The sequence below is a fragment of the Rhodospirillaceae bacterium genome (assembly GCA_016712715.1).
In the GTDB taxonomy this organism is placed as follows: Bacteria; Pseudomonadota; Alphaproteobacteria; order Dongiales; family Dongiaceae; genus Dongia.
Genome location: JADJQM010000002.1, coordinates 342916 through 458258 on the forward strand (window position 1 = coordinate 342916; position 115343 = coordinate 458258).

Annotated in this window: 85 protein-coding genes and 4 pseudogenes (1 of these 89 running past the window's edge); 64 read left to right on the forward strand and 25 right to left on the reverse strand. The window is 63.3% G+C overall.

Features of this window, described 5'->3' with window-relative positions; all coding sequences use genetic code 11:
• From IPK59_12400 to IPK59_12410, 3 genes are all read left to right on the forward strand, one after another.
• Positions 1–247, forward strand: the final stretch of a protein-coding gene (locus tag IPK59_12400) for a histone deacetylase family protein (GenBank protein MBK8159521.1). The gene continues 800 nt to the left of window position 1, outside the view; 247 of the gene's 1047 nt are visible here — the last part of the coding sequence; its start codon lies beyond the left edge, outside the window; the stop codon is at positions 245–247.
• Between the two features lie 34 nt (positions 248–281).
• On the forward strand, positions 282–1604 hold the full coding sequence (locus tag IPK59_12405) for a hypothetical protein (protein MBK8159522.1): 1323 nt from the start codon (positions 282–284) through the stop codon (positions 1602–1604).
• A 121-nt stretch (positions 1605–1725) separates the two neighbouring features.
• Positions 1726–2991 carry a hypothetical protein gene (locus tag IPK59_12410; protein ID MBK8159523.1) on the forward strand — a complete coding sequence of 422 codons (1266 nt, stop codon included), beginning with the start codon at positions 1726–1728 and terminating at the stop codon, positions 2989–2991.
• Positions 2992–3000: 9 nt separating this feature from the next.
• Here IPK59_12410 and IPK59_12415 read toward each other — a convergent pair whose 3' ends face one another.
• Genes IPK59_12415 through IPK59_12425 form a run of 3 tightly spaced genes read right to left on the reverse strand, consistent with a single transcriptional unit; the run spans position 3001 to position 8329 of the window.
• Positions 3001–5118, reverse strand: coding sequence for a tetratricopeptide repeat protein (locus tag IPK59_12415; protein ID MBK8159524.1), 2118 nt, complete (start codon positions 5116–5118; stop codon positions 3001–3003).
• A 10-nt stretch (positions 5119–5128) separates the two neighbouring features.
• Positions 5129–5581 carry a cyclic nucleotide-binding domain-containing protein gene (locus IPK59_12420; protein ID MBK8159525.1) on the reverse strand — a complete coding sequence of 151 codons (453 nt, stop codon included), beginning with the start codon at positions 5579–5581 and terminating at the stop codon, positions 5129–5131.
• A gap of 33 nt (positions 5582–5614) precedes the next feature.
• Positions 5615–8329, reverse strand: coding sequence for an ATP-binding cassette domain-containing protein (locus IPK59_12425; protein ID MBK8159526.1), 2715 nt, complete (start codon positions 8327–8329; stop codon positions 5615–5617).
• Between the two features lie 240 nt (positions 8330–8569).
• Here IPK59_12425 and IPK59_12430 point away from each other — a divergent pair, with 240 nt between their 5' ends.
• Together IPK59_12430 and IPK59_12435 are read left to right on the forward strand one after the other, a co-directional pair.
• The gene (locus IPK59_12430; GenBank protein MBK8159527.1) at positions 8570–9787 is read left to right on the forward strand and encodes a hypothetical protein; all 1218 of its coding nucleotides are present in this window, start codon (positions 8570–8572) and stop codon (positions 9785–9787) included.
• Positions 9788–9795: 8 nt separating this feature from the next.
• Positions 9796–11009 (forward strand): annotated as a pseudogene (locus IPK59_12435) (glycosyltransferase family 4 protein).
• Positions 11010–11011: 2 nt separating this feature from the next.
• Here IPK59_12435 and IPK59_12440 read toward each other — a convergent pair.
• Positions 11012–11344, reverse strand: coding sequence for a hypothetical protein (locus tag IPK59_12440; protein MBK8159528.1), 333 nt, complete (start codon positions 11342–11344; stop codon positions 11012–11014).
• Positions 11345–11355: 11 nt separating this feature from the next.
• Between IPK59_12440 and IPK59_12445 the strand changes: the two genes are divergently transcribed.
• The gene (locus tag IPK59_12445) at positions 11356–11826 is read left to right on the forward strand and encodes an AAA family ATPase (protein MBK8159529.1); all 471 of its coding nucleotides are present in this window, start codon (positions 11356–11358) and stop codon (positions 11824–11826) included.
• A gap of 110 nt (positions 11827–11936) precedes the next feature.
• Here the strand turns inward: IPK59_12445 and IPK59_12450 are convergent, their stop codons facing one another.
• On the reverse strand, positions 11937–13724 hold the full coding sequence (locus IPK59_12450; GenBank protein ID MBK8159530.1) for a PQQ-like beta-propeller repeat protein: 1788 nt from the start codon (positions 13722–13724) through the stop codon (positions 11937–11939).
• A 288-nt stretch (positions 13725–14012) separates the two neighbouring features.
• On the opposite strand from IPK59_12450, the gene IPK59_12455 reads away from it, so the two are divergent.
• The 10 genes and pseudogenes from IPK59_12455 (at position 14013) to IPK59_12500 (ending at position 24775) form a co-directional block, all read left to right on the forward strand.
• The gene (locus IPK59_12455; GenBank protein MBK8159531.1) at positions 14013–15158 is read left to right on the forward strand and encodes a glycosyltransferase; all 1146 of its coding nucleotides are present in this window, start codon (positions 14013–14015) and stop codon (positions 15156–15158) included.
• On the forward strand, positions 15155–15745 hold the full coding sequence (locus IPK59_12460; protein MBK8159532.1) for a histidine phosphatase family protein: 591 nt from the start codon (positions 15155–15157) through the stop codon (positions 15743–15745). The genes IPK59_12455 and IPK59_12460 overlap by 4 nt, the downstream gene beginning before the upstream one ends.
• On the forward strand, positions 15745–16908 hold the full coding sequence (locus IPK59_12465) for a glycosyl transferase (GenBank protein ID MBK8159533.1): 1164 nt from the start codon (positions 15745–15747) through the stop codon (positions 16906–16908). The genes IPK59_12460 and IPK59_12465 overlap by 1 nt, the downstream gene beginning before the upstream one ends.
• A complete protein-coding gene (locus tag IPK59_12470) occupies positions 16901–17722 on the forward strand; it encodes a polysaccharide deacetylase family protein (protein ID MBK8159534.1) in 822 nt (273 codons plus the stop codon). The genes IPK59_12465 and IPK59_12470 overlap by 8 nt, the downstream gene beginning before the upstream one ends.
• Positions 17723–17761: 39 nt before the next feature.
• Entirely contained in the window at positions 17762–18253 is a 492-nt protein-coding gene (locus IPK59_12475; protein MBK8159535.1) for a hypothetical protein, read from the forward strand.
• The gene (locus tag IPK59_12480; GenBank protein ID MBK8159536.1) at positions 18250–20154 is read left to right on the forward strand and encodes an ABC transporter ATP-binding protein; all 1905 of its coding nucleotides are present in this window, start codon (positions 18250–18252) and stop codon (positions 20152–20154) included. Before IPK59_12475 ends, IPK59_12480 begins: the two co-directional genes overlap by 4 nt.
• Entirely contained in the window at positions 20151–22085 is a 1935-nt protein-coding gene (locus IPK59_12485) for an ABC transporter substrate-binding protein (protein MBK8159537.1), read from the forward strand. Before IPK59_12480 ends, IPK59_12485 begins: the two co-directional genes overlap by 4 nt.
• Positions 22086–22097: 12 nt before the next feature.
• Positions 22098–23130: pseudogene (locus IPK59_12490) on the forward strand (ABC transporter permease).
• A complete protein-coding gene (locus IPK59_12495) occupies positions 23127–24311 on the forward strand; it encodes an ABC transporter permease (protein MBK8159538.1) in 1185 nt (394 codons plus the stop codon). The pseudogene IPK59_12490 and the gene IPK59_12495 overlap by 4 nt, the downstream one beginning before the upstream one ends.
• 134 nt (positions 24312–24445) lie before the next feature.
• A complete protein-coding gene (locus IPK59_12500; protein MBK8159539.1) occupies positions 24446–24775 on the forward strand; it encodes a hypothetical protein in 330 nt (109 codons plus the stop codon).
• A 19-nt stretch (positions 24776–24794) separates the two neighbouring features.
• Here IPK59_12500 and IPK59_12505 read toward each other — a convergent pair whose 3' ends face one another.
• A complete protein-coding gene (locus IPK59_12505; protein ID MBK8159540.1) occupies positions 24795–25397 on the reverse strand; it encodes a glutathione S-transferase family protein in 603 nt (200 codons plus the stop codon).
• A 303-nt stretch (positions 25398–25700) separates the two neighbouring features.
• Here IPK59_12505 and IPK59_12510 point away from each other — a divergent pair, with 303 nt between their 5' ends.
• Positions 25701–26534, forward strand: coding sequence for a sterol desaturase family protein (locus IPK59_12510; GenBank protein ID MBK8159541.1), 834 nt, complete (start codon positions 25701–25703; stop codon positions 26532–26534).
• A gap of 26 nt (positions 26535–26560) precedes the next feature.
• On the opposite strand, the gene IPK59_12515 is transcribed toward IPK59_12510, so the two are convergent.
• The gene (locus IPK59_12515) at positions 26561–27610 is read right to left on the reverse strand and encodes an EamA family transporter (protein ID MBK8159542.1); all 1050 of its coding nucleotides are present in this window, start codon (positions 27608–27610) and stop codon (positions 26561–26563) included.
• 216 nt (positions 27611–27826) lie between these two features.
• Here IPK59_12515 and IPK59_12520 point away from each other — a divergent pair, with 216 nt between their 5' ends.
• The 13 genes and pseudogenes from IPK59_12520 (at position 27827) to IPK59_12580 (ending at position 40332) form a co-directional block, all read left to right on the forward strand.
• Positions 27827–28738 carry a LysR family transcriptional regulator gene (locus IPK59_12520; protein ID MBK8159543.1) on the forward strand — a complete coding sequence of 304 codons (912 nt, stop codon included), beginning with the start codon at positions 27827–27829 and terminating at the stop codon, positions 28736–28738.
• Positions 28735–29463 carry an RNA pseudouridine synthase gene (locus IPK59_12525; protein ID MBK8159544.1) on the forward strand — a complete coding sequence of 243 codons (729 nt, stop codon included), beginning with the start codon at positions 28735–28737 and terminating at the stop codon, positions 29461–29463. Before IPK59_12520 ends, IPK59_12525 begins: the two co-directional genes overlap by 4 nt.
• The gene (locus tag IPK59_12530; GenBank protein MBK8159545.1) at positions 29456–30886 is read left to right on the forward strand and encodes a M20 family metallopeptidase; all 1431 of its coding nucleotides are present in this window, start codon (positions 29456–29458) and stop codon (positions 30884–30886) included. The genes IPK59_12525 and IPK59_12530 overlap by 8 nt, the downstream gene beginning before the upstream one ends.
• 85 nt (positions 30887–30971) lie before the next feature.
• Positions 30972–31904, forward strand: a complete 933-nt coding sequence (locus IPK59_12535; GenBank protein ID MBK8159546.1) for a DMT family transporter — start codon at positions 30972–30974, stop codon at positions 31902–31904.
• Between the two features lie 127 nt (positions 31905–32031).
• The gene (gene rpmI, locus IPK59_12540) at positions 32032–32235 is read left to right on the forward strand and encodes a 50S ribosomal protein L35 (GenBank protein ID MBK8159547.1); all 204 of its coding nucleotides are present in this window, start codon (positions 32032–32034) and stop codon (positions 32233–32235) included.
• Between the two features lie 27 nt (positions 32236–32262).
• Positions 32263–32625 carry a 50S ribosomal protein L20 gene (rplT, locus tag IPK59_12545; GenBank protein MBK8159548.1) on the forward strand — a complete coding sequence of 121 codons (363 nt, stop codon included), beginning with the start codon at positions 32263–32265 and terminating at the stop codon, positions 32623–32625.
• A gap of 8 nt (positions 32626–32633) precedes the next feature.
• Entirely contained in the window at positions 32634–33041 is a 408-nt protein-coding gene (locus IPK59_12550; protein ID MBK8159549.1) for a hypothetical protein, read from the forward strand.
• A 131-nt stretch (positions 33042–33172) separates the two neighbouring features.
• Positions 33173–34279: a phenylalanine--tRNA ligase subunit alpha gene (gene pheS / locus IPK59_12555; GenBank protein ID MBK8159550.1), complete on the forward strand. Its 1107-nt coding sequence runs from the start codon at positions 33173–33175 to the stop codon at positions 34277–34279.
• Positions 34276–36669, forward strand: coding sequence for a phenylalanine--tRNA ligase subunit beta (locus tag IPK59_12560; GenBank protein ID MBK8159551.1), 2394 nt, complete (start codon positions 34276–34278; stop codon positions 36667–36669). The genes pheS and IPK59_12560 overlap by 4 nt, the downstream gene beginning before the upstream one ends.
• Before the next feature lie 84 nt (positions 36670–36753).
• A complete protein-coding gene (locus IPK59_12565; GenBank protein ID MBK8159552.1) occupies positions 36754–36990 on the forward strand; it encodes a hypothetical protein in 237 nt (78 codons plus the stop codon).
• Between the two features lie 201 nt (positions 36991–37191).
• Positions 37192–37806 carry a hypothetical protein gene (locus IPK59_12570; protein MBK8159553.1) on the forward strand — a complete coding sequence of 205 codons (615 nt, stop codon included), beginning with the start codon at positions 37192–37194 and terminating at the stop codon, positions 37804–37806.
• A 197-nt stretch (positions 37807–38003) separates the two neighbouring features.
• A pseudogene (htpG, locus tag IPK59_12575) lies at positions 38004–39871 on the forward strand (molecular chaperone HtpG).
• Positions 39871–40332: a GNAT family N-acetyltransferase gene (locus tag IPK59_12580; GenBank protein MBK8159554.1), complete on the forward strand. Its 462-nt coding sequence runs from the start codon at positions 39871–39873 to the stop codon at positions 40330–40332. Before htpG ends, IPK59_12580 begins: the two are co-directional and overlap by 1 nt.
• Before the next feature lie 167 nt (positions 40333–40499).
• Here the strand turns inward: IPK59_12580 and IPK59_12585 are convergent, their stop codons facing one another.
• The gene (locus tag IPK59_12585) at positions 40500–41447 is read right to left on the reverse strand and encodes an ornithine cyclodeaminase family protein (protein ID MBK8159555.1); all 948 of its coding nucleotides are present in this window, start codon (positions 41445–41447) and stop codon (positions 40500–40502) included.
• Positions 41448–41646: 199 nt separating this feature from the next.
• On the opposite strand from IPK59_12585, the gene miaB reads away from it, so the two are divergent.
• The 9 genes and pseudogenes from miaB (at position 41647) to trmB (ending at position 50540) form a co-directional block, all read left to right on the forward strand.
• A complete protein-coding gene (gene miaB / locus IPK59_12590; GenBank protein ID MBK8159556.1) occupies positions 41647–43071 on the forward strand; it encodes a tRNA (N6-isopentenyl adenosine(37)-C2)-methylthiotransferase MiaB in 1425 nt (474 codons plus the stop codon).
• Positions 43068–44069 (forward strand): PhoH family protein, encoded by a 1002-nt coding sequence (locus IPK59_12595; GenBank protein ID MBK8159557.1) that lies wholly within the window; start codon positions 43068–43070, stop codon positions 44067–44069. The genes miaB and IPK59_12595 overlap by 4 nt, the downstream gene beginning before the upstream one ends.
• A gap of 11 nt (positions 44070–44080) precedes the next feature.
• Positions 44081–44593 (forward strand): rRNA maturation RNase YbeY, encoded by a 513-nt coding sequence (gene ybeY / locus IPK59_12600; protein MBK8159558.1) that lies wholly within the window; start codon positions 44081–44083, stop codon positions 44591–44593.
• Positions 44594–44610: 17 nt separating this feature from the next.
• Positions 44611–45532, forward strand: a pseudogene (locus tag IPK59_12605) (HlyC/CorC family transporter).
• Between the two features lie 5 nt (positions 45533–45537).
• Positions 45538–47094, forward strand: a complete 1557-nt coding sequence (gene lnt / locus IPK59_12610; protein ID MBK8159559.1) for an apolipoprotein N-acyltransferase — start codon at positions 45538–45540, stop codon at positions 47092–47094.
• 286 nt (positions 47095–47380) lie between these two features.
• The gene (locus IPK59_12615; GenBank protein MBK8159560.1) at positions 47381–47869 is read left to right on the forward strand and encodes a helix-turn-helix domain-containing protein; all 489 of its coding nucleotides are present in this window, start codon (positions 47381–47383) and stop codon (positions 47867–47869) included.
• A 167-nt stretch (positions 47870–48036) separates the two neighbouring features.
• Positions 48037–48429: a GFA family protein gene (locus tag IPK59_12620; GenBank protein ID MBK8159561.1), complete on the forward strand. Its 393-nt coding sequence runs from the start codon at positions 48037–48039 to the stop codon at positions 48427–48429.
• A gap of 202 nt (positions 48430–48631) precedes the next feature.
• Positions 48632–49798, forward strand: coding sequence for a methionine adenosyltransferase (locus tag IPK59_12625; GenBank protein ID MBK8159562.1), 1167 nt, complete (start codon positions 48632–48634; stop codon positions 49796–49798).
• 13 nt (positions 49799–49811) lie between these two features.
• Complete coding sequence (gene trmB, locus IPK59_12630) at positions 49812–50540, forward strand: tRNA (guanosine(46)-N7)-methyltransferase TrmB (protein MBK8159563.1); 729 nt, start codon at positions 49812–49814, stop codon at positions 50538–50540.
• 244 nt (positions 50541–50784) lie between these two features.
• Here trmB and map read toward each other — a convergent pair whose 3' ends face one another.
• Positions 50785–51600 (reverse strand): type I methionyl aminopeptidase, encoded by an 816-nt coding sequence (gene map, locus IPK59_12635; protein ID MBK8159564.1) that lies wholly within the window; start codon positions 51598–51600, stop codon positions 50785–50787.
• 270 nt (positions 51601–51870) lie between these two features.
• On the opposite strand from map, the gene IPK59_12640 reads away from it, so the two are divergent.
• The 6 genes from IPK59_12640 to IPK59_12665 all read left to right on the forward strand — a co-directional run bounded on the left by IPK59_12640 (position 51871) and on the right by IPK59_12665 (position 58661).
• Positions 51871–54492: a disulfide oxidoreductase gene (locus IPK59_12640; protein MBK8159565.1), complete on the forward strand. Its 2622-nt coding sequence runs from the start codon at positions 51871–51873 to the stop codon at positions 54490–54492.
• Positions 54489–54887, forward strand: a complete 399-nt coding sequence (locus tag IPK59_12645) for an RNA-binding S4 domain-containing protein (protein MBK8159566.1) — start codon at positions 54489–54491, stop codon at positions 54885–54887. The genes IPK59_12640 and IPK59_12645 overlap by 4 nt, the downstream gene beginning before the upstream one ends.
• A 135-nt stretch (positions 54888–55022) precedes the next feature.
• On the forward strand, positions 55023–55358 hold the full coding sequence (locus tag IPK59_12650) for a ferredoxin family protein (GenBank protein ID MBK8159567.1): 336 nt from the start codon (positions 55023–55025) through the stop codon (positions 55356–55358).
• 616 nt (positions 55359–55974) lie between these two features.
• Positions 55975–56460 (forward strand): CarD family transcriptional regulator, encoded by a 486-nt coding sequence (locus tag IPK59_12655; GenBank protein MBK8159568.1) that lies wholly within the window; start codon positions 55975–55977, stop codon positions 56458–56460.
• A gap of 323 nt (positions 56461–56783) precedes the next feature.
• Positions 56784–57746 (forward strand): hypothetical protein, encoded by a 963-nt coding sequence (locus IPK59_12660; GenBank protein MBK8159569.1) that lies wholly within the window; start codon positions 56784–56786, stop codon positions 57744–57746.
• 114 nt (positions 57747–57860) lie between these two features.
• Complete coding sequence (locus tag IPK59_12665) at positions 57861–58661, forward strand: hypothetical protein (GenBank protein MBK8159570.1); 801 nt, start codon at positions 57861–57863, stop codon at positions 58659–58661.
• Between the two features lie 15 nt (positions 58662–58676).
• Here IPK59_12665 and IPK59_12670 read toward each other — a convergent pair whose 3' ends face one another.
• Positions 58677–60500: an adenylate/guanylate cyclase domain-containing protein gene (locus IPK59_12670; GenBank protein ID MBK8159571.1), complete on the reverse strand. Its 1824-nt coding sequence runs from the start codon at positions 60498–60500 to the stop codon at positions 58677–58679.
• 35 nt (positions 60501–60535) lie between these two features.
• Positions 60536–62017, reverse strand: a complete 1482-nt coding sequence (locus IPK59_12675) for a M48 family metalloprotease (GenBank protein MBK8159572.1) — start codon at positions 62015–62017, stop codon at positions 60536–60538.
• 212 nt (positions 62018–62229) lie between these two features.
• Here IPK59_12675 and pip point away from each other — a divergent pair, with 212 nt between their 5' ends.
• From pip to IPK59_12690, 3 genes are all read left to right on the forward strand, one after another.
• Positions 62230–63180: a prolyl aminopeptidase gene (pip, locus tag IPK59_12680; protein ID MBK8159573.1), complete on the forward strand. Its 951-nt coding sequence runs from the start codon at positions 62230–62232 to the stop codon at positions 63178–63180.
• A gap of 291 nt (positions 63181–63471) precedes the next feature.
• Positions 63472–66240 (forward strand): glycosyltransferase, encoded by a 2769-nt coding sequence (locus IPK59_12685; GenBank protein ID MBK8159574.1) that lies wholly within the window; start codon positions 63472–63474, stop codon positions 66238–66240.
• A 13-nt stretch (positions 66241–66253) separates the two neighbouring features.
• Positions 66254–67885 carry a hypothetical protein gene (locus IPK59_12690; GenBank protein ID MBK8159575.1) on the forward strand — a complete coding sequence of 544 codons (1632 nt, stop codon included), beginning with the start codon at positions 66254–66256 and terminating at the stop codon, positions 67883–67885.
• Here the strand turns inward: IPK59_12690 and IPK59_12695 are convergent.
• The 5 genes from IPK59_12695 to IPK59_12715 all read right to left on the reverse strand — a co-directional run bounded on the left by IPK59_12695 (position 67857) and on the right by IPK59_12715 (position 72178).
• Positions 67857–68216, reverse strand: a complete 360-nt coding sequence (locus tag IPK59_12695) for a hypothetical protein (GenBank protein ID MBK8159576.1) — start codon at positions 68214–68216, stop codon at positions 67857–67859. The two genes, IPK59_12690 and IPK59_12695, sit on opposite strands and share 29 nt — an antisense overlap.
• Positions 68217–68324: 108 nt before the next feature.
• Entirely contained in the window at positions 68325–68822 is a 498-nt protein-coding gene (locus IPK59_12700) for an EAL domain-containing protein (protein ID MBK8159577.1), read from the reverse strand.
• Positions 68744–70021, reverse strand: coding sequence for a response regulator (locus IPK59_12705; GenBank protein MBK8159578.1), 1278 nt, complete (start codon positions 70019–70021; stop codon positions 68744–68746). The genes IPK59_12700 and IPK59_12705 overlap by 79 nt, the downstream gene beginning before the upstream one ends.
• Before the next feature lie 96 nt (positions 70022–70117).
• Positions 70118–71623 carry a HAMP domain-containing histidine kinase gene (locus IPK59_12710; GenBank protein MBK8159579.1) on the reverse strand — a complete coding sequence of 502 codons (1506 nt, stop codon included), beginning with the start codon at positions 71621–71623 and terminating at the stop codon, positions 70118–70120.
• Between the two features lie 39 nt (positions 71624–71662).
• Positions 71663–72178 (reverse strand): molybdopterin-dependent oxidoreductase, encoded by a 516-nt coding sequence (locus IPK59_12715; protein ID MBK8159580.1) that lies wholly within the window; start codon positions 72176–72178, stop codon positions 71663–71665.
• 352 nt (positions 72179–72530) lie between these two features.
• On the opposite strand from IPK59_12715, the gene IPK59_12720 reads away from it, so the two are divergent.
• The 8 genes from IPK59_12720 (at position 72531) to IPK59_12755 (ending at position 81728) form a co-directional block, all read left to right on the forward strand.
• A complete protein-coding gene (locus IPK59_12720) occupies positions 72531–73409 on the forward strand; it encodes a MurR/RpiR family transcriptional regulator (GenBank protein ID MBK8159581.1) in 879 nt (292 codons plus the stop codon).
• A gap of 99 nt (positions 73410–73508) precedes the next feature.
• The gene (locus IPK59_12725; GenBank protein ID MBK8159582.1) at positions 73509–75056 is read left to right on the forward strand and encodes an ABC transporter substrate-binding protein; all 1548 of its coding nucleotides are present in this window, start codon (positions 73509–73511) and stop codon (positions 75054–75056) included.
• A 30-nt stretch (positions 75057–75086) separates the two neighbouring features.
• The gene (locus tag IPK59_12730) at positions 75087–76013 is read left to right on the forward strand and encodes an ABC transporter permease (GenBank protein MBK8159583.1); all 927 of its coding nucleotides are present in this window, start codon (positions 75087–75089) and stop codon (positions 76011–76013) included.
• 11 nt (positions 76014–76024) lie between these two features.
• Complete coding sequence (locus IPK59_12735; GenBank protein ID MBK8159584.1) at positions 76025–76897, forward strand: ABC transporter permease; 873 nt, start codon at positions 76025–76027, stop codon at positions 76895–76897.
• A gap of 4 nt (positions 76898–76901) precedes the next feature.
• The gene (locus IPK59_12740; GenBank protein MBK8159585.1) at positions 76902–77873 is read left to right on the forward strand and encodes an ABC transporter ATP-binding protein; all 972 of its coding nucleotides are present in this window, start codon (positions 76902–76904) and stop codon (positions 77871–77873) included.
• Positions 77866–78825 (forward strand): ABC transporter ATP-binding protein, encoded by a 960-nt coding sequence (locus IPK59_12745; protein ID MBK8159586.1) that lies wholly within the window; start codon positions 77866–77868, stop codon positions 78823–78825. The genes IPK59_12740 and IPK59_12745 overlap by 8 nt, the downstream gene beginning before the upstream one ends.
• 18 nt (positions 78826–78843) lie before the next feature.
• Entirely contained in the window at positions 78844–80346 is a 1503-nt protein-coding gene (locus tag IPK59_12750) for a M81 family metallopeptidase (GenBank protein MBK8159587.1), read from the forward strand.
• Positions 80343–81728 (forward strand): hypothetical protein, encoded by a 1386-nt coding sequence (locus IPK59_12755; protein ID MBK8159588.1) that lies wholly within the window; start codon positions 80343–80345, stop codon positions 81726–81728. The genes IPK59_12750 and IPK59_12755 overlap by 4 nt, the downstream gene beginning before the upstream one ends.
• A 290-nt stretch (positions 81729–82018) precedes the next feature.
• Here the strand turns inward: IPK59_12755 and IPK59_12760 are convergent, their stop codons facing one another.
• From IPK59_12760 to IPK59_12775, 4 genes are all read right to left on the reverse strand, one after another.
• Positions 82019–90358 (reverse strand): VWA domain-containing protein, encoded by an 8340-nt coding sequence (locus tag IPK59_12760; GenBank protein MBK8159589.1) that lies wholly within the window; start codon positions 90356–90358, stop codon positions 82019–82021.
• Positions 90318–100061 (reverse strand): hypothetical protein, encoded by a 9744-nt coding sequence (locus tag IPK59_12765; GenBank protein ID MBK8159590.1) that lies wholly within the window; start codon positions 100059–100061, stop codon positions 90318–90320. The genes IPK59_12760 and IPK59_12765 overlap by 41 nt, the downstream gene beginning before the upstream one ends.
• A gap of 478 nt (positions 100062–100539) precedes the next feature.
• Positions 100540–100827 (reverse strand): hypothetical protein, encoded by a 288-nt coding sequence (locus IPK59_12770; GenBank protein ID MBK8159591.1) that lies wholly within the window; start codon positions 100825–100827, stop codon positions 100540–100542.
• A gap of 84 nt (positions 100828–100911) precedes the next feature.
• Positions 100912–101115 carry a cold-shock protein gene (locus IPK59_12775; GenBank protein MBK8159592.1) on the reverse strand — a complete coding sequence of 68 codons (204 nt, stop codon included), beginning with the start codon at positions 101113–101115 and terminating at the stop codon, positions 100912–100914.
• Positions 101116–101337: 222 nt separating this feature from the next.
• Between IPK59_12775 and greB the strand changes: the two genes are divergently transcribed.
• Complete coding sequence (gene greB, locus IPK59_12780) at positions 101338–101886, forward strand: transcription elongation factor GreB (protein MBK8159593.1); 549 nt, start codon at positions 101338–101340, stop codon at positions 101884–101886.
• Here the strand turns inward: greB and IPK59_12785 are convergent, their stop codons facing one another.
• Positions 101887–102660: an SDR family oxidoreductase gene (locus IPK59_12785; protein ID MBK8159594.1), complete on the reverse strand. Its 774-nt coding sequence runs from the start codon at positions 102658–102660 to the stop codon at positions 101887–101889.
• Between the two features lie 58 nt (positions 102661–102718).
• Positions 102719–103543, reverse strand: a complete 825-nt coding sequence (locus IPK59_12790; protein ID MBK8159595.1) for a FadR family transcriptional regulator — start codon at positions 103541–103543, stop codon at positions 102719–102721.
• Between the two features lie 532 nt (positions 103544–104075).
• On the opposite strand from IPK59_12790, the gene IPK59_12795 reads away from it, so the two are divergent.
• From IPK59_12795 to IPK59_12825, 7 genes are all read left to right on the forward strand, one after another.
• On the forward strand, positions 104076–105146 hold the full coding sequence (locus tag IPK59_12795; protein MBK8159596.1) for a sugar-binding protein: 1071 nt from the start codon (positions 104076–104078) through the stop codon (positions 105144–105146).
• Positions 105147–105452: 306 nt separating this feature from the next.
• The gene (locus tag IPK59_12800; GenBank protein ID MBK8159597.1) at positions 105453–106985 is read left to right on the forward strand and encodes a sugar ABC transporter ATP-binding protein; all 1533 of its coding nucleotides are present in this window, start codon (positions 105453–105455) and stop codon (positions 106983–106985) included.
• A 1-nt stretch (position 106986) separates the two neighbouring features.
• Entirely contained in the window at positions 106987–108183 is a 1197-nt protein-coding gene (locus tag IPK59_12805) for a sugar ABC transporter permease (protein ID MBK8159598.1), read from the forward strand.
• An 11-nt stretch (positions 108184–108194) separates the two neighbouring features.
• Complete coding sequence (locus IPK59_12810) at positions 108195–109193, forward strand: FAH family protein (protein ID MBK8159599.1); 999 nt, start codon at positions 108195–108197, stop codon at positions 109191–109193.
• 3 nt (positions 109194–109196) lie between these two features.
• Positions 109197–110135, forward strand: a complete 939-nt coding sequence (locus tag IPK59_12815; GenBank protein MBK8159600.1) for a 2-dehydro-3-deoxygalactonokinase — start codon at positions 109197–109199, stop codon at positions 110133–110135.
• Between the two features lie 19 nt (positions 110136–110154).
• On the forward strand, positions 110155–110793 hold the full coding sequence (locus tag IPK59_12820) for a 2-dehydro-3-deoxy-6-phosphogalactonate aldolase (protein ID MBK8159601.1): 639 nt from the start codon (positions 110155–110157) through the stop codon (positions 110791–110793).
• Positions 110794–110795: 2 nt separating this feature from the next.
• Positions 110796–111767, forward strand: coding sequence for a galactose mutarotase (locus IPK59_12825; protein ID MBK8159602.1), 972 nt, complete (start codon positions 110796–110798; stop codon positions 111765–111767).
• Positions 111768–111899: 132 nt separating this feature from the next.
• Here the strand turns inward: IPK59_12825 and IPK59_12830 are convergent, their stop codons facing one another.
• Genes IPK59_12830 through IPK59_12840 form a run of 3 tightly spaced genes read right to left on the reverse strand, consistent with a single transcriptional unit; the run spans position 111900 to position 114925 of the window.
• Positions 111900–113738, reverse strand: coding sequence for a dihydroxy-acid dehydratase family protein (locus IPK59_12830; GenBank protein MBK8159603.1), 1839 nt, complete (start codon positions 113736–113738; stop codon positions 111900–111902).
• Positions 113739–113771: 33 nt separating this feature from the next.
• Entirely contained in the window at positions 113772–114500 is a 729-nt protein-coding gene (locus IPK59_12835; protein MBK8159604.1) for a FadR family transcriptional regulator, read from the reverse strand.
• A gap of 50 nt (positions 114501–114550) precedes the next feature.
• Complete coding sequence (locus IPK59_12840; GenBank protein MBK8159605.1) at positions 114551–114925, reverse strand: hypothetical protein; 375 nt, start codon at positions 114923–114925, stop codon at positions 114551–114553.
• Positions 114926–115343 lie beyond the last annotated feature (418 nt).

Below are 115343 nucleotides of genomic sequence, written 5' to 3' on the forward strand. Positions count from 1 at the left end.
CGAGATCGCCCTGAAGCGCATCCGGCAGTATGGCGCCGAGGCGCTGGTGGTGTCGCTGGGTCTCGACACGTTCGAGCATGATCCCATCTCGCGCTTCAAGCTGGTGCATGACGATTATCAGCGCCTGGGCGACCGCATCGCCTGGGCCGATCTGCCGACCCTCTTTGTGATGGAAGGCGGCTATGCGGTGGAAGCACTCGGCGTCAACACGGTGAATGTGCTGATGGGCTTCGAGCAGCGGACCTGAGGGTACATATCCTGAGGGCGCAAATGAGGATGGCATGACGCAGGTGAAAAACTGGTTGCAGCGGCCGGCGGTGATCCTGGTGATCATCGGCCTCATCCTGCCGAACCTTGCCTTCCTCGTGCTCTACCAGCTCGGCATCTTCGTGCCGCCGCGCACCTTCCCGATCGTGCTTTATCTGCTGGCGGCGATCAGCCTCCGCTTCCTGCCGGTGCGCGGGGTGATCCTGATCTTCCTGCTGGCGCTTGGCTGCGACGTGGTCTATTGCGCGACGCAGATCTTCGGCCTGGCACCTTCCGAGACCTTGTTTGCGCTCCAGTTCATCGGCCAGCGCGATATCCTGAGTTCGAAACTCTATGTGGCGCTGGCGCTCGGCGTAAGCGGTCTCTTCGGCCTGCTCATCTTCCTGCTGTGGCGCCATGGCGGCCATCTCCGCCATGCCAACCGGCTGCCGCTCCTGCTCCTCGGGCTGGTGGCGGTACCGACCGACGTGGTCGTCAACACGCCGCGCCATTCCAATTTCTGGCTGAGCCTCGGCCGCGACATCCCGTTCGAATCGGCGATGGGGAAATCAGGCTATATCAAGCTGGTCGAACAACCCAACGGCCGCCACATGCTGGTGGTGATCGTCGAGGCCATGGGGCGCTTTGCCGATCCGAAGATCCAGGGCCTGCTGGAAGAAGCGATCCGCGCCGAAGGCGTCACGGAAAAATATGTCGTGACCTCGGGCGTGAACAGCTTCATCGGCGGCACCACGGCCGCCGAGATGCGCGAATTCTGCGGGACGCGCGACAGCTATCTTGGTTACCTCAAGGAAAAGCGGCCGGACTGCCTGCCGTTCCGCATGACCAAGGCCTGGTACGCGACCAAGGCCTATCACGGTTTCACCGGCAAGATGTTCGACCGCGACCAATGGTGGCCGAATGTCGGCTTCACCGAGCGCGTGTTCGGCGAGGATCTGCTGGTGCCGGGCGAGAAACTGTGCGGCGACGTCTTCGTCGGCATCTGCGATCCCAAGCTGGTCACCGACATCGCGGCGAAATTCAAGGCGGCGACCCAGCCGCAGTTCAGCTATCTCCTCACCTTCAACACCCATGTGCCGGTGATTGTCGACCAGGGCTATCATCATCTGGATTGCGCGCATCATGATGCGCGCGTGCCGGAGCGGGAAGTGTGCATCATGGCCGATGGCTGGGTCGAACTGCTGCAGGGCATCGCCCGCGCCTGGGCCGACCCCGCCATGCCACCCACCGAGATCCTGATCGTCGGGGACCATGCCCCGCCGCTCTGGTACCGCCAGGCGCGCGATCTGTTCACGCCCGGCGATGTGAGCTGGTTCCGGCTGACGCCGAAGGGGTGAGGGGGGCGGTCGATTACCCCTTCAGGACCGCCCACCTATTCCCTAACGCATTCAGGGTCTTTCATTTTCGGGCAAAAGCGGGCATATGTTCTAGCGCTGTCAGACTTCTGTAAGGTTTCTCATGCGCGTCCGCGTCTTTCCGCCCCCTTTGCCCGGTTTCCGGCCAGCAAAGCTGCGCAACTCCCCTTTGGGTGAGGTGCGGCGCTATCATATGCGGGCGGTCTATTGGCTGCTGCCCTGGCCCCAGGCGGCCAAGCGGATCCTCGCCGGGCTGGTCTGGCCGCTCATCGCCTTCTACAAGGCCGCCTTCATCCATGCGCCGCGCTGCGGTCCGTGGGTCGCGCAGAATTATGGCATCCCCCTGTGGCGCCAGGTGCTGGCCCAGGTGAAGATCGCCGTCACCGCGCAGATGTTGCCGCAGCATTATTATCTGTTCGAGCTCTATCGACCGGAGATGCAGCATCGCTATCACGAATATCTGGTGCGCAACGAGACCAAGGCCGGCGTGTTCTCGATCCTGAAATGGGATGGCAAGCGCGGCTACATCTTCCGCGACAAGGTGATCTTCGCCGAGGAATGTGCCCGCGCCGGCATCCGCCACGCGCCGATCCTGGCGCGCTTCAAGGACGGCGCCGTGGCGTTCCTGGCACCGGGCGGCCTGCCGCGGCAGAACCTCTTTGCCAAGCTGTTCAACGGCAAGGGCGGCAAGGGCGCCGAACGCTGGGATTGGAACGGTACCCAATACGTGGCGCAGGATGGCCGCAGCTTCAGCGAAGAGGCGCTGCTCGCCCATTACAGCGCGCGTTCGGCCGCGGGCAAGGGCGACATGATCCTGCAGCCGCTCCTCGTCAATCATCCGGCCTATGAGGGCTTGGCGAACGGCGTGCTGTCGACCGTGCGCGTCATGACCTGCCTCGATGAGAACATGAAGGGCGAGGTCATCACCTCGGCCATGCGGCTTGCCGTCGTGCCCGGCAAGGTGGTCGACAATTTCCATGCCGGCGGCATCGGCGCCAATGTCGATCTTGCAACCGGCGCGCTTGGCCCAGCTTCCAACATGGGGCTGAAGGGCGACTCGATCTGGCATCACCAGCATCCCGTCACCGGCGCGCAGATCAGCGGCTGGCGCGTGCCGCATTGGGACGCGGTGAAGGCGATGGCCAGGGAGGCGCATGAAAAGATCGGCGACCGCATCGTCATCGGCTGGGACATCGCCGTGCTGCCGGACGGGCCCTGCCTCATCGAAGGCAATGGCCGGACCTCGGTCGACCTCGTGCAGCGCGCCCGCCGCGCACCCCTGGGCGAGACCAGGCTGCCGGCCCTCATGGCATTTCATCTCAGGCGCATGTATCCGGCCTGGCAGGAAAAGCGCCGCGCACGGGCGTAAGGGCGCGGTTCAGTTCGTCTTCAGATAGGCGCGGCCGCCGAGATTTTCGAGGAAGATGCGGGCGAGATTGTATTCCAGGAACTGGCGCATGTCGGTGTCGACCACATGGTCGAAATAGGCGCGCGCCTTCTTTTTGTCGCCCTGGATCATCGCCGCGGCACCCAGATAAAAATGCCAGTCGAAATCCTGATACTTGCGGAGGACCTCGGTGCCGGTACCGGCGGCGGCCTTCAACTCGGCTTCCGAGCTCTCGCCGATGAGGTAGCTGGCAAGCGGCGCCGGCCATTCGGTGGTCGGCCAGCGCTTCAGCAATTTGCGCAATTCCGCCTTGCCCTCGTCGATCTTGCCGGCCTGGCCCAGCGCCACGAACAGCAGCAGCGGGTCAAAAGGCTCGGTGGGATCGAGCCTTGCTGCGTCGCGGTAATCGGCGATGGCGCCGGCCAGGTCGCCCTTGATGTGCTTCACGGTGCCGCGCAAGGCGATGTAACCGCCTGATTCCGGGTCGAGCTTGACGGCCAGTTCCGTATCGGCGAGCGCCGCGTCGATATCGCCCACGTCGAGATGGACATTGGCCCGGGCGCTGATGGCCGAGGGCATGTCCGGTTCGATCTTCAACGCCTCGTCGAGATCGGCGAAGGCCTTCTCGATCTCGCCCACCCGCATCAGGTAATAGGACCGCTGGACGCGCAGATAGGCGGCGTCGGGCCGTGCTGCGATGACCGCGTCGTAATCCTCGCCGGCACCGTCGAAATCGCCGAGCTCGACGCGCGCATTGGCGCGGGTGAGCCTCGCCGAGATGTTGCGCGGGTCATGGGTGAGGGCGGCGTCGAAATCAACCAGGGCCTGGCGATAATCGTAATCGCCGAACAGCAGCGAGCCGCGGGTAATGCGCAGGCGCGGCAGATCCGGGAAGCGCTTGATGAGCAGGTCGAGATCGGCCATGGCCGCGCGTTTGTCGCCCTGCAGCTTGTCGTCGCGATAGCCGCGCAGCACCGCGCGGGCATAGAGGGCGGGGGCGAAATCGGGGGCGGCGCGGAGGGCCGCCGAATAATCGACCAGGGCCGCCGCCGGATCCTCGGCCGTTTCCAGCCAGAAGCCGCGCCGCGTCAGCAGCATGGGATTGCGCGGCTGCTTGGCAAGGGCCGCGGTCAGATCGTCGATGGCGGGCTTTGGCGCCTTGATGTCATAGCCGCGGTCGGGCTGCTTGTGGGCGGCGAGATAAGCGTCGATTCGGGGATCCTTGGGCAGATAGGGCGCGATCTGCGGCAGGAAGGCCGAGACCGGGACCGCGGTCGGCAGCAGCTGCAGGTATTCGGGCGATTTGGTGTCGACGATCTGCGGCTTCAATTCGTCCCAATGCTCGTTCTTGCCGATGACCGAGATGGCGAGCACCCGCGGCCAGTCTTCGCCGGGCAGGGGTTTTGCGGCGAGGATCGGGCCACCGGAATTCCCCGGCATGGTGGTGCAGTCATGCTGCCAGCCGGTGCTGTCGATCTGGCCCAGCAGGTTGCAGGCGGGATCGACGGTGAGATTGTCATTGTCGTGATCGGCGGGTAGCCCCGCCGAGATGGCGGCGGCGGTGCCGCCCTGCCGCGTGAAGTCGGTGGTGCTCTGGGGCAGCAGCTTCAGATAGTCGAAGCCATCCTCGCCCAGGCACCGGTCGAGCTTCAGCAGTGCCCAATCGTCCCAGCCGGCCTTCAACCACGCCTCGCGCCGGTCGGCGGTGGAGCCGCTGTCGAAATCACGGGATTCGCCCCAGACCAAGGGCCGCGCCGGGCTGAGCGCGCCGAAGGATTGGGCTTGCTTATATTCCGGACCGAGCTCGCCGCTGCCGGCGAAGAACAGCATCACCTGCTCGGCGTTGATGCCGTCGGCCTCGGCCACGACATGGGCCGCGGTCAGCACATGGCAGGGCGAAACCAGGAAGCCGGTGCCGATCGCCGTGCCCGCGGCATCGAGGCGCAGCACCATGCCGACCGCACCCATCGCCGTCCCCGCATCGCGCGGGGCCGGGATTCGGTCGTCGATCGCCTCGGCGCTTGTGGCCGGGGCGTGGGCCGTGGCGAACAGGGGGACAAGCAGCAGGAGCAGGCAGGCAAGGAGCGGATGAGCAGCACGCTGGTTCACGAAATTTCCTCTATTTGCGCGCCGCCACGGCTTCGCGCAGTTGGACGTTCATATGTTCGATGCGCTGCGCCAGCACGCGCATCACCTCGATGCCGATCGAGGGGAAGTCGGTCACCATGCGGAAGAACAGTTCCTTGGTGATCTTGAGGACCGTCATCGGTTCGGTGGCGCGGACGGTGGCGGTGCGCGGCACATCCATGAGGATGCCGATTTCGCCCACGAAGGCGCCGGGGCCGGCATCGGCCACCTTGAGCGGACCGCCCGGCGTATCCACCAGGATGTCGGCGGCACCGCCCAGGATGATATAGGCGGCGTCGGCGGTGTCGCCCTGATGGAACACCTGGTCGCCCGGTTGGTACTGCGCCCGCTCGCTGGCGAAGGCCATGAGCTTCAGCTTGGCCGGTTCGACCTTGGCGAACAGGGGAATGCGCTTCAGCGCCTCGACATCTTCCTGAATACTCATCACATCCATCCCGATCGAAAAATCATGCTGGCCCTAAGCTTCCGCGGTACCGAGCAGCGCCTGGTATCTTGCCCCCGGCCGGTCGAGCTCCGCGGGCTTGCCCGTCTCGGCGACGCGGCCGTTCTGCAGCACCACGATCCGGTCGAAATCGCGGGCGAGGGCCGCCGTGTGGGTGACGAAGACCAGGGCCGCCTCCCGGATATCGTCGCGGATCCGCCCGATGAGCCGCCGCTGGCTGGCCTCGTCGAAGGCCGAGATCGTGTTGTTGAGAATGACAAGCTGCGGCCGTTTCAGCAAGGCGCGGATGAGGCCGGCCTTCTGGCGCTGGGCGACCGACAGTTTCCGCCCGGCTGCCCCCACATTGAAGCCGAGGCCGACCGCGATCACCCGGGGCCGCAGGGCCAGCCCGTCGATCACCTCGGAAAGGACGGCACCGACCTTCTGCGCGGCCTGGGCCTGGCCGTAAACCAGACGCCCGAACAGGATGTTGTCCTGGACGGTCGCCGCCGTGTTGTAGCGTTCCGGATCATAGAATTCGATCGACCCCGCCTGGTCCTTGGGCAGCTTTTCGCGGAACAGGCTGCGGGCCTTGAGCAGCTTCGATTCGAGCGCGTCGTCGATCAGCCCCAGGCGGTGGCGCGCCTCGATATAGGGGAAGGTCAGGGCCACCAGCCGGCGCTTGTCCTCGGCCGGGGCGGCATCGAGGCCGCTCCGCTGCACGCGGCCGATCAATTGCTGGAACCGCGGCAGATCCTCGGCCGAGATGAAGCTGAACTGTTCGAAGAACGGGTGCCCGGCCGGCAGGTCGGCAAAGAGTTCGACCATGGTGACCGCGATCTGCTGGCCAAGCGCGATGAGGTCGTCCGTGACGCCGGCAGCCGCCAGCACACCGGCCAGATGCCCGTTGCCGGAGAGAGCTTCGGGGGCGAAATCGAGGCCGAGCGCCGTGCCGAACAGCACATTCTCGGCCACCGTCATGTTGCGGTTGTAGCGCGCCGGATCGAACGGTTCGACCAGCGGGGCCAATTGCGGTTCGGCGAGGCGTTCATGGACCGCGGTCCTGGCGTGCAGGAACTGGTTGGCAAGGCCGTTATTGTCCTTGGGATCCACCAGGCCGCGCAGGCCGAACTGATAGACATCGTCCTCGAACTCGACGATGCCGAGAAGCTTCATGAGGCGCGCTTCCAGGCTGGCGCGGTCAGGCACGCCGGCCCCTTCATAGTCGAGCCAGTCGGCATGGATGTCGAGTTCGGGCGAGCCGGCGCGGCGCGTTTCATAGAGGCGGCGCTCGAAGGCAGCGAGATGCGACCCTTCATAGAGGGCGGCGCGCACCGGGCGATGCTTGAGGCTGTAGAGGAGATTGTCCTCGAGCGAGATCGGCAGCAGATAGGTCTCGTCGCCGAGATAGGCGAAGCGCCGGCCGGTGATCGATTCCGGCAATTCGCCGAGATCGCGGCCGCCATAGCGGAGATTGCCGCTGCCCGGGCGGAGCACCCGGCCGATCAGCGCCGCGAGGGCCTCCTTGCCGCTGTTGTTGGGGCCGACCAGCGCCACATGTTCGCCGGGCTGGATCTCCAGCGAAACGCCTTCGAGCAGCGCTGCGCCGCTTTCATCGATATAGCTCACCCGCTCCAGCACCAGGGGTGCGGGGTCGATGACATTCTCGGCGTCGATCGCCTGCACCTTGGGGTCGAGCATGCCGGCCGGGGTGAACTGCTCGATCACCTGGTCGTATTTGATCTGCACGTCCTGGCGCTGCTGGTCCCAGTCAATGAGCTCCTTGATCGGCGAGGGGAGATCCTTGTAGGCGCTGATCACGGCGAGCAGCGTGCCGACGTCGAACTGTCCCTGGAGCGCGAAATAGCCGCCGATCAGGAAGTAGAGAAAGGGCGTCGTCTGCGCCAGCATGTTGTTGATGTATTTCACCAGGAACTTGCGCTGATAGAGCTCGAAGCGGATCTGGAAGATGCGCCCCAGCCGCTCGATGATGTCGGCGCGTTCGTAGTTCGAGGTGTCGTTGGCGTGGATCTCGATGGCGCCGTCGACCGTCTCGGCGATGCGCCCGGAGAGCTGGCGCGCCGTGATCTGGCGCTGCTTGCCCAGCATCAGCACTTTCACCCGCAGTTTCGGGATGATGATGATCTGGATGAGCAGCATGGAGATGGTGACGATCCCCATATAGGCGTTCTGCATGAAGATGAAGAAAAGCGCTGTGGAGGCGACGCCGCCGAGATAGGCCGGCGTGATGAAGGCATCGCCGATGAAGCCGCCCAGGGGCTCGACCTCGTCCTTGATCATGGTGGCGATCTCGGCCTGCTTCACTTTCCGGAAATGCAGCAGCGGGAATTGGAGGACGCGGTCGAACAGCTCGAAGCGCAGGCGCCGCAGCATGCGTTCGCCGAGACGCCCCTTCTCGGTATTGACCTTCTGCTTCATCCAGCCGTTGAGCACGACGAAGAACAGATAGGAGAAACAGAGGGCAAAAAGATAGGCGACCTTGTCGAGGCTGAAGCCTTCGCACAGCAGGATGGGACCGCCCAGGAAATCGGGCAGCGGCAGGGTGAGATTCATGAAGGCGGCGGTGTCGCTGCCCTGGAAGGCGCCGCCCTGGATGGCGTCGTTGACGATGCGCTTGGGAAGGTCGAGCGAGACGAAATAGATGCCGAGGCTGGAGGCCACGATCACCAGGATGACCATCTGGTCGCGCCAGGAATGGCGCCAGATATATTTGAATAACCTAGGCTCCATGACCCCGGCCGTCCCCCGCAACTTGTCGCATTTGGTCTCGATCCACGCGCAATGGAAACGAATTATCACGGTCTGTCAATGTCTTGGCGCTGATCAAGTTTGGTTAAGGTTCACCAAACTTTGCCTTCCTGGCAGCATTTCTCCTGTGTCATACTGCCTTGGTTGGCCGCTGGGCCAAGATCATTTATCTGAAGTTCGCGACGTTCGGGGGGATCGGGACGCGTGGAAATGGAAGACGCCATGACCAGGGGCGCCCGCGTCCTTATATACTCGCATGATACGTTCGGGCTGGGCCATCTGCGCCGTTGCCAGACGATCGCCCATTGGCTGGTCGAGCAGAACAAGGACATGTCGGTCATCATCCTGACCGGCTCGCCCATCATCGGCAGCTTCAACTTCCGGGCGCGGGTGGATTTTGTCCGCATTCCGGGCGTCATCAAGCTGCGCTCGGGTGATTACACCTCGCTCTCGCTGCTGATCGACACGGAGGAGACGCTGGCGCTCCGGGCCTCGATCATCCGCCACACGGCGGAAATCTTCGATCCCGACATCTTCATCGTCGACAAGGAGCCTTTGGGCCTGCGCGGCGAGGTGACCGAGACGCTGGAGATGCTGAAGGAACGGGGCACCCATCTGGTGCTGGGCCTGCGCGACATCATGGACGAACCGGCCGCTTTGGTGCCGGAATGGCGGCGCAAGAAGGTGATGCCGGCGCTCCGGGACCTCTACGACGCGATCTGGATCTACGGCCTGCCGCAGATCTGCAATCCCCTGGAGGGGATCGACCTTCCCAAATCCGTGCAGCGCAAGATGATCTATACCGGCTACCTGCACCGTTCCCTGCCGCAGGGGCCGGGCCTGCCGGTGCCGCTGCAGAAGCTGGATGCCCCCTATATCCTGGTCACCACCGGCGGCGGCGGCGATGGCGAGGATGTGGTCGATTGGGTCCTGCGCGCCTATGAGAACGATCCGCGGCTGCCGCATCCGGCACTCCTGGTGCTGGGGCCCTTCATGCATTCCGACCGCCAGGCGGAATTCCTGCTGCGCGCGGCCAAGCTCGACAAGGTCGAGGCGATCACCTTCGATGCGCAGATGGAACATGTCATGTCGCGCGCCATCGGCGTCGTCGCCATGGGCGGCTACAACACCTTCTGCGAGATCGTTTCCTTCGACAAGAAGGCGCTGATCGTGCCCCGGACCCGGCCGCGCATGGAACAGTTCATCCGCGCCGCCAAGGCCGAGGAAATGGGCCTGGCTGCCATGCTGGAAGATGACGGCGTGCGCGACTGGAAGAAGATGGCGACCGCGCTCCGGCATCTGCCGCAGCAGGCGCTGCCCTCGGACGTCGTCGTGCCGGGCCTGCTTGACGGGCTCAACAACGTCAACCGCCTGGCGCAACAGGCGCTGGAACGCGGCCGCCGGCCGGCATCCCTGCGGCTTGCCCAGCGCAAGCGCTGACAAAAGACGTGACCGGCCGCATCGTCTTTCTTCTCAAGGGCTATCCGCGCCTTTCCGAGACTTTCATCGCCCAGGAGATCCTGGCGCTGGAGCAGCGCGGGATTCCCATCGAGATCTGGAGCCTGCGCTTTCCCACCGACAAATACCGCCATCCCGTCCATGACGAGATCAAGGCGAAGGTCACCTATCTGCCGGAATATCTCTATCAGGAACCGCGCCGCGTGCTGCGCGCGCTGGCGCGCTGTGTGGGAAAGCCCGGCTTCGGCCGCGCGCTCTGGCAATGGCTGAAGGATTTGATACGCGATCCCACCCCCAATCGCGGGCGGCGCTTCGGCCAGGCCTGCGTGCTGCTCTCGGAAATGCCCGATGATGTCGTGCGGCTGCATGCGCATTTCCTGCACACGCCGGCCTCGGTCGCCTATTACGCCCATCTCATCAGCGGGACGCCCTGGAGCTGCTCAGCCCATGCCAAGGATATCTGGACCTCGCCTGACTGGGACAAGCGCGAGAAGCTCAAGAGCCTCGATTGGCTGGTGACCTGCACGGCCAGCGGGCATGCGCATCTCCAGGCTCTGTGCCCGGACCCAGGAAAGTGGCGCTGGTCTATCACGGGCTGGATTTCACGCGCTTTCCGGAACCGCCAGCACCTGTGCCGCTCGTTGGCGCGCCGGTCGAGATCCTGTCGGTGGGGCGGCTGGTGGAAAAGAAGGGCTATCCGATCCTGCTCGCGGCCCTCGCGCTGTTGAAGGAAAAGTCCTGGCGCCTCACCCATATCGGCGGCGGGCCGCTGGATGCGGAGTTGAAGGCACAGGCCACCTCCCTTGGCATCAATGACCGCATCACCTGGCTGGGTGCCCTGCCGCAGGAGCGCGTACTTGCTGCCTATCGCCAGTCCGACCTCTTCGTGCTGGCAGCCCAGATCGCCGCCGATGGCGACCGCGACGGCTTGCCCAATGTGCTGATGGAAGCGCAGAGCCAGCGCTTGTGCTGTATCGCCACCGATATCTCCGGCATTCCCGAACTCATCCGCGACGGCGAGACCGGCTTGCTGGTGCCGCCGGAGAATGCGGGCGCGTTGGCGGCGGCAATCGGCGCGCTCATCGATGACCCCTCAAAACGGCAGATCCTGGCCGAGGCCGGCTTCATCCGCCTGCGCAGCCATTTCGCCATGGATGCCGGGATCGAGGACCTGGAACGGCGGTTCAAAAAAGCCTTGGTGTAAAATTAAATTATTACGATTATTCTTCCGTGGGACAGAGGAGGAATAAAATGGCGGCCCGACCCCAAGTCCTGACAGCGCCATTCCTGCGGTCGATCAGATGGCGGGATGAGAACCGGCCCAAGGACATCTATCCGTTCAATCTGCCGATATTCCGGGAGGCCGCTTTCGAACTGCGTTTCACGAACGCGGTCACCATCCTGGTCGGCGAAAATGCGACCGGCAAGTCGACCCTGCTGGAAGCCCTCGCCGAACTTGCCGGTTTTCATGCGGGCGGCGGCAGCCGGGATCACAATTACAACGCACCGGATGCGGAACGGTCGCAACTGGCGCAGCATCTCCGCGCAGCGTGGCTGCCCAAGGTGACGCATGGTTTCTTTTTCGGGCGGATTCCGAGATCAACCTTACGACCTATGTCGAGGAAATGGCGGTCGAGTGGGCGGAGGTGCGCGGCCTATATGGTGCGCGGCATCTTCATCAGCAGAGCCATGGCGAGTCCTTCCTGGCGCTGTTCGAAAATCGCCTGAAAGGCAGTCGACAGGCGCTTTATCTGTTGGACGAACCGGAGAGCGCCCTATCGCCATCCCGGCAATTGCAGTTGATGCGACTGATCCATGCCTGGGGGCAGTCGGGCAAGGTGCAAATCGTTCTTGCCACACACGCCCCTTTGCTGATGGCCTTGCCGGGAGCGACATTGCTCCACCTTACGCAAGGGGGCATTGCGGAGGTCAACTATCGGGCAACTCCGCATTTCGAAATGATGGCCCAGTTCTTTGCCGATCCGGATAAAATGGTGACTGAGGCGCTGGCGGTAGACTGACGCGGTGCCAGACCACGTTCACCCGCCTCCGCAGCCACTTCGCCATGGACGCGTGGATCGAGGATCTGTAGCGGCGATTTCGGGCGGATCTCGGCGTATCCCGCTAGGCGTCACTCGCAGGTAATGCGGTCGAACACCTTGCATTTGTTCCGGGCGCAGAAGCGGCCGTCCATGGTCTCGGCCTTGCCCTTGCGCTGTTCGGTGGCGTAATTGCCGGCCGCGGCGAAGCCTTGGGCCTGGCAGAAGGCGGTGGCGATGCCGCGGGCATCGGATTTGCCGCAATCGTCCCCATCCAGTTCCGTACAGGCGAAGAGCCGATTGCCGGCCGTTGTGAGCGGCGGGTCGAATTTCTGCGCCGCATTCTGGGTCGGGGTCGGCTTGGGCGAGAGCGTCGGGGCGCCCGGTTCGGGTGCCAGGATCGGCGCGCCGGGATCGGCCAGGTCCGGTGCGGCGCTGCGCCCGGTCGGTGGCGGGAAGACGAAGAGGATGTTGGATGCCATGGCATAGACATGGCCAAAGGGGCCGATGACCGGCGTGAAGGTGCCACCGCCCATCCAGAAGATCTCGGCCTGCTTTTCCAGGCTGCCCGCGTCGTAGGTGAGGAAGGAACCCGCGGTCGAGACGAAGAGATGGTTGCGCGAGGCCGCGGCCGGGACGATCGACTCTCCCGGCAGCGTCACGTTTCGCGTCACGGCCGCGCCGCTGCCGCTGCCGCCACCGATGACCGCCATCTGGAGGTGATTGCCGACAATGACGATGCGGCCGTCGGGAAGGCGCGTCGGCACCGCCACCGAGGCCGGCACCCGCAGCGCCGTTCTTGCATTCATGTTCGGCCCGGCGAAGAGCAGCTTGGCATCCGACTTCTCGTTGTTCGAGGTGACGATCGCGGTGTGGCCGTCGGCCGTCACCATCGGCGGCGAGAGCAGCAGGCGGCCGCCATTTCTTACGCGGAAGATCTCGTTGAAACGGCTACTGGTGAAGGTGAAGCCGATGAGATCGTGGAACTGGTTCGACATCAGGATGAAGGGCGTGCCGGCGCCAGGGAAATTGAACACGGCCACCCCCGGATGCGGCACCCGCACATCGGCGGGCAGGCGCGTTGCCGGGTCCGCGACATAATCATCGCCGCTGGGGTTGAAGTCCGGCGCCAGCCAGCAGCTCAAGCCCACGGGCGGGATATAGCACCAGGGCGAGATGCCGCTGCCGCCGCTCACACGGTTGACCTCCTCGAAGACGAAGGTGTCGTCGAGCACTGCGCCGTTCCGGCCGATGGCGAGCAGGCGCACGTCATAACCGTAAGGGTCGGGATGATAGACCGGCACCATGATCACTTCGGCACCATTGGCGCGCCAGATATTGGGCGGCGCGCTGGTGGTGGGGCCGAGGCTGGTCGGGTGTGTCGGAAACGGCGTCTGCCAGGCGAGGTCGCCCGCCGCAGTGAACTTGAACAAGGTCGCGTTGTGGCGCACCAAGGGCGGGTCCACCAGATCGTTGCGCACGGTGCGGGTGCCGATGACGTAGATGGCACCTTCGGAATCGACCACAGGCGAGGCGAGGATGGCGTGGCCGGCAGTGATGTTGCGCGACCATAGGCGCGTGCCGTCGGGCTGGAAGGCCATCACCTGGCCCTGTTGGTTGCCGAGATAAAGTGTGCCGTCGGCGGCGGTGACGGCACCGGCGCCCGGTGCGAAGGTGCCGATGCCGCTGACATTGGCGGGCCGCGCCGCCGGCGCCGTCTCGACATCGGCAAAGCCGCTGTTGGGGCCATCGGCATGGGGTCGTTCCCGGGCGGTGGCGGGCATGTTGAGGGCGGCCGCTAACAGGACGGGGGCAAGCAAGGCTGCAGCGATGGTGTCTTGAAATCGGATCGGCCGCGGTCGCACAGATCGGAAAAGCATAGAGGCCTCCAGATGCGCAACGCCCCCAACATCATCATACAATGTTTACGTGCCGCGTCCCAACACATTGCCGTGAAAAACCTGGGTATGTGTGACGGTTGACACAGAGTCATCTCGCGCGGGGTCCTCTCACGCGTCGGACCCTCGGATCGGGCGGCCGCTATGCTGCAGATCATGCATGCCGACCCTGGGCAATTCACGGGCACCTCGGCGGGGGATTGACGTCGGCGGGGTTCCGCCGCCACTTTTATCTTTACCCGCCGCTGTTCGCCCGGCACCATCCGGCCCATGAAAATCGCCTTCTACGCTCCCCTGAAAGCACCCGACCATCCCGATCCCTCCGGCGACCGGACGGTGGCGCGGCTGTTGCTGCTGGCGCTGAAGCGGGCTGGGGCCGAACCCGTGGTGGCGAGCCGGTTCCGGGCGCGGCTTTCGGGCGACAGCGAGGCGGAACAACGGCGCATGGCGGCCAAAGGTCATGCGACCGCCGACAAGCTCATCGCCAAATACAAGAAGCTGCCGGCGGCCAAGCGCCCCAAGGCCTGGTTCACCTATCATCTCTATTACAAGGCGGTCGACTGGATCGGGCCGCGCGTGGCGGCAGCCCTCGATATTCCCTATCTGGTCGCCGAGGCCAGCCATGCGCCCAAGCGCGCCACCGGCCCTTTTGCCTTCTCCCATGCGGCGGCCGAAGCGGCCATCAAACAGGCGGCGACGATTTTCTGCCTCAATCCCGCCGACAAGGAATGTCTTTCCGGCATCGTGAAGGCGAAACGCCTCATCGACCTGCCGCCCTTTCTCGATATCGCGGCCTTCATCGGCCATCATGACGCGCGGGGACCCGACCGGGCCTTGGGCCGGTTGAAGCTCTCGCAGCATTACCAGCTCGATCCCGACATGCCGTGGCTGCTCGCCGTGGCGATGATGCGCAAGGGCGACAAGCTCGCCTCCTACCAGGCGCTGGCCGAGGCGCTGCGCCATGTGACGCGGGCCTATCAACTGCTCATCGTCGGCGACGGGCCGGCGCGGGACGCGGTCGAACATGCGTTTGAGCCGATCCGGAAGCGCGTCGCCTGGCTGGGGCTGAAGCCGGCACCGGAACTGCCCGAGATCTATGCCAGCGCCGATCTCTTCGTCTGGCCGGCGATCAACGAGGCCTTCGGCATGGCGCTCCTCGAGGCGCAGGCCTGCGGCACGCCGGTCATCGCCGGCGCGTCCGGCGGCGTGCCGGCCATCATCGCCGATGGCGAGACCGGCTGGCTGTCGCCGCCCGGCGACACCGCGGCCTTCGCAGCGGATGTGGATTTTGCGCTGGAGCGCGACCTGGTGCCGGTGCGCATGGCAGCCCGCGCCCATGCCCTGCAATCCCACGACATCGGTGCGGCGGCGGCGACCCTGAAGAAAGCGTTGGACAAGGTCCAGCACGCATCATGATCCATTGCGCCATCATCCGCCACGCGCCGACGCAGTGGAATGTCGAGAAACGCCTGCAGGGGCGGACCGATATCGGCCTCGGACCCGAGGGGCGCATCGTCGCCGCGAGCTGGGCGGTGCCGGCGGCCTGGCAAGAATGGCGCCTGCTGGTGAGCCCGCTGGTGCGTGCGCGGGAGACGGCGGCCATCCTGTTCCCGAACACGGTGCCTGAGATCGAGCCGGATCTCCGCGAGATGAGCTTCGGCGATTGGGAGGGGCAGTCCCTGGCCGGGCTGCGCGATGCGCCGGGGTCGGATGCCGAGATTCGCGAAGCGCTGGGCCTCGATTTCCGCGCGCCGAACGGCGAAAGCCCGCGCGAGGTGCAGGACCGCCTTCGGCCCCTGCTACGGCGCATCGCTGAAGGTGGTCGCGACACGGTGCTGGTCAGCCACAAGGCGGTGCAGCGGGCACTCTATGCGCTGGCCACCGGCTGGCAGATGACGGAGAAGCCGCCGGTGAAGCTGAAGGACGGCCGCGCGCATCTTTTTCGCGTGAACGGCGACGGCTTGCCGGACGTGGTGGAATTGAACATCGCGCTGGGTGGGTGATGACAAAGCCCGCGCGCATCGCCCTTTACGTGCAGCATCTGCTGGGCATCGGGCATCTGCGGCGGGCGGCGGCGCTGGCGCGCGCCCTGGTGCGGGAAGGGGCCGAGGTGCTGGTCCTTTCCGGCGGCGTGCCGGTGGCGGATGTCGATTTCGGCACCGCGCGCATCCTGCAATTGCCGCCCTGCCTTGCCGCCGATTCGGCCTTTTCGGCGCTGCTCGACGAACAGGGCCGGGTCATCGACAGCGATTGGAAGGACAAGCGGCGCGAATTGCTGCTGAAGGAGATGGCGGCCTACCGCCCGGACGTGCTGCTCATCGAGATGTATCCGTTCGGCCGGCGGCAGTTCCGCTTCGAGCTGTTGCCGCTGCTCTATTGGGCGCAGAACGCAAAGCTCCTGGTGGTGAGCTCGGTGCGCGACATCCTGGTCGACAAGGGGCGCGACGACCGCGTGCTGGAGGCAGCCGATCTGGTGCGGCGCTATTTCGATTTGGTGCTGGTGCATGGCGATGCGCGGCTGGTGCCGTTCGAGCGCACCTTTCCGCGCGCGCAATCGATCGCCGACCGGCTGCACTACACCGGGTATGTGGTCGAGGACCTGCCGCCCGACCTTGCCTCAGGTGATCGGGCTGGCGGCGAGGTGCTGGTCTCGGCCGGCGGTGGTGCCGTGGGCGGGCCGCTCTTCGCAGCGGCCCTGGTGGCGCGGCGTCTCTCCAGCCTCAAGGACCGGCCCTGGCGGTTCATCGCCGGGCGCAACCTGCCGGAGGCCGATTTCGCGCTGCTCACCCAGGCGGCGGCGATCGATCCCGGCATCGTGGTCGAACGCTTCCGGGCAGATTTCACCAGCCTGCTGGCCAATTGCCATGTCTCGCTGAGCCAGGGCGGCTACAACACGGTGATGGAGATCCTGGCGCTGCGCACACCTTCGGTGATCGTGCCCTTCGCCGAGGGCCAGGAGAGCGAGCAAGGCCTGCGCGCGACCTTGCTGGCCGAACGCGGGGCCCTTGATGTGCTCGATGCGGAAAATCTCGATCCCGCCTTGCTGGCGGCGACCCTGTCGCGCCGGGCGCGGCAGGGGGCGCTGGAGATCGAGCTCAATCTCGACGGGGCGCGGCAATCGGCGAAGATCCTGCTGGGGGCGCGGGCGGCGCGGGCGCATGTCTGAGCGCCTGCCTGTGGCCGCCGCGGATTGGAGCGACCTTGCCCGCGAGATCGACCTGTGGACTGCCGCCGGCCGCACGCCCACCTTGTGGTGGCGCGACGACGATGCGGTGGCGGCGACCCCGGCCCTTGCCGATTTGCGCAAGGTGGCAAGGGTGCCGCTGGCGCTGGCGGTCATCCCGGCCGCACCCGATCGTCCCTTGCAGCAGAGCCTGGCCGATTTTCTCGGCACCTGGCCGGCCGCTGTCGTGCTGCAGCACGGCGTCACCCATCAGAGTCACGCGCTCCCCGGGGCCAAGAACAGCGAGTTTCCGGCCAGCCGGGACCTCGCCGCGCGGCTGAGCGGGCTGGAATCGGGCATGTCCCGGTTGCAGAACATGCTCGGAGCACAATTTATACCCGTCCTGACGCCGCCCTGGAACCGGATTGCCGATGATCTGCTGCCCCATCTTGCCGGATTGGGCTATCGCGGCATCAGCCGGTTCGGCGAACCGCCCTGGCGCCCTGGCGCCCCTCTGGCGCCCCTCATCGAGGTCAATACCGAGGTCGATGTGATCGATTGGCGCGGCAGCCGGGGCTTTGTCGGCGAAGGGGCGGCGCTCGGGCGGCTGGTGGGGCATCTCGCGGCCCGCCGCCTCAAGGTGGCCGAGCCCGATCTGCCGACCGGCATTCTCACCCATCACCTTGTTCATGATACCGCCACTTGGCGATTTCTCGAGAACCTGCAAGATTGGCTCGCCAAGCGGGGGGCTGCACATCTGTTTGTGCTACCCTCCCTGCTCTGGCCCGAAGACGGGCCATCGCCAGGGCGCGGTTGACGTCAGGTTTCAGTGTCAGGTTTCGGGGATTGGGTTTGCATGCTTGAGTTTCGGTATCCGCTGTCGGTTCTGGTCAAGGATTATCTGCTGGGGGTGCTGGGCCTCGCCGTTTCCGCCCAGATCCTGTCCACCACGGAAACCGGCTCCGGCCTGTTCTGGTTCTTCATCGCCCTCACGGTCTTCTTCCTGATCGTCACCGCCAATGCCGCGAACCGGCATGTGACGCGCATCACAGTCAGCGAAGATGGCATCGCGTCGGGCCCCTGGATGCGCCGATTCATCGCCTGGAACGACCTCAAAGGGTTGAGTTTGCGGTTCTACGCGGTAAGGTCGGTGCTGGGGCGAAACAAGGGGGGCTGGATGACGTTGAAGCTGAAATCGGGGCAGGGCAGCATCACCGTCGATTCCGACCTGCCGCATTTCCAGAGCCTGGTGACCAAGGCCGCCCTCATGGCCAAGGAAAACGGCGTGCTGGTCGACGCCTATACCGCCCATAATCTCCTCTCGCTGGGCATCGAGGTGCCGGCATGACCGACCTTCTCACGGTCCGCAACCTCGCCGTCGATTTCGCCCTCGAAGGCGGCTCGATCCAGGCGCTGCGCGGCGTCTCGTTCCGGGTCCCGGCCGGCAAGACCGTGGCCCTGGTGGGCGAATCCGGTTCCGGCAAATCGGTCTGCGCCCAGGCCATCATGGGCCTGCTGCCGAAATCGGCGACCATCCGCTCGGGCGAGATCCTGTTCGACCGGCGTGCCGGCCATGGCGGCGATTGGGGCACCCAGGGCGGCATCATCGACATCGCCAAGCTCGACCGCGACGGCCCGGCCATGCGCTCGATCCGCGGCGGCGCCATTTCGATCATCTTCCAGGAGCCGATGACCTCGCTCTCCCCGGTCCACACGATCGGCGACCAGATCTGCGAGGCGCTGCACCTCCATTCCAAACTGTCCGAGGCCGAGGGGCGCAACCGCGTCACCGACATGCTGCGCGCGGTGGGCTTCCCGGACCCGGAACGCGCGCTCAAGATCTATCCGTTCGAGCTTTCCGGCGGGTTGCGGCAGCGGGCGATGATCGCCATGGCGCTGGTCTGCAAACCGGCTTTGCTCATCGCCGACGAACCGACCACCGCGCTCGACGTCACCATCCAGGCGCAGATCCTGAAGCTGATGGCCGACCTCCAGACCGAGCTCGGCATGGCCATGCTGATGATCACCCATGATCTGGGCGTCGTCGCCAACGTGGCCGACGAAGTCGTGGTCATGTATCAGGGCGAGGTGATGGAAGCGGGCGCGGTCGAGGATATCTTCCGGGCGCCGGAACATCCCTATCTCAAGGCCCTCCTCCATGCCGTGCCGCGCTTCGGCATGAGCCGCGAGGAACGCCTGGTGCCGATCCGCGAGATCAAGAGCGAGGCCGGACCGCTGTTTGCCGAAAAGCAGGCCTGGCCGCAGGGCGCCGATGAAGCCGGGCCGCTGCTCAGCGTCAACAATGTCTCGAAGGGCTTCACCATCCGCAAGAGCGGCCTGTGGTCGATGAAGGCGCAGAAATCCGTGATGGCGGTGTCCGATGTCAGCTTCGAGGTGCAGCGCGGCGAGTGCCTGGGGCTGGTCGGCGAATCCGGCTGCGGCAAGACGACCCTCTCCAAGATCATCATGAAGGCGATCTCGCCCGATACCGGCGAGATCCGCTACAACGACCGCGGCCGCCAGATCGACGTGCGCAGCATGGGCGGCAACGACCTCGCGGAATACCGCAAGCGCGTGCAGTTCGTGTTCCAGGATCCGTTCGGATCGCTGAACCCGCGCATGACCGTCTACGACATCATCAGCGAGCCGCTGGTGATCCACAATGTAGGGACGCCCGAAACGCGCAAGGAGATGGTGAAGGAGCTGATGGCGCTGGTGGGGCTTGATATCCGGCACCTGCGGCGCTACCCGCACAGCTTCTCCGGCGGCCAGCGGCAGCGCATCGGCATTGCGCGGGCACTGGCACTGCGGCCCGATCTCATCATCTGCGACGAGCCGGTCTCGGCGCTCGATGTCTCGATCCAGGCGCAGATCCTCAATCTGCTGCGCGACCTCAAGGACAAGCTGGGCCTCACCTATATCTTCATCTCGCACAATCTGGCCGTGGTCGATTATGTCGCCGACCGCATCATGGTGATGTGCGCCGGCCGTGTGGTCGAACTGGCGCCGACCAAGGAATTGTTCCGCAACCCGGTCCATCCCTATACCAAGGCGTTGCTGGCGGCGGTGCCCAACCCGTCGCTCGACAATCCGCTCGATTTCAACAAGGTGATGGAAGACAAGACCTCTTTGCCATCAGCCTGGGCCGCCCCCTTCACCATCGATGCCGACAACCAGCCGACGCTGGTCGATATCGGCAACGGCCATTGGGTCCGCGCCGGGCTTTCGATCCGGAGCATCGCAGCATGAACAGGATGACGCTGACGGCAGCGCTCGCTGCTTTTGTGTTCGCTCTCGTACCACAAGCGGGTGCTGCGGAAGCGGGCGGCTATATCAGCCCGCCCTTCTTTGCCGCCGACGAAGCCGCGGGCGAATTGCCACCGATCGCCGAGCGCCTGCCGGAGAATCCCGCCATCGCTGCCATGAACGAGCCCGGCAGCCAGGGCGGCGAGCTGCGCATGCTGATGGCGAGCCCCAAGGACAGCCGCATCCTGGTCGCCTATTCCTATGCGCGGCTAGTCGGCTATGACCGCGACTACAAGCTGGTGGCCGACCTTCTCGAAAGCTACGACGTGGTCGAGGGGCGCATCTTCACCTTCCATTTGCGCAAGGGCCATAAATGGTCCAACGGCAAGGATTTCACCACCGAGGATTTCCGCTTCTGGTGGGAGGATGTCGCCAACAATGAAGAACTGATGCCGGCCGGCCCGCCGAAGACCCTGCTGGTCGAGGGCGAGGCGCCGAAGGTCGAGATCATCGACGAGACGACGATCCGCTACAGCTGGTCGAAGCCCAACACCGAATTCCTGCCGGCTCTGGCCGCGGCCGGCCCGCTCTACATCTATGCGCCCTCGAAATACCTCAAAAAGTTCCACGCCAAATATGCCGACGCCGCGGAGCTCGAAGCAGCCGTCAAGGATAGCGGGCAGCCGAGCTGGGGTGCCCTCCTCAACCGGCGCGGCAATCAGTACCGCAACGACAATCCGAAGCTCCCCACCCTCGATCCCTGGGTGCTCCGGATCAAACCGCCGGCCGACCGGCTGGTCTTCGTGCGTAATCCCTATTACTACCGCGTCGATCTCAAGGGGCAGCAGCTCCCCTATCTCGACCAGGTCGTGTTCGACATCACCGAGGGCAAGCTTATCCCGGCCAAAGCCGGGGCCGGCGAGACCGACCTCCAGGCGCGCTATATCCGCTTCGACAACTACACCTTCCTGAAGCAGTCGGAGAAGAGCGGCCGCTTCAAGCTCAATCTGTGGGATGACAGCCGCGGCTCCAACTTCGCGCTCTATCCCAATCTCAACGCCAATGACGAGGCCTGGCGCGCCATCAACCGCGATGTCCGCTTCCGCCGCGCGCTCTCGCTCGCCATCGACCGGCACGAGATCAACCAGGCGATCTATTACGGCCTCGGCAAGGAAGGCGCCAACACGGTCCAGGCCTTGTCGCCGCTCTACAAGCCGCATTACCAGACGGCCTGGTCCAGCTATGACACCTCGACCGCCAACCGCCTGCTCGACGAGATGGGCCTCACCGCGCGGGACGACGAGGATTTTCGCCTGCTGCCGGACGGCCGGCGCATGACCATTATCGTCGACACGGCCGGCGAATCGACCGAGGAATCCGACATCCTCGAACTCATCAAGGACACCTGGCGCGAGATCGGCATCGACATGTTCGTGAAGCCTTCGCAGCGCGAAGTGTTCCGCGACCGCATCTTTGCCGGCGACAGCATCATGTCGGTGTTCTTCGGTGTCGATAATAGCCTGCCCACCGCCGATATGAGCCCGCAGGAATTCGCCCCCTTCACGCAGCAGCAGCTGATGTGGCCGAAATGGGGCCAGTATCTCGAAACCGCCGGCAAGAACGGGACCGAGATCGACCTGCCCGAAGCGCAGAAGCTGGCCGATCATTTCAAGGCCTGGCGCGAAGCGACCGATACCGACACGCGCGCCGCGATCTGGGGCGATATCCTGCAGCTCTGGTCAGAGCAGGTCTACAGCATCGGCACGGTGGCCAACATCCCGCAGCCGGTCGTGGTGGCCAGCGGCATGCACAACATCCCCGAGAAGGGCATCTGGTCGTGGGAACCGGGCGCGCATTTCGGCCTCTACAAGCCAGACACCTTCTGGCAGGACAAGCCCAAGGAACTCAGCCCGGTCGAAAGCCGGCTGCAATAGGAACCAGCATCGATGCTTCGTTATCTCATTTCGCGCGTGCTGGTCATGATCCCCACCCTGCTGGTCATCAGCATGCTGGTCTTCACCATCATCCAGGCGCCGCCCGGCGACTTCCTCGAAACCATGATGGCCGAGCTGCAGGCGCGCGGCGAGAACATGGACCAGGACAAGATGGATTTCCTGCGCAAGACCTATGGCCTCGACGAGCCGGTCCATGTGCAGTACCTGCATTGGATGTTCGGCCGCTGGGAAGGGCTGCAGCATGTCAGCGGCGGGCTCATCTTCGGCGATCTCGGCTATTCCTTCGAACATAATCTGCCGGTCTCGGAAGTGGTCGGCGACCGCTTGACGCTCACCGTCATCATCTCGCTGGTCTCGATCCTGTTCGTGTGGATCGTCTCCTTCCCGATCGCGGTCTTTTCGGCGACCCATCAATATTCGCTGTTCGACTATATCTTCACCTTCCTCGGCTATATCGGCCTTGCCACACCCAGTTTCCTCATCGCCCTCGTCATGCTCTATTTCGCCAATATCTGGTTCCGGGACATCGATCGGCGGCATGATGGAACCGGAATATGTCGGCCAGCCCTGGTCCTTGGCCAAGTTCATGAGCGTCATGGAGCATATGTGGGTTCCGGTCCTGGTGATCGGCCTGCCCGGCACCGCCGGCATGGTCCGGCGCCTGCGCGCCAACCTCCTCGACGAGCTCAACAAGCAATATGTGACGACGGGCCGTGCCAAGGGCTTGCCGCCCTTGAAGCTGCTGTTGCGCTATCCGCTGCGCATGTCGCTCAACCCGTTCATCTCCGATATCGGCAGCCTGCTGCCCGAGCTCATCTCCGGCTCGGTCATCGTCTCGGTGGTGATGTCGCTGCCGATCACCGGGCCGATGCTGCTCTCGGCGCTCAGGTCCCAGGACATGTATCTCGCCGGGTCGTTCCTCATGTTCATGGCGTTCCTCACCGTCATCGGCATCTTCATTTCCGACGTGCTGCTGGCGCTGCTTGACCCGCGCATTCGCCTGGGTGCGGGAGCCGAGAAATGAGCGATATCCGCAATCCCGCCCAGCCCGGTTCGAATATGACGCATTTCGTCAGCCAGGCGCCGTTCGATCCCTATGCCATCGACAGCGTCAGCCCGGCGCTGGAGAAGATCTACATGGCGTCGCAATGGCGCATGATGTGGCTGCGCTTCCGCCGTCACAGGGTGGCGGTGGCGGCCGGTCTTGTCCTGGCGCTGATGTATGCCGCGATCCTGGTGGTCGAGTTCCTGGCGCCCTATGGCCAGCATGCGCGCAATGTCGATTACATCTATGCCCCGCCGCAGGAGGTGCATTGGACCCATCAGGGCGAGTTCATCGGGCCCTTCGTCTATGCGCTCGACTACAAGCTCGACATGGAAAACCTGCAGCGCGTCTATACCGAGAACGTGATCGACCCGCGGCCGATCCGCTTCTTCTGCGAAGGCGATTCCTACAAGTTCTGGGGCCTGATCGAGGGCAACACCCATCTCTTCTGCCCGCCGGACAATGACACGCCGCTCTTCCTGCTGGGTTCCGACCGGCTCGGGCGCGACATGCTGTCCCGCATCCTCTACGGCATGCGCATCTCGCTCACCATCGGCCTCATCGGCGTGACGGTGAGCTTCGTGCTGGGAATCACCTTCGGCGGCCTGGCCGGCTATTACGGCGGCTGGGTCGATGATCTCATGCAGCGCGCGATCGAAGTCCTGCGCTCGATCCCGCATCTGCCGCTATGGCTGGCCTTGGCCGCGATCCTGCCGGTGACCTGGTCGCCGATGCTGGTCTATTTCGGCATCACGATCATCCTGGGGCTCATCGACTGGACGGGCCTCGCGCGCGCCGTGCGCTCGCGGCTCCTCTCGCTGCGCGAAGAGGATTTCTGCGTCGCCGCGCAATTGATGGGCGCCAAGCCCGGCCGCATCATCTTCCGCCATCTGATGCCGAGCTTCATGAGCCATCTCATCGCCTCGGCGACGCTGGCCATTCCCGGCATGATCCTCGGTGAAACGGCGCTCTCCTTCCTGGGTCTCGGCATCCGCGCGCCGATCACCTCCTGGGGCGTCCTCCTCAACGAGGCGCAGAACATCAACGTGGTGGCGCTCTATCCCTGGCTGATGCTGCCGATCCTGCCGGTCATCCTGGTGGTGCTGGCCTTCAACTTCCTCGGTGACGGCTTGCGCGACGCGGCCGATCCTTATCGGTAGGTGTGCGTCCGGACCGTCCTCGCAACCAGCGCTTGGCGGCCCAATCGGAATATGCGAACCTGCCGCTCGATCAGTAAACCAATGGGGGCATCCTTGCGTCATCAATTCCGGGCCGCGCTGGCCGGCCTGTCGTCGTGTTCCTAGCCATGCCGCTGCTGGCCGCCTGCCAGCCGCAGGAAGGCCGCATCAACCTCAATGCCGATGAGAAGTTCATCATCTCGAAGGGCACCTGGGACTATTACCAGAAATACCTGCAGGATGTGGGCGGCGGTGCCCGCGGCGCCTTCGTCGTGTCTGAAGACGGCTATTATGCGACCTACAGCTATTGCAGCGCGGCGCAGGCCTGCTACTACAACATCAACTACTCCTCCGAGGCGCTGAAGAACTGCACCTCGGACGGCTACAAATGCATCGTCTTCGCCAAGGACAGCGACATCATCGTCGATTACGCGGTCGCCGAATAGCTGGGCCCGGTAATTGGGCTCAGTTGGTGATGCGGATATGGTTCGGCTGCGTGGCGACGCGGCCGAGCCATGCCGTGATAGACGGGTAGCGACAAAGATCGAAGCCGCCTTCATAGGCCACATGGCTATAGGCATAGAGGGCGATGTCGGCGATCGAATAACGTTCCCCGACGAAGTAGCTGTGGCGGGCGAGATGGTCTTCCATCACATCGAGTGCCCGGTAGCCGGCGGCGATTTTCCCCGGCAGCGCCGGCTCGGTGGCCGCGGTCTTGCCAAGATGCGCCACCCAGTGCCGCACCACGGCGATGGTCGGCTCGTGATTGTACTGCTCGAAGAACATCCATTGCAGCACGCGGGCGCGCTCCAGCTTCGCCGCCGGCCAGAATTGCGTACCCTCGGCGAAGTAATAGAGGATGGCATCCGATTCCGCGAGGGCGGTGCCGTCCTCCAGCACGATCGCCGGCACCTTGCCGTTGCGGTTGACCTTCAGGAAATCCGGCGACCGCGTCGAGCCGTCATCGACATTCATCTCGACGCGCCTCACCGGCAGGCCGAGCTGGCTCAGCAGCAGGCGGACCTTGTAGGCATTGCCGGAGATCGCACTGTCGTAAAGGGTCAGCATGGCGGTGGGCTCCCTGTCGGATAAGATGCGTCGTTCATGACGCCTGCCGGCGATTCCCACAATTGCCGAAATCTGGCAGCACCTGTGAGCGGTGATCACAGCTCGGCCGGCACCGCGCCAAATCCGTCCAGATCCCGCGGTAACGGTGCGCACCCCGGTCCGCCCAGCGGCCCCTCCCGGGCGATGGGTGATGATTGCCTCAAGATAGATCCCCATCGCGCCCCGCAAGAGAAGTGAAGCCAATCGCCACCGCCCGGCCCTAGAATACCGTCCCGACCACCTAAACCACCCCGAGTCCGCCCCGTGACCGAAGCCCTGCTTGCCCATGAACCGCAGCTCCGCCTTGGGCTCTTTGCCGGGGTGCTGCTTGTCATGATGCTGTGGGAAATATGGGCACCGCGACGCCGGCAAGCTGTCTCGCGCTGGCAGCGCTGGCCAGCCAATCTCGGCATCGTCGTGCTCAATACGCTGCTGCTGCGCCTGATCTTCCCCGTGGCGGCCATGGGGACGGCGCTTGCGGTCGAAGCCCAGGGCTGGGGTCTCCTCAACCAGATCGCGGCCCCTGCCTGGATCGCCATTCCGCTCTCGCTCCTGCTCCTCGATCTCGCCATCTATCTGCAGCACCGCCTGTTCCATCATGTGCCGCTGTTCTGGCGGCTCCACCGCATGCACCATGCCGATCTCGAACTCGACGTCACCTCCGGCGCGCGTTTTCACCCGGTCGAGATCCTGCTCTCCATGCTGATCAAGATCGCCCTGGTGGCAGCCCTCGGTGCCCCGGCCGTGGCGGTGCTGCTGTTCGAGATCCTGCTCAACGCCAGCTCGATGTTCAATCACAGCAATGTGGCGATGCCGACGCTGCTCGACCGGCTCCTGCGTCTCATCCTGGTGACACCCGACATGCACCGCGTCCATCACTCGGTGGTGCCCATCGAGACCAACAGCAATTTCGGCTTCAACCTCTCGCTCTGGGACCGGCTGCTCGGCACCTACCGCGCGGAACCCGCGGCGGGCCAGCTCGGCATGACTATCGGCATCGAGCTCTTCCGCGACCCGCGAGAACTCCGCCTCGACCGCATGCTGCTGCAGCCCTTGCGCGATGACGGCGCCGCGGCGCCGGACAAGCCCCGGACCTGATTCCAGCGCCAACGCCCGGCGTCCAATCAATGGCGGTGGCGATGATGCATGTCCGGGTAATGCGGGTGCTTGTGGATGAGCCGCGCATGCTGGTGGAGATGGGCATGGGGTTCCGGCCCCATCCCGGGCGGATGGTCATGCTGGTGATGTTCGTCATGGACATGCCGGTGCTCATGGGTGATCGGCTCATGGACATGTTCATGCTGGTGGCGCTCGGTCAAATGCAGCCACAGGCCGATCGCCATCAGCATGCCGCCGGCGATGAACGCCGTCGTGATCGGCTCGCCCAGCAGCACGATGGCTGTCCCCGCGCCGATGAAGGGGGCCAGCGCGTAATAGGCGCCCGTGCGCGCCGTGCCCAGATGGCGCAGGGCCAGCACGAACAACGTGAGCGAGACACCGTAGCCCAGGAATCCCACCAGGGCGGCGGACAGGATCACCAGGCCGCCCGGCAGTTCCGCCCCGGCCAGGAGGGCGATGCCGACATTGACGATGCCCGCCACCAATCCCTTGACCATGGCGATCTGCATCGGGTCGCTGGCCGAAACCTTGCGCGTGAGGTTGTTGTCGATGGCCCAGGCGAGGCAGGCGCCGGCGATCAGCACCGGCCCCCAGTTGAAACCGCCGCCCAGGGCGCCATCAAGGCTGCCGCCCATATCCTCAGGCCAGGACAGCAGCACCGCGCCGATGACGATGGCGACGGCACCGACGAGCAGCCGGCGATCGACATTCTCCTTGAACACCACCCAGGCGAGGAGCAGCGTCAGCACGCTTTCGAGATTGAGCAGCAGCGACGCCTCGGCCGCACTGCTCTGCTCGAGGCCGAACATGAGCAGCACCGGCCCGGCGACACCACCCGCGAGGATCGCGGCACCGAACCAGGGGAGATCGGCGCGCTGCAGCTGCGTTTCCGCGCCGCGCCAGACTTGCCGGGCGATGGCAAGGCCGGTGCCGGATCCCAGATACAGCAGACCCGCGAGCAGCCAGGGCGACACGTCCCCCAACAGGATCTTGGCAAAGGGCGCGCTGATGCCGAACAGGGCCGCCGATATCAACGCATAGACAATGCCGGTCATCTCGTGAAACGCCTCGGGTCGGAATGGTCGCGCATGCGTCTTATCCTATCAGGCGCGGCCGGTAGGGTCGGCACCTGATTTTGTTGGCCCTGTACCCTTTAATCCCTAGCGCACTTTGCCCGCGACGCTGCTAGATTGCCGCCGATCGCGGCCCCATCTGATTTCAGGCAACCTTCATGAGTACGAACCGAAACAAGAACAGACGGCAATTGCCCCTTGAACGCGCTCCGCGCCTTCGAAGCCGTGGCAAGGTTCCTGAGCTTCACCAAGGCGGCCGACGAATTGCTGGTGACGCAGAGCGCCGTCTCCCGCCAGGTAAAGAACCTCGAGGATATCCTGGGCGTGGCCCTCATCCTCAGGAAGGCGCAGCTCGAACTGACCGAGGAGGGGAAGCGCCTCCTCCCCGTGCTCACCGACAGTTTCGACCGCATGGATGTGGTAATCGGCAGTTTCCGCCGCCAGTCGAAGAAGCCGCCCTTGAGCCTCGCCGTGCCGCCCACCTTCGCGCGCCGTATCCTGCTGCCGCGTCTGGCCGACTTCCAGCGCGCCAACAGCGATCTCGAAATCCGCATCGAGACGCCGCCGGTCAATCCCGACTTCCGCAATTCCGGCCATGACATGGCGATCATGTTCGGCGAGATCGAGACCGACGGGCTCATCGCCGACGTGCTGATGCGCGAAACCTCGAGCCCGCTCGCCTCCCCCGAGCTCATCAAGAAATCCAACTGGCCCGACTTGAAGACCATGATCGCCAAGGCACCGCTCCTCCACATCCGCCAGGGCAATGATTCCTGGCATGACTGGCGCATGCTGGCGCGCCAGGTGGGCTTTGCCGGCATTCCCGTGGAACGCGGTGTGGTGGTGGAAACCGCCGACCAGGCGGTGCAGGCCGCCATCTCCGGCGGCGGCGTGGTCGAGGTCGATCCGAGGCTGTGCGCCGAGGAAGTGGCGAGCGGCCAATTGGTGGCGCCCTTCGACATCAGCATCCTCACCGGCCGCGCCTATACATTGGTCTGCCGCGCCGACGAAACCGACCTTGCCCGCATCGCCGCCTTCCGCGCCTGGGCCTTGACCGCCCTGGTGGAAGCGGCGCCGGCCGACATGCCGGCGGCACCTTCCGAAGCATGACACCGCAGGAAATCCAGGCCCGCCTGCTCTACCGCGACGGGCTGATGCTGGTGATCGACAAGCCTGCGGGGCTCCCGGTCCATGCCGGGCCGCAGGGCGGCGACAATCTGGAGCGCTCGTTCGAACACCTGCGCTTCGGCCTGCCCAAGGCGCCGTCGCTGGCCCATCGCCTGGACCGCGACACCTCCGGTTGCCTCGTGCTTGGGCGCCAGCACAAGGGGCTTTCGCGCCTCGGCAAGCTCTTTCAGGAAGGCCGGGTCGAGAAGACCTATTGGGCCATCACCACAAAGGCGCCGCCGGAAAAAGCCGGCACCATCTCGGCCAGCCTCAAGAAGCTCACCACCCGCGCCGGCGGCTGGCGCATGGTCGTGGTGGATGATGCCGAAAAGGACGCGCAGAAATCGGTGACCGATTACAAGCTGCTGGGGTCCGGCCCCAATGTGCATTGGCTGGAGCTTCACCCCCGGACCGGGCGCACCCACCAGATCCGGGTGCATTTGGCGCATCTCGGCTGCCCGATCCTGGGCGAGCCCATTTACTTGCCCGAGGGGTCGCCCAACCCCTCCCAGAAGCTCCATCTCCATTCCCGGGCGATTGTGCTTCCCCTCTATCCCAAGAAAGACCCCATCCGGGTCGAGGCGCCACCGCCACCGCATATGCTTCAGGCGCTCCGCGCCTGCGGCTATCAGCAACCAGCAGAAAAAAGCCGGCCCGACCATGAGTGAACAGGACCAAGCAGCCTTCATCGACAGCATGTGGCAGGACGAGATCGTGCCGACGCTCGTCGAGTACATCCGCATCCCCAACAAATCGCCGGCCTTCGACCCGGATTGGGCGGCGCATGGGCATATGGACCGTGCCGTCGATCTGTTCGCCGGCTGGGCGAAGGCCAAGCTTGCCGAATTGCCGGGGGCGACATTGGAGATCGTGCGGTTGGCAGAGCGCACACCGCTGATTTTCATCGAGATTCCGGGCAGCGATCCGTCAGCTCAGGACCGGGTGCTGCTCTATGGCCATCTCGACAAGCAGCCCGAGATGGTGGGCTGGCTGGAGGGTTATGGCCCGTGGATTCCGCGGCTTGAAGGCGACAAGCTCTATGGCCGCGGCGGCGCCGATGATGGTTATGCGATGTTCGCAGCGCTTACAGCGATTCTGAGCCTCGCGCGGGATGGCAAGCCGCATGCGCGTTGCGTCATCCTGATCGAGGCCTGCGAGGAATCCGGCAGCGACGATCTCCCTTATTATGTTGAACATCTGGCAAGCCGCATCGGCGATCCGTCGCTGGTGATCTGCCTTGATTCCGGCTGTGGCAATTACGACCAGCTGTGGATGACCACGTCGCTGCGCGGCACGTTCGCCACCAACATGACCGTGCGCGTGCTGACCGAGGGCGTGCATTCCGGCGATGCCTCCGGCGTGGTGCCGTCGAGCTTCCGCCTCATGCGCCAGATCATCTCGCGCCTGGAAGACGAGGCGACCGGCGCCATCAGGCCGGAATCGCTCCATGTGCAGGTGCCGGCGGAACGCATCGCCCAGGCCCGCATCGCCGCGGCGGCCTTGGGCGAGCAAGTCCATGGCAAGTTCCCCTTCACCCCCGGCATGAAACCGGTCAGCGATGATCTGACCGAGCTGGTCTTGAACCGCACCTGGCGCCCGCAATTGGCCGTGACCGGTGCCGAAGGCCTGCCGGAATTCGCCAATGCGGGCAATGTGCTGCGCCCGTCGACTGGCGTGCGCCTCTCATTGCGCCTGCCGCCGACGCTGGATGCCGAGGCGGCGCTGGCCACCGTCGAGAAGCTCCTCACCGAGAACCCGCCTTACGGTGCCGAGGTGACCTTGGAACACCTGGAAGCCAGCAGGGGCTGGAACGCCCCGAAGCGCGCCCCCTGGCTGGAAACCTCGCTAGATGCCGCCTCCAAGGCGGCGTTCGGCCGGGAGCCCGCGTATATGGGCGAAGGCGGCAGCATCCCCTTCATGGCGATGCTGGGCGAACGCTTCCCCAAGGCGCAGTTCGTGGTGACTGGCGTGCTCGGCCCGCATTCCAATGCCCATGGCCCGAACGAGTTTCTGCATGTGCCGACCGGCAAACGGGTGACCCGGGTGTTGGCCAAAGTGCTTGCCGACCATCAGGCGCGATCCGTGGATTGAGGGGCGGCGGGACGCAAGTTTTGCCATGCATTGGGGGCTCCGGAGGGCTATACCCCCGCGGTAACGCACCGATTCCCGTGGAAACATGACTGTAGCCCCCGCGCCGACCACCGAATTCACCCCGAACATCGCTTTGGGCGTCGCCGGCGCCCTCATCGCGGTGCTGATCTGGGGCGGCTGGATCATCCTGACACGCCTCAGCGTCATCACCGAGTTCAGCCCCAGCGACATCGTGTTCCTGCGCTTCTCGCTGACGGCGGTGCTGCTCGCCCCCTTGCTGTGGCTGCGGCGCGACCAGCTCCAGCGCCAGAAGATCGGCCATTACCTGATCATGATGCTGGGGGCGGGGGCGCCTTATATGATGGTGGCCGCGACCTCGATGCAGTTCGCCCCGGTCGCCCATGTCGGCGTGCTGATGCCCGGCACCATGCCGCTGTTCGTGGCGCTCTATGCCCTGATGCTCTATGGCGACCGTCTAAGTACCTGGAAAATAATGGGTTTTTCCCTCATCATCCTGGGTGACATCGCGGTCGGCGGGTTCGGCATCTTCACCATTCTGCAGAATGATCTGGGCCATGCCTGGATCGGCTATGTGCTGATGCTGCTGGCGGCCGCCATGTGGGCGGCGTTTACCTTGGCCCAGCGCAAATCGGGCCTCGATCCCTGGATGGCGACGGCCGTGATCGGCATCAGCTCCTGTGTGTTCTACACGCCTTTTTACCTGATGACTCATGGGCTTGGCGTCTTCCAGCACGCTTGGGGGGAGATCGCGCTGCATGGCCTCTATCAGGCGGTGGGGTCCGGTATCCTGGCGCTCGCCGCCTATGGCATCGCCATCCAGCATCTGGGCGCTCAGCGGGCGGCCACCTTCTCATCCCTGGTGCCGGCGCTGGCGGCTTTGCTGGGCATCCCGATCCTCGGGGAATTCCCCGATATGGCGGCCTGGTTCGGCGTCGCCACGGTCACTTTCGGCCTGATGCTGGCCACCGGCGCCATCGGACCCCGCCAGCCGGCCTGAATCGGCTTGTTTCTGCGGCATTACCCCTATATAACCCGCCCCGCACGGCATTAATGCGTCCAGGGCGAACCAGAGGGCATGCCCAACCGCAGCCGAATGCGTAAATCATATCAATAGGATACATGAAATGCCCAAGATGAAGACGAAGAGCGGCGCCAAAAAGCGCTTCAAGCTCACCGCCAGCGGCCAGGTCAAGTTCAAGCCGGCCAACAAGCGTCACGGCCTTTCCAACCGGCCGACGAAGATGAAGCGGCAGACCCGCCGCAATGAAGTGATGTTCGAGGCTGATGCCAAGAAGGTCATTAAATTCTTCCTGCCCAACGGGCTCTGACCTTAGACGCTGACGGAGAACTGAAAAATGGCTCGCACCAAACGTGGCGTCACCTCGCACGCCAGGCACAAAAAAGTTCTCGAGATGGCCAAGGGCTATGTCGGGCGCTCATCGACGAATTTCCGTATTGCCATTGAAAAGGTCGAAAAGGGCCTGCAATACGCCTACCGCGACCGTCGCCGCAAGAAGCGCGATTTCCGCGGCCTGTGGATCCAGCGCATCAACGCCGGCGTCCGCGAACATGGCATGACCTATTCGCAATTCATCAACGGCGTGAAGCTCGCCGGCATCGAAGTCGACCGCAAGGTCCTCTCCGATCTCGCGATCCACGAACCGGCCGCGTTTGCGGCACTGGTGAAGCAGGCGCAAGAGGCGTTGCCGAAGGTCTGATTACGGCCATGCCGGCACGGACCCTTCGCAGACTTTTGATCGTTGCAACCGTCGCCCTGGCCTTGCCAGCGGCGACGGCTTGCGATTCCTACAAGGACGATGTGGCGGCGGTGCAGGCTGCCGACAGCATCGTGCCGGGGAAGAGCAACGATTCGCTGGCGCGGGAGATTGCCGGTGCGCGCGGCTCGGTCAAATGGACCGGCGCCAAGGCCGAACGCTATGACAACGAGGCGATCGTGCTGGTGACAGCCGATATCGAACGCGTCGGCCAATCCGGTGCCGATCACAAAATCGCCCTCGAATTCATCAACAACCGCGAAACCCGCAAGATCGCTTTCGAGCAGGCCTTTATCGACGGCAAGCCGCAGAGCCTGTTGGGTGGTGCCTTGACCTTGTTTCTGCTGCAATTGGACTGACCGGCCGCGACCGCGCCAGAACTTGGAACGAACGCCAAGAGGCGAGGACGGGGAGGCCGGATCATCCGAGCCTCCTTTTTTGTTTGTGAGCTACGATCAGAGCGATCGAAGAAGTATGGGGATCGATCAAGATGTCGACTGAAGCGGGCGCAGACCTCAACGGTTTGCAGAAGAAATGGCTGGATGCGATCGCCGGCACTGCCAGCGTCGAAGCGCTGGAACAGGTGCGCGTCGATGCGCTGGGCAAGAAGGGCGAGATTTCCGGCCTGATGAAAGTGCTGGGCACGCTCGGCCCGGACGAGCGCAAAGCCTTCGGCGCCAGGCTCAACGTCCTGCGCGACGAGGTGGCGTCCGCCATCGACACGAAGAAGACCGGCCTTGCCGATTCAGCGCTCAATGCAAAACTTGCGCGCGAGACGCTGGACCTCACCCTGCCGGCGCGGCCCGAGATGGAAGGCCGCATTCACCCGATCACCCAGACCGTCGACGAGATCATCGCCATTTTCGGCGAGATGGGATTCTCGGTCGCCGAAGGGCCGGATATCGAGGATGATTTCCACAACTTCACCGCGCTCAACATCCCGGCCGATCATCCGGCGCGCCAGATGCAGGACACCTTCTATCTGCCGGCCAAGCCCGATGGCAGCCAGATGGTGCTCCGCACGCATACCTCGCCGGTGCAGATCCGCACCATGCTGAAGGGCGATCTGCCGATCCGTGTCATCTGTCCGGGCCGCACCTACCGTGTGGATTCCGACATGACGCATTCGCCGATGTTCCATCAGGTCGAAGGGCTGGTCATCGACACGCATACCAATATGGGCCACCTCAAAGGCTGCCTGCAGGATTTCGTGCGCGCCTTCTTCGGCATCGACAATCTGCCGGTCCGTTTCCGCCCGTCTTACTTCCCCTTCACCGAACCCTCGGCCGAGGTCGATATCGGCTGCGACCGATCGGGCGGCGAGCTGAAGCTCGGCGGTGACAAGGACGGCAACGCCAAGAACTGGCTGGAGATCCTCGGCTCCGGCATGGTGCACCCCAATGTGCTCAAGAATTGCGGCATCGATCCCGCCAAGTATCAGGGCTTTGCCTTCGGCATGGGGATCGAGCGCATCGCCATGCTGAAATACGGCATTCCGGATCTGCGCACCTTCTACGAATCGGATCTGCGCTGGCTGCGCCATTACGGATTTGTTCCCCTTGATATCCCCACCATGGTGGGAGGACTGACGCGATGAAATTCACACTTTCCTGGCTGAAGACGCATCTCGAGACGGATGCGGACCTCGCCGCCATCACCAAGAAACTGACCGATCTCGGCCTCGAGGTCGAAGGCGTCGAGGACAAGGCGCAAAGCCTGAAGCCTTTCGTCGTGGGATACGTCGTCGAAGCCGTGCAGCATCCCAATGCCGACCGCCTGCGCGTCTGCAAGGTCGATGCCGGCAACGGCATCGTGCAGGTCGTCTGCGGCGCCCCCAACGCACGCACCGGCATGAAGGGCGTCTTTGCGCCCGTCGGCACCCATGTACCGGGCACCGGGCTTGATTTGAAGGCCGGCAAGATCCGCGGCGAGGAATCGAACGGCATGCTCTGCTCGGCCCGCGAACTGGGTCTGGGCCAGGATCATGACGGCATCATCGAATTGCCGGATGACGCACCGGTGGGGCAAAGCTTCGTTGCCTATCGTGGCCTGAATGATCCGGTGATCGAGATCAAGATCACGCCGGATCGCGCCGATTGCCTCGGTGTCTTCGGCGTCGCGCGCGATCTGGCGTCGGCGGGTCTTGGGCGTTTGAAACCGATCGCCGAAAAGCATATCGCGGGCACCTTCAAAAGCCCGATCCAATGGTCGATCGATGAGAGCGCCAAATCGGGTGTGCTTTACACGGCCGGGCGCACTTTCAAGGGCGTCAAGAACGGCCCGTCGCCCCAATGGCTGCAGGACCGCCTGACCTCGATCGGCCTCCGCCCCATTTCGGCGCTGGTCGACATCACCAATTTCGTGACCTTCGATCTCTGCCGGCCGCTCCATGTGTTCGATGCCGACAAGGTGAAGGGCAACGTCATGATGCGCTCGGCCAAGGCCGGCGAAACCATCGAGGCGCTGGACGGCAAGACCTATACGCTCGAGCCCGGCATGATCGTCATCGCCGACGATCAGGGACCCGAAGCCATCGGCGGCATCATGGGCGGCCTCGCCTCGGGTTGCACCGATGCGACGGTCAACGTCTTCCTCGAAGCAGCGCTGTTCGATCCGATCAACACCGCCAGGACCGGGCGCAAGCTCGGCATCCAGTCGGATGCGCGCTATCGCAACGAGCGCGGCCTCGATCCGCAATCGGAAATCTGGGGCATCGATGTGGCGACCCGCCTGATCCTGGAACTGTGCGGCGGCGAGGTTTCGGAGCTGACGACAGCAGGCGCAATTCCCGCCGGCACACGCGAGATTGCCTTCCGGCCGTCCCGCGTGCTGGCGCTGGGCGGCGTCGAGGTGCCGGTCACAAAGCAGAAACAGATCCTCATCGATCTCGGTTTCAAGGTCGCCGAAACGGGTGCCGACAATTGGTCGGTTACCACGCCGACCTTCCGCGCCGATGTCGAGGGCGAGGCCGATTTGGTCGAGGAAGTGATGCGTGTGCATGGCTTCGATCATATTCCGGCCGTCTCGCTACCGCGTGCAACCGCCCTGCCGACGGTCGCGGTCAGCCTTGGGCAGAAACGCGTGCAGCAGGCCAAGCGCCTTCTGGCCGTGCGCGGGCTCAATGAGACCGTGACCTTCAGCTTCATGCCGGGGAATGTGGCGGCGATGTTTGCCGGCAACAATCCCCTGGTCCCGCTCGCCAACCCGATCAGCGCCGATCTCGACGTCATGCGCCCCAGCATACTCGGCAATCTGCTGATGGCGGCAGCGCGCAATGCAGCGCGCGGCTTCAGCGACCTTGGGCTGTTCGAGATCGGGCCGACTTATCTTGGCGAAGGGCCAAAGGACCAGATCCTGGCCGCGACCGGCATCCGTGTCGGCACGACGCCGCGGCACTGGCAGGTGAAGCAGCGGCGACTCGATGCCTTCGATGCCAAGGCCGATGCGGTGGCGCTGCTGTCAGCCTTCGGTGTGCCGGTCGAGAATCTGCAGATCGAGGCCCTGGCACCGGCACATTATCATCCGGGCCAATCGGCCGTGCTGCGTCTGGGTCCCACCATTCTCGCCCAGTTCGGCGCCCTTCACCCGAAGGTGCTGAAGGATCTCGATGTGAAGGGTCCGGCGGTCGGGTTCGAGGTGTTCCTCGAACGCCTACCTAGCCCTCGCTCGAAAGGGTCCGGGCGGCCGCTGCTGAACGCGTCTTCGTTCCAGCCGGTCGAGCGCGACTTCGCCTTCATCGTCGATGCGAATGTGGCGGCCGAGAAGCTCACCAAGGCCGCCAAGGGTGCCGACAAGGCGCTCATCACCGAGGTGAAGCTGTTCGACGTGTTCCAGGGCGGGTCATTGCCGGAGGGCAAGAAGTCGGTGGCCTTGTCCGTCGTGCTGCAACCCCGCGAAAAGACGCTCACCGATGCGGAGATTGAGGGTGTGTCCGCGAAGATCGTCGCCGCGGTGAACAAGGCTACGGGCGGGGAGCTGCGGAAGTAAGCTCGTTCCTGCGATCGCCGCCTCTTCATCGCCTCCGAGTTCGGGCGCAATGCGGAGGCGGCCAGCACGCCAGCGGGGGATTGAATGGCTATTAAAGCGAGCTCCGAAGCAGCCCTAGGGTTTATGTTGGCGTTGGCTGCAGGCGTCATCGCCCGCAATTTGGCTGCCGCAGCAGGCAAAGAGCGCGAATGGGAGAATGAGCGGATCGAGAAGATCAGCAACACAATCGGGGTGATAACATTCGGCGTTAGCTTTGTGATCGCCGCGATCATTGAGCCAGGGATCCACGAATTTTTTGCCTATCTGGGCACCTTGCTCTAACGGAGAAAGGTCCCCATGCGATTGAGCCGGGCGGGAGAGAGCCCCCCTCTCCCTGACCCTCCCCCACGTTGGGGGGGAGGGGATGCGTTGCCGCTGGGCATGTCTTACGGACGGACAACCCAATCCATCGACATTTTTTTGCCAAATTTCCGTATGCATTTCGTTGCTGGCTATCGCTACTAGCATAGGGCGGGTATCAACGTGCATGTACTGGACTTGATCATTCAAACAGTCCTTTTGGCCTTGGTACCTTTCTCGTTCGGTGTTCTGCTGATTGCCCCGCCTGTCAGACTGCTGAAATGGATCCTTGGATCCACGGTCACGCTTTCGCCTGGATACACAAAAGCGCGACTGGAGTGGCACTCGACAGTTGCTGCTTGCTCCGCAGGATTCGCGGCAGCAATGACCTATGTTGTCGCCACGAAGTCCTTAGGCGCCATGCCACTTCTCGTCGGTGGACTCATGCCAGTCGAAGCCGCCTCCTCACTGCCATTGGTCTCTCTGGTTCTTGCGTTTGACTTCCTGTTGTGGCGTAAGGCGACCGCACGCGTCGGATCAGGCGCGGCTGTTGAGGGTATCATTTGGGTGATTGGCAGCAATCTATGGCTCGTCTGGGCGATTTTCTTGATGAGGCTCGTGGGATCACTCATTCTGGGGGGCCCCTGCATTTACGCAAGCGATATGGGACGTGTGGAAGTCGATGCGTACGCCTGCTCGGCAGACCCTAGGCTGTATTGGGCGGAGCATCCCGAATTGTGGGAGGTTGCCCAGAAAGCTGCAAGTCATGGGAATTGCCCCGACTGCGAAGCCGACTGAATCCGGGCCCTCTTCCCTCTGAGTAGGAGAGCTGGAGAGGGGGTGGGCGTTCGGTTTCACCAAATTCGTCGAGCCCGGGGATGACGGGCCACTTCAAGGCCACCCCGACCCGCTTCTGCCCCCTTGATTCTCCCGCCAGAGCGCCGCATATGAGCGCTCGAATGGTTCAATTTTCTACCCCAGGAGAATCCCCGGTCATGACGCAGGAACGCCATGGTTTTCAGGCCGAGGTGTCGCGCTTGCTGCACATCGTCGCCCATTCGCTTTACAGCGATAAATCGGTCTTTTTGCGCGAGTTGATTTCCAACGCGTCGGATGCCTGCGACAAGCTGCGCTACCTGGCGCTGACCCAGCCCGAATTGCTGGAAGGCGGCGGCGAGCTCGCCGTGACCCTCACCACCGACAAGACTAACAAGGTGCTGACCATTGCCGACAATGGCATCGGCATGAACAAGGACGACCTCATCAGCCATCTGGGCACCATCGCCCGGTCGGGCTCGGCCAAATTCGCCGAAGAACTGGCCGACGCCAAGACCCAGGAGCAGAAGGTATCGCTGATCGGCCAGTTCGGCGTCGGCTTCTATTCCGCCTTCATGGTGGCGGACAAGGTCGAGGTCCTGTCGCGCAAGGCCGGCGAAACGCAAGCCTGGCGCTGGGTCTCGGATGGGACCGGCGAGTTCACCGTGGAGGCCGCCGAGAAGGCCGGCCGCGGCACCGAGATCACGCTCCATCTCAAGAAGGACGAGACCGAGTGGCTGGAGGCGGCCCGCATCGAACATGTGATCGCGAAGCACTCGGAACATGTCGCGCTGCCCATCCACCTGGTGGATGGCGCCGAGCCCAAACATGTCAACCAGCAGGCAGCCCTCTGGACCAAGTCGAAATCCGACATCACGGCCGAGCAGTACCGCGATTTCTATCGCCACATCGCCCATGCCTTTGACGAACCCTGGGCCACGATCCATTTCAAGGCCGAGGGCAAGATCGACTATACCGCCCTGCTCTTCATTCCAGGCCAGCGGCCGTTCGACCTGTTCAACCCGGAACGCAAGCAGTCGCTGAAGCTCTATGCCAAGCGCATCTTCATCACCGACCAATCGGACGAGATCCTGCCGGGCTGGTTGCGCTTCGTGAAAGGCCTCGTGGATAGCGAGGATCTGCAGCTCAACATCAGCCGCGAGATGCTGCAGGCGAGTCCGCTGCTGGCCAAGATCCGCGCGGCATTGGTGAAGCGGATTCTCTCCGAGTTGAACAAGCGCGCCAATGATGACGACAAATCCGGGTATGAGACCTTCTGGGACAATTTCGGCCCGGTGATCAGGAAGGCCTCTATGAGGATGTGGCGTCGCGCGACGAGATATTGAAGCTGGTGCGCTTCCGTTCCACCCAGGGAGAGGGTTGGGTCAGCCTCACCGATTACGTGGCGCGGATGAAGGAAGGGCAGAAGTCGATCTACTACATCAATGGTGACAGCCTCGACACCGTGTCGCGCTCGGCGCAGCTGGAAGGCTTCAAGGCCAAGGGCATCGAGGTCCTGCTGCTCACCGATCCCATCGACGAGTTCTGGATTCCGGCGGTGGAGAAGTTCGGCGAGGCGGAGTTCCGCTCGGTGACGCGCTCGGGCGCCGATCTCGACCAGGTGAAGGCGCCGGAAGGCGAAACGGAAGAGAAAAAGGCCCCGGTCGCCGAAGGCGTCGACAGCCTGATCTCGTTCCTGAAGGTGACGTTGAAGGACAACGTCAAGGATGTGCGCCTCTCCGAGCGCCTGACCGACAGCGCCTGCTGCCTGGTGGCGGATAGCGGCGACATGGACATGCATCTGGAACGTCTGCTGCGCCAGCACAAGCGGCTGGAAGCGAGCCTGCCGCGCGTCCTCGAGATCAACGGCCGCCATCCGCTGGTGGCCGCCATGACCAAGCAGGCGAGCAAGGACGGCAATTGGACCGAGCTTGCGGAAGCGGCCTGGCTGCTGCTCGACCAGGCGAAGATCCAGGACGGAGAGCCGCCGGCGGACCCGGCCGCTTTCGTGAAGCGGCTGAACGGGCTGCTGGCGAAGGCGATCTGATGCCAGGGCATCTCACCTTCCGCCGCGCGCAGCGCGCCGATCTGGAACAGATCGTCGATCTGCTGGTCGACGACGTGATCGGTGCGAAGCGCGAGGATGGATCGCGGCCCTTGAACGCGAAATACGTGGCGGCGTTCGAGGCCATCGCGCGGGATGAAAATCAGTTCCTGGCCGTGGTCGAGGAAGCGGGCGAGATCGTCGGCTGCCTGCAGCTCTCGTTCATTCCGGGCCTCTCGCGGCTAGGACTTTGGCGCGGGCAGATCGAGAGCGTGCGCATCAAATCATCCAGGCGCGGCAGCGGCCTTGGCCACAAGATGCTGCATTGGGCGATCGAGCAATGCCGCGCCAAGGGCTGCGAACTGGTGCAACTCGCCATGGACAAAACAAGGGCTGATACGCTGCGCTTCTACCAATCGCTCGGCTTCAAGGCGAGCCATGAGGGGATGAAGCTGGATTTGTGATGCCTACCAGCGAGATGATTGTAACCACCCCCTCACCCTGACCCTCTCCCGCGAGGGGAGAGGGAAATGAGGTGCCATCGTCAATGACTTTAGCGACTTAACAATGTTGCAAGCTTGCGCACCAAGCCCCTCTCCCCTCGCGGGAGAGGGGTTGGGGTGAGGGGGTCTTAGACCCGCTCCATCAATAACCGAGCCGCCGCCAGATCTTCGATCGCGGTGCCCACTGATTTAAAGAGGGTGATCTCGTCCTCGGACTTGCGGCCCTTATGCTTGCCGCGGGCGAGGTCGAAGAGATCGGCGCTGATCCGGTCGGGCGTCAGCGCGCCGGATTTGATCGCCTGGACGATGTCGCCGGCTTCCTTCAACGCGCCTTCGCGCGTGTCGACAAAGACAGTGGCGCGGCGCACGGCTTCGTCATCGCTTTCGCGCATGTCGGGCAGGAAGGCACCGACCAGGTCGAGATGCTGGCCGGGCCTGAGCCACAGGCCCTTCACCAGCGGATCATGCGACAGCGTCCCGGTGCTGATGATGTCGGCCTTCTTGACCGCGGCTTCGAGATCGCGGACGGGTTCCACCTCGATGCCGGCGGTGGCGAGCTTCTTCACCTGGATTTCGGCCTTGGCGAAGTCGCGGGCCCAGAGCAGGTTCCGGGTGATCGGGCGGACGGCGCGGTGCGCCTCGATGAGGGGCTGCGACAGAGCGCCGGCGCCGATCATGAGATGGGTCGCGGCATCTTTCCTCGCGGCATAGCTGGCGGCCAGGGCCGAGGCCGCCGCCGTGCGGCGCACGGTCAGGCATTTGCCGTCCATCAACGCCTTGGGCGCCCCTGTGAGCCCGTCGAGCAGCAGATAGATGCCCTGGACGGCCGGCAGGTTGCGGGACCCGTTGCCGGGCGTGATGGTGACGATCTTGATGCCGACGGACTTCCCCGCATCCCAGGCCGGCATGAGCAGCAGGGTCTGGTCGGCTTCGCCCGGCATGGGAATGCCGTGATGATGGCGGACCGGCACGGTCCAGCTGCCGGCAAAGGCGTCGCGGAGGGCGCCGACCAGGCTCTTGTAATCGAGCTGGCGGTCGATGGTTTCGGCACTGAGATAGGGGATTTGATCGGTCATGATGGCCGGCACCTTAACGATGTGGTGATAGGCCTGCAATCCGCCAATATTTCATTTTTATTTCAATGAGATGGATACATTTGCGAGTCGCCCTGGAATTGGGTACACCAGGGGTGGGCGGCGTGGTATCTTGAAAAGATGAATCGATCACGACTGATCATGAGCTGCAGCCCAAGGAATTTGAGGACCGGAATCCGCCTTGGCTAAGAAGCTCTTCATCAAGACCTACGGCTGCCAGATGAACGTCTACGACTCCGCCCGGATGGCGGATGTCCTGGCGCCGCTCGGCTATGGCCCGACCGAGAATCAGGCCGAGGCCGACATGGTCATCCTCAACACCTGCCATATCCGCGAAAAGGCGGCCGAGAAAACCTTCAGCGAGCTTGGCCGGTTGAAACAGGACCAGGCGCGCAAACAGGCAGCCGGCGGCGACATGATCATCGCGGTCGCTGGCTGTGTGGCACAGGCCGAGGGCGCCGAGATCATGCGCCGGGTGCCCGAGATCGACATCGTGTTGGGGCCGCAGACCTATCACCGCCTGCCGGAAATGGTGGCGCGCGCGACACGGGCACGCGATGCGCGCCGTGGGCAGCCACGCGCACTCCATGAAAAGCGCATCGGTGCCGGTGTGCTGGATACCGATTTCCCGGCGGAATCGAAATTCGATCATTTGCCGGAAGCGATGGCGCCCCAGGGGGTGAGTGCCTTCCTCGCCATCCAGGAAGGTTGCGACAAGTTCTGCACCTTCTGTGTCGTGCCCTATACGCGCGGCGCCGAGTTCTCGCGCCCCGTCCAGAAGATCATTGCCGAGGCGAAGAAGCTCAGCGCACAGGGTGCGCGCGAGATCACGCTGCTCGGGCAGAACGTCAATGCCTATCACGGCGAAGCGGCTGATGGGTCGAGCTGGAACCTCGCACGGCTGGTGCGCGAGATCGCGGAGAAGGCGCCGCAGATCGCGCGCATTCGCTACACCACCTCGCATCCCCGCGACATGGATGACGATCTCATCGCAGCACATGGCGACGTGCCGCAGTTGATGCCGTTCCTGCATCTCCCCGTGCAATCTGGCTCCGACCGAATCCTTTCGGAGATGAACCGGCAGCACACGGCGGATCATTATCGCCGCATCATCGCGCGGTTGCGCGATGTGCGCCCGGATCTGGCCCTCTCCTCCGATTTCATCGTCGGATTCCCGGGTGAATCGGATGCCGATTTTGCCGCCACCATGAAGCTCATCGAGGATGTCACTTTCGCGCAGAGCTTCTCGTTCAAATACAGCCCGCGACCGGGGACACCCGCTGCCAATATCGAGCAACAGGTGCCGCTCGAGGTGATGGATGCGCGGCTCTACGAATTGCAGGCGGTGCTGGAAAAGCAGCTCATTGATTTCAACCGCGCGACACTTGGCCGGACCGTGCCCGTGCTGCTGGAGCGCGCCGGGCGCGATGCCGGCCAGCTGGTCGGAAAGTCGCCTTATCTCCAAGCCGTGCATGTCGATGCGCCGGCCCACCTCATCGGCCAGACGGTCGATATCGAGATCACCACCCTCGGGCATTACACTTTGGGTGGAACGCTTGCGGCGGGCCCCGCCGCGATGTTTGAACCGGAGAAAGCCATCGCGTGAGTGCCACTCCCCTCGCCCCGATCGCCGCACCCCTTCATTTGCAATTCGAAGATAACCGGCTGCTGCCGCAACTCTTCGGCCAGCACGACCAGCATCTGGCACGCATCGAGCAGGAGCTCGGCGTCTCCATGGTGCCGCGTGGCAACCAATTGGCCATCTCCGGCCCGGCGGATGCCGTGACGGTCGCCAAGCAGGTCGTCACCTCGCTCTACCAGCGCCTGAAACGCGGGCTGGAGGTCGATGCCGGCGAGATTGATGCCGCACTCCGCCTCAATCGCCTGGATGAAGGGCTGGAGCCAAATCTCTTCGACGGCAACGGCAAGGACGGCACCGCGATCCGCACCGCGCGGCGGCACATCACGCCCAGGACCGCGATGCAGGCCAAATACATGCGCATGCTGCATGAGCATGAATTGGTGTTCGGCCTGGGGCCGGCCGGTACCGGCAAGACCTATCTCGCGGTTGCCGTGGCGGTCGCCATGCTGACCAAGGGGGCGGTCGACCGCATCATCCTCTCGCGCCCCGCGGTGGAAGCCGGCGAGCGGCTCGGCTTCCTGCCGGGCGACATGCGCGAGAAGGTCGATCCCTATCTCAGGCCGCTTTACGACGCGCTCAACGACATGCTGCCGGGCGACCAGGTGGTGAAGCGCATGACCTCGGGCGAGATCGAAGTGGCGCCCTTGGCCTTCATGCGTGGGCGCACCTTGGCGCATTCCTTCGTCATCCTCGACGAGGCGCAGAACACCACGCCGATGCAAATGAAGATGTTCCTCACGCGTCTCGGCCAGGGATCGCGCATGGCGGTGACCGGCGATTTGAGCCAGATCGATCTGCCCTCGGGCCAGAAGTCGGGCCTCAAGGACGCGCTGGAAGCCATCGAGGGCGTGCAGGGCATCGGGACAGCGCATTTCGCCGATGTCGACGTGGTGCGTCATCCGCTGGTGGCCAAGATCGTCACCGCCTATGACACCCGCGACAAGAAACTGTCGAAAGGGTGACCGGGCCGGCCATCAAGATCGGGTTCAGCGTCGCCGACAAAGGCTGGGACAAGGCGCTGCCGGAGGCCGGAAAACTGGCGCGGGCCGCGGTGCGGCGCACGATCAAGGCGGCACTCGAGGCGCCGTCGCTGCCCTGGAAACGGGTGCGGGAGGCGCAGCGTTTTTCCCTGGGGGTCACCCTTGAAAGCGATGCGGGGTTGCGCCAGCTGAACCAGGGCTATCGCGGCAAGGACAAGCCCACCAATGTCCTGTCCTTCGCGGCCCTTGATGCGGGCCTGCCGCCCAAGGGAATCCCCAAGGATTACCCCTGGGAGCTGGGTGACGTGGTGCTGGCGCTGGGTGTCGTCCGGGACGAGGCCGTGGCGCAGGGCAAGACGCTGCCACAGCACACTTGCCATCTGGTGGTGCATGGTGTGTTACATTTGCTGGGCTTCGACCATCAGTTGGAACGCGACGCCGAAGCCATGGAAAACCTGGAACGGGAAATACTGGCCGGCCTCGGCTGGCCCGATCCCTATCAATGAAGCGAGTTTGGAGAGCGATGAGCGACATACCGTCTAGAAGCGGCGCGGCCGACGAGAAGCCGCGCCTCGGATTCAAGGGGCTGATGCGCCTGTTCCGCCGCAAGGCGAGCAGCGAGAATGCGCTCCGGGATGCGATCGAGGAACTGATCGAGGAATCCGAAGCCGGCGATGACGGCGAGGCACCGCTCGATTCCAACAGATCGTCGCTGCTGCTCAATGTGCTGAAGCTGGGCGATCTCACCGCCTATGACGTGATGGTGCCGCGCGCCGATATCAAGGCGGCGGCCGAGACGATCGACCTCAAGGGGCCTCATCCAGATGGTGCGCGAGTTCGGTCATTCGCGCCTGCCGATCTACCGGGAGGATCTCGACGACATCGTCGGCATCGTCCATGCCAAGGACGTCCTGACTTTCTTCCCCGATCCGGAAAAATTCCAGCTGAAGAAGATTCTGCGCGAGCCGATGTTCATCTCGCCCTCGATCCCGGTCCTGGATCTGCTGCTGCAGATGCGCCATGGCCGCGCGCATATGGCGCTGGTGGTGGATGAGTATGGCGGCATCGACGGTCTCGTCACCATCGAGGATCTGGTCGAGGAGATCATCGGCGAGATCGAGGACGAGCATGACGTGGTGAAAGGCCCGCATCTGGTGCAGCGGCCCGACGGCACGCTGCTGGCCGATGCCCGCACCACCATCGAAGCCTTCGAGGACAAAGTGGGCCCGGTGCTGACCGTCGAGGAACGCGAGGCGGATATCGATACGCTGGGCGGGTTGGTCATGTCTTTGACCGACCGCGTGCCGTTGCGCGGGGAGCTGGTCACGCATTCCTCCGGCATCGCCTTTGAAGTGCTGGATGCCGATCCAAGGCGCATCAAGCGGCTGCGCGTGCGCAACGTTCCCGATCACGGCACGGCCCAGAAGCCAGCAACCAAGGACTGACCAGCATGCCCTTCATGTTGCGGCTCAACGCCTGGATCGGCGCCCTTGCCGGCTGGCGCCGGCGCGGTTTTGCCATGCTGCTGGGCGCCCTATCGGCGCTTGCCTTCGCCCCCCTGCATATCGTGCCGGCGATGGCCATGGCCCTCATCGGTCTCTATTGGCTGGTGCAGGCAGCACCCACGCGACGGATGGCGTTCAACGTCGCCTGGTTCTGGGCCTTCGGCCATTTCGCTGCCGGCAATTTCTGGATCGCCAATTCCTTCCTGCTCGACGTCGCGCGCTTCGGCTGGATGATCCCGCCGGTGCTGGGCGGCCTCGCCGCCTTCCTGTCGATTTATCCTGCGCTGGCCGGTGCGGTCATCTGGCGGAAAGGCGATCTGACGCCCGCCCGCATCATCGCCTTCAGCGGCTTGTGGGTGATCGGCGAATGGCTGCGCGGGCATGTCTTCACCGGCTACGCCTGGAATCTGGTCGCCTATGTCTGGGACGCGACCCCGGCGATGATGCAATCGGCCTCGCTCTGGGGCAGCTGGGGCCTCGGTGTTTTCACCATCGTCATCTTCACCTTGCCGGCAAGCCTCGGCAGTGCGGACGCGCGTATTGTTCGCCATGCGAAATCGGCAACATTGCTCGCCGTGGCATTGCTCGCCGCCCTTTGGCTGGGCGGTATCTGGCGCCTGTCCGGTGATAGCAGTGAACATGTCGCCGGCGTGCGCCTGCGCATCGTGCAGCCCAATGTCAGCCAGGCGGAAAAGCTGCAAGGCGGTTTCAGGGAGCAGCATTTCCAGAAGCATCTGGCACTGACCCGCGATACGCCCGGACTCGACAAGATCACCCATGTGATCTGGCCGGAAGCTGCCGTGGGTTATCTCCTCGACCGCGAACCATTGCTGCGACAGAAGATCGCATCGGTCATTCCGGCGAAGGGCGCACTTCTCACCGGTACAATCCGTGGTTGGCCCCAGGAAGGCGAGTTGGAGGAGGTCTGGAATTCGCTCGTCGTGCTCGATGCCGGGGGCAACATCATTGCCCACGCCGACAAGGCGCATCTTGTGCCGCTCGGCGAATATGTGCCGATGCGCAAATTGTTTCCCTTCATCAGCAAGCTGACGCCGGGCGCCATGGATTTCTCGGCCGCCCCCGGTCCGGTGACAATTCCCATACCTGGGGCCCCAGATGTGGGCCCCTCGATCTGCTACGAAGTGATCTTCCCACACGCCGTTGTTGATGAAACGCATCGACCGGGCTGGTTGGTCAACATCACCAATGATGGTTGGTTCGGCGATTCGACTGGCCCCTACCAGCATTTCGCCTCGGCCAGATTTCGCGCGGTCGAGGAAGGCATTCCTTTAGTGCGCGCCGCCAACACCGGAATTTCAGGCGTGATCGATGCTTATGGACGCATCGAGACACAATCAACGCTCGGTGACATCGCTGTCATTGACGCAGAACTGCCGGTTGCACTCGAGGCCACTCTCTTTGCGCGTTTCGGCGACCTGATCCCCGGACTACTTGTGCTTGTTACACTCATTCCTATGGTCCTTTGGCGGCGAGCTGCGTAAGATGGTCAAGATTTACAGCCGCCAGTTGAGAGCAGTTCTAATCGCTGTACACAGGGCTGGACGAACCGATTGACCCGCCTTGGTTCGTATGAGAAGAGAATTCAGGCGGAATGACGGTCAATGAGACGAATCGCTGTATTAGGTGTTCTTTCCGGAGGTGAGGCAATCGCTTCGCCCAACTGCCAGAAGCACGGAACAACCCGCAACGGTTCGCCTTGGTTTTCACGCGATAGAAACGCCGTACGCTGGATCACCGGATAGCTGGATCGCGAGGAGAGTAAGAGAGATGGCAAAAGCTACCAAAGGGGTCGCTCCCAAGGGGCGCAAATCGTCCGGCCGCATGGCCAGCAAAGGGTTCCCCAACCCGATCGACGTCCATGTCGGGCAACGCATCCGTCTGCGCCGCACCCTGCTTGGCATGAGCCAGGAAAAGCTCGGCGAGGCGATCGGCCTCACCTTCCAGCAGGTGCAGAAATACGAGCGGGGCGCCAACCGCGTGGGCTCCAGCCGCCTGTTCGATCTTGGCCGTGTGCTTGATGTGCCGATTTCCTACTTCTTCGAGGACATGCCGAACTCGGTCCAGGAGAAGAGCCCTTCGAAACTGATGGGTGTGGCGACCCCGGCGCCGGTCGATTATGAGCCGGATCCGATGGCCAAGCGCGAGACGCTGGAACTGGTCCGCGCCTATTACAAGATTCCCCACGCGTCGGTTCGCAAGCGCATCTTCGAACTGACCAAGTCGCTGGCCAAGAGCTCGCTGACCGACGAGGACTAGGACACCCCGCGAAAGGGCCTTCCATCAGGACGGGCTTCCTCGAAACAGGATTGGATCGACACCTGGTTGGCATGAGGGGGAGCCAGGAAGGCTGGCGCATCTTTTATGGATGGCAGGCAGGGTTCGTCAAAATCATGCCCACCGCCTGATTTTGAAGGAGATCCAGCATGGACCGCTTCACCGGCGGCTGCCTGTGCGGCAACGTCCGAATTGTGGCGTCCGGGCAGCCATACCGGGTCGGCATTTGTCACTGTCTAGATTGCCGCAAGCATCACGGGGCGCTCTTTCACGCTTCCGCGGTGTTCCCGCAGGACGCGGTGACGATCGATGGCGAGACGCGCGACTTTGCCGGGCGATTCTTCTGCCCCCGCTGCGGCTCATCGGTTTTTGCGCGCACCGGTGACGAGGTCGAGATAAACCTGGGGTCTCTGGACGAACCTGACCAGTTGAAGCCGACCTACGAACTGTGGACAGTGCGTCGCGAGTCCTGGCTGCCACCTTTTCCGCTCACGCGACGATATGACCGGAATCGTGATGCCACTGGCCGCCGTGAGGAATAGGGCCGCGTTTCAGGGGGCTCCGGGACGAGTAAAACCTGCTTGACCGCCGAATCCCGGTCAACCATGATCCCGGCCGCGCCGCGGCCGGGATTTTGCTGTCCGAATCCAGGGAAATTGCCCTTTCAGAGAGCTTTCCCCATCGAACCCCCTCCCGCCTCAGCACCGTGAACTTGTCGAACCTTTTTAAGCGGGAATCCTGCCAGTGTCGAAAACCAGCTACCTGTTTACCAGCGAAAGCGTGTCCGAAGGCCATCCTGACAAGGTCTGCGACCGCATTTCCGACAGCATCGTCGATCTTTACCTGGGCGCCGAGCCCGAAGCCCGCGTCGCCCTCGAGACCCTGGCCACGACCAACAAGGTCGTGCTGGCCGGTGAAGTCCGCGGCCCCGCCTCGATCACCCATGAGAAGCTGATCGAAACGGCACGCCGGGCCATCAAGGAGATCGGCTACGAGCAGGAAGGCTTCCATTGGAAGACGGCCAGCATCGATTGCTATGTGCATTCGCAATCGGCCGATATTGCCCAGGGCGTCGATTCCACCGGCAACAAGGATGAAGGTGCCGGCGACCAGGGCATCATGTTCGGCTATGCCTGCAAGGAGACGCCGGTCCTGATGCCGGCGCCGCTGCAATACGCGCATCAGATTTTGAAGCTGATGGCGGATGACCGCCACAGCGGCAAGGTCAAAGGCTTCGGCCCGGACGCCAAGAGCCAGGTGACCCTGCACTATGAAAACGGCAAGCCGGTCAAGGCGACCTCGGTCGTCGTCTCGACCCAGCACACGGCCGATCTCGACCAGAAGGCGGTCCGTGAGCTGGTGCGCCCCTATGTCGAGCAGGTCCTGCCCAAGGGCTGGTTCCCGAGCGAAGATGAATTCTACGTCAACCCCACGGGCAAGTTCGTCATCGGCGGCCCGGACGGCGATGCCGGCCTCACCGGTCGCAAGATCATCGTCGACACCTACGGCGGTGCGGCACCCCATGGCGGCGGCGCCTTCAGCGGCAAGGACCCGACCAAGGTCGACCGTTCGGCCGCCTACGCCGCGCGCTATCTGGCGAAGAACGTGGTCGCGGCCGGCTTTGCCGACAAATGCGCCATCCAGGTCGCCTATGCGATCGGTGTTTCGAAGCCGCTCTCGGTCTATGTGAACACCTATGGCACCGGCACGGTCGACGAAGAGAAGCTGGTGACGGTGCTTGGCGAGCTCATGGATCTGTCGCCCCGCGGTATCCGCAAGCATCTCGGCCTCAACCGGCCCATCTATGCGCGCACCTCGTCCTATGGGCATTTCGGCCGCGAGCCGGAAGCTGATGGCGGCTTCTCATGGGAGAAGCTGGATCTCGTCGCCGGCCTGCAAGCCGCCTTCTGATCCGAGCCCTTTGATGACCGACAAACACGCCGCGGCGCCGGATGACGCCGCGGCGGATTCGTCTGGGCCGCGGCGAAACTTTTACGGCCGCCGCCAGGGCAGGCCGCTCCGCGACAGCCGCAAGAAGTTGATGGAATCGCTGCTGCCGCGGATCACCGTCACGGTGACGCCGGGGCAGGAGATCGATCCAGCGTCGCTGTTCACGCCGACGCTGAAGGAATATTGGCTGGAAATCGGTTTCGGCGGTGGCGAGCATCTCGCAGCGCAAGCCGCGGCGCACCGCGATGTGGGCCTGATCGGCTGCGAGATCTTCCTCAACGGCATCGCCTCCGCGCTCTCGCATATCGAGGCGGAAGCGCTCTCGAACGTGCGCATCTATCCGGAGGATGTGCGCGATCTGCTGCCCGTGCTCAAAGCCCAGAGCTTCGATCGGATCTTCCTGCTGTTCCCCGATCCCTGGCACAAGGCGCGCCACGCCAGCCGGCGCTTCGTCAACCAGGCCAATCTCGATATCGTGGCGTCGCTGCTGAAACCCGGGGCTGAATTCCGCATCGGTAGCGATGATCCCGTCTATATCGGCTGGGCCCTCGCCCACACCACGCGGCACCCGTCGTTCACATGGCTCGCCGAGAAATCGAGCGACTGGCTGGTGCGCCCGGACGATTGGCCGCCCTCGCGCTATGAGCAGAAAGCCATCCGCCAGGGCCGTGTACCGCATTATTTCAGGTTCAGGCGGGTTTAGAACTCGCCCGATAGCCAGCCAAGGAATAGCGGCTTGATCATGGGCAACAGATAAAGACCAGCTAGTATAATGGCGATTGCCAATGTCCACGTCCGCACCCTGAAAATGGGCGCGAAGATTTGGCGGGGAAGCGACCTGCGCATGCCATCTTGCTTGCGCACGTAGTCGGGCGAGACCGGCTCGCCATTGATGACCGACCTGATTCCACCCAGGATCTCTCGCAACGAGGGTTCCTGGCGATCACTCACGCCGCAGCCTTCCACTCGATGCCCTTGGGCGAGGGCGTGAAGATTTCGACGCCGGTCTCCGTGACACCCACCGAGTGTTCGAACTGCGCGGACAGGGATTGATCGCGCGTGACCGTGGTCCAGCCGTCGGCCAGGATCTTCACATCGGCCTTGCCGGCATTGAGCATCGGTTCGATGGTGAAGATCATGCCGGGTTCCAGCACCACGCCGGTGCCGGGCTTGCCGTAATGCAGGACCTGCGGCGCGTCATGGAACACGCGGCCGACACCGTGGCCGCAGAAGTCTTCCACCACCGAGAGGCGGTTCTTATGCGCCAGCGTCTCGATGGCGTTGCCCACATCGCCCAGCGTGTTGCCGGGCTTCACCATGGCAATCCCCGCCATCAGGGCCTGATAGGTGACGTCGCACAGGCGCCGCGCCTTCACGCTGGCTTGGCCGGCGATGAACATGCGGGATGAATCGCCATGCCAGCCATCCACCAGCGGCGTCACGTCGATATTGAGGATGTCGCCATCCATCAGGATCTTGCGGTCGGACGGAATGCCGTGGGTCACCACATGATTGACCGAGATGCAACTGGCGTGCTGGTAGCCCTTGTAGCCGATGGTGGCGGGGACGCCGCCATGATCGCGCATGAAGGTCTCGCATAATTTGTCGAGAGCCCCGGTGCTGATGCCGGGGCGCACATGATCCGCGATGAAGTCGAGGGTTTCGGCGGCGAGCCGGCCGGCCTTGCGCATGCCGGCGAACCCCTCCGCGTCATGGATGGGGATCGGGCGGTTGTTCATATCGCGCTGGGCGGAGAGTTTCATCATGGTTTTTCTTTAAGACTGAATGGGACGGAGGTCAAATGGGCTTGGCCGGATACTGCCTAGCCGTCTCATTCCCTCTCCCCCTGCCGACGTAGGTCGGCATTCGCCGACGGGGGCGGGAGAGGGTTAGGGTGAGGGGGTGGATGGACCGGACTCGCTGTGAGACCCCCTCACCCCGACCCTCTCCCGCGAGGGGAGAGGGGGTGAGCTTCGTCCTGGCGTGTCGGAGCACTTGCATTCTGTGGTGCAGCGCGCCAATTCTGGGGCATCATGAATGCCCAAACGCAGCGCCTCACGGCGGTCCTCGGCCCGACCAATACCGGCAAGACCTATATGGCCATGGAGCGGTTGCTGGGCCACCGGTCGGGGATGATCGGCTTTCCGCTGCGCCTGCTGGCGCGGGAGAATTATGACCGTGCGGTGAAGGCCCTGGGGGCCGAGGCCTGCGCCCTGGTCACCGGCGAGGAAAAAATCGTGCCGCGCGGGGCGCGCTATTTTTTCTGCACCGTGGAATCGATGCCCCTCGACCGGCCGGTGGCCTTCGTCGCGGTGGACGAGATCCAGTTGGCGGCGGATTCCGAGCGCGGGCATATCTTCACCGACCGGCTGATGCGGGCGCGGGGCATGGACGAGACCATGTTCATGGGATCTGATGCCGCCACCCCCTGGGTGAAGCTGCTGGTGCCGGGGATCGAGATCGTCAACCGGCCGCGCTTCTCCACCCTCACCTATGCCGGGTCGAAGAAGATCACGCGCCTGCCGCCGCGCTCGGCGGTGGTGGCGTTCTCGGCGGCCGACGTCTATGCCATCGCCGATCTCATCCGCCGCCAGCGTGGCGGCACGGCGATCGTCATGGGCGCACTCAGCCCCCGCACGCGCAATGCCCAGGTCGATCTCTACCAGGCGGGCGAGGTCGATTATCTGGTGGCGACCGATGCGATCGGCATGGGCCTCAACCTCAATGTGGGCCATGTCGCCTTTGCAGCCCTCCGCAAGTTCGACGGTCGCTCGATGCGCAGCTTGAGCCGCGCCGAGATCGGGCAGATCGCCGGGCGTGCCGGGCGGCACATGACCGACGGCACCTTCGGCACCACGGCCGAGGTGGGGCCGATGGACCCGGACCTCATCGAGGCGGTCGAGAACCACCGCGTCGATCCCATCCATTTCCTGATGTGGCGCAATGCGGAGCTCGACTTCCGCAGCCTCGACGGGTTGCTGCGCAGTCTCGATGCGCGCTCGCCCCATCCGGGCCTGGTGCGGCAGCAGGAGGCGATCGATCATCAATCGCTGGCAGCCCTCGCGCGCGACGAGGAGATCCGGGCGCTCGCCCACAGCAAGGCGCGCGTCACGTTGCTGTGGGAAGTCTGCCAGGTGCCGGATTTCCGCAAGCTGATGACCGATGCGCATCTCAGGCTGCTCAGCCAGATCTACCGGCATCTGGTGGGCGGTGGCGGTCTTGCCATCGGGCGCATTCCCACCGATTGGATCGCCGACCAGATGAGCCGCCTCGACCGCATCGATGGCGATATCGATCACCTCACCCAGCGCATCGCCCATATCCGCACCTGGTCCTATGTCGCCCAGCGTAGCGAATGGTTGGCCGATGCGCCGCAGTGGCAGGGGCGCGCGCAGGAGATCGAGGACCGGCTGTCGGATGCCCTCCACGAGGCGCTGACCCAGCGCTTCGTCGACCGGCGTCACGCAGCCCTCCATCGCCGCATGGTCGATGGCGGCAAGCTCGAAGGCGCCGTGGCCGAGGATGGTGTCGTCACCGTCGAGGGGCATGAAGTCGGTCAGTTGAAGGGGCTCGATTTCCTGCCGGCGATCGACGCCAATCTGGAGGAGGCACGGCCGCTGCTGGCAGCGGCCAGGCGCGTGCTGGGGCCATCCATCCGCACGCGCGTGGCGGACCTGGTGGCAAGCCCCGACGGCGCCTTCCACCTCTCAGCCGACGGCGCCATCGCCTGGCGCGAGACGCAGCTTGGCCGCCTCGTGCGCGGCGACCAGCCGCTGCGGCCGATGATCGAGCTGAAATCCATCGACCTCATCGACGGGCGCCAGCGCCAGGCGATCGAGCAGCGCCTGCGGCATTGGCTGGACCGGTTGCTGCGCCATCGCCTGCGCCCGATCTACCTGGCGCAATCTGCCAAGCTGGAGCCGGCGGCACGTGGCCTGGTCTATCAGCTCGGCGAAGGGCTGGGCGCGCTCCACCGCGAGAGTGTGCGGGCTCAGCTCAATGCGCTCAGCGCCACCGACCGCAAGGCGCTGGCGGCCCTGGGTGTGCGCATCGGGGCCGTCAGCATCTGGATGAGCCGGCTCGACGATCGGCGCCAGCGCCGGCTGCTGGGCCTGCTGGCCGCGCTGTGGCATCGATTGAAGATCGATGGCGAAGGCAAGCCGGATCCCTTGCTGCTCGATGCGAGCGGCCTCGCGGCCTGGCAGATGGCGGGCGGCAAGCGCGTCGTCGCCGGGCGCGGTTTCACTTTCGGCGAATTGGAGCGCCTCGCCCTGGGCCTGCGTGAGGCGGCGGCGGCGAAGACGCTGTCGGCCGACGAGGCCAATGCGACAAAGTTCAACATGACGCCCGACGAACTCGGCCAGGCGATGCGGTATCTCAATATCCGCGCGACCTTGCCGGGCGGCGTACGCGCGGTGGCGCGGCCCAAGCGCGGCAAGCCCCTTGGAAACAAGATCGCGGGTGCGACGCCGAAGCCCCTGCGACCGGAACCCAAGCTCGACCCAAACTCACCCTTTGCCGGCCTCTCGGTGCTGCAGGAGCGTCTGCTGGCGCGCAAGGCGGCGCCGATGCCGCCAGCGGCACAGCCGCGGTCAAAGCGGCGGCGACGCAAACGCGCCCCGGCCAAGGGTCCGGAAAATCCCGGGACGCCATGAGCGGGTCGCAGCGCGTCGACAAGTGGCTGTGGTTCGCGCGCTTCCTGAAGTCGCGCAGCCTCGCCACCACGCTGGCAGCCAGCGGCAGGATCCGGATCAACGGCACGGTGACGGCCAAGGCGCATCAGCCGGTGAAGCCGGGCGACGTGCTGACCTTTCCGCTCGGGCACCATATCCGCGTCATCAAGGTGCTGGATCCCGGCACACGGCGCGGGCCGGCGCCCGAGGCGCAGGCGCTTTATGAGGACCTGTCGCCGCCACCCCCGCGCTCGAAGGGCGTTACCGTGGTCGGCGGCGATCCGCCGCAGCGCGACATCGGCGCCGGGCGGCCCACCAAGCGCGAGCGTCGCGCGCTCGATGAACTGATGGGCGATGACGGAACCGGCGATGACTAAACACACATGATTTGGTCGGAATGCGGGGCATGGCTGACGCGCAGGGACCTGATGTTGCACCATCCTGGGGGCTATGCTAGCAACCCCTGGCGCTTGAGAAATTGGGCGACCGGATGAAGAATTGGAGCAGCCGCTATGGCCTATGTCGTTACCGAGGCGTGCATCAAGTGCAAGTACATGGACTGTGTCGAGGTCTGCCCGGTCGATTGCTTCTATGTCGGTGAAAACATGCTGGTGATCCACCCGGACGAATGCATCGATTGCGGCGTCTGCGAACCGGAATGCCCGGCCGATGCCATTCTGCCCGATTCCGAGGCCGGTACGGACAAGTGGCTGGAAATTAACCGCCAGTACGCCGCCGAGTGGCCGAATATTACCCGCAAGGGCGACGCCCCGGCCGATGCCGATGAGTGGAAGGGCGTTGCTGACAAATTCGCCAAGCATTTCAATCCTGGGCCCGGCAAGGCCTGATTTTCCCGTTACGTTCCTAAGATTTTAGTCCTCCTGCGCGGCTATGCCGCGCTTGAGATTCCAGATCTGGATGCCCATTTCGGGCAAGACGCTACACCCTGTGGTTAACGTCGGGGCGCCCCAAGTGCGTTTGGCGCATAACTGCCTTTCCTTGAATTCGAGCCCGATTTTTGCTATAAATCTGGGACAGGTCGTTGGGGCGGAAATCGCTGGAAAGATTAATCTTTTCGCGCCCGTCCAAGCCTAAAAGTTAACTTCGAACCAGACTCGGAATCCGCATGGAACCGGGAAAGGTTTGTTGCGGCTTTGAGTCAGAAATACTGACGGTTTGGGACCCCCTCAGAAGGGTCCGACAAGAAAATGCCAGCATCGTTTCGGCGATGAATCGGCAGAGGGTGGTTTGGCGGAGCAACTCCCTCGCAGTGAGGTCGTTGAAGCGTGTGACCCCAGGATTGTTACCGAGGGTTGTTACCGAGGGTTGTTACCGGGCGAGGAAGCCCCCCATTCGATTTCACCGGGGCGGATGGCCGGATTGTTGCGTGAATCAGGATCGGATGACATGGAGCTGGATGTGATCGAGAAAGCGAAGAAGGCAGTAGCCGCCAAAGACAAGGACATGGGTTTCCGCAAGGGCGATTTTGTCGTCTATCCGACCCATGGCGTCGGCAAGGTCATGGGCATCGAGAGCCAGGAAATTTCCGGCCACAGCCTGCAGGTCATCATCATCCTGTTCGACAAGGACCGCATGACGTTGCGCGTGCCGGTCGCCAAGGCGAAGAATTCGGGCCTCCGCAAGCTGTCCAGCAAGAAGGTCATGGAAACCGCCCTGCAGACCCTGAAGGGCCGTTCGCGCGTGAAGCGCGCCATGTGGTCGCGCCGCGCCCAGGAATATGAAGCCAAGATCAATTCGGGCGATCCGGTCTCGATCGCCGAGGTCGTGCGCGATCTCCACCGCAATGCCGACCAGCCGGACCAGTCCTACAGCGAACGCCAGATCTATCAGGCGGCCCTCGACCGCCTGGTGCGCGAACTGGCGGCCATCGAAGGCATGGACGAACAGGCTGCCACCGAGCGTCTCCATCAGGTGATGAAGGCCGCCTGAGGCCGCCTTCACCCCCACCAGCTCTCTCCTCAGAGAGGCTCCCCGAGCGGCTTGACCGCTAACGACGGATGGTTCCCGGATCCCCTTCCGGTCCATCCGTCGGGGGTGTTCCCTCTCAGCGGGCGCCGCGATGCCGGCGCCCCTTCAGAAAAATCAGCATGTTTCCGCCAGCTTCCGCGGCATCAGCCCTCGGATCCCGGCATGCTTACACGCCGGTGCGGTGAGCTACATCACACTTACCGTGAACCTGCCGAACCATCGGTGTGTGCCGGCCGACTACTTGTCAATGCGATCACGCAGAACAGTAGCGAGGAGCGGCCAACATGCTTGAAGATCCGACCAAACGCCTGATGAACCTCAACACGCTTGAGGCGTCGCCGTATTTTGGGCAGGGGTATCGCCAGACCTATTACAGCACCACCCAGGGCAGCGATGCGTCCAACGTCCTCGACGGCGAAAGCCACGCCAATGCGATCTATGGCAATGGCGGCAACGACACGCTCAACGGATTGGGCGGCAACGATCTGCTGGATGGCGGCATCGGCAACGACAAGCTCGATGGCGGCACCGGCCATGACAAGCTCTATGGCGGTGACGGCAACGACACGCTGATCGGCGGTGACGGCAACGACTATTTCGATGGCGGTGCCGGCTACGACACCATGATCGGCGGGGCCGGCCATGACACGGTCGATTATTCGAAATCGACCCACGCGGTCTATATCGACATGAGCGATGGAAACTTCGGCGGCAATGACAATGTCAGCGGCATCGAGGATTTGATCGGGTCCGATTTCGACGACGATATCGACGGCAGCGACGACGCCAATCTGATAAAGGGCGGCGAGGGCAGCGACAATATCTGGGGCGGTGCCGGCAACGACACGATCTATGGCGAGGACGGCGACGATTATCTGTTCGGCGGCTCGGGTGCCAACTTCATCGATGGCGGCAATGGCGACGACCATATCCATGCCGGTGGCGGCAATTACAACGACGTCGTGACCGGCGGCGCCGGGGCCGACACGTTCCATTGGCAAGTCGACGTGATCAGCGGCCACGACATCATCACCGATTACGATCCGCTGGCAGATGCCCTGGAGCTGCACAATCCCTATGGCAACGGTCCGGCCAGCGTGTTCGTCAACACCAGCGCCGATGGCGACGTCCTGATCTCGTTCGAGAACTCCTCGGTCGAACTCAACGGCGTGCAGAACCAGGGTTGGGGCACGCTCCAGGACCTGCAGAATGCCGGCTTCAACATCAACTACGTCTCGATCGACTAAGAGTCCGAAGCGAATGCGCCACCTGACGCCCCGGCCATCTTGGCCGGGGCGTCATCGTTTTGTCGCATGCTATGATCGGTCTCCCTGCTCCGAGTCGCCGGCCGATCAAACGTCATGCAAGAACGAGACAAATTCGCCATCCTGAAGAAGCCCAGCCGGATCTGGGCGATTTCGCCCATTCATGGCGACATGCCCCGTTTGCGCGCCCTCCATGCCTATATCGCCGAGCAGTTCGACCCCGGCGACCGTCTCGTCTATCTGGGCGGATTCCTGGGGCGCGGGAGCGACGTCACCGGGACGATGGACGAGCTGATCACCTTTCGCCGCCAGATCCTGGCGCGCCCCATCATGTTCCCCGAGGACATCGTCTACCTGCGCGGCCAGCAGGAGGAGATGTGGAACAAGCTGCTGCAGCTGCAATTCGCCCCCAATCCGCGCGAGGTGCTGCCCTGGCTCCTCCAGCAGGGTGTCGGCCCCACCATCACCGCTTATGGCGGCGATCCGGCCGAGGGCATCATCCATTGCCGCGAAGGGGCGCTCGCCATCACGCGCTGGACCAATTCGCTGCGCGCGGCCCAGCAGGCGCGCCCAGGCCATGCGGCCCTCATGTCGGCCATTCGCCGCGCCGCCTATACAGACGATCTGGGCCTCCTCTTCGTCCATGCCGGGCTCGACCCGGAGCGGCCGCTCTCGGCCCAGGGCGACAGCCTGTGGTGGGGCGGCAGCGCCTTTGGCGCCATGGATCATCCCTATGGCCAGTTCCTCAAAGTGATCCGCGGCTATGACCGGCAGCATGGCGGTCCTGCCATGAGTGCCTTCACCATGACGCTGGATGGCGGCTGCGGCTATGGCGGCAAGGCGCTGGCGGCCCTGCTCGACCCCAAGGGCGAGCTCCTCGACCTGGTCGAGGCTTGAAATACTCCAGCCGGACTACTCCAGCCGGAAAATCTCCGTCGCCGTCGAGCGGCCCGGCAACACGTCGACGCCGAGCGGTATCAGCGTAACTTCCGGCGGCAGCAAGGCCGCCGTGTCGGCGCTGAGGCTGACGATGACCGAGCGTTTGCCGTCATCGACCTGCTTGCCATATTGCTCGAGCCGCTGGGCGATGTTCACGGCGTCGCCCACCAGCGTGTAGTTGATGCGGCCGGGTGCGCCGATATTGCCGGCGATGGCGCGGCCGCTATGGATGCCGATGCGGATTCGCACGGGGCTAAGGCCCTTGGCGGCACGGCGCGCATTGTCGGCCGTGAGGCGCGCGCTGATGCGCTGTGCGGCGTGGACAGCGCGGACGGCGTGATCTTCCTGCACTTCCGGCGCACCCCAGAAGGCCATGATGGAATCGCCGATGTATTTGTCGATGCTGCCGCCCCCCGCCACGATATGGCCGCCCAGCAGCGTGAAATGTCGGTTGAGGAAGGCCGCGAGACGGCGTGGGCTCAAGCGCTGGGCGATGCCGGAAAAGCCGACGATGTCGGTGAACAGCACCGTCACCTCGACCTCGCGCGAGGCCAGCACCTGGCTGCTGGTCGGCCGCATGAGATGGGGCACCAGCGATTGCGGGACATAGGTCGAAAACCAGCCAAGCCCATTGCGCATGCGGTTATAGGCATAGGCCGCGACGTCGATCTCGCGGAAGCGGCTGCGCGGCAGGTTGGGCGCGCCGCTGAAATCGAGTGCCGCCAGATGGCGCGTGGCGTCGGCCAGGGCCCGCACCGGCTCGCCGATGCGACGCCCAAGGAACAGCGCCAGGGCGATGGCGATAACAATGACCACCGCAGCGCCGTACAGCGTCAACATCAGCTTCTCGAACACGCTCTCGACCACTGAGGATTTGAGATAGACGCCGATCGTCAACGGTTGGTCGATGAGGTCGGGAAAATCCTTGAAGATGATCAGGTACTGATTGTCACCCACCGTCACCATCTGCGCCTGAAACGGGGAGTCCGGGCGATTTTCCGGCGTTACGGTCCGGGCTTTGGTGGCATCGAACTGCGCCAGCACCGGATCGGTGATCTCGTCGAAACGCGGCAGCGGCCGTTCCTCGCTGAGGTGAAAATCGCCGCTGAACAACTCCCGATGCGAGAACACGATGCCGTTTTCGCCCAGCACAAAGGGCGTCGTTTCCGGCCCGCTGCGGCCTTTCAGATTCTCGGAGATCTGCGGCAAGGACACCACCGCGGTGAACACGCCCAACACTTCGCCCTTGTGGCGCACTGGCGCCAGCGCCGACATGACCGGCTTGTCGAGATCGGGGATGTAGATCGGCGCACCCCAGATCGGGTCATGCGCCGCCGAGCCCAGCCGCAACGCCTGCCGGTAACTTGCTTTGTACAGGCCGTCATCTACCCGCGCGACGTAGAGCTTGCCGTCGCGCTGCCGGGTCGCTACCACGACGCTGAGATCCGGGCGGATGAAACTGACACTCGTCAGTTGGGGTGACGCGGCAAGGGAGCCCATCAGCAGGTCGGAAAGGCGCTGGTTGTCGTCAAGGGCGACCTGGCCGCTGGCAATATAGCCGGAGAGGAAGCGCACTTGCTCAAGTGCTGGATCGAGCTCTCCCACCAGCGATTTTTCGAGATTCGTGATCTCGCGGTCGACCAGAACATTGAGCAGGTCAGTGGTGTTTTCGACGGCGATGAGATTGATCACCGCCGCCACCAGCGCGATGGCCAGCGCGGCAAGGCCGCCAAAGGTGGCGGCCAGCACCACCCAGATGGGAAAGCGCCAAGCTCTTTGATCGGATACGCGGGCCATTGGCCGGCTAGTATCGCAGCTACGCTAGACGCCGATCAATAGCTGACAATCTTGACCATCTGCCCCGCCTGCAGCGGCTGACCCTGGTCGAGGCGGTTGATCACCTTGAACCAGTCGACCTTGGCCTCGTCGAGCGCCATGCGGGCGCTAAGGCTTTCGACCGTGTCGCCGGGCTGCACGGTGACGATGCGGATGCGTTTGGCCTTGAAGCCGCCGGCCTCGGCGGCCGATATCTGGCGGAAGCTGTTGGCCGTGGCACCGAACTGGTCGTCCATGCTGTTGAAGCTTTGCGTGGGGGCCGCAAACAGGAAGCGGTAGACATGATTGTCCGGGAAGCGCACGGCGATGAGGCGGAAGGTTGCCGGCTTCTCGTTGACGGTGCCCTGCGCGATGCCGGTCGCCGCCTCCATGCCGTTGATGTTGATGCGCTGGGCATCGGCGATCTTGGCCTTGGGGTTCCACTGGGTTTGCACATAGGCGAGGAGATCGCCGGTATCCTTTGGCGCCATGTCGAAGACCATCGCGCCGTTCTTGGCCTGGCCGATCACGGCTTCCGGCTTGTTGACCAGCCTGAACCCCGCCGGCGCCGTGAAGGTGAAACGAAGCGCTGGATGGATAAATTCGCGCCCCTGGATGACGCCCTGCTGCGGGTCATCGCCCCACAGGATGCCGTCGATCTTGGTGAGATATTCGTTGCGCGCGGTCATGCCGCCCGGCGTGGCGGGGCCAGCGGCGTTGATCGCCTGCTGCACCCGGTCGGCCGTGCGCGGATGGCTTTGCTTCATGCTGTAGGCGTCGGCCGCCGCTTCGTTGCCGGCGAGCCGCGCCTGCAGGCGCGTATCGGCATTGAGGGCCGAGAGAAAGCTTGCCATCGCCTGCGGGTCATAAGTGGCGCGCTTCAGGTAGCGGACACCAAGTGTATCGGCTTCGAACTCCTGATCCTGCGAATAGGTGCCCAGATAGGTCTGGGCGCCCTCGGTCGCCAACTGTCCGCCCATCTGGCCACCCTGCTCGCCCCCCAGCAGCGTACCCAGCAGCACGCCGGCCAGTACGCCGATCTGGGCCTTCTGCTGCTGGCCCATGCGTTCGGCGGTATGGCGCGCGGTCACATGCCCGACCTCATGGCCGAGCACGCCGGCCACTTCCGCCTCGTTGACGGCGAGGGCCAGCAGGCCGCGGGTGATGTAGATGTAGCCGCCGGGCAGGGCGAAGGCGTTGATGTCTGCCGTGTCGAGGACGGTGAAAGTATATTTGACGTCCTGGCGTTCCGACGTCGCCGCCACGAACTGGCCGACGCTGTCGATATAGGTATTGAGGGCCGGTTTTTCGGCATAGGCGCCGCCGAATTCCTGCAGGATCTTGGGATGTTCCTCGGCGCCGATCTGGCTTTCCTGCGCTTCCGAGATCGGTGTTGAAAACGTGCGGCCCGTGGCCGGACTGGTCGCCTGCATGCAGCCGCTGACCAGCAACGCCGTGCCGGCGAGAAGAAGGGCGGGAAGAACGAGCTTGATACGCATGCTGGGTGGCTCCGAGACCGATTCCAAAAACCTGGCTGGGCAGGATATTAACCCGCCCGCCGCGCCGTCGAGGCGGTTTTTTCGTGGGTCCGAGCAGTCTTAACGTCACAATCGTGCGATGGTTCCGGGCGGGAAACCCGTTGCTGGGCTTCGGGATCGCCATGCTATAACGGCAGTCACCTTCGCCCCTCCGCCCAGGATATCCCCGCACCATGCCGCCCAAGGACCTCTATCCGGATATCGCGCCCTATCGCACGGGCGAACTACCGCTCGATGATCTGCATGTCATGTATTTCGAGGAAAGCGGTCATCCCAAGGGCGTCCCCGTCGTGTTCCTGCATGGTGGACCTGGGGCCGGGGCCAATGCCAGCCATCGGCGCTTTTTCGATCCGAAGCATTACCGCATCATCATTTTCGACCAGCGCGGCAGCGGGCGCTCGAAGCCCCTGGGCGAGATCCGGAACAACACCACGCCGCTGCTGATCGAAGACATGGAACGGCTGCGCCGGCACCTTGAACTCGATTCCTGGTTTGTTTTCGGCGGTTCCTGGGGATCGACGCTGGCGCTGGCCTATGCGGAGTTTCATCCGGACCGGGTGCGCGGCCTGGGCCTGCGCGGCATTTTCCTGTGCCGGAAGTCGGAAATCGACTGGTTTCTCTATGGTCTCAAAGAGCTGGCGCCGGAAGCCTGGCGGGCCTTTTCCGGCTACATCCCTGAGGTGGAACGGCATGACCTGCTCGGCGCCTACCACAAGCGGCTGATGCATGCCGACCCCAAGGTGCATATGCCGGCGGCGCGTGCCTGGAGCGTCTATGAGGGGAGCTGTTCCACCCTGCTGCCCAGTCCGGAGACGATCCAGGCCTTTTCCGGCGATACGCTGGCCCTGGGATTGGCCCGCATGGAAGCGCATTACTTCGCCAACAACATCTTCCTGCCCGAGAATTTCCTCATCGAGAATATCGAGCGGATCCGCAAGATCCCGGCTTTCATCGTGCAGGGGCGCTACGACCTGGTCTGTCCGATCCGCTCGGCCGACGACCTCGCCCGCTTGTGGCCGGAAGCCCGCTATACCGTCATCCCCGATGCCGGCCACTCGGCCATGGAACCCGGCACCCGTGCGGCCCTGGTTATGGGCATGGAGCGGTTCAAGGAATTGGGTTAACCGGCGATTCTGCCGGGAACCCAGAGGCGGTCCGGCCGGTTAGGGCCAAACAAGCTCGCCGTCCGACCGGCATCACGGCAATCACGCGATGTTGTTACCGGTGCGGCCGCTCTACCCCTTGCAAAAACTTAAGAAACTGGCGATTTTGCGTTGCAGTAGCCGACCGGGCCGGGATGATTTCTAGACCCGCGCGGCTCAATGGAAACAGGCGATCGATCGGATCGGATTGGTAGCGGCCCCCTGGGCCAGGCGATCAGTCCGGCCGGGATGGCGTTCGGGTTCGGGACAAACATGCGTTTCAGTAACTGGCTCATCGGCCTGGCGGTCGCTGCCATGGTCGCCGCGGCGTGGTTCTTGTTGAACCCGACAATCGCTGCCGATCCGTTTGAAGGGCAGCTGAGTGGCGTCTCATATACTGCTTGGCGGCAGGACCCGACCTCGCTCGAAAAGCGTGAACCGACCGTCGACGAGATTCGCGAAGATTTGGCGATTCTGGCTGGTAAAACGCAATCGATTCGTACCTATGAATCGACCGGCGTATCGCAGCGAATTCCAGCCATGGCGAATGATCTGGGTATCAAGGTTACTGCCGGCGCCTGGATCGACAGCGACAAGACGACGAACGAAGCCGAGATCGCCAATCTGGTGGTGATCGCCCACGATGTCGGTGGCGTCAACCAGCTCATCGTCGGCAACGAATTCCTGCACCGTTATCGCATGTCGGCCGAGCGCGTCCAGGCGCTCGATCCGGATGGTCAGAAAGGACTCAAAGAGGGCTTTGCCGATCCGGAGCTGAAGGCGGAGCTCATCAGCTATCTGCGCCGCGTGCGCGCCAGCAGCGACCTGCCGGTGTCGACCGCCGAGCCCTTCGACATCTGGCTCAACAATCCGGACCTTGCCAACGAGACGGACTACATCGCCATCCACATCCTGCCCTTCTGGAACGGCATCAACATCGACCAGGCCATCAAGTGGACGCTCGATCGTTATCGCGTGGTGCAGGAGACATTCCCCGACAAGCGCATCCTCATCGCCGAAGTGGGCTGGCCGAGCGAAGGCCTCACCCGGTCGACCCTCAGAGAGGAAGGCGAGGAGTATCAGAACAAGGGTGGCGCCGTGGCCTCGCCGGTCAATCAGGGCCTGTTCCTGCGCAAGTTCCTGCTTGAAGCCAAGAAGGCCGACATCGACTACAACGTGATCGAGGCCTTCGACCAACCCTGGAAGATCGCGGTCGAAGGTGGTGTCGGCGCCTATTGGGGCCTGTGGAATGCCGACCGACAATTGAAGCCCGCACTTCAAGGCAATCTCATCAATTTCGCGAACTGGCCGGTCTTTGCCATCGCCTCGGTGGTGATCGGCCTGCCCTTCGTCCTGTTCCTGATGCGCACCGAGCTTGGCATGAAGCGGCGCGGGCGCTTCTTCATCGCCCTTCTCGGCTATGGTGGTGTGCTCACCGGCATTCTCATCTATGCCCAGTACAGCAAGCTTTACCTGACGCTCTACGACATCATCGCCATGGTCGCGGTGGCGCCGGCCTTCCTGCTGCTGCTCGCCATCTTCCTCATCGAGGGTCTCGAGATGTCGGTCAATCTGTGGCTGGGACAATCGAAGCGCGCTCTGGTGCCGCCGCCGGTCCACAGTTCGTGGAAGCTGCCCAAGGTATCGGTGCATGTGCCCTGCTACAACGAACCGCCCGACATGATGATCGAGACCATCCAGGCGCTGGAGAAGCTCGACTATCCGAATTTCGAAGTCCTCATCATCGACAACAACACCAAGGATGATGCGGTCTGGCAGCCGGTCGAAGCCTATATCAAGTCGCTGAACCGGCCGAATTTCCGCTTTTTCCACCTGCCGAAATGGCCGGGCTTCAAGGCCGGCGCCTTGAATTATGCGCTGACCGAGACCAATCCCGACGCGGAGATCATCGCCACCATCGACAGCGATTACATCGTGCGGGCGCGCTGGCTTTCGGATCTCGTGCCGCATTTCACCAACCCGCAGGTGGCCCTCGTCCAGGCGCCGCAGGATTACCGCGATGGGCATGAAGACCTCTTCAAGCGCATGTGCTTCTGGGAATATGCCGGCTTCTTCTATCTCGGCATGAAGAGCCGGGACGAGAAGAACGCCATCATCCAGCACGGCACCATGGCGCTCATCCGTCGCTCGGCCCTCACGCAAGCCGGTGGCTGGGCGGAATGGTGCATCACCGAGGATGCGGAGCTGGGCCTCCGTTTGTTCGAAGCCGGACACAAGGCGGTTTATACCGAGAAGAGCTATGGCCGCGGCCTGATGCCCGACAGCTTCGATGCCTTCCGCAAGCAGCGCTATCGCTGGGCCTATGGCGCCATGCAGATCCTGAAAAGCCATTGGCGCGATCTGCTGCCGTTCCGCGGCAAAAGGCTGGAACCGGCGCAGCGCTATCAGTTCCTGGCGGGCTGGCTGCCCTGGATCGCCGATGGCCTGCAGCTCTCCTTCATCGCCCTCTCGGTCGCCTGGACGGCGGGCATGATTCTGTGGCCGCAATATATCGCCCCGCCTCTGGCGCTCTATCTCTTCGTCACCATCGGCATGTTCGCCTTCAAGGTCGGCAAGTCGTTCTGGCTTTATGCCGAGAAGGTGCCGTGCAGCTTCCTCGACAATATCGGCGCGTCATTGGCCGGTCTTGCGCTCTCCTATTCCGTCGGCAAGGCGGTGTGGCGCGGCATCTTCACTTCGAACCTGCCGTTCCACCGCACGCCCAAGATGGAGAATGCGCCGGCCGCCTTGCGTGGCCTGGTGTCGGCGCGCGAGGAGACGCTGATCTTTCTCATCCTGGTCGGCTGCGGTGTCTGGACTCTTTATGCCCGCGATTTCCAGCATGATGCGAAGCTGTGGGCGGTCCTCATGTTCGTGCAATCGCTGCCTTTCTTCTCGGCGCTGCTGCTCTCGATGATCAACGCCCTGCGCATCGGCCAGCGCGGCAGCCATCCGGAGACGTCGCTGACCGAGGCCATGGCAGTTGCCAGCGGCGCCCAGGCCGAGATCGACACCGCGCCCGAGACCAAGAAGGCTGCCTGAAGGCGTGCACCAGATGAAATCATGGGGATTGCCGCTGCTGCTGGCGACCCTGGCCACCATCGGCCTGTGGGCGCTGCTGGGGCGCGCGGTCGATCTGCCGCCGGCGCCGGAACCGAAGCTCCATTGCGTGAGCTACACGCCCTTCCGCGGCGACCAGACACCTTATGACCAGAGCCTCGTCATCCCGCGCTGGCAGATCGAGGAGGATCTCAGGCAGCTGCAGCCGATCACCAATTGCGTGCGCATCTATGCGGTCGACCAGGGCCTCGACCAGGTCGTGCCGATCGCCGAGCAGCTGGGCATGCAGGTGCTGCTCGGCATCTGGATCAGCAGCGAGCCGGCGAAGTTCGAGCCGCAGATTGTCCGCACCATCGAGCTTGCCAACGCGCACCGCGCCACGGTGAAGGCGATCATCGTCGGCAATGAGGTACTGTTGCGCGGCGAGCAGAGCGGCGAGACGCTGGCGGCACTGGTCACCCGCGTCAAGCAGGCGACGGGCCTGCCGACAACTTACGCCGATGTCTGGGGCTTCTGGCAGAAGGCGCCGCCGGTGCTGGCGGAGAGCGTCGATTTCCTCACCATCCATATCCTGCCTTACTGGGAGGATGATCCGGCACCCTCAACGGACGCCGTGGTGCATCTCGAATATGTCATGGGCGAGATGCAGCGACAGTTTCCCGGCCGCCGCCTGATGATCGGCGAAACCGGCTGGCCCTCGGCCGGCCGTGCCCGCGAGGATGCCGTCCCCAGCATCGTTGACCAGGCGCGGTATCTCCGCGACTTCCTGGTCTATGCCAAGGCGCATGAGCTCGATTACAATTTCATTGAGGCCTATGACCAGCCGTGGAAGCGCCATCAGGAAGGTGCCGTGGGCGGCTATTGGGGCCTGTTCGATGCGGCCCGCCAGGCGAAGTTCGACTGGTTCACGCCGGTCAGCAATCACCCCAACTGGCCGATGCTCGCGGGCCTCTCGGTGCTGATCGGGTTGATCAGTCTCGCCCTTGCCCGGCCGCGCGCCGAGAACCTGCCGGCCGCTTCGGTCTTTTCCGCCGCCGCCATGGCCGGCGGCGTGCTCATGGTGCTGGAAGCGGAGCGGGCGCTGCTCATTGCCGTTTCCTATTGGGACATGGCAGTGGAGGCCCTGCTGCTGCTGCAGGCCGCCGTCATCCTCATCGTGGTCCTGCGCCAGGGCAGCCAACTCGACAAGGCCCCGAGCTTTGCCGAGGCGCCCTTGCGCGACGCGGTTGCCTGGCTGAAGGCGATGGACAATGACCCCATTCCCTTGGGCGGCCTGTTGCGCCTGTTGGTGCTGGTGGGTGCCGCCACCGTCGGCCTGGCGCTCGCCTTCGACGGGCGCTATCGCGGCTTTCCGCTCGCGGCCTATGCATTTCCGGCTGTGGCCTTCGTCCTGCTGCAGATCCGTCGCGGCAGTTTCCTGCGGCCCGATCCGGCGGGAACCGAGGAGCGTGTCCTGTCGCTGATCTTCGTGGCCTCTGCCCTCTACATCGCCTGGGCCGAGGGCCCGCTCAACTGGCAGGCACTTGCCTGGTGCGGCGTGCTGCTGCTCTTTGCGCTCGGCACCGCCGGTGCGTGGCGCGGCCGGCGGGTAGCTGGAATCAGCGCCGGACCAGGCGCATCAGGCTGAGCAGCAGGCCGAAAGCGGCGGGACCTGCATTGTAGAGACTGAGCCCGGCGGCACCCGCCACCAATCCCAGCACGATGGTCCAGCGCCAGCCGAACAGCATGGCGAGCGCGCCGCCGATCATGGCCGCCCAACTCCACCCGTTCCATTGATTGACCATGATGAGGAGCTGCCGCGCGCTGCAATACCAGGCGGGCTCGGCGCCTTGGCACATGAGGCCGATCGGCGTCGATTCGATCAACCCATAGCGGGCGTAGATGGCCGTGCCGAGCGCTGCCAGGGTCAGCAGCAGCCAGGGCCAGAGTTGGCGCAGGGGATCGGACAGGGTGGTCATGGGCGGCGCGACCTTCAAGGGACGGAAGTCCCCATTTAGGCCGAGCGCGATATCAGCAGCAAGCGCCGATATCGCCGATTCGGTGCCGTCGGCGGGGCCGGAGCCGGGCTATTGCCGCATGAAGAGCTTGAAATCGCCGATCGTGAGCGGTTTGGCGATCAGATAGCCCTGAGCGATATCGCACCCCGCCTGACGCAGGACCTCGAACTGTTCGGTCGTCTCGACCCCTTCGGCCACGGTGACGAGGCCAACCGCATGGGCAAGGTCGATGACGCTTTCAACGATCTTGCGATCGATCTGGTTGGTGGTCATGCCGCGCACGAAACTCTGGTCGATCTTGACGCCATCGAGGGGAAAGGACCGGATATAGGAGAGCGAGGAATAGCCGGTACCGAAATCATCCACCACCACGCTGACGCCGAGATCACGCAGATTGCTGGTGACCTTGGCGGCAAAATCCAAGTCAAGCACCACCGAGGTCTCGGTGATCTCCACTTCCAGCGACGCGGGTGGCACGTCATGCCGCTTCAGCGCCGCCTGGACGCGATCGACGAAGTTGCTGTGCAGTTCGGCGCCCGAGGCATTGACGGCGATTTTGGTGGCCAACCCCTCCTCGGAAAGAGCGTGGCTGCTCGCGGCGGCATTGTTGAAACCCAATCGCTGACGCGGTCGACAAATCCGGTCCTCTCAACGATCGGAATGAACAGTCCGGGTGCAATCAGGCCGCGTTCAGGGCTTTGCCAGCGAATGAGGGCTTCGGCGCCAACCAGCTTGCGGTCCTTCATGCGCACCTTGGGCTGGAAAGCCAGGAACAGTTGATGTTCGTCGATCGCTCGGCCGATATTGTTCTCGATATACTCCATGATGCGCAGTCGATCGCAAATCGGGTCATCGACCCGAACGACGTTGCGGCCACCATCGCGCCGTGCGAACCGCAGGGCCAGCAGGGCATCGTCCAGCATATTGCTGGAAGACCGCGCATCGCCGACATGGTACTCCGCGATGGCAATGGATGAGGTGATCGGCAGGCGTATGCCGGTAACCTCAAGCGTTGTGTCGACAAGAGATCCGACGCGCTGGCTGATCTTGTCCCAATCGTGAGATCCTTCGACCAGCAAAGCGAACACATCGCTTTCCAACTGGAACAGACGCGAGGGTAGCCCTCCCGAACTGGCACCGAAGGTCTCAAGATAGTTTTCGAGCACGCGCTGCGCCACCAAGCTGCCGAATTGCGGCGTCAACCGGTGATAGGCATCAATGCTGGCCAGCACCAGCAGGCAGTCGGGGAGATTCGGATCGACGAGCAACTCATGCAGGTTCTGGCCGCTGGGGAGCACCGCTGCGGAGATACCGTTGGTCAGGAAATCGGCCAGCTGGCGCTCGAGCTGCTGCGCGTGACTGTTGAGGCGGCGGCGCGAGCGCGACACGCTCTCCAGCCTTGCTCTCACCGTGGTCAGCAGGAGATCGAAATCGATCGGCTTTACCAGGTAATCATCCGCACCGAGGCTGCGACCCTTGATGAGATCGCTTTTCTCGCCATACGCGGTGAGGAAGATGAACGGGACGTCGGCATGTTCTTCATCGCTGGCCCGGACCTGTTCCAGAACCCCAAGTCCGGTCATCCGTGGCATGTTGATGTCGCACAGGACGATGTCCGGTCGCAATGTGGTGATCGCCATCAGGGCATCCTCACCATTGCTGGCCTCGATCACTTCGTAACCAGCATCGCGCAGTTCCTGGACGATGTCCCGGCGCAGTTCCGGTTCATCTTCCGCGCACAGGATGGTCATCGTGCTGGCCGTCATGCTCAATCTCCCATTGGTCTGCCGACGCGGTCGGCATCATCTTGCGCCGCGCCGGTGAACAAGCTGTTAACCCTGACGTCCAAGCGGCCGCGCCATCTATCGCGCGGTGACGCTCGTCGTTGCTGCATCGACGCTTTCCATCTCCGATAGGTCCCGAACCGGCAGGGCGAAGGTAAAGGTGGTCCCTTGATGGACTTTTGAACTGACGCGAATGGTGCCGTTATGGAGTTCGACGAATTTGCGCACCAGATCCAGACCCAATCCCGTGCCAGGAATGCCGGCCGAGGTCGAGGCGCGGAAGAACACCTCGAACAGGTTGGGTATTTCTACCTCCGGAATACCGACACCCTGATCGGAAACTGAAATCTCGACAGCATCTCCGGCGCGGGTCGAGCCGATATGGACCTCACCCCCTTCCGGAGAATATTTGACGGCGTTCGACAGCAGGTTGACCAGGATCTGGGTCATCAGGCGCTCATCACCGTAAAAGGAGACGGGCACGGCCCGCAGGTCCTCGGTAAACCTGTGATGCGGCGAGATGTCGCGCTGCTGCTTGATGATCTTGGCGAGGTGTAGCTGCAGATTGAACAGCGCCGGGTTGAAGGCGGTCTTGCCATCTTCGGTGCGACCGGCTTCAAGCATCGTCTCGATCAGATTGCCCATGCGGGCGACGGTATGGCGAATCCCGTCGACACGCTCGATCACTTCTTCGCGCGGCATGCTGTCGAGTTTCCGGAGGATGCGCTGGGCCGAGCTGTCGATAATGGCGAGTGGGGTACGGAATTCATGCGACGCCATGGAGACGAAGCGACGCTGTAGTCGCCCGGTGCGCTGCTCTTCCTCCAGCGCACGCTGCAAGGCCCAGCGCTTTGCTTCGGCCTCGCCCTCGGCATGGATGCGGGCGGCCTTCAATTCCTCAGCCGACATGACGAGGTGTCGCCGCTGGCGGTCGAGGCGGTAAAGCCCGATGAAGGCCACGGCCCCGAAGGCAATGAGCAGGATCAGCTGGAAGGCAAGATTGGCGACTTCATAGACCTGCAGCGAGGTGAGATCGTCCCGCATCTTGCCCAGCCGTGCGGAATCGGCTTCGACGGCCTTGGCCGCCAGTTCATCAAGGTCCTTGGCAAATCTGTCATCCAAAGTATCCAAGGCGGCTATGGCCGGAAAATTGAAGGTCTTGGTGGCAGCCAGCCTGGTATCGGTCTCTGCGATCACCCGCTTCAAGAACGGCAGGACCGATTGATAGATGGACGTTTCTTCCATGTTCTGACGGTAGGTACCGTGGTCAACAAGGTTGACCCGGCTGACGAAAATCTCGTAGCGCTTGCGCAGGGCCTTGTCCCAGTCGACGTCCAGCTCGCTCAAGTCATGATCGCGCGGACCGTCCAGCGTCATCGTCAGCCGGTAGTATTCAACGCGCAGCTGGTTAAACGCCCAGGTGAAATTCTCACTGCCGGACTGCGTGATCGATTGGACGATTCGCTCTCGCTTCACGAACAAAAGGCCGGAGGTGACGATACAGCCAATGAGGCTGGCCAGCATCAGCGCAAGGGTGATGCTGAGTGGGTTCCATGGCCGCTTGTCGATGATGCTACGGAGCATATCCTAGGGCATCGCTCTTTGCACGATGCCTCGGTCGATCTATTTCAACGTCAGCTGGTCCACCTGCCAAACCGAGCGGGTGTAATAGATGTCATGCCGCAGCTTGGCATCCGAGTCATACGGATAGACGATGAAAATCGGGCCCTTGTCGCGAATCGACAGGACCTCGCCATTGATCCGCGTTGCCAGGATGACGCCGAAGTCAGCAGCGTCGGCGGCCGGCAGATCGGCGGAATAATCGTTGAGCGCGTGAGCCGTGATGTCGGCGCCTTGCGCACCCACAGCCGCGAGGACGTGCGAGAGCAGCGGACCGCTGAAAGTCTGGACGCCGTCATACCAGGGCGTCGCGGTCTTGATTTCAGTCTGGGGCATGGCGTCGAGTTCCGCCAAGGTATAGGTGACACTCGGTCCCTTGCTGATAGCGCCATCGACTGTGAGGATCGGATCCTCCGCTGCGGCGGTTGCAACCTGCAGCCCAAGCGCCAGCCATGCCGCCAAGAGGCCAGCAGACAGGATACGTGGAGCGATCGATAAGCAGTTGGAGATAGGCTTCATGTCTCATGCCTTGTGCGAGTGAAGATGCTTCAGGTTAAGGCCCGAACATTACTAAAGGATTTAGGCTCGGGACAAAGATGGTCGCGGGACAAAGATGGTCGCGGGACAAAGATGGTCTCAGGGATGTGCCCAGGGATGTGCTCAGGACGTGCTCAGGCAGCACTCTTGTCATATCCGCCTGTCGAGCTCAGTTCACTCGATATGACAGAAAACAAATTCGTATTGACAGTTTGCAAGAAAACTGGCGAAGCTTGCAGGAACGTATTCGCACCTCCTGGGCGACTTTGAGCGCATCGGCAGGTGACAAGAATGCGACGAGGCTAGGGCAGGTCTGCGGACCGAAACGAGGAACATGGCTGATTCCGTACGCGAGCGCCTGGCGGCTTGCCTGGAAAGCGCGACCAAGGCCGAGAAGGCCATCGCAAGCTTTATGCTCGCCAATATCAATGGCTTGCCCTTCGAAACCGCCGCCACCCTGGCGGCAAAGGTCGGGGTGAGCGAACCCACGGTCGGCCGCTTCTGTCGCGCCATCGGCTATCAGCATTTCAAGGATCTGAAGGCAGACCTCAAGGCCGATATCGGCGACAAGCCGTGGCTGATCGGCGACCGGTTGAAGGATTACCGCGAGCGCAGCCGCAAGGGCGATGACGAGTTGGCGCGCGGGCTGGAGATGGAAATCGCCGCTTTGGTCAGCAATTACGAGCTGGCGCACAGCAAGGAATGGAAGCGCGCGGTGAAACGCCTGGCGCGCTTGCCGGATATCCATGTGGCGGGCTTCCAGACCGAACGGGGCCTGGCGCAATATCTGGTCAACCAGCTGCAATATGTCCGCCCCGGCGTGCATCTCCTCGACCTTGCCGGTGGCAATTTTTCGGAGCTGCTGCTGGCCGATCCGAAGAAGGTCGGCCTGGTCCTCATCGAGGGTCGGCGCTATTCGCGTCTCGCAAAAGTGCTCGCGGCGGAGGCCAGGGCTGCCGGGATCCCCACGACGCTCATCACCGATGCCTATTGCGATTGGGGTCGCGACCTGGTCGACGAGATGTTCGTGGTGCCGACCGACATCAACCAGTTCTGGGATTCGACGGCACCGGTCGCGAGCCTGATCGCCCTTCTCATCAACAGCATCTTCAACGAGCTCGGCCCCTCGGTCGAGACGCGCATGAACCGCGTGTCGGCTCTCTACAGCCGATTCACCGGCTATGTCGGAGACACGTCCGGCCCACTTTCCTGAAGACTGATCGATCCCAGCAACAACCAACAACTTAAAAAACGGAGGCTTCCTTGAAATACCAATTGCGCAAAGCATTCCCTCGTCAGCGGCACGGCGCTGATGACCCTGGCCGGGGCCACCTTCGGCGCCGCAAACCTTGCCTGGTCGCAGGAAGCGACCTTCGTCATGAGCACCAATGAAGTCGGTGCGCCCACCTACAACCCGGTCAAGGCGACCATGCTCAACGCCGCCACGTCGATGATCTTCGACCGGCTGGTGGTGCAGGATGCCGATCAGAGCTTCCATCCGCATCTGGCCGAATCCTGGGAAGAAGCGCCCGATGGCATGCAGTGGATCTTCCACCTGAAGCAGGGCGTCACCTTCCACAATGGCGAGCCGTTCAACGCCGCCGCCATCGCCGCCTGGATCCCGAGCTTCACCGGCACCGACAACGAATACATGGTCGGCGCCATCGACAAGGTCGAAGTGGTCGACGATTACACCGTCAAATTCGTGATGAAGCATCCGGAACCCAACCTGCTGTTCAACTTCTCGAGCGCCTTCATGGGCATCCCGGCGCCGAAGGCCTATAAGGATCTTGGCGACAATTTCGGCGTGACCCAGGCCATCGGCACCGGCCCCTTCAAGCTGGAGAGCTTCGCCGTCGGCCAGGAAACCGTGCTGGTCCGCAATGAGGATTACAAATGGGGCTCGGAACTCTCCGACAACAAGGGCCCGGCCAAGATCGAGAAGCTGACCTTCCGTGAAATCCCGGAAGAATCGACTGCTTTCCTTGAGCTGAAGACCGGCGGTGTCGACCTGCTGCTGGGCGTGCCGACCGACTTCCTTGGCGAGCTCAAGAAGGAAGCGAATGTCCAGGTCCTGACCATGCCGGGCCTCGATGTCGCCTATATGCCGATGAACGTGACCAGCGCGCCCTTCGACGATATCAAGGTGCGCGAGGCGACCGCCTTTGCCATCAACCAGAAGGAAATCCTGGCCAGCATCTATGGCGGCGTCGGATCGGAAGCGCATAACTTCCTCATCAGCGCGCTGCCGGAATCCGAGATCGATCCGAAGCTCAACATCTCCTACGATCCGGAACGTTCGGCCAAGATGTTCGACGAGGCCGGCTGGAAGATGGGTGCCAACGGCATCCGCGAGAAGGACGGCAAGCCGCTCACCGTGAAACTGTGGACGCAGTCCGATACCGAATTCAAGCGCTTGACCGAAGCAGTCCAGGCGCAGTTGAAGGCGGTCGGCATGAATGCCGAGATCACGGTGTTCGATTCCAGCGCCATCAAGGATCAGTACAAGAAGCTGACCGAGCATCAGCTGGCGGTGCGTTCCTACAATTGGAACAATGCCGATATCATCGAATGGTTCTTCAGCGGCGAGCGTCTGGGCTATCCCAACATCTCGATGTGGAACGATCCCAAGGGCGAAGAGCTCAAGACCAAGGCCATGACCCAGTCGAAGACGCAGGAAGAGCGTATCGCCAATTTCAAGGCCTATCATGAGTATGTCATGTCGCAGTTCGTCTTCGCGCCGATCTACCAGCCGGTGCAGAATGTCGGCTACAACAAGGAACGCCTGAAGCTGCCCGAGAAGATCCGTGCAACACAGATCGAATCGACCTCGGTGCTCGACATGGAAGTCGTCGAGTAGAACTGGCTGCGTTAACGGGAGAAGACCGGGATGCTGAGTTACATTGTGCGGCGGCTGTTGCTGCTGATCCCGGTCTTCTTCACCGTTTCCATCATCATCTTCGGCATCATCCATCTGGTGCCGGGTGACCCGATCGACAATCTGGTGCGGATCGGATCGAGTCCGGAACAGAAGGCCATCATCACCGCCCGCTACGGGCTCGATAAGCCGCTGGTCGAGCAATACCTGCTGTGGCTGGGCAAGATGGCGCAAGGCGATCTCGGCGACGCCATCGTCATGCGGCGTCCGGTGGTCGACCTCCTCGCCCAGAACATTCCCTTCAGCCTGCGCCTCGGTGGCGCGGCACTCCTCTTTTCGACGTTGCTCGGCATCGCCGCCGGGACCCTTGCCGCCATCAACAAGGACAGCAAAATCGACCAGAGCGTCATGGCCGGCATCCTGGTCGGCTCGACGCTCCCCAGTTTCTGGCTGGGCCTGCTGCTGATGCTGCTCTTTTCGGTCCAGCTCGGCTGGCTGCCGGTGTCAGGTGCCCGCACCTGGCAGGCCCTCATCCTGCCGGTGCTCACCATCGGTCTGGGCGGCACGGCCCTGGTCGCCCGCGTGACCCGCGTCGCCATGCTGGAGACGATGCAGAAGGATTTCGTGCTGCTGCTCCATGCCAAGGGATTGCCGGCGCGCCGCATCCAGCTCCGCCATGTGCTGCGCCACGCACTCATGCCGGTTGTCACGATCCTGGGATTGCGCATCGGCTGGATCCTGGGCGGCGCCGTCACGGTCGAATTCGTCTTTGCCCGGCCCGGCCTTGGCACGCTGCTCATCAAGGCGCTCAACCAGCATGACTATCCGGTGATGCAAGGCTGCCTGCTGATGCTGGCCATCGCCGTCATGCTGGGCACGCTGATCGGCGATCTGGTGCAGGCGGCAATGGACCCCCGCGTACGGCACGCCATGACATGAGTACCCTATCGATGACATCCAATTCCCCGCGCTGGCATGCCTTCCGGCGCAGCACGGCCGGCAAGGTCCTGCTGACACCCAAGGGCGGCATTGCCGGCGCTTATCTCCTGATCCTGGCCCTCATCGCCCTGCTCGCCCCCTGGATCACGCCCTATCCCTATGACGTGCAGGAACTGACCATCGCCTCGCAGGCACCGGGCCTTGCCCATTGGCTGGGCACCGACGAGTTCGGGCGCGATGTGCTCTCTCGCATCATGTATGGGGCGCGCACCTCGCTCTCGGTCAGTGTCACGGCGATCAGCGTCTCGGTCCTCATCGGCATGACGCTGGGGGCCGCGGCCGGCTATTTCGGCGGGATGTTCGACCGGCTGGTGACGGCGGCGGTCGATCTCTCCTGGTCGTTCCCGGAGATCCTCATTGCCCTCATCCTGGTTGCCATCATCGGGCCGGGCCTCACCTCGACCATGCTGGCGATCGGCATTGCCTATCTCGCGCAATTCACGCGCCTCACCCGCGCGCAGATCCTGGGCCTGAAGAACGAGACCTATATCGAGGCGACGCTCAATCTCGGCGCCAGCCACGGCCATATCGTGTTCCGGCATCTGATGCCCAATGCGCTGGCCCCCGTCATCATCTGCGGCATGCTGGCGACGGGCGATGCCATCATCCTGGAGGCGACGCTCGGCTTCTTCGGCCTTGGCGCGCAGCCGCCGGTGCCGAGCTGGGGCGCCATGATGAGCAGCGGTTCGGCGCAGATCTTCAAGGCACCCTGGATCATCATCTTCCCGGGCCTCGCCGTCGCCGTCACGGTGATCATGATCAACCTGTTCGGCGATGCGCTGATCCGCGCCCTCGATATCCGCGCCAAGCTGCGGGAGGGCTGAGGCGATGGCCCTCCTCGACGTACGCGACCTCAGCATCGACATCCATGGCATCCGGCCGCTGGACGGCATTTCGTTCAGCGTCGACAAGGGCGAGATCCTGGGCATTGTCGGCGAATCCGGATCCGGCAAGTCGCTGACCGCCTTGTCGGTCATGGGGCTGCTGCCGCTCATTGGCGGGCGCATCGAGCGCGGCTCGATCACATTCGACGGGATCGAGCTCACTACCTTGAAGGAGCCCGCCTTCCGCAAGCTGCGCGGGCGGCGCATCGCCTTCATCACGCAGAACCCGATGACCTCCCTCGACCCCGTCATCCGTGTCGGCGCCCAGATCGACCAGGTGTCGCGATTGCATCTTGGCCTCGACGCCAAGGCCGCGCAGGCGCGCAGCATCGAGATCATGGAACAGCTGCGCATTCCGGAAGCGGCCACCATCTATCATCATTTTCCGCACCAATTGTCGGGCGGCATGAAGCAGCGCATCGTCATCGCCATGGCGCTGGCGGCGGATCCCGACCTCATCATCGCCGACGAACCCACCACGGCCTTGGACGTCACGATCCAGGCGCAGATCGTCGATCTGCTGGTCGAGCTGGTGCGCGAGCGGAGCCTTGCCCTCATCCTCATCACCCATGACATGGGTGTGGTGGCGCAGACCTGCGACCGGGTGGTGGTGCTTTATGCCGGCCGCGTCGCCGAAAGCCATGATGTGACGGCGATCTTCGCCAGCCCGCGCCATCCCTATACCAAGGCGCTCATCCGCTGCATCCCGCGCGAGGACACGCTGCCCGGCAGCCTCACCGGCATTCCCGGCGCCGTGCCGAGTGTGGCGCATTATCCGCCTGGCTGCCGCTATCACCCGCGCTGTGCGCGGATGGGCGTGCCCTGCCAGACGGTTGTGCCGCCGCTGGAGCATCCCACATCCGGTGGCGAGATCGCCTGCCACTTCCCGGAAACGTCGGGAGGCGCTCATGTCTAATCTTGTGGAGCTGCGCAATCTCGGCAAGCGCTTCGAAAGCCGCAAGGGGCTGTTCGGCAAGATGCGCGCCATGATGGCGGTGAGCGATGTGACACTCGACATCCCGCGCGGCAAGGTGACCGGCGTGGTGGGTGAATCGGGCTGCGGGAAATCGACGCTCGCACGCCTCGTGCTGCGGCTGCTCAATCCCAGCGCGGGCACGATCGGTTTTGACGGCGTCGATCTCGGCAGCCAGTCCGGCGGCGCATTGCGGCGGTTGCGCCGGCGCATGCAGATGGTGTTCCAGGATCCCTATTCGGCGATCGATCCCCGCTACAGCATGGCGGAAGCCCTCCTGGAGCCGTTCCGTGTCCAGGGCATCAAGCTCAGCCCGCAGGAAGCGCGCGACAAGGTGGCGTCGCTGCTTGCCATGGTGGGTCTTGGCGCACAGATGGCGGAGAGCTATCCGCATCAATTATCGGGCGGCCAGCGCCAGCGCATCGGCATCGCCCGCGCCCTTGCGCTGGAGCCGGATTTCCTGGTGCTGGACGAGCCCACCGCGTCGCTCGACGTCTCGATCCAGGCGCAGATCATCTCGCTCCTCGAGAAACTGCAGGCCGATCTCGGCCTCACTTATCTCTTCATCTCCCATGATCTGGGGCTGGTGCGCTATTTCTGCGACCGCATCGTGGTGATGTATCTGGGGCGCATCGTCGAGATCCTGCCCGATCCGAAGGCGGCACCGCGCCATCCCTATACGCGCACACTTCTCGACAGCAATTTCGCGCCCGATCCCACCCAGCGCCGGTCGATCCGGCGCCTGACCGGCGAGATCGCCAGCGCCTTCGATTTGCCGCCGGGCTGCGCCTTTGCGGCGCGCTGTCCCCATGCCGATGCAATTTGCCGGACGGTCCGTCCGGAACTCACCCAGGATGCGGGCGGCCATGCGGCGGCCTGCCATCACCCCCTCTGATTTTCCACTGGAGCCATCATGACCTTCTTTGTGCTCACCGCCGAATTCGCCCATGAGACCAACACGTTCAACAAGAACCTGACCGGCTATGACGACTTCGTCGACCGCTATGGCTTTTACGGCGCCGATGCGATCCGCGAGCGGGGCGATGCCAATACGGAACTCGCCGGATTCCTGGAGACCGGGCGCAAATATGGCTGGGAGATGGAACATGTGCTGAGCGCCTCGGCCCAGCCGGCTGGCTGCGTCACGCGCGATGCCTTCGACCGCCTCTCTGGCCCGATCGTCGAGGCGGCACGCGCCAACAAGCATCGGCTCAGCGGCATCATGCTGGGCCTGCACGGTGCCATGGTGACCGAGTTCAACGAGGATGGCGAAGGCGAGCTGCTGCGGCGCCTGCGCGAGGTGGTGGGGCCGGATCTGCCGATCGCCATCACGCTCGATCTGCACGCCAATGTGACTCCGCTGATGTGCGCGCTTGCCAACATCATCGTCTCCTACAAGACCTATCCGCATATCGACATGCGCGAGGTGGCCGTGCTCGCGGGCGACATCATGCAGCGCACGATGAAGGGCGAGATTGCGCCCAAGACGCTGCGCGCGCATCGGCCGATGCTGGACGAGGCCAATGGCGGGCGCACCGATGTGGGGCCGATGGTCGAGCGCATCGCCCAAGCCATCGCCTATGAAAAGGAACCGGGCGTTCTGGCGGTCAGCATCAATGCCGGTTTCGGCAATGCGGATATCAAGGACGTGGGCCCGACCGTCACCGTGACCTATGATGCCAAGGCCGGAAATATCGAGAAGCACCAGGCCTTCGCCGAGGGCATCGCCGAGGATATGTGGCAGAAGCGCTTCGACGTGCTCAACAATTACATGCCGGTCGAAGAAGCAGCCGCCATCGCCAAGGCCTATACCCGTACCACCGGGCCGATCATCGTCGCCGATTATGCCGATAATCCGGGTGGCGGCGGTTATGGCGATTCCACGAACCTGCTGGGCGCCATGCTGGCGGCCGGCATCACCGATGCGGCCTTCGGGCCCATGGTCGACAATGAGACCGCCCTGCAGCTCCACAAGCACAAGATCGGCGACAAGGTGACGGTCGAGCTTGGCGGCAAGACCGACGCACGCTTCGGCGGCGAACCGCTGACGCTGACCGGCACCTTGAAGCTGGTGAGCGACGGCGCCTATACCGGCGACGGGCCGATGGTGGGTGGCCTGCGCCTCTCCTATGGCCCCTCGGCGGTGATCGAGGTGGAGGGGATCGAGATCCTGGTCGTGACCGTGCCGGCGCAGATGCTGGATCTGCAGCAATTCCGCGCCTTTGGCATCGATCCGGCCAAGAAGACTGTGGTCGGCCTCAAATCCATGCAGCATTTCCGCGCCGCCTTCGAGCCCATCGCCAGCAAGGTGATCGTCTGCGACAGCGGTGCGCTCTGCACCACCTATTACGACCGCCTGCCCTATCGCAACGTGCCACGGCCGATCTATCCGCTCGACAAGCAGATGGTGCGATGACCGCCATGAACCAGCAATTCCCGGCTCATCTCGGCACCAAGGGCGCCCATCTCACGCTGGATGGCCATGATCTGGTCGATCTGGCCATCCAGCATGGCTCGCCCTTGTTCGTCTTTTCAGGCCGAAGGTTGGCCGCCAATGCATCCGCGTTCCTGAAGGCCGCGCGCGCGGGGCACAGCCGCGCGCGGGTGTTCTTTGCCAGCAAGGCCTGCTCCAACCTTCATGTGCTGAAGGTCATTCGCGCGCAGGGTCTCGGCATCGAGGTCAATTCCGGCGGCGAATTGTGGAAGGCGCTGGCGGCCGGCTTTGTGCCGGGTGAGATCGTGTTCAACGGTGTGGCGAAGCTGGTGCCGGAACTGGAACAGGCGATCGGCCACGGCATCCAGGCGATCAATGTCGATTCGGCGTTCGAGCTGTCGCGCATCGCCGAGGTGGCGACCAGGCTTGGTAAGACGGCCAATGTCGCCTTGCGCCTTGTACCGGGGATCGGCGGCGGCGCCACGGCCGGCATCCAGACCGGGTCGGAACGCAGCAAGTTCGGCATGGGCCAGGTGGAATTGCAGGCGGCGCTCGCCATTGCCCGCGCCCACCCGCGCGCCATCGATGTCGCCGGCATGCATCTTCATATCGGCAGCCAGGTGCTGGATCTGCCGGACTTCCTGGAGAGTGTCAGCTTCACCGCGCGCCAGGCGCGGGAGATCGCGGCAAGCCTCGGCAAGCCGCTCAAACATCTCAATCTCGGCGGTGGCTATCCGATCGATTATGCGCACCGGCGCAAGGGCGCCAACAGCGCCAGCAGCGATGAGGGGTTCGATCTGTCGGCCTTCGCGGCAGCGCAGCCCGCGGCCGCGATGGTGGGCGCCGTCGCCAGTGCCGCATCGCGGGAATTGGGCAATGATTCCGAGATCTTCTTCGAGCCCGGCCGATCGATGGTGGCGGATGCGGGGTTGCTGCTCTCAAGGATCGAGAGTGAGCGGCGGCGGGGGGCCCAGCCCTGGCTTTATCTCGATGCCGGCTACAACCTGTTGATGGATTCGGCAGCGGTGCGTTGGTACTACCATATGGTGAATGCCGGCCGCATGGGAGCGACACCCGAGGCGCCGTTCCGCGTGGTGGGGCCGCTCTGCGATTCCGCCGATTGCTTCTTCGATGTCGAGGGCGAGTATCTGTGGCTGGCGCTTGAGCAAAAACTCACCGGCCTCCCCGGCGTCACCGTTGAAATCCTTGAAGAAATCCGCGCCAAGACCGTGCGCCTGCCGGAAACGCGGTCCCTGCCGGCCAGCACCGTTCCCGGCGATCTCATCGCCCTCCTCGATACCGGCGCCTATTCCTCGAGGAGATGTTCCAGTATTGCGGCCGCCAGCGCGCCAAGGCGATCATGATCAATGCCGATGACAGCATCGTCACCTTGCGCGAGCGCGACCGGCCGGAGGATCTGCTGGACCCGGCCGAGCGGTCGGCGATGGTGGCGGCCGAATAGGCCCGACTCTGCAAATTCCGGGGGGATATTGACGACTTTCCGGGGGATATCTGCGAGTTTTCGGGGGATATTGTCGAGTTCTGCTGGACGCGGCCGAGCGGTCGGTGATGGCAGCGTAAACTACCCGCACTTCGCACAGGCAAGAAGGGGCGGCCCACTGGGCCGCCCCTTCATTTTATTCCAGCAGAGAAATCAGACGACGTCGAGGTTCTGCTCGATGGCGATCTTGATGCCCGTATTGGCACCCGAGCCCTGATAAATGTCGTAGGTATGCGACAGCCCAGTGAGCGGGTCAGTATATGCAACTCCGGTCGCCACGGGCGAAGCGGCGAAGCCTGTCAGGTCGACATTGTCACGGGTCGCCGCGTCACCAGCACCAGCCCCGACATTGTCGCCAATGACGAACAGGTCGACTTGGTGTCCACCGATGGTCGCAACATTGCTGTCGAGCACATCGGCGGCGTTGATCGTAACGGTATTCTGGCTGCTTGCACGGTCGTTGGTATCACCCAGATCAACCATCTCAACGCCAGAGTATTTGAGGCCAGCACCAACGGCATCATAGGCAAAGGTGTTGCCACCCGTAAGCACATGCACACGGTCGAAGTCAGCTCCACCGTTGAAGGTATCGGAGCTATCCCAGATCAGCGTGTCATTGCCGGCTTCGCCGTTGAGCGTGTCGGTTCCGCCACCGCCAATCAGGACGTCGTGACCGGCGCCCGCGTTGATAGTTGTGGCACCGCTATTGCCAATGATGACTTCGTCGTTGGCTCCACCGGTCAAGGTATTGCCCGTCACATAAGTGATCGTTGCATTTGGCGAATTGTCGGTGAGTGACCCATCCGACAAGGTGTAGGTCAGCGATGTTTGCTCACCATTGGTCATATATGTGTCACCACCGCCATTGTTCGTCGTATCAAGCGTGAACGTGATGGCCGACCCACTATGGCTCGGGGTGACGTCGAAGTTGAGCGAGTCGCTGGTTGTTGCTGCCGTGATGGTAAGCGTGTTGTTCTCCGGATCGGTATCGTTCCGCAGCAACCAGGCATCCTGGACCGTCACCACGCCGGTTTCATTCGTGATGATGTAGTCCTGGACGATGGACGGTGCGTCATTGACGCCGGCGATATTAATCGTCGCCGTGTCGGAGCCAGTCAGTGCACCGCCGCCGACATTGCCTCCGTCATTAACTTGAAGTGTCAGTGTCGTCGAAGCTGGCGGGGTGTCGGTGTTCGCATTGTAGACGATCGTACCGGCAGAGCCCGGCCCGGTATCGATGCCGCCCAGCAGATTATTGATCTGCGTGACCGTACCGGTAATCGTGATCGTCGCGGTGCCGGAGCCACCAACGGTGGCGCCGCTGTTGCCCGCCACAGCCGTGAGAATACCGGCCGTGACAGACAGAGTTGCCGTCATGCTGCCAGCATTGCCGTCATTGGCATCGCCAACAGACAGGCCTGTCCCATGAATGGTCAGGTTCGTCTGCTCGGTGGCGCTGTAGGTAAGCGGGGTAATCGTCGCGACCGGCGCGTCATTGACCGCATTGACCGTGATCGTTGCCGTGGCGGGCGTCGAATCCTGCAGGCCGAGATTGTCGACCGACGCATATTGGAAGGTCGGCGTGCCGTTGTAGTTGGCATTCGGCTTGAAGTAGACCGTGGCCGCATTGCCGCTGGCGGTCACGAGATCATTCGCCGCGATCACCTGGGTGAGCCCAGCATCCTTGTAGAGGATGCCGTTGCCCGGAATGCTGGTGATGCGGAACGACACCACCGTCCCGTCATCGGTGCCGGAGAGGTTGACGGCGATGGAAGCCGCATCCTCGTTGCCGGAACCGGAGCCGGCATTGGTGTTCGGCGCCACCATGGGCAGCAGGCTGGTGCCGCTGACCTGGTAGTTGACGCCGCCAATGGTGACGAACTCGATCGTCTTGTTCGGGTTCGAGAACTGGTCCTCGACCGTGATCGTGTCGGCGTTCGAGCCGTAGGTGATCTTCAGGTTGTTGCCGACCTGGGTCAGCGTCACCTGGGCCAGGGTCGTGCCGGTGAGGACGACCGTATCGGCCGAACCGCCTTCTTCGACGATGAGATCCTGGCCGGTGGCATTGGCGCCGGTGAGACCGCCCACGAAATTGTAGGCGTCGTTGCCGGTGCCGCCCATCAGCAGGTCGTTGCCTTCGCCGCCGGTGAGGTTGTCATTGCCGCCGGCACCCACCAGGACGTCCTTGCCCTCGTAACCATTGAGGGTTTCGTTGTCGCCGTCGCCGACGATGATGTTGTCGAGACCGTTGCCGTTAAGCGTCGTACCGCTGGTTTCGGCATATTTGACATCGCCGGTATCCGACTGCCCACCGCCCTCGGCCGTATAGGTGAAGCTGCCGGCGGTGTTGGTGTCGATAGTGATAGTGCCCGGGATGGTGAGCGTGTCGCCATCGGCATCGCTGTCGTTCCACAGCAACCAGCGGTCATCGACCGCGAAGCCGCTGCCATAGCTGTTGGCCGCGATGAGGCTGTCGTCGCGGGCGATCGGGGCATAGTCGACCGGGCTGACGCCCAGGGTCAGCGTGTTGGCCGCGGTATCGCCGTCACTGTCGCTGAGCACGAAGCCGACCGGCACCGTCACCACCGAGCCGAGGCTCGAATCCGGGGTGAAGACATAGACCGAGGTTACCATGTTCATCGCCATGACGCCTTCTGCGAGCGTCACCGTCAGCACATGGCTGACGCTATTCCAGGCGTAGGCGACGCCGACGCCCGAGGAGGTGATCGCATTCGTGGTCGGGTTGTAGCTCAGCACCGTGCCGTTGGCGAAGCTCAACGACTTCACGAAGCCGCCGTCGCCGCCGAACGCATTGCTGTTGAGCAGCAACGAGGCGTTGATGGTCGGGATCGTGCCGATGAGCGACTGGGCAAGAGCACCGAAATCGCTGAGCGTGATGACCAGATTGGCATCGTCATTGGTCTCGGTCACCCCGTTATAGGCGATCGGCTTCAGCGCGTCCTGCCAGGTCGGGTTGCTGGCAAAGCTCGGATCGACACCGATCGCGTAGCTCTTGATGTCGTATTGTTTCAGGAAGTTGATCCAGGCCGTCTCTTCCGGCGACTGGATGCCGGAGGAGTTGCCGCTGCCGCCGTAGTCGACACCCGGGAAGTTGGTCTGCTGGTTCGGCTGACCGTCCGAGATGAAGTAGGACACGTTCTGGATCGGCGCACCATTGGCGGGCTCGATCGTGCCACCGGTGCCGTCGCCCAGGCGCCCGCTGTCCGGGAAGGCGCCCATGGCGTCGATGAGGGCGTCGTCGTAATTGGTCGACCCACCATCGTCGAGCAAGGCATTGACGAAGGTCTTTGCCTGGGCAAGCGTCATCCACACAGCACCCTGTTCGCCGGCGCTGCCCGAGAAGGTGACGATGCGGACCATCACCTCGCCCAGCGAGTTGTACTGTTCGAGGAGCTCGTTGACCGCCGCGCGGGCCGCCAGGATCTTGCTCAAGGCACCGCTGCCGCCATTGCCGGTGAGGTCCGAACCCCGGCCCATCGAGCCGGAGATGTCGAGGATCAACATGAGGTTGGTGTTGAGCACCGCGGAACCGCTGGTGACCTCGCCCACCGCATTGGCAACCGGCAGGTCGTCGTCGATCGTGACGGTGAGCGTGCCTTCGGTGACGCCGCCGAGATTGGTGGCCTTCACCGTGATGTCGAGGCTCACATTGTCCTCGCTGCCGGAGACCGTGTGTTTGATCGGTGACAACAGGGTGACCGTATAGGCGCCTGTGGTCGGGTTGATGGTGACGTCAAGGACACCCTGGCCGGAGGCGTTGTTGATCACCAGATGCCCGGTGTTCTGGCCGGTGACCTGGCCTACCTGCGGATGCGTGCCGTCGGGCAGCGTGATGGCATTCAGCTGGGTCTGGGTGACGGCGAGGGTCAGCACACCGACATCACCCTGCCAGTTGAGGCCGGTGAGCGTGTCGCTGTAGATCGCCTCGGAGGCCGAGTTCTTGCCACCGACATCGTCGCCATTGCCCTGGGCAATGGTGAGATGCGGGTTGGCGCCGCCGGCGAGGCCGTCTTCGTCGACCAGGGCCACGGCATTGCTGAACAACGGCAGCGGCTGCGACTTCAGGGTCACGGCAAAGGTCGCCGTGCTGACGTCGTTGTCGCCATCCTTCAGCGTGTAGGTGAAGTTGTGGGTGGTTGCCGTCGGCTGCATCGCCGTCTGGTTGAAGGTCCAGGAGCCGTCGGTGTTGACGACCAGCACGCCGCCGGTGACGTTGATGGTGATGACGCCGCCGACCGGCAGGTAGTCATTGCCGCCGAAGGTGACCTTGCTGATGGCGGCGCCATCGGCACCCATGGTGTCGTTGGAAAGGAGACCGGTGGCTACGTTGAAGGAGAGCTCCGGCGTCGCGTTGGCGTTGAGAGCCGAGATGACCTTGGTGCCGTCATTCACCGCCGTCGGACCATCGTCCTCGAACACCAGGTTCTGGCCGATGTTGAGGGTCGAGCTTGCGGTATCGCCGTCCTTGTCCGTGATCGTCGCCGTGAGGCGGGCCAGGCTGTCGGCGCTCAGGCTGACCGGTTCATCGTGGTTGCTGGTGTTGCCATGCACCACGGCGCGAACCTGGTCCAGCGTCACGTCGCCATTGGCAGCGACCGAGACGGTGAAGACGACGATGTTGCCCGAGATGCGGCCTTCGACCGTGGTGCCGTTCATGAACAGCTGAACCGCTTCGCCCGTCGCCACATCGACGAGGCCAGAGGGGCCAGCCGTGACGGCCAGGGCGTAGGTCACCGTACCCGCACCATCGGCCTTGAAATCGCCGGTGAAGGCCGAGGCGAAGCCTTGCGTCGCGTTGGTGGTGAGAATGGTCTCGTCCACCGTCAGGATATTCTCGGTGCCCGACAGGCTGATGGTCGGACCGTCATCCTTGAACACCAGATTCTTGCCGATGTTGAGGGTCGAGCTCGCGCTGTCGCCGTCCTTGTCGGTGATCGTCGCCGTGAGACGGACCAGGCTGTCGGCGGTGAGCGATGTCGGTTCGTCCGGATCATTGGTCGGGTGCACCACGGCACGGACCTGCTCCAGCGTCACATCGCCATTGGCAGCGACCGTCACCGTGAAGACGACGACGTTGCCGCTGATGCGGCCTTCGACCGTGGAGCCGTTCATGAACAGCTGAACCGCTTCGCCCGTCGCCACGTCAACCAGGCCAGAGGGGCCAGCCGTGACGGCCAGGGCATAGGTCACGGTGCCGGCACCATCGGCCTTGAAATCGCCGGTAAAAGCCGAGGCGAAGCCTTGCGTGGCGTTGGTGGTGAGAATGGTCTCGTCCACCGTCAGAATGTTCTCGGTGCCCGACAGGCTGATGGTCGGACCGTCGTCCTTGAACACCAGGTTCTTGCCGATGTTGAGGGTCGAGCTCGCGGTGTCGCCGTCCTTGTCGGTGATCGTCGCCGTGAGGCGGACCAGGCTGTCGGCGGAAAGCGATGTCGGTTCGTCCGGATCATTGGTCGGGTGCACCACGGCACGGACCTGGTCCAGCGTCACATCGCCATTGGCAGCGACCGTCACCGTGAAGACGACGATGTTGCCCGAGATGCGGCCTTCGACCGTGGTGCCGTTCATGAACAGCTGAACCGCTTCGCCCGTCGCCACATCGACGAGGCCAGAGGGGCCAGCCGTGACGGCCAGGGCGTAGGTCACCGTACCCGCACCATCGGCCTTGAAATCGCCGGTGAAGGCCGAGGCGAAGCCTTGCGTCGCGTTGGTGGTGAGAATGGTCTCGTCCACCGTCAGGATATTCTCGGTGCCCGACAGGCTGATGGTCGGACCGTCATCCTTGAACACCAGGTTCTTGCCGATGTTGAGGGTCGAGCTCGCGCTGTCGCCGTCCTTGTCGGTGATCGTCGCCGTGAGGCGGACCAGATCGTCGGCGGTGAGTGTCGTCGGCTCGTCCGGATCGGTGGTCGGGTGGACCACGGCGCGGACCTGATCCAAGGTCACATCGCCATTGGCGGCGACCGTCACCGTGAAGACCAACTGGTTGGTGGTGGCCGTGCGGCCTTCGACCGTCGTCCCGTTCAGCACCAGATTGACCGCTTCGCCCGTCGCCACATCGACGATGCCAGAGGCACCGGGCGTCACGGCCAGGGCATAGGTCACCGTGCCGGCACCGTCGGCCTTGAAGTCGCCGGTGAAGGCCGAGGCGAAGCCCAGCGTTGCGTTGTTGGCGAGATTGCTCTCGTCGACGGTCAGAATGTTCTCGGTCCCAGAGAGGCTGATGGTCGGACCGTCATCCTCGAAGTTGAGGGTCGTGCCGATATTGGCGGCGACGCTGCTGGTGTCGCCGTCCTTGTCGGTGATCGTCGTCGTGAGGGTGACGAGATCCGCCGCCGTCAGGGTCTTCGAGTCATCGTGATTGCTGGTGTCCGGATGCGTCACGGCACGGATCTGGTTGAGCGTCACATTGCCCGCACCGTCGACCGTGACCGTGAACACCACGAGGCCGCCGGCTGTCTTGCCTTCGACCGTGCTGCCGTTCATGGAGAGGAGGACCGACTGGCCGGTCGCCACGTCGACGAGGCCGGAATCCACGCCAGCCGATTTGACACCCAGCGCATAGGCGACGCTGGCCGTGCCATCGGTCCCGCCATTGGCGGTGAAGAGACCCGCATAGCTCTGCGTGGCATCGGTCGCGAGCACCGACTCATCGACCGTCAGCGACTGCGTCGACCCGCTGAGGCTGATCGACGGGCCGTCATCCTCGAAGGTGAGGCTGAGGCCGGTGGCGGTGGTCGCCTTGGCCGTGTCGCCGTCCTTGTCGGTGACCGTCGCGGTCACGTGGATGAGGTTGCCGAGCGCCGAGACGGCGTCGTCCGGGTTGCCCGTGTTCGGGTGCTTGATCGGCCAGACCTGCTGCAGGGTGACGGTCGAGCCGCTGAGCGTCACATTGAAGACGATGACGCCGTTATTGGCACCGCCGACGACCTTGCCCTGGATCGACCCATCAAGCTGGGTGAAGAGGTGGATCGGGCTGCCGAGGAGGTCGGTGAGGCCGGTATTGGTGCCATCAACCACGGGCAGGCCGCTGCTGTTGGTCAGGCTGTAGGTGAGGGAATTGCTCACCGCCGCGCCATCGGCACCGAAGTTGATGCCGGCGAACAGGCCGGAGACGTCCTTGCTGTCGGGCGAGCCGTAGAAATTGCTCTCGTCGACCGTCAGCGACGCGGTCGTGCCGCTGAGGTTGATCCTGGGGCCGTCGTCATAGATCCACAGCGAGATCGGCGTCGGCGCGACAACGCTGACGGTGTCGCCGTCGGCATCGGTCGCGGTCTGCTTCACATAGAGCGTGTCGACCAGGATGACCTTGAGATCGTTCGGGTTGGTGCCGTCGGCATGAACGATCGGGCGCTGCTGGTTGAAATAGACGCTGTCGCCGCTCACCGCCACGGTGAAGACGCTGGGGCCAGCCGCGTCGGTCTTGCCGACGATGCCGCCGGCGCCGTCGTTATAGAGCAGCACGGCCAAGCCGGTCGCGGTATCGACGAGACCGCTCGGCGTGCCGTCGACGATCATGGTGCCGCTGCTGTTGGTCAGCGAATAGACCAGGCTGTTCGCGAGCGCCGGACCGTCGGCACCGAAATCGACCGTGTCGAAGAAGCTCGAAATGCTGGCGCCACCGCCACTGCCCAGCAGGGATTCGTCGACGCCCAGGCCAAAGACGCTGCTATGGGCACCCGCCACCGGCACATCGTCATCGATGTTGATGGTGAGGTTGTGGGCGACGCTGCCGGCCGCGTTGCTGGCCGTCACCGTGACGGCGAAGCTGTCATTGTTCTCGGCACCGGCGCTGTCGTGACGGATCTCCTGCAGCAGGGTGACGGTGTAGACGCCGTTATTGGTGATCGTGATGTCGACCACCGGATTGTTGCCGGCGTCGCGGATCACGAGATGGTTGTTGCCGTCGAACAGCACATTGGCCAATTGCGGGCTGAGGCCCGAGGGCAGCAGGATGGTGTTGAGCTGCGCCTGGTCGACCGAGAGGGCGATGGTGCCCGGCGTGCCGTTCCAGGTGAAGCCAGTGAGCGTGCCGGTATAGACCGCCTCGCTGACGCCGGAACCGCCGACATCGTCGCCGAGACCCTGCGGCAGGGTGAGATGCGGGTTGGCACCGTCGGTGAGGCCGTCTTCATCGACCAGCGCGGCGCTGTCGGCAAAGCTCGGCTTCACGGCGATGGAGAGGTTCGCTTCGCTCGCGCGCACCGCCAGGTTGTCACCGGCGATTTCGCCGGCGCCGACGACGTCGCCCGCGGGTTCGTTGTCGATGGCAACCGCATAGACCGGGAAGCTCTGGCTGCCCGAAGCGCCGGCCGGGACCGCGACCGTAATGCCCATCGAGGCGTTGGCGTCACCAGCACCGAGCTGGTTGTCGACATTCAGCACCAGATAGGTGCCGGCCGGGACGCCATAGGGATTGCCGGCAGCAAGGTCACGGCGGTATGGAATCGCCCGCGCCGTCCCAGGTGGCATCGGGCAATTTCACCAGCAGGAAATGATACTCCGACCCGTCGATGACATCGCCGAAGCTGCCGTTGACGGTGAGTTCCACATTCTGTCCGGCAACACCGGCGCCACCGAAGCTGGCCGCCAGAGCCGACGGATAATCGGCGACCGCATTCACCTCGACGGTGATCTGGCCGTTGATGAGGTTCTGCTCGCCGCTCGACGTATCGGTCGCGAGGACCGAGAAGTTGAGGGTGAAATCCTGGCCGCTGTCATTCTGCGGCAGGGTCATCTTCAGGGTCTGCGCCTCGGTCCAGGTCATGGCGACGTCCGTGGCGCCGTCACCGATGAAGGTGACTTCCGGGCCGACGCCATTCTGCAGCCAGGTCAGCGTGACGCCGGTCGGCAGGTCATTGATCGCGACCTGGTTCGGCACCGCATCCATGTCGCCCAGCTGGTTGAAGGTGAGGGCGATGGGTTTCTCGACCGGTGTGTCGTTGGCCGGGTTGCTGTCGAACTGGTTGGGCTTGCTGTCCTCATCGACCGTGATGCTGCCGGCGATGATGCCGTCGGCCGGATCCGGATAGATCGAGAAGCTGGCATTGGCCGAGCTGGTATCGCCGTCCTTGTCCTTGATCGTGTAGACGAAGTTGATGGTGGCGAGGCTGAGGCCGGCGACGCCGGTATAGGTCGCATCGCCATTGGCGGCGACATGGATGACACCGGCGGCGCCAGTCAAGGTCCAGCCACCCAAGCCATCGCTGGCCGTGGTCCAGCTGGGCAAGGTGATACCGGTGATCTGCGGCGCGCCGGCGCCGTCGGCGCCGAAGCTGTCATCGGTGCCCTGGGTCAGCACATTGCCGAGCGAGATCGTCGCCAGCTGGTGTTCGAAGGACCCGAAATCATCGGCGACCGCGGTCGGACCGTCATCCTTGAACACGAGATTCTGGCCGATGTTGAGGGTCGAGCTTGCGCTGTCGCCGTCCTTGTCGGTGATGGTCGCGGTGAGACGGACGAGGTCATCGGCGGTGAGTGTCGTCGGTTCGTCGTGGTTGCTGGTGTTGCCATGCACCACGGCGCGGATCTGGTCGAGCGTCACATTGCCCGAGCCATCGACCGTGACCGTGAAGACCAGCTCGTTGCTGCCGGCGGTGCGGCCTTCGACCACATTGCCGTTCACGACGAGGTTGACCGCCTGGTTGGTCGCCGTGTCGACCAGGCCCGAGGGGCCGGCCGTGACGGCGAGCGCATAGGTCACCGTGCCGGCGCCATCCGCCTTGAAGTCGCCGGTGAAGGCCGAGGCGAAGGCCTGCATCGCATTGCCGGCAAGATTGCTCTCGTCGACGGTCAGAATGTTCTCGGTCCCAGAGAGGCTGATGGTCGGACCGTCATCCTTGAAGTTGAGGGTCGTGCCGATATTGGCGGTGACGTCCGAGATGTCGCCATCCCTGTCGATGATGGTCGCCGTCAGGGTGACGAGATCCGCCGCCGAGAGAGTCTTCGATTCATCCGCATCGGTGGTCGGGTGCACGACCGCGCGCACCTGATCGAGGGTCACGTTGCCGGAACCGTCGACCGAGACCGTGAAGGCGATGTCGCCGCCGGCGCCGACGCGGCCGACAACCTGGCCGCCTTCGAGCGTCAGCACGATCGCCGTGTTGGTCGCCGTGTCGACGAGGCCGGAGGCCACATTGGTCGACTTGACGCCCAGCGCAAAGGTGATCGTCCCGGCGCCGTCCGCATTGTAGTGGGCCGTGAACAGGCCGGCATAGGATTTGCTGTCATTGGTCGCGAGCACTGTCTCGTCGACGGTGAGCGATTGCGTGTTGCCCGAGAGCGCGATGGTCGGACCGTCATCCTTGAACACCAGGTTCTGCCCGATGTTGAGGGTCGAGCTCGCGGTATCGCCGTCCTTGTCGGTGATCGTTGCCGTGAGGCGGACGAGGTCATCGGCGGTGAGCGTCTTGGCTTCGTCCGGGTCGGTGGTCGGATGCACCACGGGGCGGATTTGATCCAGGATCACAATGCCCGCGCTATCAACCGTGACTGTGAACACCACTTCGTTGCTGATGGCGGTGCGACCTTCGACCGTCGTCCCGTTCATGACCAGATTGACCGCCTGGTTGCTCAGCGTGTCGACGAGGCCCGAGGCACCGGCCGTGACGGCCAGCGCATAGGTTACCGTGCCCGCACCATCGGCCTTGAAATCGCCGGTGAAGGCCGAGGCGAAATCCTGGATCGCATTGGTGGTGATATTGGTTTCATCCACCGTCAGAATGTTCTCGGTCCCGGAGAGGCTGATGGTCGGACCGTCATCCTTGAAGTTGAGGCTCTGGCCGATATTGATCGTGGCATTGGCGCTGTCACCGTCCTTGTCGGTGATCGTCGCCGTCAACGTGACCAGATTGGCCGCGCTGAGCGTCTTCGAGTCATCGTGATTGGTGGTGTCCGGATGCACCACCGCGCGGATCTGGTCGAGTGTGACCGTGCCCGAGCCGTTGACCGTCACCGTGAAGACCAGGACGTTGCCGACGGCGGTGCGGCCTTCGACCGTCGTGCCGTTCATCACCAAATTGACGGCTTCGTTGGTGGCTGTATCAACGAGGCCCGAGGCACCGGGCACCACGCCAAGGGCGTAGGTGATCGTGCCGGCACCGTCGGCATTGTAGTTCGACGTGAAGTTGTCGGCGAAGTTCGCCGTGGCATTATTCGCCAGCACCGTTTCGTCAACGGTCAGCGAATCCGCCGCCGCCGACACGCTGATGCTCGGACCATCATCCTTGAACACGAGGTTTTTGCCGATGTTGAGGGTCGAGCTTGCGCTGTCGCCATCCTTGTCGGTGATGGTCGCCGTGAGGCGGACCAGGCTGTCGGCGGTGAGCGTCGTCGGCTCGTCCGGGTTGTTGGTCGGATGGACCACGGCGCGGACCTGATCCAAGGTCACATCGCCATTGGCGGCGACCGTGACGGTGAAGACCAACTGGTTGGTGGTGGCCGTGCGGCCTTCGACCGTCGTCCCGTTCAGCACCAGATTGACCGCTTCGCCCGTCGCCACGTCAACGATGCCAGAGGCACCGGGCGTCACGGCCAGGGCATAGGTCACCGTGCCGGCACCGTCGGCCTTGAAGTCGCCGGTGAAGGCCGAGGCAAAAGCCTGCGTCGCATTGTTGGCGAGATTGCTCTCGTCCACGGTCAGAATGTTCTCGGTCCCAGAGAGGCTGATGGTCGGACCGTCATCCTTGAACACCAGGTTCTTGCCGATGTTGAGGGTCGAGCTCGCGCTGTCGCCATCCTTGTCGGTGATGGTCGCCGTGAGGCGGACCAGATCGTCGGCGGTGAGTGTCGTCGGCTCGTCCGGATCATTGGTCGGATGGACCACGGCACGAACCTGATCCAGCGTCACATCGCCATTAGCGGCGACCGTGACGGTGAAGACCAACTGGTTGGTGGTGGCCGTGCGGCCTTCGACCGTCGTACCGTTCAGCACCAGATTGACCGCTTCGCCCGTCGCCACGTCAACGAGGCCAGAGGCACCGGGCGTCACGGCCAGGGCGTAGGTCACCGTACCCGCACCGTCCGCCTTGAAATCGGTGGTGAAGGCCGAGGCAAAGCCTTGCGTCGCGTTGGTGGTGAGAATGGTCTCGTCCACGGTCAGAATGTTCTCGGTGCCCGAGAGGCTGATCGTGGGACCGTCATCCTTGAAGTTGAGGGTTGTGCCGATATTGGCGGCGACGCTGCTGGTATCGCCGTCATTGTCGGTGATGGTCGCCGTCAGGGTGACGAGATCCGAGGCGGAGAGGGTCTTCGATTCATCCGGGTTGGTGGTCGGGTGGACCACGGCGCGGACCTGGTCCAGCGTCACATTGCCCGCACCGTCGACCGTCACCGTGAAGACCACGAGGCCGCCGGCCGTCTTGCCTTCGACCGTGCTGCCGTTCATGGAGAGGAGGACCGGCTGGCCGGTCGCAACATCGACGAGGCCGGAATCCGCGCCAGTCGACTTGACACCCAGCGCATAGGTGACGCTGGCCGTGCCGTCGGTTCCGCCGGCGGAGGTGAAGAGAGCCGCATAGCTCTGCGTGTCGTTGGTCGTCAGCACGGTCTCATCGACCGTCAGTGACTGCGTGGCAGGGGTAAGACCGATCGACGGCCCGTCATCCTCGAAGCCGACGCCGATCGGCGCCGACGCGGTGACCGACGTCTTGTCGCCGTCGCCATCGGTCGCTGTCTGAGACACGAAGATGCCGCCGCCGGACTGGCCGGTGACCAGGAGCGTTGCCAGATCGTCATGCGCCAACTGGCTGCTGCCATCATTGTCATGGGCGATCGGCAGTTTCTGTTCGACGGTGATGTCGCCCGTGGCCGGATTGATCCGCACAACAAAGGCGATGACATTCAGTTCGGGGCTTCCCGGGACGTAGGTGCCGACATAGCCGTTCACCTGATAGGCCGACACCGACACCAGGACGATCTGGTCATTGGCGTAGAGATTGCCGGCATCGACGACGGACAGATTCGTGGCGACGTTGGTGGTGCCGATCGAGGTACCGGCGCCACCGGCGTTCTTGAGGATGAGCGCGTAGACCGGATCGGCGCCCTTGCCGTCTGCGCCGTAATCGACAGCACCGAACAGGCCGGCCGCCGAGGCGGGCTTCTTGCCCAGCCAACCGGCCGAGGCCGGTTCGTCGCTCGTCGCATTGGGATCGTTGACGTTGGGTCCGACGGATTCATCAAGCGTAATGGAGAAGGCAGCCTGCGTGGAGACATGCGCCACCGGGCCGTCATCCTGGATGCTGAAGACGCCCTGGCCCAGATTGATGGCCGCCTGGCTGGTGTCGCCGTCGGCATCGGTCAGGGTCTGCACGATCTTGAGGAGATCGGCGCTGGACAGGGTGAGAGTCTCGGAATCGTCGTGGTTGCTGGTGTCGTCATGCCAGACATTCTTGGTCTGGCTGAAGGTGACGACGCCGCTGCCATCGACGCTGATGCGGAAATACTCGGTCCCGCCGACGCTGCCGACGATGTCGTTGCCGACCTTGTTGAGAACGATCTCGGTGCCCTTACCCAGCGCTGCCATCGGATCCACGGCAAAGAGGCCGGAGCCGACATCGCTGCCGTTGAGCGTCAGCCCATAACCAACGCTGCCATAGCCATCGGTGCCCAGGTCAAAACCGGCCACCTGGTTGAAATTGTCCGCAAAGGCCGCGGTGACCGAGGCGATGCCATCGCCGCCGATGCGCACGGTCTCGTCGAGTGTCAAGGTATCGGCCACGGCATTGGAGACGACCGCCTTGGGCCCGTCATCCTGGATGCTGAAGACGCCCTGGCCCAGATTGATGCTGGCCTGGCTGGTATCGCCATCGGCATCGGTCAGGGTCTGGACGATCTTGAGGAGATCGGCGCTGGACAGCGTGAGGGCCTCGGGATCGTCGGAATTGTTGACGTCATCGTGCCAGACATTTTTGGTCTGGCTGAAGGTCACCGTGCCGTCGCCATCGACGCTGATCCGGAAATACTCGGTCCCGCCGATGCTGCCGACGATGTCGTCGCCGGATTTGCTGAGGAGAATCTCGGCGCCTTTGCCGGAAGCCGCCATCGGGTCGACGGCAAAGAGGCCGGACGCGACATTGTTGCCGGTGAGCACCAGCGCATAATCGACGTTGCCGGCACCATCGGTGCCAAAATCCGGGCTGCTGTGATTGAAATTGTCGCCGAATTCCGCCGTGACCGAGGGGATTCCGTCGCCCCCATTGCGGCGCGTTTCGTCGATGGTGAGGGTATCGGCCGAGGCGTTGGCGACGACCGCCTTGGGCCCATCATCCTCGATGCTGAAGACGCCGGCGCCGAGATTGATCGCGGCCGTGTCGCTGTCGCCATCGGCATCGGTCAGGGTCTGGACGAGCTTGAGGAGATCGGCGCTGGACAGCGTGAGCGTCTCGGCATCGTCATGGTCACCGGTATTGTCGTGCCAGATATTGCCGCTCTGGCTGAAGGTGACGACGCCGCTGCCGTCGACGCTGATGCGGAAGAATTCGGTGCCGCCGACGCTGCCGACAATGTCGTTGCCGACCTTGTTGAGCAGGATTTCGGCACCCTTGCCGGAAACGGCCATCGGATCGACGTCAAAGAGGCCGGAGCCGACATTGCTGCCGGTGAGAGCCAAGGCATATGCGACGCTGCCGGCGCCATCGGCGCCGTAATCGAAGCCCGCCACCTGGTTGAAATTGTCGGCGAACGCGGCCGTGACCGAGGCAACACCATCGCCGCCCTCGCGGCGGGTCTCGTCGACCGTCAGGGTATCGGCCTGCGCATTGGAGACGATGGCTTTGGGCCCGTCATCTTCGATGCTGAACACGCCCTGGCCCAGATTGATCGACCCGCTGGCGCTGTCGCCATCGGCATCGGTCAGGGTCTGGACGATCTTCAGGAGGTTCGCTGAAGACAGATTGAGAGTCTGGGAATCGTCGTGATTGCCGGTATTGGCGTGCCAGATATTGTCCGACTGGGTGAAGGTGACCTTGCCATCGGCATCGACGCTGATGCGGAAATATTCAACACCACCGGACGAGCCGACGATGTCGCTGCCGACCTTGTTGAGGACGATTTCAGCGCCCTTGCCGGAAACGGCCATCGGGTCGACCGCAAAGAGGCCGGAACCGACATTGGTACCCTGCAGCAGCAGCGCATAGCTGGCGCTGCCCGGGCCGTCCGTGCCGTAATCGAAACCGCCCACGGCGTTGAAGTTGTCGGCGAAATCGGCCGTGACCGAGGCAAGGCCGTCGCCGCCGGCGCGAACCGTCTCGTCGAGCGTGAGGGTATCCACGGCGGTATCGGCATAAGTTACGGTCGGGCCGTCATCCTGCACCTGGATGACCAGCGGCGCGTCGACATGGTCGCCGTCGAAATCGGTGCCGCGGAAATTGATGCTTTCCGCGGAGGGCTGGGTGATCGTCAGGTGATCGATCAGGAGACCCGGATCGACCGATTCATCATCTTCATTCATGACGCCGAAGCCGATCTGCACCGGGCCGGTCTGCGTGAAGGTGAAAGTAAAAGTAAGATAGCCGGATTCCTCGTCCCAGCTGAACGTCCCGGTATCTGCGCCCGACGGCAGGTTGGCATCTCCGACATTGCTGAGGCGGAAGACCTGGTCGCCGACGACGATGAACCCAAAGTCCTGGTATTGGGGCGAAGAACTGCTCTCGCCGGAATCGTTCTCGTCTTCAAGGAAGTTGAACTTGACCGTCAGCACCTGGCCGGCGCTGACGTTCACGACCTGCTTGATGGCGCTGCCGTTGGTGGCCTCTTCCGGATCGTTGGTATTGTCGCCGTCATCGGCGATGGCGCTCAACGCGCCGCTGGGCAGGCCGAAGAAATCCTCGATCTCCTGGGCCGAGTTACCGTCCGTGCCTTCACCCTCGCCGCCCTCTGAGGGGGTGAGCAGCACCTGGCTGAGGGGATCCGGCTGCGCATCACTCGTGCCGATATCGCCGACGATCGAGGCATTGCTGTCGCCGAGGGTGGTCCAGCCACCGAGCGAGTTGAAATGATCCTCGAACACGATGGTTTGCGCGCCGTTGTCGTCATAGACAATCAGGGCCTGGGTCGAATCGTCGGAATTGGTCGGGTCGCCCTGGTTGATCTGATGGAGCTGCACCAGGGTGAGCTGCCCGGATTCCGGGTCGAGGCGCAGCACGAAGACGGGCACATCGCCGGTCTCGGCAACGAGGCTGATGACGCCGCCTTCGTCGTTACCATCGCTGTTGTCGTCGATTTCGCCGTCGCCGTTCTTGTCGTGCGCATTGGCGATGCCGATGATGGTATTGGCATCGATCTGAACGGCGCGGACGGTGACTTCGACGCCGTCGATCATGACGGTCCAGTTGGTGGCCCCCGCCGTCAGCGGTGCGTCGGCCGAGCCGACATAAAGCTGGTAGGCCGTGGCATTCGCATCGCCGTCGCCCTGGAAGACCGTCTTGCCGGCCTCCTTGTTGCCGATATAGTCGTTGCCTTCGCCACCCCAGGTGCCAGCTTTGCCATCCGCGCCGAAGCTGACATTGAGCCAGGTCTGTGCGGCGCCTACGGGCTTCAGCCCGGACCAGTTCGCTGCCGCCACGGCGTCAACAACACCCTGGTTCGGGTACGAACCCCAATCGTAGTCATAGGACAGCGGCACGTCGTCCTCGGCCGCCGTTTCCTTGGCCGAATCCGGATCGCCAGCCTGCTGCCCGACGCCACTCTGCTCGCCCTTCGTCTCGTCATGGACAATGTCGGTGTCGGTCGGATTGATGACCAGGACGTAGTCGGATTGCTGCTCGCCCTCGCCGGGAACTTCCTGCCAGGTCAGCGTGCCCAGCGATGGAATGTCATCGACGGAATGGAAGGTGAGCGCATCGGCCGGGCTCGGCGTTACCGAGCCATCGGAATCGACCATGAAGAAGGGGACGTCGATGTCGAACATCTCGGAGATGTCGCCATCGGCATCGGGTGTACCGGCCACGTTGTCGATCACGCCATAGATGGTGAAGTCGATGTTGAATTCGCTGACCGGGTCGGTACCTTCCTGTTCGCGTACGCCGACCGTAAAGACGATCGTGGCGATGTCGGCTTGGACCGATTGTTCGGTCTCGGAATCCCAGACCCACTCGGTTGTCACGAAATAGGCGACCAGGACTTCGCCATGGCTTTCATCGACGCCCACGGTGAGCGGGTCATCGGCCACGGCCGGCAGCAATTTGTACTGCAACTCGTTGCCATGGGAGGTGAGGTTCATCGCTTCAAGCTGCGTCTGCAGCGGAATGTCGGCGCCGTTCTGGAAGCTGATCTTGCCCGGCACGTCGACATGGAAGTCGACGGTCACGACGGCCGTGCTGGTCAGCGGTTCGCGGTCGGTATCGACACCCTGGCCATTGTCTTCGTCGGCCGGGTCGTTGCCGTTCTGGCTTTCCTCTTCATTATCGTCGAGGTCGAATTCGTCATTGCCCTGGCCCTGGATGTCGCCCGTATGGGCGCCACCGATGTTCAGTTCGGCGGCAAGTTCCTGGCTGATCTGACCCTGATACTGATAGTCATCGGCGGGGGCCAATTTGAACGAGCGCTCTTCAAAGCGGGCGAAATCGTCTTCGTTGATGACGGCGCCCTGGCGGATGTTGAGCAGGGTCGGCACGGTGTCGACCTCGTCATCCTCGATCAGTTCGGGGAATTCGCGGTTGACCAGACCGTAGTTGAGCGCAGTCGGGTCGAGGCCGCCCACGGCGTTGAGGCCGCCGATGCCGCCAGCGGGATCGAAGGGCGAGAAGAGGCCGCCATTGTTGTCGACGCCGGCGCCCTGATCGGCGCCCTGGCCGGCGGCGGTCTGGATGTCGAGATTGGGATCGGTCGAGGCAAGGACCGCCGCCACGTCGACCGTGCGGCCATCGGAGCCGAGAAGGGTGATGTCGGCCTGGCCGGTGGCTTCGGCATAACCCAGCAGAATGACGGTCACGTCACCAACCTTGACCGCGAGATTGCCGTTTTCGCCGAGGCGCGCGACCAGGCCGTCCGTCGGGAAAGGCAACTGCACGGTTTCACCGGGCGTCACCTGGACCTGGATGACATTGGTGCCCTGGGGGACCTGGATTTGGGCGGTACCGCCCGATTGGGTCAGCAAACCGTCCTCGACATCGCCCTCATGGACGATGGAACCGGCATTGACGGAATCGGACTGGTTGCTGGTGTTGTCGGTGGCCATGATAGGTCGCTCCCCAAGGATATCCCGAATGCCGAGATCGGCAAATTTTGGCGAATTGGTTAACGCGCACGCAATAGGCGCCCGCTAAGCCAGGATCGCTCTCACCCAATATTAGGCCGGAATATTGCCGATCGGGCTAACAGGAGTCTCGTGAAGATTGTCGGGGATTTTGATCAAATAGTGTGAGTTTTTTAGTATTCTTTGTCTCAAGGGAATAATTTGGAAATACTTACAATTTGCGACCACTTTGAGGCAAAAACAAACCATCGAAACAGACACATGATTGTGTCAGTTCACCTGCAACAGCGACCACGCCGTCGGCGATCATCTTAATCATTCAAGCAATGACTAAGACTGTCTTCTTATGCTGAGGGTATGGTTTGGCCGTGCTCGGAGCCTGGACGGCCGCCCGAACAGAACGGGAGATACACGCAATAGCAGCGATGAGCGCGCTGTTTGCGACGCTGTCTTTTGACGGCTAGTTCTTGGTGGGCTCGCCCGCGGTCTTGTCGACGGCGGCGGCATCGGCGCTCTTGGCGCGGGTGGTGCGCGTTTTCTTGACCGGCGGGGCCGCGGCGAGCTCGGCGCGGTCGGCAGCTTCCTTGGCGAGACGCAGCGCTTTGAGACGCGAGGTCTTTTCGGCGACGATGGCATCGGCCTTGGCGCGTTCCTTGATGAGATCAAGCTCGCGCTGACGGTTCTTCTCGAACACTTCCTTGGCTTTGCGCTGGGATTCTTCGGCTTGCTTCGAGACCGGCTTCAGCATCTTTGCAATCCTTCACCAACAGTGCAGCACAACAGTTCGACGAGAGAGCTAACAGGGCGGCGCTTGCCGCCCTGCTTTACCCTTTTAGGCCAGCTTCAGATTGCAGGCAGAGCTCTTGCCGCGATCCTGCTCGATATCGTAGCTGAGGCTCTGGCCCTCATTCAACGAACCGATGCCAGCACGCTCGACCGCAGAAATGTGCACAAACACATCATTGCTGCCGTCTTCCGGCTGGATGAAACCGAAGCCCTTTTGGGCGTTGAACCACTTAACTTTTCCGATGGACATAGAATACCCTTAGAAAGAAACATTGCCGCCGGGCGAAGCGCACGGCGGTCCTGAACGGGAGAACGGATGAAACCGGGTCAAGCTCTCGTAAGAGCGATAATCGGAGCGAGCCGAAATCTAGTTTAGTGAAAGTTATATGGGGCCAATGGCGCCAAATTGCAACATAATCACGAAATATTGCCGCCAAACCGCTCTTTTTGCGCGTGATAATGGAACTTTGTCATGAAGACGGACGATCTTGGCTACCAGGCCGAGGATGCCGATGAGGATGATGCCCCGCCCATCCCGGCGGGATCGAAGAACTACATCACGCCGGGGGGCCTTGCGCGCCTGCAGGCCGAGCGGCGCCAGCTCTGGCGCGTCGATCGGCCGGAAGTGGTGCGCGTGGTGGAATGGGCCGCCGGCAATGGCGACCGGTCGGAGAACGGCGATTACATCTATGGCAAGCGGCGCCTGCGCGAGATCGACCGGCGCCTGCGCTTCCTCGACAAGCGGATCGCCGCCGCGGAGGCCGTCGATCCCACCCAGCAGACCCGGCGCGACCGGGTCTATTTCGGCGCCACGGTCACCTATGCGCGGCAGGATGACAGCGAGGTCACCGTCACCATCGTCGGCATCGACGAGATCGACAGCGAGAAGAACCATGTGAGCTGGATCTCGCCCATTGCCCGGGCGTTGCTGAAGGCGGGGGTCGGCGACACCGTCATCCTGCGCACGCCGACCGGCCCGGAATCATTGGACGTGATTGCGATCAGTTATCCAGCAGGCTGATCAGACCCAGCCGCCATCGACGGTGAATTCCTGGGCCGAGCACATCTTGGAATCGTCGGCGGCCAGGAACAACACCATGCGCGCAAGATCCACCGGCATGACGCGGCCGGCCAGAACCTGCTGACGGTCGATCTCCTTCTCGCCCTCGGCATCGACCCAGAGCGAGAGCTGCCGCTCGGTCATGACCCAGCCGGGCACCACCGTGTTGACGCGGATGTTGTCCTTGCCGACGTCGCGCGCCATGCCACGCGTGAGGCCATGGGTCGCCGCCTTCGACGTGGTGTAGGCGGGCATGCCGCCCTGCTTGGCCTTCCAGCTCATCGAGCCGGTGTTGATGATCGACCCGGCCTTCTTCTTGATCATGCCCGGCAACACAGCCTGGATGCAGAAGAAGTATTGCTTGATGTTGATGGCGACGCGGTCGTCCCAATATTCCGGGGTCACGTCTTCCCATTTGTGGCGCTGGTCATGGGCGGCGTTGTTGACCAGCACGTCGATATCGCCAAGCTCGGCCGCGATATCCTTGATTGTCTGCCGCAGCGCCTTGGTGTCGGTGAGATCGCATTTGATGAACAGCGGCTTCACGCCATATTGCGCCTGCAGATTGTCGAGGAGCTTGTTGCTGCTTTCGACATTGACGTCGACGAAGGCGACCTTGGCGCCCTGGTCGACGAAGGATTCAACGATCGCGGCGCCGATGCCGCTGCCGCCGCCGGTCACGAAGACCACTTTGTCCTTCAGCGACGGGTAGCGGCCAAGCGATGAGAGATCCATGAAAACACCTTGAGTGAGATTGTCGGAGATAGAAGTAGCTGTCGGTAGTCTGAGCCTGTCAGGCCATGGCGATGCGGCCACGCTTCCGGGCTGAACTGGTAACCTGCTCCACGATCCGCCCGGTATCGCGCAACAAACGCCGGACCGCGAGCCGCGCCGCGTTCGGCCTCTTGCCGCGGATGGCCAGCAGAATGCGCTCATGCCCAGGCAGCGTGCGGCCGATATCGCCGCGATGGCTGGCCGTATAGTTGAACATATTGCCGAGGGCGGATTCAATCACCAGCCCCAACGGTACCAGCAATTCATTGCCGGCGGCGAGCAGGATCGCCTGATGGAACAGAACGTCGGCATTGTTCCAGGCGATGAGGGTTTTTGCCTCAGCCATGGCCGCGAAGGCGTTCTCGATTTCCGCCATCTGCTCGTCCGTGCGGTGGGTGGCCGCCAGGGCCGCCGTCTCGGGTTCGAGAATCTCGCGCACCTGTTGCATGTGAATGAGGAAGTGGATGGGATTTGCTGCAGCGCAATACCAGGCGAACACATCGCGGTCGAGCAGATTCCATTGCGAGCGCGGCTGCACCCGCGACCCGATCTTCGGGCGCGAGAGGATAAGCCCCTTGGCCATCAGCATCTTGATCGCCTCGCGCACAGCGGTGCGGCTGACGCCGAAGGAGGCACACCATTCGGCCTCGTTGGGGAGGAGTGTGCCAGGCGCAAATTCACCGTTGAGGATGCGCGCGCCGATATCCTGCGCGACGCTGCGATGCAGGGAACCACGCGCCGGTTTCACAGACGCCGCCGATGCCTTTGCCTTTTTCAGTCCCATTAATTTAGCCGCCTTCTCCCAGGATTTGCTGGACCCCTCGCGCTTCGCGAAGAAACCCATACGGAATGGCACCTTCTATGCGTGTGCTGAGCCGTCGATATTTAATTCGTCACCACCGCGCACCTGTCATACACGGAGACAATAACGACCACAATGGCATACAGGCTATTTATCATACAAACGAGCGTTGCTGGCCTATATTTTGTATGATAAAAGCCAAAATTCAAGAATGCCACCGCATACAATAAATGTTGCCGCCAATAAAAAAGTTTCTGGGTGCACATATCCTCTGGGAGGAGCGGATCAGTTGACGCCGGCGCGCGGCAAGGAGAGTAATCCTGCGCGCTGCCGGAAGGGCCCTGACAACAGGGCGGCAGCCGTCAACGCCTTCTTTCCCCGGATGATCACTGTATTGTGTGGCTGCATGGCTCCGCCCCGACGCTAAGATCGGGATCACGAGCGAGGCAGCTTCATGAGGGTCGGCAAGACCTGACTGAGGAAACGTCACGGCAGAATCGTCACAGAATCGTTTCTGCGGCGTTTGTGAAGAAGACGACAGAGATCGACCAACAACTAAAGTGGGAGGTACAACGTGAAATCACTCAAATCTCTTTTCGCCGCCATGGCGCTGGGGCTTTTTGCCCTCGGCGTGAGCGGGGCCGCGGAGGCCCAGGACAAGGGCCTCGTCGGCATTTCCATGCCGACCAAGTCGTCGGCTCGTTGGATCGCCGATGGCGACAACATGGTGAAGGTGTTCACCGAGAAGGGCTACACGACCGATCTGCAATATGCCGATGACGACATTCCCAATCAGCTCGCCCAGATCGAGAACATGGTCACCAAGGGCGTCAAGGTCCTGGTGATCGCCGCGATCGACGGCACCACGCTGTCGGCCGTGCTGCAGCAGGCCCATGACGCGGGCATCAAGGTCATCGCCTATGACCGCCTGATCCGTGATTCCGCCAATGTCGACTACTACGCCACCTTCGACAATTTCCAGGTCGGCGTTCTCCAGGCCGGCACCATCGAGACGGCGCTCGGCCTCAAGGAAGGCAAGGGCCCGTTCAACATCGAGCTGTTCGGCGGCTCGCCCGACGACAACAACGCCTTCTTCTTCTATGACGGCGCCATGTCGGTCTTCCAGCCCTATATCGACAGCGGCAAGCTGGTGGTGCAGAGCGGCCAGATGGGCATGGACAAGGTCGGCACGCTCCGTTGGGACGGCGCCGTTGCCCAGTCCCGCATGGACAACCTCCTTTCCGCCTACTACAGCGACAAGCGTGTCGATGCGGTGCTGTCGCCCTATGACGGCCTCTCGATCGGCATTCTTTCTTCGCTGAAAGGTGTCGGCTATGGCAGCGGCGACATGAAGATGCCGTTCGTCTCGGGCCAGGATGCCGAAGTCCCGTCGGTAAAGTCGATGATTGCCGGCGAGCAATATTCGACGATCTTCAAGGACACGCGCGAACTGGCGAAGGTCACAGCCGAAATGGTCGATGCCCTGCTGGCCGGCAAGGAAGTGCCGATCAACGACACCAAGACCTATAACAACGGTGTCAAGGTCGTGCCGTCCTACCTGCTGAAGCCGGTCGCGGTCGACGTCACCAATTGGGAAGAAATCCTGATCGGCAGCGGCTATTACACCAAGGACCAGATTCAATAACAGGTCCGTTTTTGGAGGGAGCCTCGCGCCTGACCGCGCGAGGCTCCTTTCTCTTTTCGGTGCTGGTTGCGACGCAGCGAGAAAGCGGCGTCGTTAAGGTTTGGTGCCCCGGTTTGGTGACCTGGTTTGGTGACCTGGCTGCAGCGACCGCCGACCAGCATTTTGGCCGGCTTTTTTGTTTCCCCGGATTGCCGCTTTCCTGCAATCTAACCAAGCTCCGACGCGACAGGCTTTCCTGGGGTGGCAGGCTTTCTAGGGTAGCGGGGCTTTCCGGGACGAGTTCAAGGACGGGAGATGGATAGCATTGTGACGACGCCCATTCTGGAAATGCGCGGGATTACCAAGACTTTTCCAGGCGTGAATGCGCTCGACAACGTCAATCTCACGGTGCGCGAGGGCGAGATCCACGCGATTGTCGGAGAAAACGGCGCCGGCAAATCAACCCTGATGAAGGTCCTGTCCGGCGTCTACGGCCATGGCAGCTATACCGGCGAGATCCATTACAAGGGTGAGGAGCGGCGCTTCCGCGACATCTCGGACAGCGAGAAGCTCGGCATCATCATCATTCACCAGGAACTGGCCCTGGTGCCGCTGCTCTCGATCGCCGAGAACATCTTCCTTGGCAACGAACCGGCCCGGAACGGCGTCATCGACTGGGCAGAATCATTCGCGCGCACCAAGGCGCTGCTGGCCAAGGTCGGCCTCAAGGAACCACCCAGCGCTCTCATCACCAATCTCGGCGTCGGCAAGCAGCAGCTGGTGGAAATCGCCAAGGCGCTGTCCAAGGAAGTGAAACTGCTGATCCTGGACGAGCCCACCGCGAGCCTCAATGAGAGCGACAGCGACGCGCTCCTCAACCTGCTCATGGAGTTCCGCCGCCAGGGCATTTCCTCGATCCTGATTTCCCACAAGCTCAACGAGATTCTGAAGGTCGCCGATTCGGTCACCATCCTGCGCGACGGCGCCACCGTGGATACGCTCGATTGCCACAAGGAAGAGGTCAACGAGGACCGCATCATCCGCAACATGGTCGGCCGCGAGCTCACCGACCGTTACCCGAAACGGGTGCCCAATATCGGCGAGCCGATCTTCGAGGTGAAGAACTGGCATGTATTTGATGCCATTCACGCGGACAAGGAAAAGATCAAGGGCGTCGATTTCCATGTCCGCAAGGGCGAAGTGGTCGGCATCGCCGGCCTGATGGGCGCCGGCCGCACCGAACTTGCCATGAGCATCTTCGGCCAGGCCTATGGCCAGAACATCAGCGGCGAAGTCCGCATGCACGGCAAGCCGGTCGATGTCAGCACGATCCAGAAAGCGATGAAGAACGGGATCGCCTATGTCACCGAGGACCGCAAGAATTACGGCCTGGTGCTGATCGACGACATCAAGCGCAATGTGACGCTGTCGAACCTTGCCGGTGTCGCCAGGAACGGGGTCATCGATGACGGGCGTGAGCTGGCGGTCGCCAGCAAGTATCGCAAGGATCTCAACATCCGCTGCTCGAGCGTGTTCCAGCAGACGGTGAACCTGTCCGGCGGCAACCAGCAGAAAGTCGTGCTGAGCAAATGGCTGTTCACCGAACCGGAGATCCTGATCCTCGACGAGCCGACGCGCGGCATCGATGTCGGCGCCAAATACGAAATCTATACGATCATCAACGCCCTGGCCCAATCCGGCAAGGGCGTCATCGTCATATCGTCCGAGATGCCGGAACTGCTCGGCATTTCCGACCGCATCTATGTGATGAACGAAGGCCGTTTTGTCGGCGAGATGCCAGCCAAGGAAGCGTCGCAGGAGAAGATCATGCGCGCAATCATGAAGTCATGGGAAGAATGAGATGACACAACAGACCGCAGCCAGCGAAGATCACGGCAGTCACAGCAGCGTCTCGCGTTTCATCAAGAGCAATATCCGCGAATACGGCATGTTGCTGTCGCTGATCGTGATCATGGTGTTCTTCCAGATCATGACCAACGGCACCCTGTTCAAGCCGCTCAATCTCACCAACCTCATCCTGCAGAACAGCTATATCGTCATCATGGCGCTGGGCATGCTGCTGGTGATCGTGGCCGGTCATATCGATCTGTCGGTAGGATCGGTGGTGGGTTTCGTGGGTGCCGTCGCCGCCGTCATGATGGTGCAGTTCGATATCCATTTCATCCCGACCACCATCGTCTGTTTGATGCTGGGTGGCGCCATCGGCGCCGGCCAGGGCTATTTCATAGCCTATTTCAAGATCCCGTCCTTCATCGTGACGCTGGCCGGAATGCTCGTCTTCAAGGGTCTGGCGCTCTATATCCTGAAGGGCCAGTCGGTCGGGCCCTTCCCCAAGGAATTCCAGCTGCTGAGTTCGGGCTTCCTGCCCAATTTCCTGCCCGGCACCTTCAACAGCACGTCGCTGCTGATCGGCATCGCGGTCACGGTCCTGGTGATCTTCTTCAACTTCAAGGACCGGCAGAACCAGCAGAAGCACAGCATTGCGGAGGAGCCGTTCCCGTTCTTCATCGGCCGCAACATCCTGATTGCCGCCGGCTTCATCCTGTTCTCCTATTTGCTCTCGTCCTATAAGGGCCTGCCGAACGTGCTCATCGTCATGTTCGCGCTGATCGCGGCCTATGCCTTCATCACGTCGAGCACAACCATCGGCCGGCGCATCTATGCACTGGGCGGCAACGAGAAGGCGGCACGCCTGTCCGGCATCCGGACCGAGCGCCTGACCTTCTACACCTTCATGAACATGGGGGTGCTGGCGGGTCTGGCCGGCCTCATCTTCGCTGCCCGCCTCAACACGGCAACACCCAAGGCCGGGCTTGGCTTCGAGCTCGACGTCATTGCCGCCGTGTTCATCGGTGGCGCCTCGGCATCTGGCGGCGTCGGCAAGGTGATCGGCGCCGTCATCGGGGCGTTCATCATGGGCGTCATGAACAATGGCATGTCGATCCTGGGGATCGGCATCGACCTGCAGCAGGTCATCAAGGGCCTGGTGTTGCTCGCTGCCGTCTGCATCGACGTCTATTACAAAAAGAAAGCCTGAGGGTCCGATTCATGCGCCTCATTCAGTTTTCCAGGAACGGCCAGCGCGGCGTCGCCCGCATCGAGAACGGCAAGGCGATCGTCGTGCCGGGTGCTGCCAGCGTCATCGACATTGCGCAGGCGGCACTTGTCGGCAGCATCAAGAGCCTCGCCGCCAACGTCACCGCGCGCGGTGACGGCGAAATGCTGGACTATGCCAAGATGCTGGCCGAGGGCAGCGTGCTGACGCCGATCGATCATCCGGATCCGGCGCATTGCCTGGTGACAGGTACGGGCCTCACCCATCTGGGTTCCGCCGACACGCGCGACAAGATGCACCAGAAGGTCGCCGGCGATATCGAGACGCTGACCGATTCCATGAAGATGTTCAGAATGGGCCTCGAAGGCGGCAAGCCGAAAGACGACAAGCCCGGCGTGCAGCCCGAATGGTTCTACAAGGGCGATGGCTCGTCGGTGGTGAAACCGGGCGGCGCCCTGGACTTTCCAGCCTTTGCGCTTGATGGCGGCGAAGAGCCGGAAGTGGCCGGCATCTATCTCATCGCACCCGACGGCCAACCCTGGCGCCTTGGTTACGCGATCGGCAATGAATATTCCGACCATGTCATGGAGCGGCAGAATTATCTCTACCTCGCGCATTCCAAGCTGCGGGCCTGTGCCATCGGTCCCGAATTGCTGGTGGGCGACCTGCCCGACAGCGTCGAGGGCGAGAGCCGCATCTGGCGAGGCGGCAGCCTGCTGTGGAAGAAGGCCTTCGTCAGCGGCGAGCGCAACATGTCGCACACGCTGGGTAACCTCGAATTTCACCATTTCAAATACCGCCAGTTCCGCCGGCCGGGCGATCTCCACATCCATTTCTTCGGCACGGCGACCCTGAGTGTCGGCGACGGCATCCAGACCCAGCCCGGGGACGTGTTCGAGATCGAGGCGCCGGTCTTCGGTGCCGCCTTGCGCAATCCGCTCGGCGCCAAGGCCAATGACGATTTCCAGCTGGGCGGCGTCGGTACGCTTTAGGGCATGTCCGGCAAGATCGCCTGCATCGCACTCGATTGGGGCACCAGCAACCGCCGTGGCTGGGCGCTGGATGCGGGTGGCCATGTGGTCGATGCGCGCAGTGATGACCAGGGATTGATCGCGGTCACCGATCGCGACTTCGCCGGATCCTTGCGCCGCTTCGTCGCTGATTGGTTGGGCGGGCGCCCACCGGTGATCATGGCGGGGATGATCGGCAGCCGGTTGGGCTGGCGGGAAGCGGCCTATCTGGAGACGCCGGTCGATCTCACGCAACTCGGTTTGCACCTCACCGTGATCGAGGATTTCGACGACGTGCCCGTGCGCATCGTGCCCGGTGTCGCCCGCGTCACCGAAGACAGCGCCGATGTCATGCGCGGCGAGGAATGCCAGATGCTGGGCGCCTTGCTCGCGCGTGGGCAGCGCGACGGCGTGTTCCTGCTGCCCGGCACCCACGCCAAATGGGCTTTGCTGGAGAACGGCATCCTCACCGATTTCCGCACCTATATGACCGGCGAACTGTTCGGCCATCTGCGCAACAGCGGCAGCCTCTCACAGGTGATGCCGCCGATGGATGCGCCGGAGACTTTCGATGCCGATGCCTTCGACCGGGGTGTCACGCGGGCGGGTGCGCCGGACGCACCCGGCATCACCCATCTGCTGTTCGGCGTGCGCAGCCTGTCGCTGTTTTCGAAACTGACGCCGGCGACGGCGCCCTCCTATCTTTCCGGCCTGCTGGTCGGCGCCGAGATGCGCGATGCCCTGCGCTGGACCCCCGCGCGCCAGGTGACCGCTATCGGGTCGGCCAAACTTCTGGAGACCTATGCCAGGGCGGCGGCCTATTTCAAGATCACGCTTGACCGGCTGGAGAGTGATGACATCCTGCCGCCAGCCCTGTTCGGTATCGCGCGCGAAGCCGGGCTTGTCGCCAAAACCGCCGCCTGATGCGGCAGGAGAGTTGTTCATGACCGATCTGCGCCCCTGGCTGCGCGACTTGCCGCTCATCGCCATCCTGCGGGGCATCACGCCCGTTGACGCGGAGGGCGCCGTCGACACGCTGGATGCCGCCGGCTGGCGCGTGGTGGAAGTGCCGCTCAATTCCCCCGATGCGCTGGAGACGTTGCGCCGGATGGTGAAGCGGGCCAAGGATCACCTCGGCGATAGGCTGCTGATTGGCGCCGGCACGGTGCTGACCGTCGATCAGGTGAACGCCATTGCGGCCGCCGGCGCCAAGCTGATGGTCGCCCCCAACTGCAACCCCGACGTCATCCGCGCGGCCGCTGCCAAGGGCATGATCACGGCGCCGGGCGTCGCCACACCGACCGAAGCCTTTGCAGCACTCGAGGCCGGCGCCGATGCACTGAAGATGTTTCCAGGTGAGTTGCTGCCGCCACCGGCGGTCAAGGCGTGGCGCGCTGTCCTGCCGCCGGAAACGCTGCTGCTGCCGGTGGGTGGTGTGGCGCCTGACAATATCGCCGCTTACTTGAAGGCCGGCGCCAATGGCTTTGGCATCGGCACCTCGGTCTACAAGCCGGGCATGACGATGACCGAGATGGCGGCGCGCGCCAAGGCCCTGGCCGACGCCTTTCGCAACGCCCATTGACCATGGGCATCAGCACCTTCGGCAAGCTGCTCGACGGCAGCACCGTCACCGAGATCCGCCTTGAGAACGCGCGCCTTTCCCTGAGCATCCTCACACATGGCGCCCGCATCCACGCGCTCAATTTCGACGGCAAGCCACGTGTGCTGAGCTTCGCGACCATCGAGGACTATCTCAGCCACGCCGTCTATGCCGGCTGCGTCGCAGGCCGTTATGCCAACCGCATCGCCGGCGGCCGCTTCACTCTTGACGGCAAGGACTATCAACTGCCCTGCAACGAGCGCGGTGTGACGCATTTGCACGGTGGCGGCCAAGGTTTCAGCCACCGCAATTGGAATATCGTTGAGGAAGGCCCACAGCATGTGACGCTGGGCCTCACCTCACCCGATGGCGAGGAAGGCTATCCAGGTACTCTCACCGTGCGGTGCACGTACCGACTGGAAGCCGACACGGTCAGCATCGAGCTCACCGCCACGACCGACGCGCCGACGATCATCAACCTCGCAACTCACAGCTACTTCAATCTCGATGGCAGCGGCGACATTCTCGGTCACCGCCTGCAGGTGCCGGCGGATAAGTACCTGCCGGTCAACGCAGACCTCATCCCGACCGGCGAGGTCGCCAGCGTTGCCGGAACTCCTTTCGATTTCCGGGAGATCCACACCGTTGGCGGCCGCAATCAGCGCTACGACCACAATTTCGTCCTCGACATCGCCCGCCTTCACGATCCACGCCTCGTTGCCACCTTGGAGAGTCGGCAAAGTCGCACGCGCCTCGAACTCCTATCGACGGAGCCCGGCCTGCAATTCTACGATGGCGGCTACCTGAATGGTGGCGGTTATGGCGCTCATGCCGGCCTCTGCCTGGAACCACAAATCTTCCCGGACTCACCCAACCACGCGAACTTCCCCGACGCCACATTGCGCCCGGGCGAGACGTATCACCAGATCACGCAGTACCGGTTCAGCGGGATTTGAAACCGGGTGCTATCCCTCCCCCTTCAGGGGGAGGTTAGGTGGGGGCATGGGTGATGATTTTGGAAGTGCGGGACTGAACGCGGCCCCCACCCCGACCCTCCCCCTGAAGGGGGAGGGAGAAACAGAGAACCCTCAGTGATTGTCCCGCGGCAGGCCCTTGGTCTGGGCGATGCGCTGGTATTTGACGGCGGGCTTCAGCACCATCCCTTCGTCGAGCTGGGCGACGATACCGCGCTGGATTTCCTGCCAGGGCGTCTGGTGTTCCGGGAATCGGTAACCGCCGGCCTTGGTGAGCACCTCGCGGCGCGCTTTCAACTCCGCCGCGTCCACCAGCATGTTGACGGTACCGGTCTTGAGGTCGACGCGGATGCGGTCGCCGGTCTTGAGGATCGCCAAGCCGCCACCCGCCGCCGCTTCCGGTGCGGCGTTGAGAATCGAGGGCGAACCAGACGTGCCGGATTGACGCCCGTCGCCGATGCAGGGCAGCGAGGAGATGCCCTGCTTGATGAGGTAGGCCGGCGGCCGCATGTTGACCACTTCGGCGGCACCCGGATAGCCGATCGGTCCCACGCCGCGGATGACCAGTACGGTATCGGCATCGATCTTCAAGGCCGGATCGTCGATGCGGTGATGGTAATCCTCGGGTCCGTCGAACACGACCGCTTTGGCTTCGAAGGCGTCGAGGTCCTTGGGGTTGGAGAGATAGCGCTTGCGGAACTCGTCCGAGATGACGCTGATTTTCATGATCGCGCTGTCGAAGATATTGCCCTTCAACACGGCAAAGCCGGCGGTGTTCAGAACCGGATTGGCGAAGGTCTTGATCACCTTGTCGTCTTCGATGGTGGCGTTGCGGCAATTCTCGCCGATGGTCTTGCCGTTGACGGTGAGCGCGTCCTCGTCGATGAGGCCCTGGCCCATCAGCTGGTTGACCACGGCGGGGACGCCGCCGGCATGGTGATAGTCTTCGCCGAGATATTCGCCGGCCGGCTGCATGTTGACCAGCAGCGGGATGTCGCGGCCGAGATCCTCCCATTCCTGCACGGTGAGCTCGACGCCCATATGCTTGGCGATGGCATTGATGTGGATGGGGGCGTTGGTCGAGCCGCCGATCGCGGAGTTGACGCGGATGGCGTTGCGGAAGGCCTTCTTGGTGAGAATGTCGGAGGGCTTCATGTCCTCGCGCACCATGTCGACGATGCGCTTGCCGGTTTCATAGGCCATCTGCTGGCGTTCGCGATAGGGTGCCGGAATGGCCGCCGACCCCGGCAGCTGCATGCCGAGCGCCTCGGCCAGCGAGTTCATCGTCGTCGCCGTGCCCATGGTGTTGCAATAGCCGGTCGAGGGGGCGGATGACGCCACCAGCTCGATGAAGCCCTGATAGTCGATCTCGCCGGCCGCCAACAATTGCCGCGCCTTCCAGACGATGGTGCCGGAACCCGTGCGCTCGCCCTTGTGCCAGCCGTTGAGCATGGGCCCCACGGAAAAGGCGATCGCCGGCAGGTTGACGGTGGCCGCGGCCATCAGGCAGGCCGGCGTGGTCTTGTCGCAGCCGATGGTGAGGATGACGCCGTCGAGCGGATAGCCATAGAGCACCTCGACCAGGCCGAGATAGGCAAGGTTGCGATCGAGCGAGGCGGTCGGGCGCTTGCCGGTTTCCTGGATCGGGTGGACCGGGAATTCGATGGCGATGCCGCCTGCCGTGCGGATGCCGTCGCGCAGGCGTTCGGCAAGCACGATGTGATGGCGGTTGCAAGGCGAGAGATCGGAGCCGGTCTGGGCGATGCCGATGATCGGCTTGTTGGATTGCAGTTCCTCGCGCGTGAAGCCGTAATTCAAATAGCGCTCGAGATAGAGCGCGGTCATGTCGGCGTTTTCCGGATTGTCGAACCAGGCACGCGAACGCATCTTGCGACCTTCCTGCGCGGCGCCCGGCTTTCCACCGTGGCTGTTGTTTGGCTTATCGGCTGTCATCGCGCATCACTCCTCAAACGAATTCGATCTGGTTCAACTGGTCTTGGTCTGGGCCGCGCCGGCGAGTATCGCGGCCGCGCGGTTCTTGCGGCCATCCTCGATGACGGCAGTCATGGCTTCGGCGGCACCCTTGGCATCGCCCCTGGCAATCGCCTCGACGATGGCGGCGTGGTCTTCGGTCGACTGCTTCTGGCGGGCGAGATCCTCGACCGGCGCCGAGTTGACGAAGCTTGCCATCAGGGCCGCCTCGATGATGGCGCCCACCGACCGCATGAAGGGATTGCCGGACGCCGCGGCGATTTCGAGATGCAGCGCCAGATCGACCTCGGCAAAGGTGAGGCGGGTATGGCCGGGCTGGCGGAATTCATCGATGAGCGCGCGCATGCGCGCAACACTCTCATCGCTTCGGCGCAATGCCGCGAGGGCGCAGGCGGCCGGCTCCACCGCCAGGCGGATTTCATAAAGGCTGTTGAGGAACCGCAGGTCCATGCCGAGATCAAGACGCCAGCCAAGGAGATCGGAATCGAACATGTTCCAGTCGACCTGGTTGCGCACCTTGGTGCCGACGCGGGTCTTGGAGACGACCAGGCCCTTCGCCGCCAGAGTCTTCAAGACCTCGCGCAACACGGTCCGCGAAATGCCGAACTGCGCCATGAGATCGCCCTCGGCGGGCAGCAAGGCGCCTTCCGGATAGTCGCCGCGCAGGATGGCGACACCCATGGCGCGCACGATCTGTTCCTGGCCCATGCGCGCGCCGCCCATCCGCGTCGCGGTCGCGCGGATCGGTCGGTATCGGTTCGGTGCAACGATCATCACATGCTCCCCCTCGCACCTGCAGCACGACGCGCCGACAGTTCACCCGGAATTCTAGGCAGCAGGGTGAGGGCTAACAAGAGCAGGCCAACCACAAATTCGGTTTGCCAACCGGACCGCATGCCGTCGAAGGTGAAGTGGGTCTCCATGAGACCAGGCACAGAACTGAGACCAGGCACAGAACTCTGGCTGCCACTGAAACGCGTGCCGCCGATCACCACTGCTGCAATCGTATCGAGCTCGACGCCGATGGCTGCGAGCGAATTGCCGGCGGAGGTGTAGTGCGAAAGCCCGGCCCGGGCAAGCCCGGAGAGTCCGGCCCAAGACGCGCAGACCAGGACAGCGCCGCTGGTGATCACGGTCAACATATTCATGGGCGATGCCGGCCGTGATGTAGGCCGTGATGTCGGCAACCATGATCGCGGAAGCCTTCGCTCGCCGACATGGTGGCCGGGCGCCAGCGGAATGACTCGGTCGCCACGAGCGACGACCTCGCGGGGTTCGGTGGAGATCACGACCAGGCCCTTGCCCATTTCAGAACGCGCTGCGCTCGGTCGACCTCTCCCGACAAGGGCGCCGGTGATGGCCGCGCATAGCTGATGACGGGGCTGATGACGGGGCTGATGACGGGGCCTGCTGAAGCAGCCGCTTTGACACATGTCATGGGCGTATCTCCCGTTACCGCGCCCCATGGGCGGAAGCCTTCAATCGTGGCGGTCGCGCGAAGCAATCGCACGGGCCGAGATCCTTGGAAAGACAAATAATCATACTATATGACAATTCGCACATGCG

Excerpts from the sequence above, each read along its gene's own strand:
- IPK59_12405 (MBK8159522.1), top strand. The coding sequence starts at position 282 with ATGACGCAGGTGAAAAACTGGTTGCAGCGGCCGGCGGTGATCCTGGTG.
- IPK59_12410 (MBK8159523.1), top strand. The coding sequence starts at position 1,726 with ATGCGCGTCCGCGTCTTTCCGCCCCCTTTGCCCGGTTTCCGGCCAGCA.
- IPK59_12420 (MBK8159525.1), bottom strand. The coding sequence starts at position 5,581 with ATGAGTATTCAGGAAGATGTCGAGGCGCTGAAGCGCATTCCCCTGTTC.
- IPK59_12425 (MBK8159526.1), bottom strand. The coding sequence starts at position 8,329 with ATGGAGCCTAGGTTATTCAAATATATCTGGCGCCATTCCTGGCGCGAC.
- IPK59_12430 (MBK8159527.1), top strand. The coding sequence starts at position 8,570 with ATGACCAGGGGCGCCCGCGTCCTTATATACTCGCATGATACGTTCGGG.
- IPK59_12440 (MBK8159528.1), bottom strand. The coding sequence starts at position 11,344 with ATGCTGCGCCAGTTGCGACCGTTCCGCATCCGGTGCGTTGTAATTGTG.
- IPK59_12450 (MBK8159530.1), bottom strand. The coding sequence starts at position 13,724 with ATGCTTTTCCGATCTGTGCGACCGCGGCCGATCCGATTTCAAGACACC.
- IPK59_12455 (MBK8159531.1), top strand. The coding sequence starts at position 14,013 with ATGAAAATCGCCTTCTACGCTCCCCTGAAAGCACCCGACCATCCCGAT.
- IPK59_12460 (MBK8159532.1), top strand. The coding sequence starts at position 15,155 with ATGATCCATTGCGCCATCATCCGCCACGCGCCGACGCAGTGGAATGTC.
- IPK59_12465 (MBK8159533.1), top strand. The coding sequence starts at position 15,745 with ATGACAAAGCCCGCGCGCATCGCCCTTTACGTGCAGCATCTGCTGGGC.
- IPK59_12470 (MBK8159534.1), top strand. The coding sequence starts at position 16,901 with ATGTCTGAGCGCCTGCCTGTGGCCGCCGCGGATTGGAGCGACCTTGCC.
- IPK59_12475 (MBK8159535.1), top strand. The coding sequence starts at position 17,762 with ATGCTTGAGTTTCGGTATCCGCTGTCGGTTCTGGTCAAGGATTATCTG.
- IPK59_12480 (MBK8159536.1), top strand. The coding sequence starts at position 18,250 with ATGACCGACCTTCTCACGGTCCGCAACCTCGCCGTCGATTTCGCCCTC.
- IPK59_12485 (MBK8159537.1), top strand. The coding sequence starts at position 20,151 with ATGAACAGGATGACGCTGACGGCAGCGCTCGCTGCTTTTGTGTTCGCT.
- IPK59_12495 (MBK8159538.1), top strand. The coding sequence starts at position 23,127 with ATGAGCGATATCCGCAATCCCGCCCAGCCCGGTTCGAATATGACGCAT.
- IPK59_12505 (MBK8159540.1), bottom strand. The coding sequence starts at position 25,397 with ATGCTGACCCTTTACGACAGTGCGATCTCCGGCAATGCCTACAAGGTC.
- IPK59_12515 (MBK8159542.1), bottom strand. The coding sequence starts at position 27,610 with ATGACCGGCATTGTCTATGCGTTGATATCGGCGGCCCTGTTCGGCATC.
- IPK59_12525 (MBK8159544.1), top strand. The coding sequence starts at position 28,735 with ATGACACCGCAGGAAATCCAGGCCCGCCTGCTCTACCGCGACGGGCTG.
- IPK59_12530 (MBK8159545.1), top strand. The coding sequence starts at position 29,456 with ATGAGTGAACAGGACCAAGCAGCCTTCATCGACAGCATGTGGCAGGAC.
- IPK59_12535 (MBK8159546.1), top strand. The coding sequence starts at position 30,972 with ATGACTGTAGCCCCCGCGCCGACCACCGAATTCACCCCGAACATCGCT.
- rpmI (MBK8159547.1), top strand. The coding sequence starts at position 32,032 with ATGCCCAAGATGAAGACGAAGAGCGGCGCCAAAAAGCGCTTCAAGCTC.
- rplT (MBK8159548.1), top strand. The coding sequence starts at position 32,263 with ATGGCTCGCACCAAACGTGGCGTCACCTCGCACGCCAGGCACAAAAAA.
- IPK59_12550 (MBK8159549.1), top strand. The coding sequence starts at position 32,634 with ATGCCGGCACGGACCCTTCGCAGACTTTTGATCGTTGCAACCGTCGCC.
- pheS (MBK8159550.1), top strand. The coding sequence starts at position 33,173 with ATGTCGACTGAAGCGGGCGCAGACCTCAACGGTTTGCAGAAGAAATGG.
- IPK59_12560 (MBK8159551.1), top strand. The coding sequence starts at position 34,276 with ATGAAATTCACACTTTCCTGGCTGAAGACGCATCTCGAGACGGATGCG.
- IPK59_12565 (MBK8159552.1), top strand. The coding sequence starts at position 36,754 with ATGGCTATTAAAGCGAGCTCCGAAGCAGCCCTAGGGTTTATGTTGGCG.
- IPK59_12580 (MBK8159554.1), top strand. The coding sequence starts at position 39,871 with ATGCCAGGGCATCTCACCTTCCGCCGCGCGCAGCGCGCCGATCTGGAA.
- IPK59_12585 (MBK8159555.1), bottom strand. The coding sequence starts at position 41,447 with ATGACCGATCAAATCCCCTATCTCAGTGCCGAAACCATCGACCGCCAG.
- lnt (MBK8159559.1), top strand. The coding sequence starts at position 45,538 with ATGCCCTTCATGTTGCGGCTCAACGCCTGGATCGGCGCCCTTGCCGGC.
- IPK59_12615 (MBK8159560.1), top strand. The coding sequence starts at position 47,381 with ATGGCAAAAGCTACCAAAGGGGTCGCTCCCAAGGGGCGCAAATCGTCC.
- IPK59_12620 (MBK8159561.1), top strand. The coding sequence starts at position 48,037 with ATGGACCGCTTCACCGGCGGCTGCCTGTGCGGCAACGTCCGAATTGTG.
- trmB (MBK8159563.1), top strand. The coding sequence starts at position 49,812 with ATGACCGACAAACACGCCGCGGCGCCGGATGACGCCGCGGCGGATTCG.
- map (MBK8159564.1), bottom strand. The coding sequence starts at position 51,600 with ATGAAACTCTCCGCCCAGCGCGATATGAACAACCGCCCGATCCCCATC.
- IPK59_12640 (MBK8159565.1), top strand. The coding sequence starts at position 51,871 with ATGAATGCCCAAACGCAGCGCCTCACGGCGGTCCTCGGCCCGACCAAT.
- IPK59_12645 (MBK8159566.1), top strand. The coding sequence starts at position 54,489 with ATGAGCGGGTCGCAGCGCGTCGACAAGTGGCTGTGGTTCGCGCGCTTC.
- IPK59_12650 (MBK8159567.1), top strand. The coding sequence starts at position 55,023 with ATGGCCTATGTCGTTACCGAGGCGTGCATCAAGTGCAAGTACATGGAC.
- IPK59_12655 (MBK8159568.1), top strand. The coding sequence starts at position 55,975 with ATGGGTTTCCGCAAGGGCGATTTTGTCGTCTATCCGACCCATGGCGTC.
- IPK59_12660 (MBK8159569.1), top strand. The coding sequence starts at position 56,784 with ATGCTTGAAGATCCGACCAAACGCCTGATGAACCTCAACACGCTTGAG.
- IPK59_12665 (MBK8159570.1), top strand. The coding sequence starts at position 57,861 with ATGCAAGAACGAGACAAATTCGCCATCCTGAAGAAGCCCAGCCGGATC.
- IPK59_12670 (MBK8159571.1), bottom strand. The coding sequence starts at position 60,500 with ATGGCCCGCGTATCCGATCAAAGAGCTTGGCGCTTTCCCATCTGGGTG.
- IPK59_12675 (MBK8159572.1), bottom strand. The coding sequence starts at position 62,017 with ATGCGTATCAAGCTCGTTCTTCCCGCCCTTCTTCTCGCCGGCACGGCG.
- pip (MBK8159573.1), top strand. The coding sequence starts at position 62,230 with ATGCCGCCCAAGGACCTCTATCCGGATATCGCGCCCTATCGCACGGGC.
- IPK59_12685 (MBK8159574.1), top strand. The coding sequence starts at position 63,472 with ATGCGTTTCAGTAACTGGCTCATCGGCCTGGCGGTCGCTGCCATGGTC.
- IPK59_12690 (MBK8159575.1), top strand. The coding sequence starts at position 66,254 with ATGAAATCATGGGGATTGCCGCTGCTGCTGGCGACCCTGGCCACCATC.
- IPK59_12695 (MBK8159576.1), bottom strand. The coding sequence starts at position 68,216 with ATGACCACCCTGTCCGATCCCCTGCGCCAACTCTGGCCCTGGCTGCTG.
- IPK59_12705 (MBK8159578.1), bottom strand. The coding sequence starts at position 70,021 with ATGACGGCCAGCACGATGACCATCCTGTGCGCGGAAGATGAACCGGAA.
- IPK59_12710 (MBK8159579.1), bottom strand. The coding sequence starts at position 71,623 with ATGCTCCGTAGCATCATCGACAAGCGGCCATGGAACCCACTCAGCATC.
- IPK59_12715 (MBK8159580.1), bottom strand. The coding sequence starts at position 72,178 with ATGAAGCCTATCTCCAACTGCTTATCGATCGCTCCACGTATCCTGTCT.
- IPK59_12720 (MBK8159581.1), top strand. The coding sequence starts at position 72,531 with ATGGCTGATTCCGTACGCGAGCGCCTGGCGGCTTGCCTGGAAAGCGCG.
- IPK59_12725 (MBK8159582.1), top strand. The coding sequence starts at position 73,509 with ATGACCCTGGCCGGGGCCACCTTCGGCGCCGCAAACCTTGCCTGGTCG.
- IPK59_12730 (MBK8159583.1), top strand. The coding sequence starts at position 75,087 with ATGCTGAGTTACATTGTGCGGCGGCTGTTGCTGCTGATCCCGGTCTTC.
- IPK59_12735 (MBK8159584.1), top strand. The coding sequence starts at position 76,025 with ATGACATCCAATTCCCCGCGCTGGCATGCCTTCCGGCGCAGCACGGCC.
- IPK59_12740 (MBK8159585.1), top strand. The coding sequence starts at position 76,902 with ATGGCCCTCCTCGACGTACGCGACCTCAGCATCGACATCCATGGCATC.
- IPK59_12745 (MBK8159586.1), top strand. The coding sequence starts at position 77,866 with ATGTCTAATCTTGTGGAGCTGCGCAATCTCGGCAAGCGCTTCGAAAGC.
- IPK59_12750 (MBK8159587.1), top strand. The coding sequence starts at position 78,844 with ATGACCTTCTTTGTGCTCACCGCCGAATTCGCCCATGAGACCAACACG.
- IPK59_12755 (MBK8159588.1), top strand. The coding sequence starts at position 80,343 with ATGACCGCCATGAACCAGCAATTCCCGGCTCATCTCGGCACCAAGGGC.
- IPK59_12760 (MBK8159589.1), bottom strand. The coding sequence starts at position 90,358 with ATGCCACCTGGGACGGCGCGGGCGATTCCATACCGCCGTGACCTTGCT.
- IPK59_12765 (MBK8159590.1), bottom strand. The coding sequence starts at position 100,061 with ATGGCCACCGACAACACCAGCAACCAGTCCGATTCCGTCAATGCCGGT.
- IPK59_12770 (MBK8159591.1), bottom strand. The coding sequence starts at position 100,827 with ATGCTGAAGCCGGTCTCGAAGCAAGCCGAAGAATCCCAGCGCAAAGCC.
- IPK59_12775 (MBK8159592.1), bottom strand. The coding sequence starts at position 101,115 with ATGTCCATCGGAAAAGTTAAGTGGTTCAACGCCCAAAAGGGCTTCGGT.
- greB (MBK8159593.1), top strand. The coding sequence starts at position 101,338 with ATGAAGACGGACGATCTTGGCTACCAGGCCGAGGATGCCGATGAGGAT.
- IPK59_12785 (MBK8159594.1), bottom strand. The coding sequence starts at position 102,660 with ATGGATCTCTCATCGCTTGGCCGCTACCCGTCGCTGAAGGACAAAGTG.
- IPK59_12790 (MBK8159595.1), bottom strand. The coding sequence starts at position 103,543 with ATGGGTTTCTTCGCGAAGCGCGAGGGGTCCAGCAAATCCTGGGAGAAG.
- IPK59_12805 (MBK8159598.1), top strand. The coding sequence starts at position 106,987 with ATGACACAACAGACCGCAGCCAGCGAAGATCACGGCAGTCACAGCAGC.
- IPK59_12810 (MBK8159599.1), top strand. The coding sequence starts at position 108,195 with ATGCGCCTCATTCAGTTTTCCAGGAACGGCCAGCGCGGCGTCGCCCGC.
- IPK59_12815 (MBK8159600.1), top strand. The coding sequence starts at position 109,197 with ATGTCCGGCAAGATCGCCTGCATCGCACTCGATTGGGGCACCAGCAAC.
- IPK59_12820 (MBK8159601.1), top strand. The coding sequence starts at position 110,155 with ATGACCGATCTGCGCCCCTGGCTGCGCGACTTGCCGCTCATCGCCATC.
- IPK59_12825 (MBK8159602.1), top strand. The coding sequence starts at position 110,796 with ATGGGCATCAGCACCTTCGGCAAGCTGCTCGACGGCAGCACCGTCACC.
- IPK59_12830 (MBK8159603.1), bottom strand. The coding sequence starts at position 113,738 with ATGACAGCCGATAAGCCAAACAACAGCCACGGTGGAAAGCCGGGCGCC.
- IPK59_12835 (MBK8159604.1), bottom strand. The coding sequence starts at position 114,500 with ATGGGCGGCGCGCGCATGGGCCAGGAACAGATCGTGCGCGCCATGGGT.
- IPK59_12840 (MBK8159605.1), bottom strand. The coding sequence starts at position 114,925 with ATGAATATGTTGACCGTGATCACCAGCGGCGCTGTCCTGGTCTGCGCG.